The sequence below is a fragment of the Paenibacillus qinlingensis genome (assembly GCF_013204845.1).
Lineage (GTDB): Bacteria > Bacillota > Bacilli > Paenibacillales > NBRC-103111 > Paenibacillus_E > Paenibacillus_E qinlingensis.
This window is the reverse complement of the sequence record NZ_JABMKY010000031.1, coordinates 1-93,407: the sequence shown is the minus strand read 5'-3', so window position 1 is coordinate 93,407 and position 93,407 is coordinate 1. Positions and strand designations below refer to the sequence as shown.

Here is a 93,407-nt window from a genome sequence, read left to right as displayed (position 1 = left end):
CAGCTGACGAATACTAATCGGTCGAGGGCTTAACCATATATAGGGATCTTTAATCGTAGATTAAAGTCTCTCTGCTAGAAAACCTAATATTACTTACGTTGAGTTTCGTATCTAGTTTTCAGGGAATACTATTCCTGAATCGTATATATATCTTGGAGAGATACCCAAGTGGCTATAAGGGGATCCTCTGCTAAGGGATTAGACTGCGTAAGCGGTGCGAGGGTTCGAATCCCTCTCTCTCCGCCAGTTCCAAATATATATACACTTTTATGTGGCGGCGTAGCTCAGCTGGCTAGAGCGTACGGTTCATACCCGTAAGGTCGGGGGTTCGAGCCCCTCTGCCGCTACCATAAAACCAAAACACCAGATGGAGGCTTAGCTCAGCTGGGAGAGCATCTGCCTTACAAGCAGAGGGTCGGCGGTTCGATCCCGTCAGCCTCCACCATCATCTTTACGCCGTTGTAGCTCAACTGGTAGAGCAACTGACTTGTAATCAGTAGGTTGGGGGTTCAAGTCCTCTCGACGGCACCATTTTTTATGGTAAACTTTTTGTAGCATGGAGCTGTGGTGTAGTGGCCTAACATGCCTGCCTGTCACGCAGGAGACCGCGGGTTCGAATCCCGTCAGCTCCGCCATTTCTTTTACAATTAATGTAGGACATGCTATAAATAATCATTTGGCTTTGTAGCTCAGTCGGTAGAGCAGAGGACTGAAAATCCTCGTGTCGGCGGTTCGATTCCGTCCAAAGCCATTGAGATGGTTGTATTGCTTTGGCAGTACGGGTATCTCGTATCTGGAGGCTTAGTGAAGTGGCTAAACACGGCAGACTGTAAATCTGCTCTCTTCGAGTTCGGTGGTTCGAATCCATCAGCCTCCATTTTACCTACGAGTCATTAGCTCAGTTGGTAGAGCACCTGACTTTTAATCAGGGTGTCGTAGGTTCGAATCCTACATGACTCACTTTTATAAGTAAACGTTCAGGACCGTAGGGTCTTTTTTTGTTTCCATTATATATAGAAAAAAGCATCCGATCGCGGGATGCTTTTTCTCGTTTAGATATGCAGTTCAGAGCTTATCTGCGACAGACTGCATTTTTTGTTCCATGGAGGAGGGCTTGTCGCGGCGATCATCGATTTTGATGGACGTGGATACACGCGCAGCTCCATGCAAGAAGGGAACCTCGTGGACGGCACGGATGACCTCGAATAAACGGTCTAGGGGGCCTTCCAGGATGGTGCCCATGGGTGTCATTTGAAAGCGGATATCAGTATGACGCTCTAATTCTTTGTGGAGGTCAGCGACATAGCCGCTCAGGCTGGTTGTGGCTGTTCCGATGGGGATGATGGTGAATTCAGCTATTGCCATAGGGACACAAGCTCCTTCCTTTCGTGTACTTGCTGTTAAGGATAACAATCAGGAGCTGGCAAGGTCAATAATGTAATCAGCTGTTCTTGCTGCTAGGGCCATTACGGTAAGCGTAGGATTGCCTCCACTTGAGGTGACGAATAGGCTGGCATCGCAAATGAAAAGGTTCGGGATGTCATGACTTTGACCATACGAGTTCACTACGGAAGTCGCTGGATTATTACCCATGCGGCAACCACCCATCAGATGTTGGGTATCTGGAACAACATAGGAGATCTCCCCGCCAGCGGCGCGGAGTATCATCTTCATATTATCAACAGCATGATCAAGGAGCTTGAGATCGTTATCGCAGTAATTGAAGGCTAAGGAAGCTAGCGGCATGCCATACGCATCTTTTTCATCCGATAATGCAACGTGATTGTTCCAGTTAGGCAGTACCTCTCCGACCATTTTGAGACGACCATAGAAGTTGTAATCCTGCATAGCTTGTCTGAAGGACGAGCCCCATAGTGGCGCTTCTGTGGCCTTGCGAATACCTTCCGCCATCTCAATAGGCCGTGAGCCGTGTGCGTGAATGGTATACCCCCGGACAAAGCCTCTGCGTGGATCTGTCTCATAGAAATCTTGGGTAGATGCCAGCACAGGTGTACCTTTGTACAACCGGACTTCCTCTTCGAATTTGGCATAAACGTCGTTACTGCTATGCGTCATGATTGCTCTGCCTACCCATCCGCTGGAATTGGCTAATCCATCAGGGAACTGAGGTGTAGCAGAGTGCAGAAGCAAACGAGGCGTTTCCACAACATGCGCACAGAGGATAACAGTTTTAGCACGTTGCCGATAGGTTATGCCTTCGTTGACGAACAGTACCCCGCAAGCATGTCCATAGTCATTAACTTCGATTTGAGTGACTCTGCAATCTGCGAGAATTTCGGCACCTGCCTTAACAGCTTTCGGAATGTGCATGATTAGGGTACTGAATTTTGCATTAGGCATGCAGCCTTGCAGGCAGAATCCACGATTGGTGCACGCAGAGCGCCCCTCTAATGGTACAGATAAGATAGCTAATGGTGTAGGCGCCGATTGAATACCAAGGGATTTGCAGCCTTTGTGAAATAAGACAGCATTCGGGCTAAGCGAATCTAGTTCTGGAAAGGGGTACGGACCCTGGAAATTTCCCCAAGGGAAAAGCTTAGGTCCAGATACGGAGATTTCTTTTTCGATACGCGTGTAATAGGGCTCCAGATCTTTGTAATGAATAGGCCAATCGTCCCCAACGCCATCAATGGACTTCGTTTTGAAATCAGATTCATGAAACCGCAGAAAAACCCCTGTAAAGTTCTGTGTTCCGCCGCCAACCCCTTTTCCTGAATGATGCTTTCCAGTAACGAATGGCTCGCTTGCATCAACTAGGTGCGTATCCTCCCAGCCGAGGCACTTCATACTCAGTTCATCACTTGCGAAATCCTTCTCGGGATCGCGCCAAGGCCCTGCATCAAGCACAACCACGCCTAGTCCGGCTTCACTGAGTTCTTTAGCTAGAACGCTTCCTGCAGCACCAGCACCTACAATGAGAATATCCACTATGTCATTTTCATATCGCCATTTCATGTTCGCTTCGCAGCCTCCCAGGACTCTAGTTGGTCAGGACTGTGAAGTGAATATCCACGAGGATAAGCAGGGCCGCCAAACCCGATTTCCGACCAAACTATTGGATGAGCATAGTAGGCTTCTACGCAGATTTGAAGAAGCTTTTGAAATAAGATTTTTTTGGGAATGCCTTCCCAGTTTTTCGTGGGTGGATAGCTATCGTCGCTGATTTGAAGCATAATGCTCCGTTGGTCCGTCTCATCTAATTGAAAGAATGGCTGACTATTGGCAATCCATCCTGTTTCTTCAATCGCTTTAAGTCCTTGACGTAAAAGTACTCGAATAGGAGGTGTGCCCACCTTGCGATGTCCCTCACCATTATTTTCAGATAGTACCTGATCGATATGGTTGATGACGTATTGAATGATTTCTCCGCGATGATCGTCCATTAACAGTGAACACCAAGCACGAAGCGTTTCTGCTTCAACGACTGTTACATATCCGTATGTATGTTCACGAATAAGTCGGGATTTCACAATTGATCTTGTATGTACATCCCATTCCCTACTTTCTTCCATAACATCAAAGGTTGGATAATGATTATGCTCTTTCATGTTTGTCACCTCCATAGCTAACGAGAATAAGACCGAAAAGTGCTACTACAATTATTTCCAAATTCATGAGGAATATGAGGAAAACATCGATGAAGTTGTGTTTTTCAAGAATTGAAACAATTGGCACCATTGCCAATGTCATGGTTGATAGGAAATATTTTAGGAATGAAAGTCTTTTCATTACCATGGTAATCTTGTACTAGCAACTGAGATGTTTTCCATATTACCCAATTCACCAAGAGAGCACGTACAGGAGGAAATACAATGTTAAAGAGTCTTGCACACCGCACGCTAGGCATAACTGCTGCGATCACGATCGCATTATCAGCAACAACTGCCATTTCCGCTTATGCCGCAAATGATGATATGGATGCTGTTTCTTTGGCCAAAAAAATGGTTGGCGTAGATTACTCCAAAAGTGATGAAACACCATCTGCAGGGTTTGACTCATCCGGACTGATCTATTATGTCTATGAGACGTTAAATTACACAGTACCTAGAACTTTAGCGGATCAATTCAATATGAAATCTACGAAAATTACGAAAATAGATAAGGCTGAGCCAGGTGACGTCTTGTTCTTTGGTAGTGGTTCAAAGCCAACGTTTGCTGGGATCTATGTGGGCCAAGGTAAAATGGTCATGGCATCCCAGAGCAAAGACGAAGTCGTCACTCGCAATGTAAGTCAGCTTAAGGGCAGCTTCATTGGCGGAAGAAGTATTCTTACATCTAAGGATCGTTTGAAAGCCGAGTTGATCCTAACTGCTCAGAAATATCTTGGTACTCCATATGTATTTGGGGCAAAATATGGTCAAACCAAAACAATGGATTGTTCTTCTTTTACAAAAACGGTATTTGCTGCTTATGGGATTACGCTGCCGCGTGTGTCTCGAGACCAAGCTAAGGAAGGCACTTTCGTTAGTAAAAGTAATTTGCAAACCGGAGACTTGGTCTTCTTTACAACGCCTGATTCCGGTAAAAACATAGGACATGTCGGTATTTATGTTGGTAACGGCATGATGATTCATACGTATGGTGAAGGTGGTGTCAAATTCACCTCGATGAATAAAGAATGGTGGGCAGATCACTACGTAACAGCTCGCCGTGTAATTAAATAATATTTATACAAAGGACCTTCTTGTCAGTTATGACAGGAGGGTTCCTTTCGATTCACAGGAATGGGCCTACATATGGTACAATAGAGAGATAAATAAAGAAGATGCTATAGGCAATAAGGAGTGAAGGCAGATGATTTGGGAGCATGTCAAAGAGCGATTGGAAGCGGTTTTACAGTCGCCAATACAGATAAGCCTGATACCGGATTCCGAATGGCACCAGCTTGTGGAGGATCAGGGAGAGCGTGAAGAAGCGTTTTGTCGTAGTGTGATTCGGGGAGAAGAAGTCCTGTTCTTCATTTCACAGGATCACAAAGAGGTCCGTGTTCTGAAGATGGACGGGAGTAAGTTGACTGTATCCGAACGCAAACTCGTCGAACTTACGATCGAATCTAAACAAACTGTAGAGAAGAAGCAATTTGGCTCCTACCTGTCTGAAGATGAGAGGAAGTCGAATCAATTAAGAGATTGGCTGCTGCAGCAAATGGAACGCGGTACAGGCCATGCGGAGCTTCCTGATGCGCTTGCTTCACAGTCATCGTTGTATTCAACTAAAATCCCTCTCTTGTTATATGGGGACTATCCTCAGAACCAGCGTGTATCCTATACGGAACTTAAGAAGCTGTTGGAATCTTTTTTTGAAGCGGAGATTATTCTGATTCCTTTACTGGAAAAAGAGTGGTTAATCCTAGCGCCAGAGGTCCTTATTACTAGCGGCAGCGAAGAGCGCGATGGGGACGAGGAAGAAAGTGTTGAGCAAACTCTTGATGCACTAGGCTCAGGCTTGTATGAGATGTTGGCAAATGAATGGGTAGGCGAATGCCATCTAGCCATCGATTTCCCAGTGAAGCCGGCGAAATCGATGTTTGCCACTGTGCTTAAGCTGCGTGAAACCATTATGTTGGGCCGATCATTCCATGTAGGCAGCTTTATTCATCTGCGTTGGGAGCTTCGCCTTGAGAAGCTGTTACACCTTATAGAGGAAGAGGAGAAGACAGATTTCCTCGAGCAGGTGCTCCGCGGCACGGATCATGTGCTGGATAGTGAGACAGTAACGACACTGGAGCATTTCTTTACACTAGACTGTAATGTCAGTGAAACCGCGAAGAAGCTTTATATTCATCGTAATACGCTGCTTTATCGGTTGGACAAGTTCAAGAACGAGACGGGGCTGGATGTTAGAACGTTTAATCATGCGGTTTTGGTACGTCTGGCCTTGCTATTGTACAAAGTAACGAAAAGAAAGTGATTTTTTTGTAGGGATTGTGCATAGTCAGTCCGCCGCTTGTAGGGTAAGATGTGTATATAGAAATGTTGATAAATAAAGCATTTGAACGATAAATTGTAGGGGGAATGAAATCATGGCAGGCGTACGTTTAAATCATATCGTTAAAAGATATTCTGGTGCAGAAGAATCAACAGTTAAAGATTTCCATCTTGAAGTTGCTGACAAAGAGTTCGTAGTTCTTGTTGGTGCATCCGGTTGCGGAAAATCCACAACTCTTCGTATGATCGCAGGTTTAGAGGAAATCACTGAAGGTGAACTTTACATCGGAGACCGCCTTGTAAATGACGTAGCTCCAAAAGATCGCGATATCGCGATGGTATTCCAATCCTACGCTCTTTATCCGCATATGACTGTTTATCAAAACATGGCATTCGGATTGAAACTTCGTAAATTCAAAAAAGCTGATATCGATGCTCGCGTTCGCGAAGCAGCGAAAATTCTAGATATCGTTCACTTGCTCGATCGTAAGCCAAAAGCTCTTTCCGGTGGTCAACGTCAACGTGTTGCCTTGGGTCGTGCGATCGTTCGTGAGCCACAAGTATTCTTAATGGATGAGCCGCTTTCCAACTTGGATGCGAAACTTCGTGTACAAATGCGTGCGGAAATCACAAAACTTACAAAACGTCTTGGTGTTACAACGATCTACGTAACGCATGACCAAATCGAAGCAATGACAATGGGCGATCGTATCGTTGTTATGGATAAAGGTATTATTCAACAAGCAGCTACACCAGAAGAAATCTACAACTTCCCAGTGAACATGTTCGTTGCTGGTTTCATCGGATCTCCATCCATGAACTTCATGTCCGGAACATTGGCATCTGAAGGCGGCGGTGTATTCTTCAAAGCAGGTACTGTCAACGTTGAAGTTCCAGCTGGTAAAGCACAAGTTCTTAAAGACAAAGGATTCGTTGGCAAAGAAGTGATTCTGGGAGTTCGTCCAGAAGATATTCACGAAGAGCCAGTATTCTTGGAAGCTTCCCCGAACACAGTATTCAACGTTAACGTTGAATTGACTGAGAACCTGGGTCACGAAATGTACTTGTACTTGAACGGTATCGGCGCTAACACAGTAATCGCTCGTGTTGACGGTCGTTCCGGAATCAAAGAAGGTACTAACGTTAAATTGGCACTAGATATGAACAAAGTTCATTTCTTCGATAAAGAATCAACACTTTCCATTTTGGTTAACCCAAACCTATAAGATTGTACTGAAAGGCCAGCCGTTATCGGCTGGTTTTTTTGTTTATTTTGAGGTTCATGAACACAATAGTTGATTTCAATTAGGTATTCCATTACGATGAAACTATTGGAAGCCTGCGTGCAACAAGGGAAAGCATATGGTACATAAGCAAATTCGGAGGAGTTAGGACAATGGCCAAAAAGGTAAAGGTTTCCGAAATGATGGAACAGCTACATATGGAAGTGTTAGCAGGAGAGGGTGGACTGAAGCGTCCGATTACTACGGGTGACTTATATCGCCCTGGTCTTGAAATGGCTGGATATTTCAATTACCATCCCAAAGAGCGAATTCAGATGTTGGGTAAAACAGAGATTACGTTTATAGAGATGTTGACGACGGGTGTTCGGAGAAATCGGGTTGAACAGCTGTGTGCCTCTGAGGAAACACCTTGTATTATTGTAACGCGAGGACTGGATGTTCCCGTTGAATTGCTCGAAGAGGCGACTAAGCGTGATCTGGCAGTGCTAAGAACGCAGCTATCAACGACGATTTTTGCAAGTCGATTAACTGGCTTTCTTGAAAATAAGCTTGCTCCCAGTACAACGATCCATGGTGTACTTGTTGATGTCTACGGTGTAGGCATGTTGATTACCGGTAGCAGCGGGATCGGGAAAAGTGAAACTGCGCTCGAGCTTGTGAAACGGGGGCATCGCCTGATTGCGGATGATGCGGTAGAAATTAGGCAAAATGGCGATAAAGTATTAACCGGTAATGCCCCGGAGTTGATTCGTCATTTACTTGAGATCCGCGGCGTAGGTATCATCAATGTCATGACATTATTCGGCGCAGGCGCGATTCGTAATGTGAAGAAGATATCGGTTGTTGTGAAATTGGAGAACTGGCAGCAAGAGAAACAATATGATCGCTTGGGCTTAGATGAGGAGCTCACGCGGATTATTGATACAGATCTGCCTCTAGTTACGATACCTGTAAGACCAGGCCGAAATTTAGCGGTCATTGTTGAAGTTGCTGCGATGAATTATCGCTTAAAGCGGATGGGGTATAACGCGGCACTGCAGTTTACGAATAAGCTGACGGAATCGTTGAATGAAGATTTTGAGGATTTTGATTGACCGTTGTTGAAAAGCTCATAAACTAAGGGAGTGAAACTATGTTAGAAAGTGTTGCATTCTCCCTCGGGCCGATTCATGTCCGATGGTATGGCATTATTTTAGGAACGGCCGCATTAATCGGTTTAATGTTGGCTATCAGGGAAGGGAAACGTTTCAAAATCGTACCTGACTTCTTTATGGATTTATTATTAATAGGGGTTCCTTCTGCCATTATTGGGGCAAGAATTTATTATGTGGCTTTCCAGTGGGCAGACTATAAGGATAACTTATGGGAAGTATTCATGATATGGCACGGCGGGATTGCCATATATGGCGCTCTGATCGGGGCTATTATCGGTACTTCATTCTATATTCGGGCCAAAGGATACAACTTTTTTCGAATTGCTGATATTCTTGCGCCGGGTCTGATTGTTGGACAAGCGATTGGTCGTTGGGGCAATTTCATGAATCAGGAAGCTCACGGTGGTCCTGTAGAAGAGTCGTTTCTGCGAGATAGCCTGCATTTACCGAATTTTATCGTGAATCAAATGAATATCGAGGGGACTTTCTACCACCCTGCGTTTCTCTATGAATCCATATGGAGCTTTGTAGGTCTGCTTGTCTTGTTCGTCCTTCGTCGTAGGCCGTTTTTAAGGGCGGGAGAGCTGTTTCTAAGTTATTTCATCTGGTATTCGATCGGTCGTTTCTTCATTGAAGGAATCCGTACCGACAGCTTGGATATCACGGGACCAGGTTGGTTAGCATCTTTGATGAATGCTTTATGGTCACCTATGAAAGTCGTGTTTGAACCTGGCGTACTAACATATGGAGGGAATATTCGATTCTCCCAATTGCTTGCACTGCTGATTGTCATTGCGGCTGTGACCATGATTACCATTAGAAGGAAAAAGGGTTATGCCAAAGAGCATTACTCGGATCCGATTGTATCTTCGCTGGCGCTGGATAAAAACAAAGTAGTGAATGAAGAAGAGACAGATAAAGGAGTTAACTATGATTCAAACCGTACTATTTGATTTGGATGGCACGATTGTAGACACGAATGAGTTAATTGTACAATCGTTCTTGCATAGCTTGGATGGCGAAACACCGGAACCTATTAGTCGGGAGCTTATTATTCCGAATATGGGGCGCCCGCTAGTGGAGCAAATGGAGTTTTTTACAGGTAAGAAAGAAGTTGAAGCGCTCATTACGAAGTATCGTACATTTAATCTTGCTAAACATGATGAGCTTGTGCAGGAGTTCCCGAACGTGCGTACGGTAATGGCGAAGCTTCATGAAAAAGGTATCAAAATCGGTATCGTGACGAGTAAAATCAGACTTACCACGTTGATGGGTCTCAAACTTTGCGGATTAGACTCTTACGTCAGCGCTATTGTAACAGTGGATGATGTAAAAGAACCAAAACCGAGTCCCGAGGGTATCTTTGCAGCGCTTAAAGAGCTAGGTAGCTCACCTGATGAAGCGATGATGGTAGGCGATAGTCATTATGATATTGAGGCTGCTCAAAATGCAGGAGTTACATCTGTTGGTGTGTCCTGGTCCTGGAAGGGGCGCTCTTATTTGGAGCAGTACAACCCAGACCATATTGTTGATGATATGTTTGATCTGTTGCCGTTAGTTGGGATATCGTCGGAAGTGAAAGTTGATTGAGGCAGACTGAGAAGTATCCCGTAGATGGCCCCAATGCGTTATGGCAAATATACCAAACGGTGAGTAAGTGGAAGGCGATGCGAAATTTCGTTTTCATTCAAATCACCCGTTATTCGCCATCGTTGCGGTTGAAAAACTGGATCTATCGTCATGTTCTTGGAATGACGGTTGGAGAGCACTCAGCATTTGCCTTGATGGTGATGGTAGATGTGTTTTTCCCAGAGCGGATCTACATTGGGAGCAATACAATCATTGGCTATAATACGACGATCCTGGCTCATGAGTATTTGACAAAGGAATATCGGTTAGGTGATGTACGCATTGGATCTCATGTGATGGTGGGGGCGAATACGACAATTTTGCCCGGAGTGACGATTGGGGATTATGCGATTATTGGCGCGGGATCTGTCGTCCATAAGGACGTAGCTCCAAATAGCTTCGTAGCAGGTAATCCGATGCAGGTTATTCGGTCGGGCAGTGCTTAGTACAAGAACTACAATGTAGTGGGACTCAACATCGTTGTGATGTTGGGTCCTTTTTTTATTGTAATGAGGAAAACGAAGCCTTCAATTTGTGAATATAGAATCTCAAGAAAGCGACTAATAAAAGTGACATATTGGGAATAGTAAAGACGCAGTGAAATTATAGGTTAAGGGAAGGTGTCGATGAAGTGCAGCATTGGAATCGTAGTAAAAACACAAAAGTGATAAAAGGTAACTTTGAATGGTCGATAGGAAAGCATGTAGGTGTAGTGATATTAGCCTTTATGCTGATGTTATCCTTGCCAACCACGAGCTTGGCTGTAGGCAAGGAAGCGAACGGACCCGATGTGTTCGTAATCCAAGGGATGCTGAAATCACTGGGAAGCTATTCTGGTGATATTAACGGTTACTACGATAATGCAACTGTGCAAGGAGTAAAGTATTTTCAGAAAAAACACGGGCTGCCGATAACCGGCGCCGTTGATAATCGCACGCTCGAGTCCATTACCTATAGCTATATGAAGCTTAAGGGTGTAGGCCAGGGGCAAGGCGGCGGTAAAGGTCGAGGTAAGGGCCAAAGCGGTAGTGGAGGCGCCGGCGGAGGCAAAGGCCAAGGCGGTGGTGGAGGTACTGGCGAAGGCGAGGGCCAAGGCGGCGGTGGAGGCACTGGCGGAGGCGGAGGCCAAGGTGGCGGTGGAGGCACTGGCGGAGGCAAAGGCGAAGGCGGCGGTGGAGGCACCGGCGGAGGCAAAGGCGAAGGCGGCGGTGGAGGCAAAGGCCAAGGCGGCGGTGGAGGCACCGGCGGAGGCAAAGGCCAAGGTGGCAGTGGAGGCACCGGCGGAGGCAAAGGTCAAGGTGCTGGTAACGGCACTGGCGGCGGTAAGTTCGAAGGTGGCGGTAACGGAGGAAGCCAAGGTCAAGGACCGAGTGCGACTCAAGCACCAGGACCTAATGGTGGACCAAAGCCCGTACCAAATGGCGGCCAAACGCCAGCGCCGAACGGCGGAGCAACACCAGCTCCGAATGGCAACGGAAATGGAAATGGTAACGGGCAAAACGGACAAGCGCCGAATGGAAATGGCAACGGAAATGGAAATGGACAATTACAGTCGCCAAACGGCAACGGAAATGGTAACGGCATAAATGGAAACAAAGCTCCAAATGGTGGTCAATTGCAGTCACCTAATGGTGGAGGTAAAACACCGAATGGACCTGTAGAGGAAGATTAATCAGATTTGATTTAAAGAGGGCATGCTGCCGCCGCAGCATGCCTTTTCTTATTGGGGGGAAATTCCTCGGTGTCCCAACGCGCACCATGAATCCGTAGGTTGGCTGAAGACTTCTAGCTACCTAAGAGGGAAGGCAAATAACTGGATTATATACATCTAAATAGACAGGATTCCAGCGGTTAAAGTAAATAGATGGATTTTCTGTTCTTAATTTCAGCTAATTGAGCTCGGCGAGCTACTTTCGGTGGAAATAGATGTAGAAAATCCATCTAATCGCTAAAAAGCGTTGATTCCGCATTAACTGGAGGTTTTCCAGTTAGGGTGGGGATTGTACTCGATGGCGCGGTATATGCGATTGTTGAGCAGTTGCGAGTTAAGGTTAGACTGCCGGCACGCATCGTCGCCTCAACGCGCCCCATAAATCTCCCTGGCAGTTTTCTCATTGAAGGAGGTAGTGGAACAGTTGACGCAGAGTGGGTTTATATGCCATTCTTAAAGCGCTGAACAAGGCGTAGACGATTGACGGTCCTAGAGATACGTGTTAAAATAGCCGTACATTCTTTATTTTGGTAGTATGGTAGCACGTTAACGCGATAAAGTAATTGAAAAACAATAAATTGAAAATAACTGATTATACTCCTACTTATAGAGGTGAGACGGTGTCGAAGCCAAAAGTATTTGAAAAACCGTTAGGCGCGAAAGATTATTTGCCGGATGCGGTTGCGAAACTCAGAAATATAGAATTCCGTGTACTGGCTTGTATGGAACGCTGGGGTTACAACCAGATTATTACACCTACACTTGAATATTACGATACAGTTGGTGTAGCAAGCTCGACAGAGGATAAGAAGCTGTTCAAGCTGCTTGACCGCAAGGGGAAAACACTCGTGTTGCGTTCGGAATTAACGGCGCCTATCGCGCGAGTAGCTTCTTCGCTTCTGAAAGAACAAGAGTTTCCACTCCGTCTTTCTTATCATTCGAATGTTTTTCGTTCCATTGAAGAAGAAGCGGGCAGAGATTCAGAGTTCTATCAAACTGGCGTTGAGTTAATCGGTGATGCTACATCGGAAGCGGATGCCGAAGTTGTGGCGCTAGCGATTGCTTCGCTACAGGCAGCTGGTGTCGAGAAGTTCAAGATTGCGCTTGGTCATGTAGGTTTTCTGAACGGGTTATTCCAAGAAACATTGGATGGCCGCACGGATGCGCAGCTTTCCCTGAAAGAGCATTTACTCGGTCGCGATTATGTCGGATACCGGGAAGCGATTAAGACACTTTCCCTTGCGCCTGATGTTGAGCGTGAGCTCAACGGCGTGCTAAGGCTTCGTGGCGGAGATGAGATCTGTGAGCAAGCTCGTATGGTCTCCCAGCATCCAATTGCACAGGACGCGATTCGACATCTATGCGAAGTGTGGGATGTGCTAAAAGCTTACGGTGTTAGCGAACACGTTGTGATTGATTTAACAATGATTGGGGATTTCTCCTACTATACAGGTATGACGTTTGAAGGCTACGCAGCTGAACTAGGTTTCCCTGTCTGCAGTGGAGGCCGTTACGACAATTTATTGAGTCAGTTTGGACGTCCAGCTCCAGCTACAGGATTTGCGTTGAAAACGAATCGAATCCTTGAAGTAACAGGTAAAGAACAAGTGGAACAACCAGCTCGTGTGCTTATCGCCTACGATGCAGAGCATCGCGAGGAAGCGTTGAAACAAGCGAAGCAAATGCGGAGCGATGAAATCAAGAATGTGAGTATCGTTATCACACAGCTTGTTACGAAGGAACAAAGCAATGATCTAGACAGAGCGGGATACCGAGTAATAAAGTTGATAACGGAATAGCCTCTCAGCGAAGATGAGGGAAGTTTGGAGGAGGTTGGAACGGTGGATGACATTCTTAAAGTAGCGATGCCGAAAGGCCGTATTTATAAACAAGCAGCGAAGCTGTTTACGAAAGCGGGATTGCCCATTCCGGAGGATCTGGAAGAAGGCCGCCGTTTGATCATCCCTGTGCCAGGGGCGAAGATGGAATTTATTTTAGCCAAACCGGTCGATGTTCCTACTTACGTGGAGTATGGCGTTGCCGATATAGGGGTTGTAGGCAAGGATGTTCTGATGGAGGAAAATCGGAATGTTTACGAATTGCTTGATCTAGGAATCGCACGGTGCCGCATGTCGGTGATTGGACTGCCGGATTGGAAACAAGTAATTAACCCGCGCGTTGCGACGAAGTATCCGAATGTGGCTTCTCAGTATTTCCGGGAAAAAGGACAGCAAGTTGAAGTCATTAAGTTGAATGGTTCAATCGAGCTGGCGCCCTTAATCGGACTAGCTGACCGCATCGTAGATATGGTGGAGACAGGCCAAACGTTGAAGGAAAATGGTCTCGTGGAACAAGAGGAAATCTTTCAAATCACGAGCCGCTTAATTGCGAACCGTGTGAGTTATCGGATGAAGAACGAATCCATCCAACGGTTGTGTGATATGTTGCAGGACGTACTGCCAATTGTGAAGCTGTAGCTTGAGTTAGTAAAGATGAGAGGAAGATGAAGATGCGGATTATGCCCGCCTCCGAATTTCAATTAAACCGCGAGGTCGAATACGGCTCACCCGAGCAAAATGAGTCCGTCCGCCGCATCATCGATGAGGTGCGGCAGGACGGGGATACCGCGCTGCGGCGCCTAGCGCAGCAGTTCGACGGTGTCCAAGTCGCTGAGCTTCGCGTCAGCGACGAAGAGATCCAGGCGGCGTATGCGCAAGTCGACGCCGCATTCCTAGCGGCGCTGCGTCAAGCCGCCGCTAACATTCGTGCGTTTCATGAGAAGCAGAAACGCAACTCATGGATGGACCTGCAGCCGGGCGGCAGTCTGCTGGGCCAAATCATCCGACCGCTGAAGCGGGTCGGATTGTACGTGCCCGGAGGGAAGGCGGCCTACCCATCCTCCGTGCTCATGAACGCCATCCCTGCGATCGTCGCAGGGGTGCCAGAGATCGCGATGGTGACGCCACCGTCCACCGCGGGCGAAGAAGGCATTAACCCGCATATTCTCGTGGCTGCAGCCGAAGCGGGTGTGAAAGAGATCTACCGCGTAGGCGGGGCGCAGGCGATTGCCGCGCTGGCCTACGGGACAGAGTCGATCGCGCCGGTCGACAAAATCGTCGGCCCTGGCAACATCTACGTCGCGCTGGCGAAGCGCTTCGTGTTCGGCGTCGTCGATATCGACATGATCGCCGGACCAACGGATATTGTCGTGCTCGCCGACGAACACGCCGATCCTGAGTACGTTGCGGCCGATTTGCTGGCGCAGGCCGAGCATGATGAGATGTCACCGTCGATTCTGGTGACACCTTCCCGAGAGCTAGCCGAAGAGGTTCGGCTAGAGCTATGGCGGCAGCTGGATGTGCTGCCGAAGAAAGCCATCGCCGCCGTCTCGACAGCGACGAAAGGCGCGATCCTGCTTGTCGACTCACTCGACGAAGGCGTGGACGTGATCAATCGCTTGGCGCCGGAGCACTGTGAGCTGCTTGTGCAAGATCCTTTCACATGGCTGCCGCGCATTGAAAATGCAGGTGCCATTTTCCTAGGCGCTTACAGCACAGAACCTGTCGGCGATTATTTCGCGGGGCCGAACCACGTGCTGCCGACGAACGGCACAGCACGATTCTCATCGCCACTGAATGTGGACGATTTCCTCAAAAAATCAAGCGTCATTCACTATAGCAAGGAAGCCTTACTAGCAAACGGAGACATGATTATGACGCTGGCTCGGAATGAAGGGTTGGAAGGTCATGCACGTGCGGTAGAGATCAGACTTAAAAAGGAAGGGAAGTTGAGCTAGATGGCGGAACAAGATCAAGTAAGAACGCGCTCAGCGAGTGTAGCCCGTAGGACGAATGAAACGGACATTAAGCTTTCCTTTGATGTGGATGGTACAGGAGTTTCGGAGCTCCAAACAGATGTTCCCTTCCTGAACCATATGCTAGATTTATTCACCAAGCATGGTCATTTCAATTTGAAAGTGGATGCCAAAGGCGATATCGAAATCGATGATCATCACACAGTGGAAGACATCGGGATTTGTCTAGGTCAAACACTGCGTGAAGCACTAGGCGACAAAAGAGGCATCAAACGCTACGCGAGCGTATTCGTTCCGATGGACGAAGCATTGGCTCAAGTTGTGATTGATATCTCCAACCGTCCGCATTTTGAATACCGTGCAGAATACCCGACAGCGAATGTTGGCAGCTTTGAAACACAGTTGGTAAAAGAGTTCCTTTGGAAATTTGCGCTAGAAGCTCGTATTACTTTGCATGTTATTGTGCATTACGGTGATAACACGCATCACATGATCGAAGGTGTGTTTAAAGCGTTGGGACGTGCGCTGGATGAAGCAACAACGATTGATCCTCGTGTGCAGGGGGTTCCTTCGACGAAGGGAGTGCTGTAGGCATGATCGCCATTATTGATTATGGAATGGGTAATTTACATAGTGTGAGCAAAGCGGTTGAGCGGCTCGGCTATGAAGCGGTTGTGACGGGAGATCCGGAACAAATTCTAGCAGCAGAAGGCGCTATCCTTCCTGGTGTTGGCGCATTCGGTGATGCGATGGAGCATCTGCGCGAATCTGGACTGGATGAGGTCGTTAATCAGTATGCGGCGTCTGGCAAGCCTATGATCGGCATTTGTTTAGGCATGCAACTATTGTTTTCCAGCAGTGAAGAGCATGGACAGCATGAGGGGCTAGGGCTTCTGCCAGGTACGGTTGTACGTTTTCGCGGAGACTACAAAGTGCCGCACATGGGTTGGAATCGTCTGAGCTATAAGCAGAGTGATAGTCCTATTTTCAAAGGGATTGAAGAAGGGCACGTGTATTTCGTACACTCCTACCATGCGAAGCCAGAGCGGGAAACCGATTTGTTGGCAGTAACAGACTACTATCAACCCATAACAGCTATCGTTGGTCGTGAGAACGTCTACGGCATGCAGTTCCATCCTGAGAAAAGCGGCGATATCGGTATGCAGCTGTTGGGTAATTTTTTGACGCTGTGTAAATAAGGTGAAAATAGTCTCAAGGAGGTGCTGAGCATGTTAGCCAAAAGAATTATCCCTTGCCTCGACGTCAAGGATGGCCGAGTGGTGAAAGGCGTAAATTTCGTGAATTTACGTGATGCCGGTGATCCCGTAGAGCTTGCGGCGATTTATGATAAAGAGGGTGCGGATGAGCTTGTGTTTCTCGACATTTCGGCTTCCGTTGAAGGGCGCGCGACGATGGTTGAGGTTGTCCGTCAAACGGCTGGCGAGATTACAATCCCGTTCACGGTTGGCGGAGGAATCTCAAGTGTCGATGATATGAAACGTCTTCTTCGTGCGGGTGCGGACAAAATCGGAATCAACACGGCAGCTGTACTGGGTCCACAGCTTGTATCGGATGGTGCGCGGAAGTTTGGTTCCCAATGTATCGTGGTTGCCATTGATGCAAAGTTCAATCCTGAGTGGGGCGAGTGGGAAGTGTACACGCATGGTGGACGCAAACCGACGGGCATTAAGACGCTGGAGTGGGCGAAGCGCGTAGAAGAGTTAGGTGCAGGCGAAATCTTGCTGACGAGCATGGATGCGGACGGAACGAAAGATGGCTTCGATTTGAAGCTGACACGGGCGGTATCCGAGTTGCTGACGATTCCTGTAATTGCCTCTGGCGGAGCGGGAAAAGCGGAACACTTCTACGATGTATTTACCGAAGGCAAGGCTGATGCGGGGTTGGCAGCAACCATTTTTCACTATAAAGAATTAACGATAGACGGGGTCAAGGCTGACCTGAAAGGTAAAGGGGTTGAAATTCGATGACATTTTCAGTAGATCAAATTAAATATGACGCACAGGGGCTTGTACCTGCCATCGTGCAAGATGCGGTAAGCAAAGAAGTTCTTATGCTGGCTTACATGAACAGTGAGTCTTTGCAACGCACGATTCAAACGGGGGACACTTGGTTCTGGAGCCGTTCACGTAATGAGCTTTGGAATAAAGGGGCAACTTCCGGTCATACCCAGAAGGTAAAAACACTTCGCTACGATTGTGATGCGGATACGCTATTAGTGTTAGTTGAACAAGTAGGACCTGCTTGTCATAATGGCACGTACACTTGTTTCACAGCGAGCATTCCGGTGGAAGGTTCTGCAGAAGAAACTGCAACTGCGGTTACTGGCGGCGACCGTTTCGCTATTCTAGCTGAACTTGAAGCTGTTATCGCTTCCCGTGACGCGGAGCGTCCTGAAGGTGCGTATACGACTTACCTTTTCGAAAAAGGTGTCGACAAAATCCTCAAAAAAGTGGGCGAAGAAACAGCAGAAGTCATTATTGCAGCTAAAAATAAAGACAATGAAGAGCTTCGTTATGAAGCGAGCGATCTTATTTTTCACTTAATGGTCCTTTTGCGTAATAATAAATTGCCATTGGATGATATTATGAAAGAGTTAGCTAATCGTCACGTCAAAAAATAAAGTAAACGACCTGGAGTGAATTCACGATGTTGATTGATTATCATACACATCATGTGCGCTGCGGTCATGCCTCTGGGGAACTGGAGGAATACGTCAAACGCGGCATCGAGATCGGGCTTACCCAATTGGGGCTTTCTGATCATATGCCGCTTTTGCATGTCGACCCGCGAACGTATTGGCCGGAAATGGCGATGCCGATGGAGGAGCTTCCTCGTTATGTGGAAGAGTGCCTACATCTCAAGGAGAAGTACAAGGATCAGATCGATATTCGAGTGGGACTTGAAGGCGATTATGTGGAAGGCTTTGAAAGTGAAATTGCTGCCATTATTAACGCTTACCCGTGGGATTATGTGATCGGTTCGGTTCATTTCCTGGGCGAGTGGGATATTTCAGATTTTAGGCAGCTGGCAGGTTGGGAAGGTAAGGATATTTTTGCAGTTTATACCCAATACTACGAGGCAGTGAAGAAAGCAGTCCGAACCGGACTGTATGACTATATCGGTCATATCGATATGATCAAACGTTTTGGTTACGTGCCAGATCGCGATACATGGGAATTGGAGAAAGCGGCGCTCGATACCGTCAAAGAGTATGGGCTTGCGATTGAGTTGAATGCATCAGGCCTGCGCCACCCTTGTAAAGAGATGTTTCCGAGCCGCCGCATGTTGGAATATTGCCATAAGGTGGGAATTCCGGTAACGCTAGGATCGGATGCGCATCAGCCGGAACGGTTGTCTCAATATTTGGATGAGGCTAGAGAGCTATTAAAAGCGATTGGATTTAACGAAATAGCCACATTTTCTGCTCGAAAACGACATCTTGTGACTTTTTAAATTCGACACGTATCATGTATAATGAATAGGACTATATAATCTATTTAATGAACCTTCGGAGGTAACCATTAACCATGCATAGCGACAATGTTAAAATTTTTTCCGGATCTTCGAATCCGAAGCTTGCGGAAAGTATTTGTAAAGAGCTCAGCCTACCGCTAGGACAAATTAAACTATCACGTTTCAAAAGCGGAGAAATTTATTGCCTTTACGAAGAAACGATTCGTAACTGCGACGTCTTTCTGGTACAAACCTTCTCCCATCCGATTAATGAGCATATGATGGAGCTTTTGGTCATGATGGATGCGGCGAAAAGAGCATCTGCAAAAACGATCAACCTTGTCATCCCGTACTATGGTTACTCTCGTCAAGAACGTAAAGCAGCTCCACGTGAGCCGATTTCTGCAAAATTAGTCGCTGACTTATTCAGTGCAGCAGGTGCAACGCGTGTTGTTACGATTGACTTACATGCGCCAGCGATCCAAGGTTTCTTCAATATCCCTGTGGATCACTTGACAGCGCTTGATCTGATTAGTGATTGCATTAAAAGAAAGAATCTGCCTAACCCCATCATCGTTTCTCCGGATGCGGGACGTGCGACTACTGCTGAGAAAATGGCTAACATTCTCGATGCGCCTTTCGCTATGATGATTAAGAAGCGCCCAGAGCACAATGAGTCCGTGATTACACACGTCATTGGGGATGTTGCTGGACGCACGCCAATCATTATCGAGGATCTTATTGATACAGGTACAACGATCGTTAATGTTGTAGAAAGCTTGAAGGAACGCGGTGCGCTTGATGTCTACATCTGTGCAACACATCCTGTGTTCTCTGGCCCAGCACTGCAACGGTTGGATCACCCAAGCATTAAAGAAGTTATTATTACGGATTCTATTGCGATTCCAGAGGGGCACTCTGAGAAATTCAATGTGCTTTCTGTAGCGCCTTTACTATCCGATGCGGTTCGTATTATTACTGACGGTGGGTCTCTATCCTCCCTATTCAAATACGGCGGCGTATAGGTCCAAATCTTACCTTCGGATAATGTTTTTGGCTTCTTAGCGATCTATGGTATAATTTGAGTGTAATCAAATTGCCGGAGGTGTCTTGCTATGGAAAAGAAAAAGCGCAAATCCGAAGCGCCAAAACCAAAAGTTATCTCAATTAACATGGATGCCGCATTCTTTTTCGAGAGAGCGGTTCAATCTTTGGATCGGTTTCATTATGATAAGGCATTGAAATATTTCCGGCGGGCTGCAGAGTATGAACAGGATAACCCTGTGAATCACTGCAATCTCGCAGGAGTTCTCTCCGAAGTGGGCAATTATGACGAGTCGAACCAAATTTTGCAGCATATCCTTGAAACCATCGATCCCGAGATGACAGAATGTCACTTTTATATGGCGAACAACTATGCCAACATGGAAAACTTCGAGCAGGCAGAACAGGCATTGGTTCGGTATTTGGAGAATGACCCGACAGGGCAATTCATGGACGAATCCGAAGAAATGATGGAAATGCTGAGCTACGAGCTTGATCGTCCCGCCCCTCTCACTAGCATCAAGAGTCGAGAAGGGCTGTTCGAGCATGATAAAGCCCGTGCGTTGCTTGAGGAAGGTAAGTTCGCAGAAGCCGTAAGGCAGTTGGAGAAGTTGGTGAAGAAGCAGCCTGACTTCACAGCCGCGCGCAACAATCTGGCACTGGCTTATTACTACATGGGCCAATTTGAGAAGGCGATGGAAACGATCCGCGAAGTGCTGGTTATTGATCCTGGTAATCTGCATGCACTTTGCAATATGGCGATTTTCCATCAGCATTTTGGCAACAAGAAGGAACTAGCTGAGCTGACTTCACTGTTAGGCAAGACGTATCCATTCCAGCAAGAACATGTATTCAAGCTGGCGACGACGATGGGTATTCTTGCGCAGCATGAGAAAGCTTACCATCTGTTCAAGCGTCTATTGAAGGCAGGGGACGGGGGCACAGATCCTTGTTTGTACCATTATGCGGCTGTTGCTGCCTGCCATATCGGTCGTTTCGCAGAAGCGTACCGCTTGTGGAAGCAGGTGCAGAAGCTAGATCCAGGTGCTGAAATTTCGAAGTTCTACTTAGAGCAATTGCGGATTAGAGAGAGTTCGGCGCTCCCGCTTACTTGGAGCTATCACTATCATCTGCCGTTTGAGGAGCAGTTCCGTGCGCTTGAGAAGTCAACGCAAGGAATCCCTGATCAATTGAAGAAAGATCCGCTTGTGCGGTCATCCTTCTTTTGGGCTTTGCGACATGGCGATGTAGAAACGAAGCTTCAAGTTATTCAAGCCTTTGGCTTGATTGCGGACAACGAAGTGAGAGACGCGCTTCAGGATTTCATTCTGGATCATAAAGAGGATGACTACTTGAAGAAGGTTGCCATTTTCGTTCTGCGAAGTATGGGCATTCGGGAGTCGCTTCCTGCGTATCTCGAGAATAAAGACATCATGGTAGAAGCTTCTCCTTATTCGCCTCATCTTCCCGTGTGGGATGCAACATGGCAACGAGTAATGGAAACAGCGCTATCACATATGCACAAGCGTTACGATATGGTTCAACAGTATGACTTAGAAATTCTATGGGTTGAATTTCTGACGAAGGTGTACCCGAACGTGCCTAAGATTCACAAATCAGCAGGATGGGCAGCGGCGTTAGAATATTTAATTGCCAAAATGCATCGCCGTACGATTTCCTATCAGGAAGTCGCTTCCCGCTATGGCGTCACGGTTTCCACAGTCAGTCGGCATGTGAAGCATATCGATGATACTTGTGGCTTGCGTGAGAAAATGGATGCAATTTTCAATAAGTTTACGAGTCTTTGATAGCCGAGCTTGATGCATCATGAAAGCCTCGGCTTTCATACATATAGATGAACAAATTGTTCTTGCCGTCAACGGCAGAGCAATCAATGAAAATTACGCAAATTAAAGAGAGCTTTCCTAAGGAAAGCACCTAGGAGGGAAATCATATGTATAAATCAGTCGTAGTAGGAACAGGACCATCCGGTCTAACAGCAGCCATTTACTTGGCACGTGCGAACCTAAGCCCCCTTGTCATTGAAGGACCAGAACCAGGTGGGCAGTTGACCACAACTACCGAAGTAGAGAACTTCCCAGGATTTCCTGAAGGGATTATGGGGCCGGAATTGATGGAAAACATGCGCAAGCAAGCTGAACGCTTTGGCGCTGAATTCAAAACAGGTTGGGTTAATTCCGTTGAATTGACGAACCGTCCATTTAAGCTTCAAGTAGAAGGGCTTGGCGAGATCGAAACAGAAACACTGATTATCTCAACAGGTGCGTCTGCAAGATTGCTTGGCATCACGAACGAGAAAGAAAACATCGGACGCGGCGTAAGTACTTGTGCAACGTGTGATGGGTTCTTCTTCCGCGGCAAAAAGATTATCGTCGTTGGTGGCGGTGACTCTGCTATGGAAGAGGCAAACTTCTTGACTCGTTTCGCTTCAGAAGTGCGTTTGGTTCATCGCCGTGATGAGCTTCGTGCCTCCAAAATTATGCAAGACCGCGCTCGTGGAAACGAGAAGGTGAAGTGGTCACTGAATAACACACCGTTAGAGGTTGTAGCGGGTGATAAAGGTGTTACGGGCCTTAGAGTGAAAAATAACCAAACAGGTGAAGATGAAATCCTTGAAACAGATGGTATCTTCGTAGCAATCGGTCATACGCCGAATACGAAGTTCCTCGGTGGACAAATCGACACGGATGAGCATGGCTACATCGTCGTGAAGCCAGGAACAACAGAAACGAATATCCCAGGTGTTTTCGCTTGCGGTGACGTGCAAGATACGAAATATCGTCAGGCTATTACAGCTGCTGGCAGCGGATGTGCTGCGGCGTTGGAAGCTGAGAAGTTCCTTGAAGGCAACAGCGTACACGACTGGAGCATTTCCTTATAAGTCGTTATGGCAATTCAGTTAACGTGGAGGGCTATGCTTTCCACGTTTTCTATTTTAGAGAGGGTGCTATGAATCTTGACCTCCCGGCAGTGTTGTCTTATAGTGGGAACAGGAGCGTAAGTAAACCCCACAAAGTTAAGAAGAGCCTTCGAAGCATATTTCAATTACTTTGCGGGGACCCCAATAATTTCCGAAAATTTTATGATTATTCATGAGGTGACCTTGTAATGTCCAGTCAAATTTATATCGGTGTAGATCTAGGTGGCACGAATATTAAAGTGGGTATTTGTGATGAGCAAGGTAAGCTTCTTAGAACGTTAGAAGGCCCAACTTCACCCGAACTAGGTGCAGAGTCGGTCCTTGAGCGTATTGCGCAATACGTACGTCAAGTTGTCGAAGAATCCGACTATTCATGGGAGCAAGTAGCTGGAATTGGTGCGGGGTTGGCTGGATTTATGGATATTCCAGAAGGCTTCGTGAAATTCTCACCAAACCTTCAATGGCATAACGTACCAGCGAAGAAGACGCTTGAAGCGCTTCTGGGTAAACAAGTTAAAATTGATAACGATGCGAATGTAGCAGCACTTGGCGAAGCTTGGTCAGGAGCTGGGGCGGGTATCCCTAACGTCGTATGCTATACGCTCGGAACAGGTGTTGGCGGCGGTATCATTATTAACGGTAAAATTTATCAAGGATCTGCTGGTATGGCCGGAGAGCTTGGACATATGTCCATCGTGCCTGATATTGAAGCTATTCAGTGTGGCTGTGGTCAAATGGGTTGTCTTGAAACCGTTTCTTCCGCGACAGGTATTGTTCGCATGGCGAAGGAAGCAGTGGAACGCGGCGAGCGTACATCACTAGCTCTTCACGAGAAAATTGAAGCTAAGCATGTGTTTGATGATGCGAAAAGCGGAGATGAAGTAGCATTGCGCATCGTGAATCGCGCCGCTTACTATATCGGACGTTCGATGGCAGCGCTGGCTGTTGTCATTAATCCTAAGCGCTTCATTATCGGTGGTGGTGTTTCGAAGGCAGGAGAAATTCTATTCCAACCAATTCGTGAAACGTTCATCAAATTTACACCAGAAGCTGCAGCTGAGGGTGTTGAGATCGTTGCTGCTACACTTGGCAATGATGCTGGTGTTGTTGGAGCCGCAGGATTGAATTTACGTTAGAAGGCTAGACCGGGTTCGCAGATGTAGATAAGAAAAGCTGATCTGCGAAAGCACCCCAAAGGAAGGTGTCATGCATGGAAGAAAACCACCCTTTAGCGAAACTGGTCATTATTACAGGGATGTCGGGTGCAGGCAAGACAATAGCTGTTCAAAGCATGGAGGATCTTGGATTCTTCTGCGTTGATAACTTACCTCCCGTCCTGATTCCGAAGTTTGCTGAATTAATCGTGCAATCGATGGGGAAAATCGGCAAAGTTGCCTTGGTTATTGATTTGCGCGGACGTGAATTTTTCACTGCGCTCCAAGAGTCCTTACGATATATCCAAGAAAATTACACGCTTAGCTATGAAATTTTATTCCTAGACGCAACTGATGGTACACTCGTTCAACGTTACAAAGAGAGCCGTCGCCGCCATCCATTGGCACCAGACGGGGCTCCGCTTGAGGGAATAGGTCTTGAACGTAAGTTGCTAGAAGAACTCAAGGGTCTGGCGACGCAAGTGATTGACACGAGCAGCCTGAAACCCGTGCAGTTGAAGGAAAGAATTATTTCCCGGTTCACCAATCTAGAAACGAATCGCATATCTATAAACGTAATCTCTTTCGGTTTCAAGTATGGTGTCCCTATTGACGCTGATCTAATCTTTGATGTGCGATTCCTGCCTAATCCTCATTATGTGGAGCAACTGCGTCCGCAAACGGGGCAGGACCCCGATGTGTATGACTATGTAATGAAGTGGTCAGAGACGCAAGAATTCCTGACAAAGCTGCTCGACATGCTGAACTTCTTAATGCCTCAGTATAAGAAGGAAGGCAAGAGCCAGGTTGTTGTTGGTATTGGATGCACAGGAGGTAAACATAGATCGGTTGCAATTACGGAATATCTAGGCAAAGTCATGGGGAACAGTGAGACGGAGACCGTGCGTTTAAGTCATCGCGATTCCGAGCGGGACCGTTTATAGACGGCTATGTCAGTAAGAGGGTGAAAGAAGTATGGAGCTTGGTCAATTACAACGTAAGCCCAGAATAGTCGTTATTGGCGGTGGAACAGGGCTCTCAGTTATGCTGAGAGGACTGAAAGAAAAGCCGGTTGATATCACAGCTATCGTGACCGTTGCAGACGATGGAGGAAGTTCTGGTATTTTGCGTAGTGAATTGCAAATGCCGCCTCCGGGGGATATTCGAAATGTGTTAACATCGTTAGCTGATGTGGAACCGTTGTTGTCATTGATGCTTCAGTATCGATTTCAGAACGGTACAGGTTTAGCCGGACATAGTCTGGGAAATCTAATACTAGCGGCACTGACAGATATTACTGGTGATTTTGTTACTGCCGTGCAAGAAATGAATCGCGTATTTGCTGTTCGCGGGAGAGTGCTCCCGGCTTCGAATCAAGCCATTGTTTTGAACGCTATTATGGAGGATGGGACTTTAGTTGTTGGAGAGTCCAAAATTCCAAAGGCCGATGGACGGATCAAGAAAGTATTCATTGAACCGGCAGGGGTAACGCCACTCACAGAAGCCGTTCAAGCGATACGCGAAGCAGATGCCATCTTGTGCGGTCCTGGCAGTTTATATACAAGTTTGCTGCCGAATTTGCTTGTTCCAGGGATTGCTAAGGAGATCGTGGCATCGAATGCTGTGAAATTGTTCATTTGTAATGTCATGACACAGCCAGGCGAAACCGATGATTATTCGGTGAGCGATCATCTGGATGCGATTTATGATCACTTAGGTCAGCATTTGTTTGATTATGTGATCGTGAATAATGGTGAAATACCACCGCAGGTGCAAGCCAAGTATGCGGAAAAAGGTTCAAAAGCGGTTCATTTAGATTTGGATGAAGTGACGAAAAGAGGATACCGGGTCATTGCAGATCGACTTGTCTTATTCCGAACCTATCTTCGTCATGATGCAGAGAAATTGAGTGACCATATCTATCAGCTCGTCGAAAGCTGGCTGTTAAGGAAGAAGTGAGTCCCTTGTCCTTTGCGGCAACAACCAAAAAAGAATTAACGTTAATTAATGATTCGGAGTCATGCTGTGAAAAAGCGGAGCTGTCCGCGCTCATTCGCATGAATGGCGCTGTACAGTTAACAAGTCAGCGTGTCGTGTTGGATGTATCCACGGAGAACGCAGCGATTGCACGGCGAATTTACTCGCTGATCAAGAAGACGTATAATACACACACAGAGCTACTCGTGCGTAAGAAAATGCGTCTAAAGAAGAATAATGTGTACATTGTAAGGGTGCCTGGCCAAGTACAGGAACTGCTCAGTGATTTGAAGATCGTCTCGGAGGGTTTTATCTTCACGACGGGGATTAACAAGGACATTATTCGCGGTAATTGCTGCAAGCGTGCTTATCTTCGAGGAGCTTTCATGGCTGGCGGTTCTGTCAATAATCCGGAGGGATCTTCCTATCATTTGGAAATTGCTTCGATTTATGAAGAACACTGTAAAGCTTTAACACAGCTTGCGAATAAGTTTGACTTAAACGCGCGATTCATTGAACGTAAGAAAGGGTTCGTGCTGTACGTTAAGGAAGGCGAGAAAATTATCGAGTTTCTCAGTATCATTGGGGCTCATCAGGCGCTGCTGCGTTTCGAGGATGTCCGAATTATGAAAGATATGAGAAATTCCGTTAATCGCATCGTGAACTGTGAAACGGCGAACTTGAACAAAACGATCGGGGCAGCCGTCAGGCAAATCGAGAATATTCGATTGTTGCAACGGGAGATTGGTCTAGATAGCTTGCCTGAGAAGTTAAGAGAGGTTGCGGAGATTAGACTTGCGCACCCTGACTTGAATTTGAAGGAAGTTGGCGACATGCTTTCGGGCAGTGTTAGCAAGTCAGGTGTGAATCATCGCCTGCGGAAAATAGACGAATTGGCCGAAAAACACCGAAATTCGTAGATAAACCCGGGCTGTACAACGCTCGTATAAGTTTTTCGCATTTTTTCTAGTGTACTTGAAGGAAAAATGCTATAATATTAAAACATAAGGTAAACGCTGTTATTAATAGTAATCCATATAAGCTCCACACTAGGGGGAATTAGTTCCATGTCCAGACGTCCAGTCGTTGTGAAGTTGAGAACAGGACTTCATGCCAGACCTGCGGCATTGTTTGTTCAAGAGGCGAATAAGTTTTCATCGGAGATCTTTGTTGAGAAAGATGAGAAGAAAGTGAATGCGAAGAGCATCATGGGAATTATGAGTCTTGCGATCAGCACAGGGACCGAAGTCTTCATAAGTGCAGAAGGTTCGGATGCAGAGCAGGCTGTAAACGCTTTAGTCACATTAGTCAGTAAGGAAGAGTTGGAAAACCAATAATCCTTTAAAAGCCTACCTTTCGAGGGGGCTTTTTTGCAGTTTATAGAAGCAAACCGCAAGTTTTCTAAAAGTGTCAGATTTGTTAACAATTAGTGGTATAGGGCAACCTTTTTCATTTGGCTACGTCTAATAAACGTGGTCGTGATGGATAAGGCTATTTGTATTTCTAAGTAGCGAGCTTATCCAAAGCTTGAAAAAGGAGCCGAAGTAAAATGAATGTAGTAAAGAAAGAAATGATTGCCCTATTGGCCGTACTCGTGTTTCTAGTTAGTACGATTACTGCGCCAGCCGCGCATGCGGTATCAACAAGCTCGTCCTTTATTTTACTTTATATCGATAAGGCAGAAGCATTCGTGAATCAGGAACAGATTCATCTTGAGTCCCCATCTACAATTATTGACGGAAGCACATTCGTTCCAGCCAAATTCTTAGGTGATACATTAGGCTTTCAAGTAGAGTGGAACGATTTATCCCGTACGATTCAAATGTCGCCTCCAGGCTACAACATCGTGCTAGATTCCGATCATAAGACGGTAACAACGAATGGGGTAGATGTACCCTTTAAGTCCGTAGCCGCTATTGTGAATGGCAAGTTGCTTGTGAAGCTGACATGGTTGGCTGATTACATGGGTGCGAAATACACCTACAATAGTGAACTGAGACGTGTAGAGATCGTGCATTTTAAAGCGCCTGAGGGCATCTACATCGATCAAGACAGCAATTCTCGTCCAGTGGCCAAGTTTGCTACTGCGAAGCCAACCTACAGGCTTGGTGAGCCTGTTAAGTATTTGGATTTGAGTTATGATCCAGATGCTGAAGGCCTTGTATCCTTTGATTGGACAGGTAAACAAGAGGCGTTCTTCAAAGCTGGCCAATACCCTGTGACCTTAACGGTGAAGGATGGTCATGGTCATGTGAGTAAGTTGTTCAAAAGCTTTGTGACTGTCGTTAATGAACCATATTTGTCAGAAGTCGAGTATCCGATTTATATGAAACCTGTTGGCGGATTCATCAAAACGAACTGGACGACCATCTGGTCACATTTTAATGAGTTGCCGCTGCTTCCAAAAGACGTGAAAGAAGTGCAAGGACGCACGCTGCTTGTAAGTGATAGCCCGGAAGAGTTCACATCGAGCGGTATTTTGTATCAAGATAATATTAATGGTAAAGCACGTTTGTACGCGGATCATATCAATGGCACACCGAATAAGATGACATTTGCTATCTTTGCAACAAACAATACGGATAAGCCGATTACGATTAAAACGACAAACAAAGGCGAAGTATACCCTTCTGTTTATGCGAACTTGATCGGCAGCGAAGCTTCGGTTGATTTTCTTCTAAACAACGTATACACGGATACAATGACGGTTCCGCCTAAAGCAAGTTATGTATACGCCAAATTACCAGATTTCTATCCAGGTCAAGGTGTTAATTTGTTCTATGATGTCGAAACAGACGGCGAACTTCAAATGTCCTTTATCGCAACGGATAAGATGCTGACACCAACGATCGTGAAGGAATTGCCTCTGCTCGCCTTTAACGGTCATGTTCGCGGTACTTTCCCCGTTTCCGAGATTGAATGGAAAATTGATGCCACGAGCTTCACCAAAGCTTCCCGATTAACGATCGGAGATAACAAGACGGATCCATTCGTCAAAGGCTACGATGTGATGCGTAAGCAAGTCGTGGAGAATGGCGGGAATTATGGTGTGGTCTATAAAATCCACGCGGATAAGCCGCGCAAAATGGCTGTGATGATCATGGCTAGAGGCGGCGTGTTCAAGGGGCCGTTTAAAATCAACGGTGAAATCATTCCTGTCCCGTATTCCGGTGTCATTACGGCTTTCGATGGCTTGGAAGTATTAGCCCGCACGACAGGAACGGAAGAAGCGCTGGATATTGAGTTTACACCGCCAGCAGGTTCCGCGTTCCCGATTGATTTAATTTTCTACCCATTGGAAGATTTGAAATAGTCAAACAAAAAACCAGCCGAACATCAATGCTCATGTGAGCAATGAAATTCGGCTGGTTTTTTTTATAAATAATTAGACGCGCTCGATGACTTTATCGATGAGTCCGTATTCGGCTGCTTCTTTCGCACTCATGAAGTTATCACGGTCCGTATCCTTCTCAATACGCTCGAACGTTTGTCCCGTGCGCTCAGCTAGGATCGTGTTCAGGTTATCTCTCATTTTCAAAATACGCTTAGCGCGAATCTCGATATCAGAGGCTTGACCTTCTGCGCCGCCAAGTGGTTGGTGAATCATGACTTCGCTGTTCGGCAGTGCGTAACGCTTGCCTTTGGCACCAGCTGTGAGCAAGAACGCGCCCATGGAAGCGGCCATACCAACGCAGATCGTGGATACGTCTGGTTTGATGAACTGCATCGTGTCGAAAATCGCCATACCGGCTGTGATGGAGCCGCCTGGGCTGTTAATGTAAAGCGAGATATCTTTATCAGGATCTTGAGCGGCCAAGAAGAGCAACTGAGCAATGATGGAATTTGCCACAACATCGTTGACACCCGTGCCTAAGAATATAATGCGGTCCTTCAGCAAGCGAGAGTAGATGTCATATCCTCTTTCACCGCGCGCGTCCTGTTCGACGACCATAGGAATAAAACTCATGAGAATGACCTCCTTGGGGTTGGGTTACCTACTATTGGGTACATACTATTTACAGTATCTACAAGTATGATAACGAAAAAACCTCCGAAGGTCAAGAAAGGTCAAACTAAACACAAAAAAAATCAGCTTCAGAGCTGATTTGGCGATTAAACCGTAACTCTTGTAGCTGATTTGTTGGACGCGCCCGAAAGGAATCGAACCTTTATCTCAGGCTTCGGAGGCCTACGTCATATCCATTGGACCACGGGCGCTAGTTTAGAAAAAGTGAAGCAAGGGTTATTATAAGTCAGCTTTCCATAAAAAGCAAGGAGGTAAGCCCTTACAGGCCTATTTACAGAAAAATGTTTGAACAAATGTTGAATGTTACGGAAGAAATGGTTATAATAAGAACTGTAAAAGAGAAGTGACATATGGAATTGAGCAAGGAACTTTTTTTTCACCCGGGTGGGACATAAAATGTATACCTGGGACAAAAAACGTCCTACATTGGATCGGGAGCGTTGGAAGTCGTCCTATGAGAGAGATTCTAGACATTCAAAAACAGCTCATGCCTGATCTTATGGACATCATGAAGAAACGCTACTCGATTCTGCAACACATCTTGGTTTCCGGTGTTGTCGGACGAAGGACGTTAGCGTCCTCACTCGACATGACGGAGCGCGTACTGCGCGGTGAAGTCGATTTCCTGAAGGAGTTAGGGCTTCTGGAATCAGATGCAAGTGGTATGAAGATCAGCGAGTCTGGTCGTCAGCTGCTGGAAGATATGCAACCGATCATTAAGATGGCGTTTGGCTTAACAGATTTGGAAGATAGTATTGCCAAAGCTTTTCACATCTCCAATGTGATCATCGTGCCTGGGGATTCTGACACTTCCGTATTTACGAAGAAAGAGCTTGGACGCGCTGGCGCGGCCGCCTTACGTAAATATGTCGCCAAAGATGATATCATCGCGGTAACAGGTGGGTCGACCATGGCTCAGATTGCTAATAACTTAGCTATCTCGTCTTCGATGAAAGGTAGTTGGTTCGTTCCTGCACGTGGAGGACTTGGTGAAAGTGTGGATACTCAAGCGAACACAATTGCGTCCATTATGGCAAAGAAAACTGGCGGGAAATACAGGCTGCTGCATGTCCCAGATCATCTTGGGGAAGAAGCGTATCAATCGTTGATTCAAGATACACAGATTCAGGAAGTTGTAAACGCGGTGCGCAGTTGTCGCATTGTTGTACATGGTATCGGAGATGCTATGGTCATGGCACGCAGACGTAAAGTAGATAATGATACTACGAGCAGTCTGAGAGCTGATGGTGCACTTGCTGAGGCGCTTGGTTATTATTTTGACCGCCAAGGAAATGTGGTTCATAAGATGCCGACAGTCGGACTTCGACTGGAAGATCTGCAGCGTGTTGAGGTTGTGATTGGTGTTGCTGGCGGGAAGAGCAAGGGAGAAGCAATTGCTTCTGTACTACGACATGGGCAAGAAGATGTCCTAGTTACAGATGAAGCGGCTGCCTTAGAAATCATGAAGCATGTATAGCTGAAAGTTGCCATCATAACGTAAGCCATTCATGGCTGCGTTTTGAAATATAATATTTATGTAATCTTAGGAGGAAATGACTATGACAACAAAAGTAGGTATTAACGGTTTCGGACGTATTGGTCGTAACGTATTCCGCGCAGCATTGAACAACCCAGATGTACAAATCGTGGCAGTAAACGATTTGACAGACGTTAAAACATTGGCTCACTTGCTTAAATATGACACTACTCACGGTAAACTAGACGCTACAGTTGAAGCTGGCGAAGGCGAATTGATCGTTAACGGTCGTTCCATCAAGGTTTTTGCTGAGCGTAACCCTGGGGATCTGCCATGGGCATCTGTAGGCGCTGAAATCGTAATCGAATCCACTGGTATTTTCACAGCGAAAGAAAAAGCAGAACTTCACTTGAAAGGTGGAGCTAAGAAAGTTATCATTTCCGCTCCAGCTTCTGATGAAGATATTACAATCGTACTTGGTGTTAACGAAGACAAATACGATCCAGCTGCTCACACAATCATCTCCAACGCTTCATGTACTACGAACTGTCTAGCTCCTTTCGCAAAAGTTATCAACGATAGCTTCGGAATCGTAAAAGGTATGATGACAACTGTTCACTCGTACACAAATGACCAATCCGTTCTAGACGTTCCACATAAAGACCTTCGTCGTGCTCGTGCAGCAGCTGAGAACATCATTCCTTCCAGCACTGGCGCAGCTAAAGCAATCGGTCTAGTTCTTCCTGAGCTTAAAGGCAAATTGAACGGTATGGCTATGCGTGTTCCTACACCTAACGTATCCGTAACTGATTTGGTTGTTGAGCTTAAAGTTAACGTAACAGTTGACGAAGTAAACGCAGCTTTGAAACAAGCTTCCGAAGGCCCGCTTAAAGGCATTCTTAACTACACAGAAGATGCACTTGTATCCAGCGACTTCAATGGTGACCCAGCTTCCTCGACAATCGATGCATTGTCCACAATGGTAGTTGGCGACAACATGTTGAAAGTTGTTTCCTGGTACGATAACGAGTGGGGTTACTCCAACCGCGTTGTTGACTTGGTAGCTTTCATCGCGAAAAAAGGTCTGTAATTTCATAATTCATCAACTGGAAAACCACATGAAGGGGAGAAGAGATTCTCCTCTTTATGTGCGATTTACCCTATAAAAGGATAGAACCGGAAGAAAACCATACACGCCAGAGCTTATGCTTACGAAGATAGTTTTACTAAAGCAAAACTTTTAGGAGGCTTTTACGATGAATAAGAAAAGTGTTCGCGATGTTGAAGTAGCTGGTAAGAGAGTATTTGTTCGCGTTGATTTCAACGTGCCTGTAGAAAATGGTCAAATCACCGACGATACACGTATCAGAGAAACGCTTCCTACGATTAAATACTTAGTAGAGCAAGGTGCAAAAGTTATTCTTGCTGCACATTTTGGTCGTCCTAACGGACAAGTGGTTGAAGAGTTGCGTTTAACACCAGTTGCTGCGAAATTGGCTGAGCTTCTGGGTCAAAACGTGATCAAAGCGGATCAATCCGTTGGTGAAATCGTGAAAGCGCAAGTGGATGCGCTTGAAAATGGCGACGTTCTTTTGCTTGAAAACGTTCGTTTCAACGAAGGTGAAGAGAAGAATGATGCTGAGCTTGCAAAAGCTTTCGCTGATCTGGCTGACCTGTTCGTGAACGATGCCTTCGGTGCTGCTCACCGTGCACATGCTTCGACTTCAGGAATCGCAGCATACATTCCAGCTGTTTCCGGCCTTTTGATGGAGAAAGAGCTTGATGTTCTTGGTAAAGCATTGAACAACCCTGAGCGTCCTTTTACAGCGATCGTTGGTGGATCCAAAGTTAAAGACAAAATTGCTGTTATCGAAAACCTTCTGAACATTGCAGACAACGTCTTGATTGGCGGCGGTCTTTCCTATACATTCTTGAAAGCACAAGGCTATGAAGTCGGTAAATCACTTCTGGATAATTCGAAGCTTGATTTAGCGCTTAGCTTTATTGCGAAAGCCAAAGAAAAAGGTGTAAACTTCCTGCTTCCGGTAGATATCGTTGTTGCTGATAAATTCGGTGCAGATGCGAACACGCAAATCGTTGGCATTGACAGCATTCCTGCAGATTGGGAAGGCATTGACATCGGACCGAAAACGCGTGAGCTTTATGCAGACGTAATTGCAAAATCCAAGTTGGTTGTTTGGAATGGACCTATGGGCGTATTCGAAATCGAGCCTTTCTCCCACGGTACACGTGCAGTAGCACAAGCATGTGCTACGACTGAAGGTTACACAGTAATCGGTGGTGGCGATTCCGCAGCAGCAACAGAGAAATTCCACTTGGCTGAGCAAATGAACCACATGTCCACAGGCGGCGGAGCTTCCTTGGAGTTCATGGAAGGCAAAGCATTGCCAGGCGTAGTAGCACTAAACGACAAATAAGAAATTATTTTCTCATAAAAAAAGCGTAAGCTTACGATGCCAGTTATTCTGGCGAATAACTTTAAGGAGTCTAACCATGAGCAGAACACCGATTATCGCAGGTAACTGGAAAATGTTCAAAACCGTTTCTGAAGCAATCAGCTTCGTAAACGAAGTGAAAGGCAGCACTGTTGATGGCGTTGAGGCGGTAATTTGTTCCCCCTTCACGAACTTGCCAGCACTTGTTGAAGCTACAAAAGGTACAGACGTTCATGTTGGCGCACAAAACCTTCATTTTGAAGATAACGGCGCATTCACAGGTGAAATCAGCGGTGTGATGCTGAAAGACCTTGGCGTTGAGTATGTCATCATCGGTCACTCTGAGCGTAGAGCTTACTTCGCTGAGTCCGACGAAATCGTGAACAAGAAAGTCGTTGCGGCTTTCAAACATGGCTTGAAACCAATTCTTTGCGTAGGTGAAAAATTGGAAGAGCGTGAAGCGGGTCAAACCAAAGATGTTTGTAAAGTACAAACAGAAGCAGCTTTCGCTGGTCTGAGTGCAGAGCAAGCAGCACAAGTCGTTATCGCATACGAGCCAATCTGGGCCATCGGTACAGGTAAATCCTCCACTGCGGAAGATGCTCAAGACGTGATCGGTTATATCCGTACATTGGTTAGCGGTCTTTACGGCGCAGCAGTAGCAGACATAGTTCGTATCCAATACGGCGGCAGCGTAAAACCGAACAACATCGCTGAGTACATGGCACAGCCTGACATCGACGGTGCACTTGTAGGTGGAGCGAGCCTTGAGTCCGCTTCCTACATTCAACTCGTCCAGGGGGCGAAGTAACATGTCCAGACCGAAACCGGTAGCACTCATCATTCTCGATGGCTTCGGACTCCGCTCAGAAGAGCAGGGGAATGCGGTTGCTCATGCCAAAAAGCCTAACTATGACCGTTACTGGTCTACGTTTCCTCATACAACCCTCACCGCTTGTGGTGAGGCTGTAGGTTTGCCAGAAGGCCAGATGGGGAATTCTGAGGTAGGACACTTGAACATCGGCGCTGGCCGTACCGTGTATCAGGATCTGACGCGGATTTCGAAATCGATTCGTGATGGCGAATTCTACGACAATGAAACGATTCTAGGTGCTGTTCGTCATGCTAAAAACAATGCCAAGAAGCTGCACCTCTATGGTTTGCTTTCGGACGGCGGCGTGCACAGTCACATTCAGCATTTATTTGCGCTGTTGGACTTAGCGAAGAAAGAACAGTTCGTTGAAGTCTACATCCACGCATTCCTGGACGGCCGCGACGTGGCTCCAGATTCTGCGAAGGGTTATATGGAAGAGCTTCAGAACAAAATTAAGGAAGTCGGCGTAGGCAAAATTGCGACCGTACAAGGCCGTTATTATGCAATGGACCGTGACAAACGCTGGGAGCGTACGGAGAAATCCTACCGCGCGATGGTGTATGGCGAAGGTCCTACTTACACGGATCCGATGCAAGCGATTGTTGAATCCTACGAGAAATCCGTCTATGACGAGTTCGTTATGCCAACGGTTATCGTTGGTGACGACGGTAAGCCGGTAGGACTTGTAGAATCAGGCGATGCGGTCATTTTCTTCAACTTCCGCCCAGACCGTGCGATTCAGCTATCGCAAGTCTTTACGAATGAAGATTTCCGCGGCTTCGATCGTGGTCCTAAAGTAGCTAAGAACCTCTACTACGTGTGTCTGACGCTGTTCAGCGAGTCCGTAGACGGTTTCGTAGCGTACAAACCGAAGGATCTGGATAACACGCTTGGCGAGGTGCTGGCTCAGAATGGTCTGAAGCAGCTTCGTGCGGCAGAAACCGAGAAGTACCCGCACGTAACGTTCTTCTTCAGTGGCGGTCGTGATGCAGAATTGCCAGGAGAAACTCGCCTTCTCATTCCTTCACCGAAGGTTGCTACGTATGACTTGCAACCGGAAATGAGCGCTTATGAACTAGCAGATGCGGTCGTGAAGGAAGTTGAAGCGGAGAAGCATGATGTGATCATCTTGAACTTTGCTAACCCAGACATGGTAGGTCATTCTGGTTTGCTTGAGCCAACGGTGAAAGCGATCGAGGCGACAGATGAGTGTCTCGGTAAAGTAGTTGAAGCGATCCTAGCCAAAGGTGGCGTTGTCTGCATTACAGCGGACCACGGCAACGCGGATGTGGTAACAAATGCAGATGGCTCACGCAACACAGCACATACAACGAATCCGGTGCCTTTTATTGTGACGGACAAATCTGTTACACTAAGAGATGGCGGTATTCTGGCAGATATAGCACCAACGATGCTAGATTTCTTAGGACTGAATCAACCACAGCAAATGACTGGGGTAACGATTCTAAACAAATAATTAATATTATTGAAGGAGTGTTTTATCACAATGACAATTATTTCTGATGTTTACGCACGCGAAGTATTAGATTCCCGCGGTAACCCAACGGTTGAAGTAGAAGTATACCTTGAGTCCGGAGCATTCGGCCGTGCTATCGTCCCTTCAGGCGCTTCCACAGGCGCATACGAGGCTGTTGAGCTTCGTGATGGTGACAAAGGTCGTTACCTTGGTAAAGGCGTTCTAAAAGCTGTTGAGAACGTTAATGAAATCATCGCTCCTGAAATCATCGGTCTAGACGCTCTTGATCAAGTTGGCATCGACAACAAAATGATCGAGCTTGACGGTACTCCTAACAAAGCTAAACTAGGAGCTAACGCAATTCTAGCTGTTTCCATGGCTGTTGCTCGCGCAGCTGCTGACGCTTTGGACGTGCCATTGTACGTTTACCTTGGTGGATTCAATGCCAAAACACTTCCAGTTCCAATGATGAACATCATCAACGGTGGGGCACATGCCGACAACAACGTTGACGTTCAAGAGTTCATGGTTCTGCCAGTTGGCGCTCCAACTTTCAAAGAAGCTCTTCGCATCGGCGCTGAGATTTTCCATAGCTTGAAATCCGTATTGAAAGATAAAGGCCTTAACACAGCAGTTGGCGACGAAGGCGGATTCGCTCCTAACTTCAAATCCAATGAAGAAGCAATCACGACCATCCTTACAGCTATCGAAAACGCTGGTTACAAACCAGGTGTTGACGTATTCTTGGGTATGGACGTTGCTTCCACTGAGTTCTTCAAAGATGGTAAATACCACCTTGAAGGCGAAGGCAAATCCTTCACATCCGCTGAGTGGGTTGACTTCTTGGCTGCATGGGTTGATAAATACCCAATCATCACGGTTGAAGATGGTTGCTCCGAAGACGATTGGGAAGGTTGGAAATTGCTTACTGAGAAATTGGGTAACAAAATTCAACTCGTTGGTGATGACTTGTTCGTTACAAACACTGAGCGTCTATCCCGCGGAATCGAAGAAAACATTGGTAACTCCATCTTGGTTAAAGTTAACCAAATCGGTACGCTTACTGAGACTTTCGATGCAATCGAAATGGCAAAACGCGCTGGTTACACAGCTGTTATCTCCCACCGTTCCGGTGAGAGCGAAGACAGCACAATCGCTGATATCGCGGTTGCTACTAACGCTGGTCAAATTAAAACAGGTGCTCCGTCCCGTACGGACCGTGTAGCGAAATACAACCAACTTCTTCGTATCGAAGACGAGTTGTTCACTGTAGCTCAATACGCTGGTAAAAAAGCATTCTACAACTTGAGAAACTTCAAGTAATTAGATCCGTATGTAATTATATGGCGGGCAGGTGGCTTACACCTGCCCGTTTTGGCGTATAATGGGGGTAAAGTCGTCAGCAGGGAGGTTATGCTTTTGAGCAACTGGGTAAAAACGATCCTGTTCCTAATAGGCTCCGCTGTGCTCACGCACTGGATTCCTTCCTCATTTTTTCGGAACCTGGATACGATGGTACATGAGTTCGGGCATGCAGCAGCAACACTTGCGCTGTCCGGCAAGGTCATGTACATCGAGCTGTACAGGGATCACAGCGGTGTCACTTACTCGTCCATGACTAAGTCATGGGCCATCATCCCGGTCTCGTTGGCGGGGTATATGACCGCTTCGCTTTTTGCTTGGTTTTTGTTCTCGGCGTACGCCAGAGGCAAACAGAAGCTGGGACTGCAAGTGATGACCGGGCTGTCTGCGTTGTCACTGGTGCTGTTCGTACGGAATAGCTTCGGCGTTTCGTTCCTGCTTGGTTTTATTCTCTTGACTGTGCTGGCGTTGGCGCTCGCTCCGAAGTGGCTGCGCGATTTTTACTACCTGCTGCTGGCTTTCTTATGCTTAGAGGAGTCGGTGTTCGGCCCGGGGTCGTTGATCGTATATGCCTTACAAAACAGCCGAAGTGCTGGTGATGCGAGTAATTTGGCTAATCATACAGGGATACCCGCCATTGTGTGGGCAATTGGGTTTACGTTGTTCGCTTTATGGTGTGCGAAGCAAGCGGTGCAGGCTTTCCTGGGACGCAAAAAAGCAGCGCAGCGCTCTACTAGATCTACCTCGATGGGATCTTATCGTGATTAGGTCTGACGCTTTGATTAGGTTGTTTTGTTGTGTTCCTGGACGAACTATGTTAAAATACTCATGCTAGTTGTATAAGGCAAAGAATCGGCAATTGGGGTGCTAATATGTTAATCTTTATGAAAATTTTGTTAATCATAGCTTCGGTTGGATTAATCGCGATTGTTCTTTTACAAAAAGGGAAAAGCGCAGGCTTGTCCGGTGCTATTTCCGGTGGCGCAGAGCACTTATTTGGTAAACAAAAAGCTCGTGGTTTGGAACTATTTTTGTCCCGCGCAACAATGGGTCTTGCTGCTGCATTCTTTATTCTTTCTATTGTCGTAGCATACGTAGTGAAAAGCTAACACACATAAAACGATAACAGCAGGAGAACTATACTCCTGCTGTTTTTTCATTTTAAGCGTAGATAAAGGATAGACGGATTGGTATGGGCATGTGCTGGAGAAACTAATCTCCATCTAGGAAGAAGAGTCATGTGCGTATACCAAAACGCCGATTCGAGTGCGTGAGAAAGTCAGAAAGACAGGCGGGAATTGCGTTTATCCTTTCCTTAGAAGTGGCATACTATGGAGTAAGGGAATCCGGTACGGCGATCGAAGAGCTTGGCTCAACAACAACAAGAAGGTGAAGAGAATACATGATAAAAGAGAATGAAATCGTAAGTTTGATGCAAGAAGAGGCTTATAAGCCTATGTCCTATAAAGAGCTTGAGAAACATTTTGGAATTGGCAGCGCGAATGAGTTTAAAGATTTTATTAAATTGCTCAATCAATTAGAAGAGAGCGGTCATATTGTACGAAGCCCGAATGATCGTTATGGCGTTCCTGAACGGATGAATTTGGTACGAGGCAAGCTGCAGGCCCATGCGAAGGGTTTTGCATTCTTAATTCCTGAGGACCGTGAGCACCCGGACGTATACATCAATGCACACGACCTGAATACCGCGATGAACGGTGATATTGTATTCGTGAAAGTTACAGCGCGCAGCCAAGGAGGCGGCCGTCTAGAAGGCGAAGTTGTACGTGTGATCACGCGTGCGAACTCGCAAATCGTTGGTGTTTTCCAAAGCCAAGATACGTATGCCTTCGTCATTGCTGATGATAAACGGGTGACAAGAGATATTTTCATCCCGCAGCATGCTTTTATGGGAGCAGTCTCTGGACAGAAGGTCGTCGTGAAAATCGTGAACTATCCAGAGGGACGTTCAGCGGCGGAAGGTGAAGTCATTGAGATTCTGGGTCATAAGGATGATCCAGGTGTCGATATTTTGGCGATCATTCGCAAACATCAATTACCGGAAGCATTCCAGCCTGAAGTTCTGGCGGAAGCAGAAGCGGCACCCGATTCGATTACAGAAGAAGAAATCATCGGGCAAGGTCGTCGTGATCTTCGCGCGAAAACCATAGTAACCATTGACGGTGAAGATGCCAAGGATTTGGATGATGCCGTGAATGTGGAGCTGTTGGAAAATGGGAATCTTCGCTTAGGCGTGCATATTGCTGATGTGAGTTACTATGTGCGGGAAGGCACGGCACTTGATATTGAGGCCTACAATCGCGGATGTTCCGTGTATTTGACCGATCGTGTAATTCCGATGCTGCCGCACCGTTTATCCAACGGGATCTGTTCGTTAAATCCGCAAGTAGACCGGTTGACGATGTCTTGTGAAATGGAATTTGACCAGGATTTAAAGGTCGTCAATCATGAGATTTTCACTAGTGTAATTAAAACAAAAGAAAGAATGACTTATACGAATGTACGCAAGCTGCTTACAGGCGAGGCAGAACCGGAAATCGTGGAGAAATATGCGTATTTAATGGAAGACTTCAAACGGATGGAAGAGCTAGCAGCTAGATTACGTTCCAGACGGATGAAGCGCGGTGCGATTGATTTTGACTTTGAGGAGTCCAAGATCCTCGTAGATGCTGACGGTAAGCCAACCGATATTATCAAAAGAGAGCGTTCTGTCGCTGAAATGATGATCGAAGAGTTCATGCTAGCTGCGAATGAGACCGTTGCTGAGCATTTCTCATGGCTGAAAGTGCCGTTCTTGTATCGCGTGCATGAAGATCCAGATTCCGAGAAATTGATGAATTTCATGGAGTTCGTAACGACTTTCGGCTATGCGATGCGTGGCGGTAAGGGTGGAGCGATTCATGCGAGTTCCTTGCAAGCGTTGCTAGAAGATATTAAGGGAACACCAGAAGAGACTGTAATTAGTAAAGTCATGCTGCGCTCGATGAAGCAGGCTAAGTATGATGCGCAGAGCTTGGGGCATTTTGGACTTGCGGCGGAGTTTTATTCCCATTTCACATCACCGATTCGTCGTTATCCGGATTTGGTTATCCATCGTGTTATTCGTGAAGTGTTGGAGAACGGTGGGACCCTTCCAGATAAACGTCATGATTACTTAGTTTCACGTATGAATGATATTGCCCAGCAATCTTCCGAGCGAGAGCGCGTTGCTGTTGATGCAGAACGTGATACAGAAGCTCTGAAAAAAGCACAGTACATGATGGATAAAGTCGGTGAAGAGTTCGAGGGAATTATCTCGAGCGTAACGGGCTTCGGTATGTTTATTGAGTTGGATAACACCGTTGAAGGTTTAATTCGGCTAAGTGATTTGACTGATGATTACTACAATCATCATGAGAAGCAGCATGCTTTAATTGGTGAGCGTACCTCTAAAATCTATCGACTTGGCGACAGCATAAAAGTGCGGGTTGCACGCGTGAGTATGGAAGATCATACAATTGATTTTGAATTGTTGGATATGAAGCCTCGCAAAGAGGGTGCGTTTAACCGCGGCGGCGGTGGCGGAGGCAAGTTCAAAGGTGCAGGCGGATTTAAAGGTTTCCGTGGTAAGCCGGAAAGCGGTCGAGCCGATAAAGGTAAAGGCGGCAGACCAGAAAAGGGCAAGAGCGGAACGAACGGGAGACCTGAGAAGGGCAAAGGCGGGTACAAAGGAAAAGGTGGCTTTGCCAAGGTGCAACCTGTGGTTGGGCAAGGTGAAGGAACTCAAGGGGCAAGTGATAAAGGGAAGAAAAATAGTCGTGCCGATCATGCTGCTGCTCGACGGATTGAGATGGCGGCTCGCCGGAAGGCTGAGGGTGCTGGTGGGGTAGAAGGAACGGCAGGGGCAGAGCAAAATACAGGAGCGGGGCGCTCCGGCAGTAAAAGATCCAGAGGTAGAGGGCAAAATGGGGCCAATGCTGGTGGAGATGGGAAAGCTGATCACATTGCTGGCATTGGAACAGGAGAAGGTCAAGGTGGAGCCTTCCAAGGCAATGGAGCAGGTCAAGGGAAATCGCGCCGCGGCAAAGGTGGTAGTAAGCCTTGGAGCGACAAGCGCGAAAAAGGCGGTAAGATTGGCGAAGGCGGCAGCTTGCGCCAACGGTTGCAGTCCGTCGGCGCAGGGCGGACTGACAGCGGGGTTGGCCAAGGCGGCGAGCGTGGCCGTGGGGTTTCGCTTGGGGGCGAAGCCCCAGCGGGCGGCGGCGGTGGCGCTGCTCCGGAGCGCAGCGGCATGGATTGGGCGAGCGGCGTGAACGCGCTCGCTAAGGGCGGTCGTCGCCGGAGCGACGACGGCGATGGTAGCAAGAAGCGGCGGAGATAGTCGCCGGTTCTTGCTTTTCGGGCTTGATCTTGCTACAATAGGTTGCACATTGTAGCAAGATTTACCTGCATTTTAGCGTGCGGGAGGAGGATCTCACGTGGCAACTAAAAAGGCTGATGGCAAACTACTCGCTCAGAATAAAAAGGCTTCACACGATTATTTCATTGAAGATACGTATGAATGCGGTCTTGTCCTGACCGGCACGGAGATCAAATCCTTACGGGCAGGTAAAGCCAACATTGGCGACAGCTTTTCGACGATTCGAAATGGCGAAGCTTTTGTACATAATATGCACATTAGCCCATTCGAACAAGGCAACCGCAGCAATCCGGAAGATCCTACACGGACGCGGAAGCTATTGTTGAAGAAAGTACAAATCGCCAAAATACTAGGCCAGGCTAAGCAAGAAGGCTATACTGTTGTTCCATTGAAGGTGTACATCCGAAATGGCTACGCGAAGCTTCTGATTGGCATTGGTAAAGGGAAGAAACAATACGACAAGCGTGAGTCTGCTGCCAAGAAAGATGCACAACGCGATATTCAACGCGCATTGCGTGAGAAGCAGAAGATTGCCAGATAGCTTGGGTGTATTGGAAGGTAACACCTTGTCTTCCATGAACCTAGTGTTCATATTTCGTTTACTTATGGTATACTAGTAACTGTAACGAAGAGATTTCAAGTGTAACTTGGCTCTACAGCTTGTCCTTTTAACCTTCACCGTCTCTGACGGTTACGAAGGCAATCCGGGGGTGTTCTTGGATTCGACGGGGATAGTTTGAGCGCGGGTTGCGGGTAGTGGGGCCGCGTCCACTATAAAACGCTAAAGCCTATTAAATGGCAAAACACAAAACAACTACGCTGTAGCAGCTTAATAACCTGTTAGCGTGCTTCTACTCAGCATCGCCCATGTGACTGGGATAGGGGCTCAACTATAGTGGGATACGACGTTTGGTCTCCGCCTGGGGTCGGACGTAGGAAGACAATCAGGCTGACCCAACGCATAGCCGGTTACGGGGCGATGCTCGGGTGACATCAAAACTGTGACTACACCCGTAGATGCCTGTGTGGCAATATTTTCGGACAGGGGTTCGACTCCCCTCACCTCCATATGCCAAATCCACAACGGGGACCTTAAAGATAACTTCTACATGCTTTTCGTAGACGATTACCTTTTCCACATAGCTAGCGATGAACTTCTTGATCTCAGGAATGTCTCGCTTAGCGACGTGGTCCTCGAATTGAGAAAGCAGTTGTCGCAGAGATTCCTCTGTGATGGCTGCTTTTTCTGTTACTGCTGAGGCCTCAAGCAGTTTCTGATCCAATTGTAGCTTTTGCCCATCCAACTCATCCAATTTGCCTAACAACGTGGCGTTGGAAGTGCCGCTCGCGATGGCATTGACGATGTTTGTAATCTGACGCTCGATGCCCTCAAGGCTCTTAGCCAGTCGCTCCTTTTCGTCTTTCACATTCGATTCTTTGGACTTTTGGTAGTCGTTAAGCTGTTTCACAAGCACTGGAATAGCCTCCTCGTTGAACATCTTCTCCTGTAATTCGGAAATGACGTAACTTTCGATGTATTCACGGCGGAGCTCGGGGTTCTTGCACTCCTTCGTTCGATCACGATTGCCGCAGCGATAGGTAACGTACTTGAGTTTGTTCCGACCACTGAATTTGGTATTGCCCATCATGGCATATTGGGTGCCTACAGATTGTAGGCATTCACCGCAGACAATCAGACCACTAAGCAAGTACATTTCCTTTGCCTTATAAGCGCCAGGTTGCTTTTTGTTACCATTCATTTTTTCCTGCACTTGCTGGAAAACTTCCTTTGTGATGAGTTCAGGCATGCCACCTTCCACACGAATTACATCCTCACCACTCTTCTGTCGATTACTGTTGCGTTTTCCCGCGTAATCTTTTCCGTCCGTAAGGTTGAAAATATATGTTCCGGTGTATTTCTCATTTCGGAGAATGGTCCCTAATGTACCCTTACTTATAGGTTTCCCGTACCGAGATTTATAACCTCGATCAGCAAGTTCCCGAATGATCTGATTGTAGCCATGGCCTGCGAGAAACATCGAGAAAACCATTTCGACAATGCCTCTCTCGTCTTCGTTGATGATATATTTCTTGGAAACCGAATCTACTGAGTAACCTATTGGAGGTAGACCGCCAGTATGCTTGCACTGATGGGCTGTTTCCTTCATCCCCTTCATTACTTCGCGTGCGAGGTTCATTGAGTAGTAACCGGCCATACCCTCCAACATTGTTTCCATCATGTAGCTTTCAGGCGAATCATCTAGATTCTCGATAACACTAAGTAGCCTTATTCTGTTTTTCTTTAAAATTCTTTTGTAATGCGCGCTATCGTATTTATCTCGGCTGAAACGATCAAGTTTATGGACGATAATAGAGTCATATAAACCGTTTTGACAATCCTTAATCATTTCAAGGAAGCCGGGTCTTCTGTCGCTAGTAGCTGTCTTAGCTCTATCCTCGTAGGTTCTGACGAGTTGGTAGCCGTTTCGGTTGCAATAATCCTTGATGGCACGAATTTGAGCGTCAATAGATTCATCCCGTTGGTTGTCGCTGGAAAAGCGTACGTATGCGGCTGCGCGTCTGTTGGTCATTGTTTAGGTTCTCCTCTCAATTGTTGATGCTTTAATTCATTGGATGTGTTCTGTACAGAACTGATATTAATGTTTCATTGCTGACTAGGATTCATGTTCATCTCTTTTAACGATTGATTATAAGACTGTATGAGAGTTCCGAGAAATGAATCGAAAGATTCTTGGAAATGTTCTTCTGCGGATGTTTCATCAAATTTTTAGCTATCACAAGTTCTACACCATTGTTCAATAGATGCCGCTTATGAATCGCTACATCTAATTTATCGCGTCCGATGCGGTCTTCACGTTGGACGATTATTACATCCAAGAGCCCTTTCTTGCTATCCGAGAGGAGCTTTTGGAACATTGGCCTTTGATCCAAAGGAGTGGAATGAGAAACGTCGCTGTAAATTTTCACGACTTTTAGTTGGGCGGATTCCGCGTACTGCTCGCAGATGGCTTTTTGCTGGTTGATAGCTTCTTCAACCTGAGATTGCTTTCCAACACGGATATAGATGGCTGCTCTTTTGGTCATAGTGTAGTTCTCTCCTTTAAGATGTATTACCCCTCTGCAGAGGGAGGAAGATGGGTTTGATTAGTTCGATGAGTGCTTTTTCATTACAGCATCTAAAAGTAAGATAGCGGGCTGGTAGTACGATTCGGGTGTTTCGCGGATTTGCTGGATAGATTCCCAACAGCTCGTGTCCGGGTCGATGCAGGATTGCTTGAGTTTGGTTCGGGAAATACTGGTGTAGTAGCGTGCAGGCTGCATGTTGGTTCCCCCTTTAATTATCTTTTCTTGCGTCGGTGCTTAACTGTCTCGATGACAATCTGGGCCAGTGCCGTAACTAAGGCGATGATGGCTTTTTCCAATACTGTAACTCCAAATTTAATAGAAGGAGGACCGCATATTCCTGTATGACAGTTGGGTCGATACTGAGAGTTTTATCTGTTATGCACACATGAAACACTTACATCAGCCCCCTTTCCTTCATCGAACAAAATGTCACATCACCGAGGATCAGGTGGTCTAAAAGCTTAATTCCAAGCAGACTGCCGCTATCCCGAAGCCTCTCAGTCAGTTGTATATCCTCTGGACTTGGCTCTGGCTGACCGGATGGATGGTTATGGCAAGCAATGATAGAGGCAGAATTAGCGAGAATCGCTAGTTTAAAGGTTTCCCTCGGATGGACGATTGAGGCGTTCAATGACCCGCTTGATACCTGATGAATGGCAGTAGGCTCGTTCTTAGTGTTCAGGCAAAGAATGCAGAAGGATTCCCTGTCGCAATCGCCGATGAACTGTTGAAACAGGGCTGCGGCATCTTTAGGTGAGCGAATCACTCGGTTCGGGTAGAGTAGTGACGATTTCTCTCGTACCATACGCAGGGAGATGACTTCAACTCTTTTGGCGGCATTCTTTTTTAATTGGTCACTCATTGTAATTCCTCCGCCGACGAGAGTCCGGCCCGTTCCGCCAGCCATTGCACCAGTTTCATGTCTAAGGAATCATTTAAGATGTACATGAATAGATAGCTTTCATTGTCGAACATGAAGCAGATTCGGTACATAGAAATTTCGTCGGGTAGAGTGGTAAGTTCCACGTACTCAGGATTAGACTCTAGCAGATCAATTTGACTCGATCTAGGGTTGGCGATCGGCAGACAGTGGAAGTTATCTCGTGGCTCCAGCAAGACTAATAGATAACCGTGTGCATCTAGAGAAAACGAAAATGGCATGCAATCATCATGATGAAGCATAGCTTTTAATGTCTCGAATTCGGTAATGATGTAGTGTAAAGAGGCAGCGGGCAGTATGCTGCTTTCAAGAAGCTGTTTAATATGAACATGATTTAAAATGGTTAGCAAAGGACTAATCCTCCTTAGAATTTTTATTGAAAATTATGTATTCTAAGGAATAATATAAGCTTTAAGATTGTTTTCGTTCCGGCTGTCACCTTCGCATGTTCTCCGTGGCAAGGCCTGCCCCTGTTTCGAGGCTATGCAACTCTTTGGGGCCTTTTGAACTTTAAGAGTCCCGCTTTTGGAGTGACCGGTCCCACACTCCTTGCTCGGGTTGCGAGGCTCGGAGCGACGGGCGTGGCATCGAAAATTTTGTGCTGTTTGAGTGGGGCAGAGTGGGGGAGACGAGGGGAACTCTTTCTTTCAGCTCCTTTTTTTCTCTTTCCCTCTCCTCAAAAAATTCTGTTTAGCGAAAGGTCCGAAACCTCCTCCACTTTCCGCCACTGTCAGCGAAAAAACTTGGGACACGTCCCTCCGAGCATGGCTTGGGTAGCGATTGACCCCAGCGTGGTTGGGGATGTCACTCTTGGTCATCATCTTCATCCTCAAAAGGGGAGGAACCCATTTGTTTTGTTTTCTGTGGTCCGGCTTTCTTCAAGGAAATCCCAACAAAACCATCGACGCCATTGCTTTTGGATTCGTCGAATTCGATCCGCTCTTCGTCCAGAATCTTGCGGAAAGCATCCCAAAACTTTTTGGTGGTCATCTCTGCAAGTCCGGTGTGGCCATTCTCCCTGCACCAGCTGCGGAACACGTCTCTCAACCGAGTCCGGCCAATCCTTCCCGCGCCTGGGGTCGGCTTAATACAGTCGCTAACAAATGAAAGCATGGGGTTGATGGTCGCGCGGTACTCGGTCAGCATCTGTTCAGCAGCCTGAGAATGGCTAAACACGTAGTTTTGATCTCTCAGTCGCTTGAGGCCTTCCAAGGCGAAGTTCAGTATGCCGGGTAGTTCCGCTTCTAGCTTTTCGCGGAGATGTTTGTCAGCCGTCTTACTGCTGAATTTTGCACGGAACGGAAAGATGACCAGCCTGCGCGGGAATGCGTGAGACTTATCCCTGCTGTACGGCAGCCTGTTCGTGGCGAAGACTAACTTGCAGACAGGCTCGTACATGAAGCCCTTACCGTACTTTACGTCTACATGAATGGGATCGCCGGAAACGATAGCCTTGAAATACTGCGTATTCAATCCTTTTTCGTCCACCTCGTTTTCCGCTGCGAGGTTCAATGTTTTTCCTACGATCTCATGCCTAGCGAACGCGTTTTCCAGTTCGGCAAGGGGTACGCTGCTCGTGTTCTCCCTACCGCAAAGCAGCTTCAGCACGCTAAGAAGGACGCTTTTACCATTGCTACCCTCTCCGAAGAGGATGAAGCATTTTTCCGCCCTAGTCTCGGCGGTCAGGCAGTAGCCGAACATCTCCTGCGCGACGCAGACAAGCTCCTGGTCGCCAAGAAAGACTTCATTCAGGAACTGCAAAAACTGCGGGCATTTCGCGTCAGGCGTGTAGGGTATTCGGATTTGAATGGTCGAATGGTAGCGGCGATCATGCGGCAGCAGTTCGAAGCTGTCGAGTGAGAGCATCCCGTTCTGAAGGTTGATGTAGTCGCGTTGTCCGTCTATCTGATCCAGGTACTCGGCCTCGCGCAGAAGCGCCCCTACGTACTGTTCCTCCAGTTTCTCCGTCCAAAAGTCGGGTACTAGATCGTGGAGAAAATCTCGAAGCTTTCGCTTGACGGCTAGGTCATCCAATTCTCTCCAAACGCCGCTTTCGTAAAGGTAAAAGCGCTCACCTTCCGCTACCCCGAGAGCAAGCTGGCTAAGCACGTAACGGGCGTATTTGTTCTGGTTCATGCCGTTTGGCGTTCCACTCGCATCAAGGTAAAAACCCATTTCAGCAAGCGCACCGCCGAGTGACTGTGTCTGGACGTACTTGTTATGGGACTCCTTGAGTGCCTGATTGAAGGTCCTCATCGGCACTTTGGCGGAGCGAAGCCGCTGTTCTAGGCGAGCGTAGTCGGCGGGGGACTGATTCTTCAGCCTGTGAAATGCTTGCATGACTTGTGGCTCTAGGTGGGCTCCGTGGTCCCCAGATTCCAGCAGTTCGAGAGCACTCTGTGCCACCTGCAGAGACTCGCTTGTTTGATCTGGCATCAGAAGTCTTGCGGGACTGTTCACAACGTCGTTTTCCGAGTTACGCAGTACCTTTCCATGACAGCGTCCAATCTGCTCCAGACTGCAGCCGAAGGTCGTGCAACGGGTTGGGCCGTAGGACGCACTTTGCCCTTCAGCTTTTATCTTTTGGATGCGCTCCTCGCTGTGTGAGTCGTGTTTGGCGCTAAGCCTGGAAAAGGTGAGAGCGGCTTCGGGATGTCCCGATCGGGCGAGCATAGACACGATTAAATGCCACGTTTGCTCGTCGCAGCCACTACCAACCAGTTGGCAATTAGTGTGATTGCGGATTTTTTGGCACTTTTTTGTTAGCTTAACTAAGTCAGGATCACTAGCTTCTATTACACAAGTTGATGCTTGTTGGATAGGAGCTACTCCAATACTTTTTTGAATTTCTGTCGATACTGATTCTATTACTGGGCTCAGTGTCATTCGTTTCATCATCCATTTTGGCTGGGATGGTAGATTAATTCCCAAGGGCTACGTCCTCCTTTCCATTTGTAAAGGCCTCCGTTGGTGTGACGAGAAGGGGGAAGAACTGTTTGCTGGCCATCGCCGAGCAAGGCGCATTCCTCATGTGGTTTGCTCGGGTGGATTTCCACGTATTTCTTGGCTTTTACGCCGAAGGAAGTGGCATACATTAGCCGCCTCCCACCCCCTGGTGTCGTAAATTCACATGTTTCGGGAAGATCGCCGTTGCTCCACTTCTGAAGCAACTCCTCACCGAATTCACCGTCAACGTCAATGGCGACGATGCCAGAAGAGGAACCAAGAACAAGTCCGACGTTCAAGTTAGGCCTTTGCCGCACCCATTCGTCGATGATTTCGTCAGAAGGTACAGACCTTTGCGTCCAGTCTTTGATGAGCGGTGCTTTCCCTGGTTTAGAGCAGTTATTTCGATGGTTTTCACTCATCCCACTATGATCGCATGAGCACAGTGGAATGACAGACCAGCCTAGCGAGGCATAGGCTTTCATTGCATCAGGTACGTTGCTGTAGGGATCAGATCCATTGTTAGTCATCCAAATCACCTACCTTTAACTGCAACTTATCTATCTCATATAGGAATTCTTCTTTTTCATAAAGATTGTAGTAGGAACCAAAGTCATTTGAGCAATCTTGACCAGGATGCAAGAATACGCTATTCAACATTTCGTTTGCGAGGGTATCCTCCCTAAAGTGCCAAGTTGCTTCAAGATGGTCTTCCTCAACTGTAATTGAAGAGGGAAGGGGTTCCCTTGTGCGAATCCCCTCAATCATGTTATCGATCCAGATGCACCGCATGTGTCGGGGCACGTCTCGTAAAAGAATGCCTTCAAACGAATCCACTTTAGCAGTGATGGATGCTTGCTGCGCTCCCCATGTGTTATGGAAAATTGGGAGGGGATGCAAGAAGTACGGTGTTCTCATTAGCACATCACTTTTATCAAACGCATGAAGTATTATTTCAAAATCAGTATTGTGGAGACTCGAATGAGAGCATGCTGCCGAAAATAAATGGTACCAAGGAAGCATTGCTTGTTCATCCTCCACTTGAACTGGATTTGCAACATCCCAGATAGCTGAGTAGAACATCGAGCCAACGCGTGTACTAAATGCCGAAGATATGGGATGGGAAGGTTTGGGCAGAAGCTCGGAAAGGAATTCTCCAAACTTCGAGGCAGATAACTTATCGGAGTAGCACCTTATTTCGCAACATTTGAGAACGGCTTTCTTCTTATCGAGCAATTGGTAGAAATCAATGGTATGGCAGTATTTTTCATTTAGTAATCGGAAGATTTGCAATGTACTACACTCCTTTAGAGGTAATTTAATGGGGACAGTTGAGTAATACTAGTCTCTTTGCATGCATCTGAGAATTAAACGAACTGCGTGGCTGTAAGGGCGAACAAGCAACATACTAAATCCGTGTGGTTTCGGCAGTTGCAGTCCAGATGTGTTACTCGTCCAAATCCCGATCCCGATCCTGAGCCTGATCGAGTTGTAGATGCTCCGTGACATCAACTTGCACTTCCGCTTCTTCAGGAAAAGCGGAAGTGTCGCAGATTTCTTCCTCCGGCTGCACTTCGTGTTGCTCCGCTTCGGCTCTAGGCTGACTCAAATGCTTGATCAGCACGAAAGCTACAGGAGTCCCGTCATTATCGAGGTATAGGACTTCCTGAAAGGAAATGGTCGTTTTATTGCTAAAGTCAAGATTGAAAGCCTCTATCAACTCGGAAATTAACGGAGCAGAGTACACCTTGCCTTTTTTAGCGTCCCTGTCTTTGACCGGGAAGGATTCCTCGCCGTCTGGCAATTTCTTTCCGAAGGCGATCCCTTGGTCATTCAGAGAAAACTGTACAAGGTCTTCGACGCCGATGTGGTCCAGCACTTCAACTTCGATTTCAATGCGCTTGCCGTCTTTCGCAAAGACAATGGAGACCTTGCTTCTCATTCCCACAGCTCTGCTAGTGTGTTTGCTTTGTACTGGCTGAAAGCCGAGTGAAGCGTAGCTGGCTCCGGTGGGCAGTGGGTTTCAGGACCTTTATTTCTAGTGTTTTCTTCATAATTGGTGGCATTGGATTTCCTCTTTTCTTAGGTTTAGTTTGGGGAGTTCACTGGATTTACCGAATCGCTGTTCAATATAGCTTTGATTGTCTATTTGGTTTTCAAAGAGCATTTAGAAGTTCTTGACATCCGTGTAACTTCATTAATAAATCTAAGGTGACATTGGAATACCTCCTTTAATTGATGTTGATGTTGATGTTGTTCAAATGAGGCTTCCGTACAAGTTGTGGTTTTGTATCGGTTCACCTTGTAACTATAATTTAACAGGGTGGCATTCCGGCTACCTCCCGACGTTCTGTTATAACTTTTCCTTGACAAACAAAAAAAGCCGTGCATTTAGCACTGGCTCTGGGTTATAAGGGTTTTCTTACTGGGGTTTTATTCGTTTATTTAGGTCTATCTTCCACGACTCCATCGCCGGAATGAGGCGGTTGAGCAGTTCAATTTGATCCTCAACAGGGATTTTGTGATACAAGCCAACCAACTCTCTCAAGTTCTCCAGCGTCTTTTCAAGTAGTGATTGTGACTGATTAATTGCTAGACTTTCATAAAGCGCCTTGTATTCTGATTTTGACGGTTCTTCAAGTGTCTCAACGTAGGCAAGCATCGCTTGTTGGTACTCGAAGGCTTCCTCTTGCGTAATGTCTTTGGACTTATCAAGCATTTTTCTAAGAAAGGGTTTGTCGATCTGCTGAAAAGTAAAGACAATGTAATCGGCCAGTTCTTTGTCAAACCATATTCTTCCTTTCTCATCTTTAAAGTCTTCTTCGGTTTTCCCCAGCAAGTGGACGATCTTGCTGAAGTAGTTTCGGACCGTTTTTTCCTCAAAGCCTATCAATTGTTTGGCAACCCAAGGAATGTTGTATCTCAGCTTATTTTCTTCAGTCTTGTTCTCTTTCTTCTTCTTCTTCTTCTTCTTTTTTCATGTTTATCCTCCAGTATTCTCGATATTTGCCTTATTATAGGCTTTTTTAGGACAAGAGGACAACAAGTAGTTTTCTCGCCAGTAATCTAAGTATTGAAATCCAAATCGAAGAATGACCACACTCTAGCGAAATGGAAAGATGACATTGGAGTTCTTATCTTAGGAAAACGGTGGAGACCGCTGTGAAGTCACAAAGCTTGTGAGGCTAGAAAAAAAAGAAGCATTGTTCGACTTAGGATGTCTTCCTGTGAAAACTATTGTTTGTTCATTCCACTTGAAAGCTAATTTTAGAGCAGAAAAACCCCTATCCATAATTCGTGGATAGGGGCAACATTCGTGTTTCATTTGTGTTTAGATTGTTTTATAGTGCCAGACCAAGCTTTATCTCAGGGCTGTCAGATTAAATGATACTTTTACTGTTTACTCAAAATCGACAAACTTGTTAAACTCACCGTGATTTGTCGTAATCTTTACAAAGAATGAACCGGATTGTGCTGTCATCGGTTTCCCTGTGCTGTCTTTAAATGAGTTTAAAGGAATAGTCAGACTGCCGGAAGGCAACTCAGTCTTGCTTGTAGGCGCATATTCGTAATCCTGAATTTGCGCTTTAGTGATCTCTAGCCCATAAGTATAGGTTCGGTCGTTGATTAGTAATCCATCCTTGTTTAATGTTACTAGCAACAGTCTTTCAATACGTTCTTGAGTTTCTTTGTCTAGTGCCGACCAATCTATTTTTCCGCCTTTGGACTGCTCTACACGAATGTCGTAATCTTCAGAGGTACTTATCATATTTCCAGCCACAATGACGTACATCGGAGCTGTTGACTTCACGCCCAAGGCGTTGGTCAATTCAATGGTTGTCTCTCCGACCACTACGCCGTTAACTGTCGCCGAGTCTCCTTTTGTAAGGCCATTCTTGCCTAGGAAGAAGACTTGAAAGTAAGTTCTATCCTCTAGTTTCTCCGTCATTTGGCTGTGTTTTCCTCCGGTGTGCCCTACTGCCCCTGTAAAAGTTTGGTCGTTGCCCATCTGTATCTCGCGCATCGAATCGATTTCCATAAATGTGATATTGACGATGTCTCCAGCGTAACTGGACGGGGATTTCGCAATGTTAACGGGTACAGCAGCTTTTGCGATCTTGTCAAGGGAGAGCTTCGAACGGTCCGGTGAAAAGAACGCCTGCTCGTTCTGCTCAAGCACCTTGGCGCTCTCGGCGCTGAGGCTGACTCCGTCTGTGTATTGCTTCAGGGCAGATGTTATAGTCTCGATGCTGCTGCTTGCCGCGGTGGACCCGTTATTGAAGTCGTCCGCTTTCACTCCACCGCCGAACGGAACGTTTTGCACGAGAATGGTATACGTGTCCGAGTCAAAGTCGACGAAGTATCCAAGTGCTTCTGCCACTGCTCTGGCTGGGAGGAATACCCTGCCGTTTACATTTTGGGCGGGTACTTCCAGATTCGCATTTAATTTACCATTCAAGTAAATTTGTTTGCTGCCTACACTAAGAATCACGGATTTACTGTCTTTCACAATCGTAACGCTCTGAGTATTCCCGTTCCAGCGGATGTGCTCGTCGTCATTTTTCACACCGAGCGCGACTAGCAGGTCGCGTAGCGGAAGCAGGCTACTTCCACTGTCTATGAATGGGGTGCCGTATACGAACTGAACAGAAGTATTATTCACTTTCATTTTAAGATCGGCAGCAAAAGAGACGTTTGCGAATAACATGGATGAAATGAGTGCGCTTGCTATAGCTATTGAAAGTTTTTTCATGTTTATGTGCTCCTCGTTATGATTTATGTAACTCAATAAAACGCAGTGGTCGTCTTAGTTATTTAATCTCATTCAACGAATAATCTTTTAGCAATTTTTCCCATTCCACTTGTGGAAGTGCCGTCTACAACTGCCCCCGCGATCCCTCCGACAATCGGGATTGCTTTAGATAGGTTGATGATTCCTTTGCTGCCGAACTTCGTCAATAAGCGAAAGCCCACTTTTTGGTTTATTTTCTTAATGACTTCATAAGAAAGTTTCTTTAGTCCTTGCTCCGCGAATTTCTTGCCAACGGCAATACCCACATCCTTCAGGATTTCCACTGCTGCATTCCCGCACAGACATGCGTATGCCATCGCACGTACTTTATCGTCCTTCACGTCATGTCCGCTTAAGGTGGCGATTGCCGCGATCATCCGAAGTTGAATGTACAGGACAGAAGCCAGATTTGCTGGTATCGCAACGGGTAAGGTTACAATACCGCCTAAACCTGTAATGAACCCTGATGTTGCACTCTTTCCGCTCTGCCAGCGAATAAGCAAGTCTATCTGTGTCCGCACGTCACCGCATTTTTTTGAGTACTCCTCTGCCAACTCGTAAGCGTCGCTCGTTCCTGGCAAACCACCTGTGATTGCCTTCTCGTATGCCCAATCTAGTGCCTTGCTGATTGCCCCCTGTGTGATTGCCATTTGCCGTTCCCCTTCCCAAATTTCACAATCAACGAGCAGGAAGTAACACTGTTCGTCAAAAAGTGATTCGCAACTGAGTTCCCAAACCCTACTCTGCGCTTCCAAATAGTTCCTTTGACCTATCATGATTATACTAGACTAATAAGTACAAAAACAACAATAAATGAATGTTTGATGACCTTCTTCATGAAGATTCCCTTCTCTACCATTAAAGAGAGAAGGATAGGTGAGATTAGTGGCGGAATTGAAAATATTAGTAGGGAAGCGTCTCCGTCAAATGCGGAAAGAGAGAGGATTTACGCAACTCACTGCGGCAGAGAGATGTGATATGGAAAATACGTATTTGGCTGGGGTGGAGAGAGGTGAGCGAAATATTTCTCTTGAAAGCCTAGAAAAGATTGTAAAGGCGCTTGGTGCAGAGCCAATTGACGCTTTTCGCTTTGGGGATTTGGAGATGAGCAAAGGGTTGGAAGGAAAGCGCGATGCAATCCGGTTACTCGCGGCATTTCTGGAGGAACGTAGCATGGAGGAGATCGAACTAATTCGCAAAATGTCTAAAGACGTAATGGCAACAATTGATTCGGAGAAACGAAAGTAAAATTAAAGGTACCCGATTCCTCGCGGAATCGGGCCATTTGCATTATGCGGTTGGATAGTGCTGATCGAGGTACTCCTTAACAGCTGCGTTCAGAAGGCTGGCAATTTTAGCGATTTCTCCTCTTTCGTGCAGATTGTGTACTCGCTGGAACAGTGGCTTTTCCAAGTAGGTGGTAATCCGCTCGTACCTATCTCCAAATGGTGCTGCCTTTGGTTTTAGGCGCTTACTGGGAGAGTTCAGATCTTCTGTTGGAATAGGATGAGAGCGATTTTGATTTTCCTCTACTTGTTCAGTCTGTTTGGTTTTAGGTTTTAGGACTGGTTTGGGTCGCGAATCGTGTTCGGGAGACTTGGTTGCTGCAGAGCTTTTGACAGGAATGGCTTTTCGCAATTTTGGGATTTCGGCGTTAAGTTTCTGTCCATCTTCGGTGTTTAAAGAATTTGTGACAGCAGTTCCTTCTATGTTGTTAAATTTCTCTTTATTGCTTAACAATACAGGGTTTGTCTCAGATGGGGAAAGTGGCTGTTGTCCAGTAGCCCAAAACTTCGGTCTTTCTGCTGTATTCGCAAGTTTAAATGAACGCTGCTTCATAGTTGGTTATCTCCTTAGGGGATTATTAGGTGATGTGGCTGTCTACGTAAGCTTCAGCGTTTACGTTTACGCCTACATCTACGTAGACGTCTACATCTACCCTAATGCTTTGTTCCTTCCGAAGGCCCTTTTTTAATTAAGTAGCAATTAGAGCTGCAATCTTACCTCCAATAGTTCATCATCTATATTTCGTTCCACCGTACGCAAAGCAAGCAGTACTCGCTTAACTGTAGGGTAGTGGATTGATTCATCAGCAGATCTGAGAAATTTCCAAGTCGCCGAAAGTAATTGCTGGCAGGTGTCTATCTGCACAAGAAGGGCATCTTCTCGTTCTCGTTCTATTAAGGAAGTGTGTTCCGCGATTCTATCTTGTACCCTTCGATTATCCTTTCTCATTGATGTACTTCAAATTAATAGTTAGCTGCTCAGATGAGTGCTTGAGGTAGAATTTCATGTCCCTCGTGGATTGATTGGCCTGCTCAGTGAAAGCCTCTCTTAGCGCGGGGCTCTCCAGTTGGAAGTAGTCGCGGCCTTTCTGGTTGCCAAACAGGGCAATCATAGCGTAGTTGAAGCTGGCGGGATTGCAGATGCCTGCGGTGCCGAGGGGGATATGCTCTGCGACCTGTCCGATGGTGAGCCTTTCGCTGTAACTTTCTTGCTTCTCGATTGAAAGGAGTAGACAAGCGAACAGAACGTCTGCGTTGGAGCGTAAGGTTATCTTTTTGAGGTCAAAGCGCTGGGATGCGCAATCGCTCCAAGAGAAGTTGCGGATGGAGGGTTCCTTAGTGAGATAGGTTTCTTTCACATTCTTGTATGCGTGGCGGTTACCGAATGCCTTGAGGAATCGATCTAATCTTGTGCGCGAGTCTACTCCTGGGATCTTTTGGAGGATGGCACGGAAAAACGTGGTGTAGCGTACTAGCTCTTGAAGAGAACGAGTAAAGGTTTGGTCACTATCTTGGTGATTGATTTCTTTGAGTAGCTCTGTCATGGCTTGGAGTCGATGCTGATCTGCGAGTTCAAAGGTGTCGGGACGCAAGAGATGAAGAAGAAATGCCGCCGCGTTAAAGCCGTTTTGCCAGTCGGGCAGATTCTGCTCCCAAAAGCGGAAGGATTGGGTAGTATCATTTGTCACAATGTCGGGGAATTGTGGCCATGCCTTGATGATTGCAATGATCGTTTTCTTGTGGGTACTCGTCAGGTCTTTCCTCTGCCAGCCTCCAAAGTGCCATCGGAGTGCTTGCTTGAGCGTGTCGGCAGAAACGGCTTTTGGAGCATAGAAAATCCGCTTCCATTCCTCTAGGGGTTCGATTGGGTATCTGTTGTAGGGGAATCGAGATAGATGCTCTTCAGATCGCTCTTGGATGAGCGTCGCGATAGTACGCTTTTCTTTTTCGTTGAGAGTTAATGTCATTGTTTCGCTCCAATTCAGAGATATTAGCGAAAGTACAATCAGTTGTGTCTTTTGTGACACTTCGGACGGTAATTTCGCTTTCAGGGCATTGTACGATTAATAGGCAAAGGGAATGTTCAATTAATTATTGAAGAGAACCTAAATTTTGGATTATACTGGATGTAACTAATTGCGGAAGGATGTTGAAACATGGCGAAAAACACGGGAAATGACCACCGAATTGGTGCAGTCAGGGATAGATCTCAAACCTACAATCCTAAGAACGACACCTGGGTAAAGAGGGATGCAAACACTGGAAGGTTCATGGATGCTAAGACATCGGACAACACTCCTTTTAAAGGCGTTCGGAAAGAAAAATAATGATCCTACATTACACGATGTGTAAGTACTACAACTTGAAATAAGTGAGGCTTTGTATGCTTTGGAGAAAATTAATTGCTGTTACTGGAGAAAAGCCAGTCAGACCAGTCCTTAATTTTGTTGGGAAATCGACTGGTCTGATTGTTGATATTCTAAGGATCATGAAGAAATAGTCTTTTTGGGAGTACCGTCGCTACGACGGTATTTTCGCTTTTAATGGGATGTAGAACGGTCTGCTAGCTCCCGTGCCTACAATAGCGCTGCATCTTGTGCTTCAGAAGATATAAAGAAAGGCAGGGCTAATTCTGAAACCCATCCTAATGCCAGTTCAATCGGGCTACCCTCTCTAATCGGAGGGCCGTTTGCCCATTAGTCTTCCTGTGTAAGCTGAATGTCAGTAGGCGTGATGCATATGAACATGTCCGTGCCGTCGAAGTAGGGATTAACGCCTGAGTCGTCTTGGAAGGTGAGGGCTACCCGGACCTTGAAGATTACTGAAGAGGTCAGTGTATCGTGTTGCTGCTCGACGGCTGAAAGGGCTAAAAAGTGAATTGTGCCATCGTGATCAAATTCCTGTTTGATGAAATCGAATAGTCGCCGCTGTGAGTGGTTCATGGTCATGCTCCTGTTCTGTGTAAGTTAATAAAGCAAAAAGAAAGCAACCTCTACCCAAACGGATAGAGGTTGCTTGTTTAAAATTTGGACAATGTGAGGTTGTGGAGGTTGATTTAACGTGTATATCGAGATAGGCGTGTTTCTTTACGAATTCTTATGGCATCACGTTTTTCTAGCTCAAGGTCAATTAAGCGCTGGATATATATTGCTGGTTTAATCCTTTGCATTAGCTCGGTTATGGTTTTAATAGTAAAGGTGACTAAAAAGCAGAATAGTACAATCAAAAGATACGTTACCCATATCGTGAATTTTGCATTTATTAGCATCGCTATCAAAGCTGAAAATATGGTCAAAACTGAGAAGATATAACTCATATGTTTGGTGTTTTCTACCCAAGAACTAAAGATTACTCTCAAATTTTTTAGCTGTGTATTATTATAATTAGGGATTTCCTGAGCGGTTATCTTTAAATCAGTTACAAGCCTAGAAATTTCCGCGTCTGAAAACCCTAAGAATATATCTTGTTCAGGTAACGGTTTTCTTCTTCCAATTTTCAACAGTATCACCTCCTCCTTTTTTCTTCGCCATTAGGATTTCAGCCTCCTCTTTCACGAGAGCTCTGCAGTTGGGTTGCATCTCACAAGTAAATATCATAAACTTAGTTCAATCAAATATGTCTGAAGGTAATTTATTATCTGAAGCATAAAAATTTAACTTGCAGATAAGATCGAGAAGTGATACACTCTTCTTAAGCGAGAATGTACTTAATTAGGAGGTATTACTATTGGATTGGTTTGAAACAAGTTTGCCGGAAGTTGAGATTATTAAGGAGAGGCTTCAACTGCTAATTCCAGAGAATGTTGAAGATGCTATTTACAGTCGTAACATCGTTGCAGCACGTACTGTATTTGTCATGCTTTATGCTTTTGCAATTGAGGGATATGGCATCGAGGTTCGTCCATCGACAATAACTGTCATGAATGATGAACAAGCAACAAAGTTGCTACGGTCAGAACGTATGGATTGGGTTAATATAATGCAGCGTCCAAAGAAGCCAAGTGTTGAAGGAAGATGGTACAGTGAGAACACTCGAGAATCTATAAGAGATGATACCATTGCTACTCTAAAACAGTTGGGGGCAGTCGGGGAACTAGAAGGTTTACCCCCAACATCCTCTAAACCTAGATATTTTCTAGCCAGAGATTTCGCTGAGTTGATGAATCCTAAATTAATAGGAGATGAGTTGGAGGAAGAGATAAGCAACTGGAGAGAAAAACATTTACACAAAGGAGCTCTTATTTTACAAGGGCTGAGAGAGCTAGAAAGACAAAGCGTGATAACGGTAGAGCTGGGGGGCTTTAGACATTCGTTACCCTCAGGTTTAAGTTCTGTCCTTTCTAAAGAAGCTGTCGAAACGTTTGCGAGAAATTTTTTGGTGAAACCTGAAGTTCTGCTTATAAGTGACTCTAAGGTGAAATTTCACCCTCAATTTTCTAAATTATTTGGAAACATCGGATTATCTCTGGATCCTAAGAAGACTTTACCTGATCTGATTATTGCAGAAACGGCAGAGAATCGATTTAAACTAGTTTTTATTGAGATTGTGCACACCGATGGACCAATATCTGGTGCGCGTATGAGGGAACTATTGGATCTTGCCAGAGAAAGCTTTCCCTTTATTAATCCAGATGATTGTGCATTTGTAACAGTTTTTGCATCTCGATCAGACTCGGCATATCGTAAAGTGCAAGGTAGTTTAGCATGGGGATCATTTGTTTGGTTTGCTGATGAGCCTAATAGAATAATTCATCTTATTGATACTGATTCAGCTCACAAGGTAACCTTACATGACTTACTCAAGGTTTAAAAAACGAAAAAAGCTACCTAGCCGGTAGCTTGATAATTTAATTAGCTTGAATTCCTAAAACTTGTAGGATAATCAAATCTACTTGAGTCTGATTTGGAAAAATCTCTCCGAATTGCTTACCCATCTCTAAAAGTTCATCGTGAGTTGGATAGGGTAAGCTCTTTAAATCACTTACATTAACCTGTGTAAGACCATTGAATTGACGGAAATAGCGATCCACCACTGTTGAACTTAAGTATAGTGATAGTCCTTTTGCCAATTCAATTGGGATTCCCATATTGTTAATGTGGAAGTAATTGACGTGATTTTCAAAGCCAACAAAGGTTGCTTTGAAATCTGTACCATCGTAGATTGCGGAATTAATTCTTTTTGGTTCTTCCTTTGAGGAAAATCTTCTAACTAGGACATAGTTGCCACGTGGAAGCAGCAGCTTTTCCGTTTCTTTGTTTAATACGATACCATTTGCTTTCTTCGCAGTGACTACAGGCCATCTAACGAACCCATCTAAAAAATGTAGTGGATAGATTAGAGGGATACTATCTTCTGTCACTTCGAATTTAAGGTTTTCTTTTGTTCGAAAATCAACTACTCTTCCAGTTGATACTTTTATGTTAAGTTGCTCAAGTGATGAGGAAACGCCTTCAAGAGCTGTTTTGAGTTCAACTTCTGCCTGATCCTTTGCTAACCTAATGAATAACTCTCCATCATCGGGATGAACAAGCCGATCCGTGTCAAGTTTGTATGATACAGAAGGAATCATAGAACTAACTGATGATGTGATACTGACCTTTCGATATTTTTTGTTCTTCTCTGCAAGATAGATAATATTTTCTTGTAAAACATCGTCTTCACTGAATGCTTCTTTTCTCGATTCAAATAAGTGAATCTTCTTGAAAGACATATCTGAGAGAAAATCTGATCTGAATTTAATGTAGTAGGTACCGTTACAAAAACTACGCGGCGTAATGGCAACTAACTGTCCGAAATTTACCATCAGCCGCTTTGCAACGGCAACAAATCCTGTATAAAGATTAGTTGTTTCAACACCGATTTGCCTTAATAGATTTCTAGATATAGAATCTGTTGAAATTTTCTTATAGGGAGGATTCATTATAACTACATTAAAATTTGCAGTACCAGGATTGCCAATAGATTCTACCCCAAACTCAAGGAAATCTCTGTTAACTATTTGAGAAGAGAAAGTAATTCCTGCTTTTTGGCAGAGATTTGAACAGAACTCAAGGGTGTCTGTTAAGTAAGGGAGAATGCTTTCGTCAATTTCAACGGCTACAACCTCAATACTAATGGGTTTACGTTTTTTCTTACACAAACGTTCAATGTAAGCTGCCGTTAGAATCCCAATTCCAGCCCCAGGATCAAGTAACTTTATATGAGGTTCATTTGAATCGAATAAATTGGCCATGAAACTAGCAACATTTGTGTTGGTGAAGAACTGCCCTAGTTCTGATTTTAGAGCCTTTTCTTTGATTGCCCCGACTTCTTGTCTGACACGGTTGATCTCAGCGAGAGTATTAATTTGTGACAAAACTACGATCCCCCTAATGCACACTCTTAAAATGCGCAATTCCAATTATATTATTTTAACTTACCGTCGATAGTTCAGTCTACGTTAAAGAAGCAAATGGAAATATGAGGTGCAATTCAATTGTTAACGCAAAGAAAAGAAAAGCACATCGCAAATAAGGGCGCCCTTACTTACGTGTGCTTCACGTTGAATTTATAATACATCTAAAATATGAAAATGTCAAACTAAAATCAAACGCTTGTTCGCTATTTGTGGTCGTGGTACATTTTAAGTTGATTGAAATATATGGAATTGGAGTGATGTATATGGCAAGAAAGGGTGCCGCGATAGATACAGGAATGGACTTATCAAAATGGTATGATTCAAGTGAACCTAAGTTGAGAAGAATGATAATTAAAAATTTCCGATGTATCGGAAATAGCCCAGTTACAATTGATTTAGATGATATTGTGGTTCTGGTTGGTCCAAATAATGCAGGAAAAAGCTCTATTCTAAAGGCGTACGAGATTGTCATGAATCATGGCTCCAATAATTGCAAATTAAGTGAAAGTGACTTTCCTAATGGGAAAATTAATATTCATGAGCTACCGCAAATAGAGCTACATACAATTGTCAATGGTGACACTACTCCAGCCAAACGGTGGGTTCAAGTTGAGGAAGGAAAGACTCTAGTAAAAGAGAGATGGACTTGGTCATCAGCGAACGCTGCTCCCAAAAGGCAAGGGTTTGATACAGAAAAGAATGAATGGGACGATCAAGTGCCTTGGGGGGCTCCTGGAGTCGCACAGACAAAACGACCTCAACCTCATATGGTTGAAGCATTTGCTCAGCCTCAGGAACAGGAGAAACAAGTTCTTGATCTGCTTAATGCAATAATTAAAGATCGTATTAAAGGGGTTCAGTCTGCTACTGGAGAGGAACTCTCCGATTACTCAAAGTTACTACTGCAAATAGGTGATCTACGAAAGAAGATTTTTGCTGAATCAAAGGAAGAAATTAGTTCTATTGAAACAGAGTTATCCTCATTAATTGCAGACATATTCCCAGGGTATGTGGTTAAATTCGACCCCAGGGCGGATGAAGATATTGAAAATGATGTCACACTATTCAAATCATCAGCTAGGTTATTGATGGGGCCTGGAATGGGGTATCAAAGTGCAATTGATAAGCAAGGTAGCGGGGCACGAAGAACACTTCTCTGGTCTGCGCTAAGGCTACTTGTTCAGAGCAATGGAGGAAAAAAGTCGGCAGGCGAGCGGCCGCATGTTTTGTTGTTGGACGAGCCTGAACTTTGTTTGCATCCGAATGCTGTCCGTGAAGCATGTAGAGTTTTGTATGATCTACCCAAAAAGGGGAATTGGCAGGTTATGGTTACTACTCATTCCCCTGCATTTATCGATTTGTCGAGAAATAATACAACAATAGTAAGGGTCGAAAGGTCGGAACAGGGTGAAATATTTGGAACCACTGTATTCCGTCCCGAAAAAGTTCAACTGGATCATGAAGATCGTGAAAGATTGAAATTATTGAATATTTTTGATCCGCATGTTGCCGAATTCTTTTTTGGTGGAAAGACCGTTATAGTTGAAGGCGATACAGAGTACACAGCTTTTAAATATATAATGTCGACAGCGCCAGAGAAGTATAGAAATATTCATATCATCAGGGCTAGAGGAAAAGCTACAATCGTTTCTTTGTGCAAAATCTTGAATCACTTTGGGAGCGGTTACTCAGTATTACACGATACAGACTTACCTAGGACTAATAAGGGTGATAGGAAGAATCCAGCTTGGCCCCACAATACAAGTATATTTGAGGTTGTTAAGCAAGCAACCCATCCAAATAAGGTTCGACACTTGGCATCGTTACCTAACTTTGAGTTGGCCTACTTTGGAAAATCCATCAAGTCAGATAAGCCCTACAACGCATTAACAAATCTAATGCTAGACAATGAAGCCTTCACTCATGTTGAAACAGTACTTCAATCTTTGCTGGATATAAAGAACGAAGTACCAAAAGGGTGTATTACTTGGAGTAATGAAGAAGAATTACTTCAACTTGTTACACCTTTGGCAGAGGCTGGCGTAGCTGTCGAAGATTCGAACGAGGAGTAAGGACAAGCTCAATGCTATGCAAGCTCTAGTCATCATTTGGCGATGAATTGAGAATTTACGAAGCTTATTGCACACTTTTATGAATCCTTGTCCATACAAAACCACAATGGTTAATTTAGGACAAGGGTTATTCATGGTTCTAAGTCTAGTTGCACACGCCTCCTCTCGTTAGTTTTTATGTTATAATGATGATGGGAAATTAAAGGTATTATGTAATATATTATTGAACCAGGGGGGCACTGATTTGTTATTTTGGCGCCAAAAGGAAGGTAAGGAAATAGGCAAACGGAACGAGGAATTGCCAATTCCCCACGAAGGGCTTCCTGATTCTTACCGACCAAGGGGGTTATGTCCTCGTTGTGGAAAACAATCTAGTTTTGAAACAGCTGGCTCGCTTCCGGTTACATTTGATGGAGGGGTATTACAAAGACCTAACGGGGAACGTATGGCAACGCATAGTGATCGTGTAATATCATTGATTTGCCGTCACTGTAATCAAGGTGTTGTGGTTATTGAGGAAGAATGGGTTGGAGACTTGCCTAAACATAAACAATCAAGTGGTGGAACTGTCACTTATAGAGGAATATACTGGTGGCCCCTACCAGAGAGTAATCTCTCACAAGATATACCGAGTGAAATTGCAGATATATTTAGTGAAGGTGTTCGAGCATTATTTGCCGACTGTCCCCGCGCTTCCGTCGTGATGCTTAGGCGCACACTCGAGGCCATTACTGTTGATAAAGGTGAATCTGAAGGAACGCTTCATAAACGTCTCCAAAAACTAACAGATAATGGAGCATTACATCCATCACTCACTGAATGGGTGAAGGAAGTAAGACTTGCCGGTAATATAGGAGCACACTATGACCCCGTAGAGAATATCACGGTCGATGCTGTAAAGGAACTCCAAAAATTCGTTAGAGAGTTACTTCGTTATTTATACGAAATACCAGCTGACTTAGATAGAAGACGAAAAGGATTGCAATAAATTGCACACCTTCGAACTTAAATTTAATGGTATATACTAAGCCGCGGCTCAGTTTGATGAACCCTTGTCCATGTAAAAACACAACCAATATTGTTGGACAGGGGTTCAACTCATAATGACTAACATAAGAAGTAAAAGTCATTTATCCGCAACTAGTATGTAAACAATGATAGGAAGGAAATTAAATGGCACTGCCAAAACCACTCAAAAGAATAATCAGACCATATTTAAATGGTCCTGCCTCATTTTTTATGGTCATGTATTAGATGATAGATATGCCGCGGATAGAACAAATCTGTGCAGGGCATATTTGTTACTTGTAAATGACGTAATGAAACTATTTGAATATATTGAACCAAGTGATGATAACCTTAACGCTTATTCTCATAGAACCTATGAGTTGCTTCTGAGAGCATCAACGGAATTTGAAACTAATAGTAAGCGAATATTGATAGATAATAATTATACTTTTCGAGGTAATCCTAATATCTTGGACTACTATAAAATTAATAATTCATCTAAACTTTCCGATTATAGTGTTACAATTAACTTTTGGAGAAATGGTCCTAAGACTTTTCAACCTTTTGGGAACTGGAGCACAGGTAATCATAGTCTACTTTGGTACCAAGCATACAATGCTGTAAAACATGATAGACAGCAAAACTTCCCACAGTGTTCATTAGAACATGTTCTAAATTCAGTTACTGGGCTTTTGATAGTTTTATTTTCCCAATTTAGCATTTATGCTTTTAACCCATATCAGGAAATTGGTATGTATGATGGTGACCCTGCTGCAGGTTATGTGTATGTTAATGAGTCAATTTTCAGTCTGCAATTCCCTATTAATTGGAATAATAATGAAAAGTATGATTTCGATTGGGACACTTTGAAACAACAGCAATCTCCGTATGATACTTTTACCTTTTGAGGATTCAATATTGGATTGCAACGTATTATTTAAGCGGCCTCCCCAAACAACCGAACCATGACACGGCGCCGAATGTGGATTTGCTAAGCCACGGCTCAGTTGTTATAAACCTTGTCCATGAAAAGCCACAATTTAAGGTTTAGGAAAGGGTTCGCTATGATTTCAGTTTAAAATCTAGAGCCTTGCATTAATTGCGTCAGTACTGTCAGTTGCGTCATGATGACGCTTTTGGCGGTATTGACGCTTTTTTTGTCAAACGGATCATGTCTCTTTTCTTGAAACTCCAATCCGTTGTTCCAAGATTTTCTTGACACAAGATAATTATAGGTATATATTGGCAATAACAACAAGATGGAACAACGGTGGAACAACGATGTTTAGGAGGGGTAGCATGCAAAAGTACAAAGCTTCTTTGAGTAGGAGTAACGGGAGAGACTTTTGGTCAATTATTTTTAGGCATCCGGTTCGATTAGACGGGAAAGGGAAGTACGGGCTAAGGATTAGAAGGGGATTAGGGACAAGCGATAAGGAAAGAGCTGAATCCTTTGTACAACAAATGAATGAGATACTGGCAGATGAAACTTTATGGACTCCGGCAGCAAGAAACCAAGCCATTGCAAGGAATTACAACGATATTATAATTAGAGCGTTTTATGATGACTTAGAAGAAACAGATATTAATTTTCGCCAATTGAGAAATAGTCGAATTGCATTACCACTCGATAAGCAATATAGAAGTATGCTAATACTTGGTGCAACAGGAGTTGGGAAAACAACATTTTTAAGACAGTTAATGGGGACATATTCTAAATTAGATCGCTTCCCTACAACCTCTGCAGGGCGTACTACAACTTGTGATATGGAAGTGATTTGTGCCGATCAAGAAAATTTTGAAGGAGTAGTAACCTTTCTAACAAGAAATGAAGTGAGGACATATGTTGAGGAATGTGTTCAAGCTGCTATACACGCAAAATTAATCGGAGCAAGTGAAGAGGATGTAATGCAGAAGTTCATTCTTCATAAAGATCAGCGATTTAGAATTAATTATGTTCTTGGTGATCTGTCGTTGGTTAGCAAATCTCAAGAAGATGATTTTGACTTCTTTGATGATGAACCCGATGAAGAGGATCATTTAGAAGAGGATGAGATCGAAGAAATTGATTTAAGGATAGAAATGTCCGACAAGTTAAGAAGTTACATGTCTCGTATAAATGATATTACATTTGAAGCAGAAACCAGTCTAACCCAAAGCTTTGAATTAGAAAAGGATGAGCTTTCTAGTGGTGACAAGCAAGCACTGAGAGAACTAATCGTCGAAGAGTACCTTGAACAAAATGCTGGATTTCTAGAAGTTATTGATGACTTGATGGACGATATACAAAATCGATTCAATCAGCTAGATGGTAATGGTTTGACTACCGATTCAACTGATTGGGCAATTAGCTATTATTTCGGAAATGGAAATAAAAAGGATTTTCTTAAAAGGATGAGGCTATTCTCTAGTAATCACAAAGATCAATGGGGACGTTTACTTACTCCGATTGTAGAGGGCCTAAGACTTAAAGGACCATTTAAGCCTGATGGTTACGCCGAAGTACCTAAACTTATCTTATATGATGGCGAAGGGATTGGTCACTCGTCTGATTCGGAAACAACTTTACCTGATAAAGTTACGGAATTGTTCGGGCAGGTTCAAACAATTCTCCTAGTTGATAAAGGTGACCAACCAATGGTCGGTCCATCTCGGATGGTAATCAAATCGGCAGTTATAAGCGGTCACATTAGAAAGCTATTGCTTTGCTTTACTCACATGGATGCAGTAAAAGGTGATAGTATGAAAAAGGGAGTAGAGAAAGTTAATCATGTGAAGGCTTCAATAAGTACTGCATTAAACAGTTTGAATGATGGTTATGGTCGTAGTTATATTGCTTCTTTGGAACAACTTTTGAAAGAGAGAAGCTTTTTCTTTTTCAAGATGCAAACTAAAATGGTTCAAGCTAGTTCCTCGCAATTAACCGATCTAATTAATCATATTTTTAATATGAAAGACTCTGATGATGACCAAATGCCAAAGGCGGAGTTGCAATATCACTTTTTGAATTTATCGATGAGTATTCAAAATGCTATTAAAGAGTTTCACGAAAAATGGGATGCAATATTGGGACTAGGCCGTTCAAATGGAGTAAAACCTGAACATTGGACAAGAGTACGTGCGCTTTCCAAAAGATTAGCTCTACTTAATCATCACTCCTATGACACATTGAAGCCAATTTCCGATTTTATCGACCTATTACAAGACCATTTGGCCCAATTCATTGCAAAGCCTAAGAAGTGTGAGCCTGAGGAGATTAAGGATGTCGTAACTGAGAAAATTAGGCAAGAGGTTTACTCACAATTACATCAGATAGCTCCAAAAATTCTGCTCGCTGACAAAAAGCAACAATGGAAGGTCGCATTTAACTACACGGGGAGAGGCTCGACAACGGATAGGGCTAAAGACATACAAGAGATTTACCAGGATGCCGCGCCAATTTTTGGTGAAACCCCAAGAGAGGCTCTTGATGAGTTTAAATTTCAAGAAATGATGAATGGTTTAGTTGAGGAAATAATTCAAAAGTATGATGGTGAACTCTTAACATTCAGGAACGCGAGTAATAACTCTGCCTAAATTAGGCCACTTCCCCAAACAATTTCAGCATTACGCGGCGACGAATTGTGGATTTATATAGCCACGCCTCAGTTTATCGAACCCTTGTCCATGCAAAACCACAATATTTAATGGTGGACAGGGGTTCATTACGCATTACAATTGTAGGAATGACGATGTTAGGTACGGATGCATTATGGGTAGAAGTACTTTTAATTATAATAATCAGAGTATTATAGGTTGTATTACAAAAGTTTCAATATTTTTACCGAACTTAGTTTTCTCTCTTTTAAAACTTTTCTTAAATGCATCAGCGTTAACAATAATTTTCTCTTTATCATAAATGAACAAAAGAAGATGTTCAGTTTTATAATGAAATGCATCGGCACCTAACTCTTCTGTTAAATGTCTTTCGGTCATGGATGCACGTGTACATTTTACTTCAATAGCTAAATTGAAATCATCCACGTAGATGTCGTATCGAACAGATTTGTAACCTGCATCTTCCGTTACTTCCATTCTAGACTCCGGAAATATAGGTCGGATCAATGCATAGAGAATCCTTTGCACATCATATTCATTTCCAATTAAAATACGGTTAAGGTCTTCCTTTTTGATTTTAGCATTGCCATGAACCTCATCTTGATACATCGATTGTAAGTGTAGGTGAAAGTTTTTTAGTATTTGTTTGATAACTAGTAAGGCCACTGGTTGATTGAAGGTTAGAGGTTCATCATTATCGTGAAGTCCAAGTTTTATATCTTTTACAAGTCCTCGAATAAAACCTAAAGCTTTGAGTAGGGAGTCAACTAATTCTTTATTTTCGTTTTTGCGTAATGATTTGGATATTCCTATTGTTGAAGATACAAACAGAAATGATTTTGCAACTTCTTCACCTGAAAAAGAAGACTGCAAGATTTTTAGTGTTGTATTACACCAAGACTCCCAATCTATCTCTAGTGAGGTTAAAGCGTCTACCTGTTTTAAAAGTCGCTCTCCCTTTAATATTTGATCATTTAAGTTTTCAATGATATTGCTTTTTTCCCCTCTAATCTCGCTTATAGTCATACTGACCCTCCTTTCAGTTATGTGTACCCCAACGTAAATAAAATAAAAAGAGTGGTTCTAGAATGTATAAAACGTCATCTTTCCATTCAAAGACCTGATAGATTGATCCATTTGTGTTGATTATAGTTTGAGTTTGCTCAATAGTAGATTTAATCTTGTTTCGATCTGGTTTGCTAGGAGTATCACCTAAAATTTGGTCGAACCGTTCTTTTAGCTCATCTAATCTAATAAAAGTAGTAGGCGGGTCTAGAGCAATGGCTTTTAAGAGTAAATCATAAATATCAGATTTCGTCCCATCGCTTAAAGTAAACGTTTTACGCTTCTGGCCTCGTGTATAGGGGCCTGATCTTAATCGTTTAACAACATCCTTATATGGGAGATTTGTAGTAGTGGCTTTAAATGCGTTAATTAAATCGTTTTGCTCGGTGATTTCTTTGATCTTAGCATCATTATCTATATCTAAAAGAAGGCACAAATTTAGGCATATAGATTGCATTAGCTGAGGGGAGGTTAAGCTTTCAGCAGCAAGAACCTCAACTAAGCTAGGATTAACTTTGACTCCTAGAGCGTTAAAGCCAGTGACTGCAATTTTTTCTAGAGCATCAGTTTGCCAAGGCTCAATGTTAATTAAACTTAATCTTCCGCTCAAGTCTGGATTTTTTCGGATAGCATCATCAGCTCTATGAGGCAATGAAATTACTATTGACGTGAATTCTTTCCTGATAGCATCTTTTAGTTGTTGAGCGATCTCAAGTTGTAATTCATTTGGTGCGTAGTGAAAGTCATCAAGAATTAGAACTAACTTATTTTCTTTAAAATACTCAATTACCTGGTCTTTTCCTGTAAGGAATTTTTCCTTAACAGATGAAGCCTTAGATTCTGTAACACCTGCTACCCGCTCACCAGCAATTGAGCTTATCTGAGTTTGTTCTCCTTCTATGGATAATCCTGCTTTATTTGCAACGGTAGTCCAGAAGGATTGAGAATTTTTAAAATCACTTCCTGATAGGGATACTATTCTGTCCCATTCTATCACTTTTTCACATAACACAGTTTTCCCTGTTTTTGAAGGTCCGATCACTGATGTCAGAAAGCCGGTTGTATTTAGTGCTTGACTTAATCGGAACTCATAGGTGTATGAAAACTCCGGAGATACTCGTGAAATGTAAGTATGTTCTGGAAATGCTCCGGGCTTAAAAACTTCATTAGATCTTAATGTTCTCATAGTTATCACTCCTTTTTACCTATTATAGACAGTTTGGTGGGATTTTCAAACCTTTTGGAATAAAATTGCTATTTTTTTATCCTTTTTATACCTTTATCGACTATTTAGGATTAGTCAAAAATTTTGTGGCTTAATTTAATAATAAGTTCAGCAAATGGAACTATTTAAAACCTATCCTACATGGTTACTTTAATAGTTGTAAGAACGTATATTCTTTACTCGTAGAGTGCTTGGATATGCATTATATAAAAGTACTTATAGACTTTTGGAAGGTTTTAAGTGGCAGGTAGACATCAAATTCTTTGTGTAAACAAGAGTCTTTGCTATCGCTATAATGAGAAATCACTCATCTCGGTGGGAAGGACACTGGTGGGGAGTGGTCTTTTTATGTCAGTGTTGGCGGAGAATTAGTTGATGTGATTGTTGTAAGAGTCAATTCGGTCATAAATAATTAAAAACTGTTCTAAATAGATCACAAACCAGGCAATCTATTGAACTTAGATGAATGCCCTATTTAATCTAATTACGCAACCTCCCCAAACAATCTCAGCATTACGCGACGGCGAATTGTGGATTTACACAGCCACGGCTCGATAAATTAAACCCTTGTCCAGTTAAAAACACAACATATAATGAGGGACAGGGGTCGGTACGCTTACTGATTTTATATCTTTTTCATCCATGTCTTGGTTGCTTTGCCGACAGAGAACATTTATAGGGATAAAATTTAGAACTTTAACCGAATGGTTAGGGTTCTTTTCTTTTTCTTTTCCGCATATGAATCTATCATATGCAAATTCTACTAGTTTTGAAAAATAATAATGTAGGGGATGAAAATATGACGATTGCTGCGCTTGAGAAAGACCAAACAGAGTTAACTACTAACTATGAGGGATTTGTAACACGAAAAATTCAAGAAGGTAAACTTCACGATTTATTTAAATTTCAAATGCAGGTCATTCATCAAATTAAGAATTGGAAAGATGAATCAGAGAAAATTGAAATTATCGATCATATTATTACAATATTCAAGGAAGCTTGTCAGGAGGTAGTGATTTGTCAGAATTGTGCACAGCCTTTTAACTTTAGGCATTGTAAAAACCCAAGCGAGACTGAAGAGACTGTTAGACACGCTATTGAATTAAGTTGTAATGATTGCGGGGATTATTTCACAATAGCGGAGGGAAGAGAAGTTGTAACACATTTTAACTGGAATGTTTTAGGGATAGTTGAAGATCTAAGACGAGGAAGTAGGGGGTTTACGATTAAGTATACATTAGCTGATCTTGGTAATCCTGCACTTATTAACATACCAAATAATGGTGGGAGGCCAGTTGTTTGGATTGATGGAAATCGGGTTCTAAGAAAGGAAGACGCTCTGAAATATTGGGAACGTGCAAAATCCTTTTTAAAAGGAGGAAAGAAACAAACGGACATTCCTGAATTGCAATGGTATGAAACAGAAGAAGCGAAGGTATTTATAATGTAGCGCTTAACTCTATAATCAAGGTCGTTAGGCCACCTCTCCAAACAATTTCAGCATCAAGCTACCCAACCACAGCTCAGAATATTGAACCCTTGTGCATGCAAAACCACAATGGTTAAGGAGGACAGGGGTTCTTCATGCGAATTTATTTTAATCTCTCGGAATAACATATTCAGATAGTTTGATTCCTTTACTAACTTCTGTTGCATATGAAATGTTGATACCAGAAGCTGCTACAATGTCCTTAACACTGTAGTGGTTTCTTTGTATGACGTCCGCATACTTAACACCGAATAAATGAATTTTAGCAACTTGTTTTCCGTGAGGTGCCTTAATATACATTTCACCAAGAATTTTTCCTAACTCTTGAATATTCAAATGAAAGTCCCCTTTTGATTATTAATTTGATTAGCTGTATTTCTATGGGGGCGGAGTTAATTCCTGCTCCGAGCTGGCTTTGTTATTTTACTAGTTGCGAGGATACCACCAATTGTTTCATTGAAGATGCTTTTGATGGTTTGTTGACATAGGACAATTTCCGCTAAACATAGCCTTTTATATATGAAAGGTTAAAGGGCGGTGGCGAAATTGATATTACCTGTTAAAAATATACTTATTGACATTAGAAGACGGATTAACCTTGATACAATCTCACTTGAACAGGATATCAGAAACCATGGATTAAAAGTGCCACTTGATGTAGAAGGCCCTGATGAAAACAACAATTATTATCTGATTAATGGAGATCGCCGCTTAGAGGCTTGGAAGAATGTTCGGATTAATGAGCCAATCGAAGTAAAAGTAGTGAGAGGACTTACTTCGCGTTTAGAACGAAATAAAGAGCGGCTTCAAATGCATCTTGATATAAAACCTATGCCTGGTGTGGATTTTCAAATTCTAATTGAGGACATATTGAAAGAAAGTGGCATGTCTGATGGTGACCTTGCAAAAGAACTAAGAAGAGATAAGAGGAGAATTAGGAAGTACAAACCTGGAAGTGAGGTTCCAGATAATGTAAGGGAGGAAGTTGCAAAGGTTCGTGGCAGCCAAGATATGCTTGAAGTAATATATGCACTTAACATTGATGTGGATTTCAAGCAAAGATTGTATAAAAGCTTACTATCAAGAAAACTTACAGGTGACCATGCTACGGCTGTGAAGAGGCTTGTTAGTAGTAGCGTTTATGGACGTCTTAATGAACATCAAAGAGTACGTGCCCTTGAAGAAGCCTTGCAACAAGCTACATTTACTAAAGTGGAAGCTGAATTAGTCGTGCTCAGTGAATTGATGCGTACAAAGCCATCTGATCACCAAGACAAATTTAATACATGGATGTCGAATATATTAAATAATATGGGGAAGCTTGAGGACTATTTACATCCCGATTTAGAGCTTTTGGTAAGTCCACTTCAAAAGAAGCAATTAGCAAAAGCTGTAGGTGAAATAAATAAGGCCGTACTTTGGATTTGGAAGGATAATAAGAAATCTGATCAGTCATCTTTTGAAACGGAACTGGAAATTCTACGTGAGAGTACCGATACTGGCTATCGCTATATATTCCGAAATCGATAATCTCAAGCCACCTCCCCAAAAATTCTCAGCATCACGCGGCGGCGAATTGTGGATTTACCAAGCCACGGCTCACCTCCATACAAAACAAGAGACACCCTTTCGGGTGTCTTTTGTTTTTATGGTGGTGTGAGCAGGGAGTTGAACCCCTATAGGGTTCGCCCGCGCGGACTGGAGCGTGAGCGTAGGGAGCACGGCATTGAAATGTACCGCTAGGGTAGTCATCGGTGAGTAGGCTTCGTTAGTAAGTTAGATGGACATTTCAATACTCCCCTCACCTTAGTACAGAGAACCCGCTCACTGAGCGGGTTCTTTCCTGTCTAAGGATGGATATGTAGACGGTCTGTAGACAAGAAGTATAAGAAGATGGTGGCTTTAAATTGCTAAGAAGCCCTTCTAAGGGGCTTTTTTCGTTGTATCAGCAATGGTTGATAATACAGAGAGAATTCTGTCAATATCCTGAATTTGTAAATTGGTGATATAATACGGAGGTAGCGAAAAGCAGCTATAAGTAGTTAAGAAAAGAATGATATTTCATTTTGTTTTTATAACTAATGACGATATTATCGAAGTTCTATCGATGTATGATCCTAACGTCCTTATTATTGATGGCAGAAAGTAACTATAAATGCACGATTTTATAGATGGAGTAGATTGTAATGGGATTAGATGTTGTTATGTACGGAGGACAGAAGGAACGGCTGGGGGTTATAGAAATATCCTATCCGTTGCATGAAGCAATTTACATAAAGACTAACCAATGGGCAAGTAAACCACTGTTGAGGAAATTAAGGGATTACTACAAGACAGACATTACCTTAGAGAGAGTAGATATTAAAGAATTTGTATTTTGTTTGGAGCAAGTCAAGTCATTTGCTCATGATGAACTGATTTTTGATGAATTAGAACTTCTTATTACTTCGCTTAGCAATCCCAAAGTTGAACAGATTCATCTTGCTGGCGATTAAATAAAAGAGCAATTTCATTGGAGGACAAAAAGTAATGAGGACTATTTATATTGGCTGCTTATGTTTGATTTTAATGTTACTCACATCTTGTGCCAAACAGATTGAAGTATCAAGTGGGGATAGTAGTTTTATTTTTACGCAGAAAGATATTAAGGGTGTTGAACTTACTAAATTTAATATTAAGCCCTTAAAAAATGGTAAAGAGTATTTTTACACGAAAAGTAGCAGTAAGTTGAAAGGTACAAGTGCACTATATAAAATAACACTAACTGATAGTATGCATGAGATAAGTGTTCAGACCACAATGAATTTACAATCATCCAAAGAAAGAGCAATTAAGTTATTTAATGCTAGTACAAAAACCACCAAAGCCTTAAATAAAGAAAATATCCTTGGTGTGCAAGCAAAGGAATATGATGTTGATGAAATCAATGTAGTTTCAAAAAAAAGGCTATTTCGCAATTGAACTGAGTAAAGACAATCTATTCTATAGTGTCTTTATTGATGGTTTAGATTTAGATCAGGAACAAGTGAAAACTAAAATTCTAGAGAATATTAACTACATTCTTAGTCATAAAGAATCGATTTGATAAAACATGGATTCTATTTGAACAAATAGATTGTTGAGTGCGATTACGCAGAGGTGGTGTGGCTCTCTATTTGTAATAACTGGATCTAGCAATACCTGCAATGGCAAGTGAACTTGTAATGCCGTTTATTTGGCGTAAACCTTCTTGCTGGGTTGGAGCTTCTCCTTTACTAGATTTGGATACTGCTTTTTTAAATAATCTACCTGTGCTTTTAGATAATCCCTTTCTTCTTCTACGGTGTGAAAGATCGTGCGTGAACGTCCTTCTCTGAACGTACATCAAATACCTCACCAGCTAGCCATTTCTTCACCCATACCTTTAATTGTGTACAGCTCCTGATATCTAGCTTTTTAGCTACAGTTCTATAACTCGATGTTTCCTGCGTGTATCCATGAACAGGAGCTAACTTAAACTCCTCCGTATACTGATTAAATGTTCGCCCCTTTTAGCCAAAGAAAAATCCCCTCCAAGTTGTACTCAAGCCCTTATGTTCCATAAGGTCTTTTTTGAGTGTCTACTTAAAGGGGATACTACCACTTTAAATCAAGGCATTTATATATGGGGGGAGTAGGTTATAACTTTTTGAATTTTACTTAACTTGCAATTACGGCTATGCACTACAACCGCTCGACTATAAATTATATAGGTCTAGAATCCTGGAGTACTTTATGAATGCTTAGACGGGAGTAGTCTTGAAGCACTAGTTAGTATGATATATAATACGTCTATCTAGTTGTTATTTATGGATTTGAAACCAAATTATTGAAGTGAATATGAGATCCTATTCGGAGGGTATATACTTTTATGAAAAAGATTTTACCTGCAATAATTACAAGTGCAATGTTAATCTCATTGGCAGTACCTGCATTGGCAGACACAACATCAAACCCTTTTGCTGATATTTCTGGTTCATTTGCAAAAGAGGCTATCATCCAACTTCAAAAAGAAGGAATCTTAACTGGAATTGATGCAGAACACTTTGACCCAAAGGGAACTTTGACTAGAGCGCAATTCGTTACGATTATGGTAAAAGCTTTAAACCTACCAATTGATGAAAGTGTAATCTCTTCTTTCACTGACGTTGAAGGATGGGCAGTACCATTTATAGAATCTGCCAAGAAATTTGGTATCATTGATGGCGTTAGTGAGACTGAATTTGCACCAGAAGCTACAGTAACAAGAGAACAAACAGTAGTTGTTATGGTTAAAGCTCTTGAAAAACAAGGTAAGCTTGATGAAACAGATGCTAAACTAGATTTTACTGACGCTGATTCAATCTCAGATTGGGCTAAAAAATATGTAGCTATAGCTGTTAAGTATGGCTTGGTATCTGGAAATCCAGATGGAACATTTAATCCACAAGGAAATGCAACGAGAGAACAGTCCGCAGTTATGGGAGTTAATTTCATTAAAGGTTTAGAAGAGGTTGTTAAAGAAAACAAATCCACAACACCTACAACAACGCCTGCACCTACTCCAACTACACCTCCACCAGTATTTGGTGGCGGAGGTGGTGGTTTTGTTCCAACAAGCGATACACAAGCACCAACAGCTCCAACAAATGTTACATCGTCAGACATTACCCAAACAACGGTGACATTGATATGGACAAAATCCACTGACAATGTAGGTGCAACTGGCTATTTTGTTTACCAAGATGGAGTAAAGGTAGGGACTGTAACAGGAACGACAATTAGTTATACTGTAACTGGATTAACAGCGAATACTAGCTATGAATTTACTGTAAAAGCAAATGATGCCGTAGGAAACGTATCTTCTGCAAGCGTAGCAGTGACAGTAACAACATTGCCAACCCTTGTGATTGAGGTTAGTAATGTACATATTCAATCAAACAACGTAGACCCAACTAAAGCAACAGTAGGGGATATAGTTACATTGACATTTAAAACTAATATTCAGGTTGAGCCTAATTCACATTTTGTTTTCAATGTTAATGCCCCAACCAACTTTGTTTCTAGTGGTTCTGGTAGCAGTTGGACAAATACAGCTACCTATGTAATTACTGAAGCTGATATTCTAGGACTTCTAGATTTTTCAATTAATCTGATAAATATGCATGCAACTATTAATGCTACAAGTGATTCAAGCTCTATAACTATTATTGCTCCTGCAGTTTCAACGCCATCTTTTGAAATTACTACAGATGCAGTTACAGCGACAGAGATGTCAGAAGAAGATGTGAATTTTGTTAAAGGTATTATTGGAGAATTTATTTCTGGTGGAATTAATATTAATGTTGACAACAGTAAGTTACCGGATTCAGTTAAAGATTATGCATATTTTAATTTGTACGGAGCAGGTTCAAAAAGAAATAACCTTTCCGCAAGTGACTTTGCTGTAGATGAAAATGCATTCCTTCACCAAAGATCAGAAACTCCAGTTCAAAATCTTAATAGAGACTTGACGATTGATCAAGCAAATATGCTCTGGACAACGATTGTGTTTTACGATGCTAATAGAAATCCAATTGGCGCTTTTCAAGTAAATGCTACTACGAGTTTCTATCCTGCACTATTAAATGAAATATCAGTTCTTCATAGAGCGGTTGATAGCACATTTGCAGGTGATACCCAAAAGGCTCGAGTAGCCTATGATCTTCTGTCAGTTGAACAAAAAGCTTTAGTAACAAATTATCAAACATTGTTAGAAGCAGAAGCTAAACTTGCAGGAGGGACAGAATCAGCTTCTTATAAAGTCATAATTAATGGAAATGAAGCGATGTTTTCAGAGGGGTTGTATGAAAAAAATGGTGTTGTTCTGGGATCGATTCGAACAGTGGCAGAAGCGATTGGAACTCAGGTAACTTGGAACGAAGCTACCAGACAGATTACATTTACTTCAGAAGATAACACGTTAGTTTTAACATTGGATAGTTCAATAGCTGTAATAAACGGGCACAACTTGGAAATGGGCGAATCTGCTACTATAGTAAATGGGTCGACGGTTGTACCACTTCGATTCGTAGTTGAGTCTTTTGGTGGGAGAATAGAAATAAACCCACTAACTCCTTCCCCAATTATTAACAAAATACTTGTTACGGACACAATACTGACTGGAAAAGGTAAAGTGGGAACGACAATAATATTACAAGTTAGTGGGGGAGTTATTGGTACAGGAGTGGTTGGATTAGATGGTAATTTTTCTGTGCCAATTGTGGCTCAACAAGTAGGAACGCTAATTAATGTTATAGCTAGAGATATTGAAGGGAATGAAAGTCGTATTGTTACAGTTAGAGTTGAATCTTCAACTCCACCAGTATCAGCTGCTTATAAAGTCATAATTAATGGAAATGAAGCGATGTTTTCTGAGGGGTTGTATGAAAAAAATGGTGTAGTTCTGGGATCGATTCGAACAGTAGCAGAAGCGATTGGAACTCAGGTAACTTGGAACGAAGCTACCAGACAGATTACATTTACTTCAGAAGATAACACGTTAGTTTTAACATTGGACAGTTCAATAGCTGTAATAAACGGGCACAACTTGGAAATGGGCGAATCTACCACTATAGTAAATGGGTCGACGGTTGTACCACTTCGATTCGTAGTTGAGTCTTTTGGTGGGAGTATTAGTATTATAGAAAATTAGAATTTCGTGTGGATTAATTTGAAATTGTCATGCATCGTCAATTTCAGTTGTACGCATATTTGCAGTTGATCTAACCACCTTCAAAGGTGGTTTTTATTGTTCTTGAAGAGGAAGGAGTACTATAACAGCTCGATTTAAATAAGGAATTTAGGCATGGTGATACCGCGGATACATGTTAAAATGGGAAAAAGTGTTATTTTTCTATGCGTAGTTAGGATCATTAGGGGTTATATCTGTCCTGTTTGTGGATTTGATAAATTAGAAATGCCTCCATATGACGAAAAAGGAAATGAATCATTTGAAATTTGTCATTGCTGTGGTTTTGAATTTGGTGTAGGTGATGTTAGTGAATCAATTACCTTTGTAAGTTATAGGAATGAGTGGATTAGTGAAGGCTTTAAGTGGTTCTTTCAACCTTCGAGACATGAAATATTAGACCTAACTGAGCAATTAAAAAACATACAGAAAATAAACCCCCAAATGTCCCTTATTATCAACGAAAAAAAGAATAACTGAACAATTTATCATGATAAATGAAAGAGTGATTTTACCTTAAGGGAGGTTTGCGCATCTTTGGATAAAACAAAAGTAATGGCTTACTTTAGCATTTTGGGAGATGTGTTTCCATTAGATGAAGCAACAAGAACCCTCAACATCAAACCAACTTCAACACACCAAAAAGGAGATACAGTTAGGAATCATATAAAAACTGAAACAGATTGGACATTAAGTACAGATTTTCAAGAATCTCATGATATAAATGAACAGTTAAATCCTCTCCTTAATCAACTTGAATCGAAAATAAATGAACTACAAGAACTTAAAAATAATTACGATCTATCCTTATTATTTATGGTCGTGATTCAAATTGAAAATAATGAAAAGCCTGCGATGTATCTGAAAAGCAGGATAATAAACTTTGCTAGTGCGATAAATGCAGAAATACACTTTGATTTGTATGTTTTGAGTTAGCCTTGGTCAATGAGAGCACGAGTTTATTAAATGGGGTTTGGAGTGAACTTGGTGGATAAAACGAAGATAGTCAGTGAATTACGTAATTTGCATAGGAGTGAATTGCTCAACCCCTTTCCATACAGAGATACTGATAGAATACAGGAGTTTTATAAAAGTGAGTTCTCTTTAATTCCAGATGAAGTTTTTACTGCTGATTTCAATGATTATTGCATGACAATTAGTTATGTTTTAAATGGCAATGCAGATAAAATACCTAAACGACAAGTTAGCTTACTTAGGATGAACTTTTTCGAGAGATTTCCAAAGTACATATTCCTTGAAGAGAACGTTGTTAATTTTTCAATATTTAGTGCTGAGTATAGTAGCTATGAGAAAGCAAGAAAAATGCTTTTGGAATATCTTTGAATGAAAGCACGATTTTATTTGAGAGGAAGCTATTGAATGAGCGAAAAGCATTTAGATACTTTCGGAGAAATCTTAATAAAAAAAGTTCGTGATTTAACAATTCATAACTGGGATTGTATCATTGATGGTGAGATGAAAGGTCAACGTTCTAAAGAAATTCGTGAAAAGTTGTCCTTTTTTAATGATGAACAAGTTGGGGTGTTTAAAGAATTGTTTCCAATGGTTGTTGATTCCACAATACATCATTTGTTATGGACATTAGAAGAAGAGGATGGATTAGAATTATTCGTTGAAGTTGACCAGAAAGTAAACAGAATTAGGGACATTAGTGATGGACTAGCAGGAGAACTATATACAGAAGATGGTTGGATTATGAGATTTAGTAAAAAGCGGTATAAAGAACTGTAAAAATAAAAGAGCAGTTTTATAGATCGGAGGAAATATAAGGACGATGAGTGGATTGGCTTCTCTATAGTAGGAAGCAAGTTTAATCAATGGCTAGGTTATTTTATTGACGAGAAGTCTTTAGTTACTTTGTCAAAAGAAAGTTTTATCGCCCATTGTCTTTGGGAAATGACATTCTATTATGGAGATGATGATACAGTGGAAAGATAAAACATGGATTTTGTTTAGTAGGCAGTACTCAGCAGGGGGTGTATAAGCATGGGATTAGTAAATAAAATTGAATTTACGATTGAACTAAACGGGTATAAGTTCAATAAAAGAGAAGTTTTATGTAAGTCAGATAACGTGTTGAGAGGAGAAGTCATTAGATGGGGTATTCGTTTTCGATAATAACAGGTTTAATGCAACTAATTTCGTTACTTTTAATAGTATTACTGATTGTAGCGTTAGTAAGTGCCATAAGATATATGAGATGGAAGAAGAAAAGTGATATTGAAATCGGCAGGAAGCTTGAAACGGTGATTGAATTACTGGGTAAGGATAGGTCGTAAATATGCAATTTAAGTATGTAGCCTTGTTAGACCTAGTTCAAATCTGTGAATAGTGGCTCTTTAGCTTGGGGATAGCAGGGAGAGCATTCATTCAAAAAAATGAATATATCAGAATTTGATATAGTTTGATAATATAGGTGTTGCTAGTAAAAATATTCCATAAAGGAGTGGAAGGTTTCCTTGTTTAACAGATACCAGGCGAAATGGCTTTGTTTATTAATCATTATATTGATGTACATACCGGTTGGGATGCTAAATGCAAGTGCAGCAACGAATATCACCGATATTAAGGGACATTGGGCCGAGGCCGATATAGAGGAATGGCTGGAGCAGGGGGTCGTAACTGGGTACCCGGACCAAACCTTTCAGCCAGAGCGGAATGTGACGAGAGGTGAGTTCGTAGCTCTTGTAAACCGGGCATTTCAATTTTCTGAAACACAGCCCATTACTTTTACCGATGTTAATTCGACCGATTGGGTATACCGGGAAGTACAGAAGGCAGTTGCACGAGGCTATATTGACGGATTCAGCGATAACAGCTTTCGTTCAGACCAGTCTATAACCCGGCAGGAAACGTCGGTCATGATTTCGCGGATCTTAAGGCTAGAGTCGAAGGATGCTAAGGCAGTTAAGCTTGGCAAGGATTCGGACAGTATTGCTTCGTGGGGGCAGGCGGCAATCAGCAATCTGCTTGATAACGGAATCATGAGTCTAGATATCGAGGAGATGTTTCACCCCAACCGTTCGATAACCCGCGCCGAAAGCCTAGTGTCTCTGAAGAGAGCGTTATCCTGGAGTAGGGTGGTGTATGATAAATCAGGCAACTATGGGGAGGATACATTAAAAATCGAACCCAAGGATGTTATCATTAGTGCTCCAGGAGTAACGCTAATGAATATGCATATTTTGGGTGATCTCGTGATTTCCAAAGAGGTGGGGGATGGCGAAGCCTATCTGGACAAGGTTCAAGTGGATGGCGTTACTCGGATTGAAGGTGGTGGGAAAAACAGTATCCATATTCAAGATAGTCAATTGGGTACTCTTTCGGTCAACCGCCTGAAGCAAGCTGTTCGTATTGTTGCGGAAGGAATAACCGTAATTCGGGATGCGCAGGTACTATCAAGCGCAATCCTCGAAGAGCACGAGATCAAGGGAGAAGGATTTATTCAATTAACCATCCTTCCCGAACCATCCGGCGGACAGAGTAGGAGCATTTCCGTTTCAGGAGATTTCCAATCTATACGCCTGAACGCCGATATCCAAGAGCTACAGATACTAACTGGAAACATAGAGAACCTATACATCGCGGAGGAGTTAAAAAATCCCACGATTGTCCTGAATAAGGATGCCAGTATACAAACTCTAGATGCAAAAAGCAAGTCTAAGATCTCAGGTGAGGGAACAATCCATCATGTGAACTTATCGGACGATGCGAAGGGTTCCGTACTCCCTGAAGCGAAGCCGAGTTTCCCTATATTTGGAGGTGGGGGATTCCCATCCGGGGGAGGGGGTGGCCCGTCAGGAGGAGGCGGGAATGCGTCTACTGCAGTTACCTCTATTACAGCAACGAGCGGGACGATAAAGGTTCTCTTTAATTCAAGTCTCGTGAGTCTTCCCTCTGCGACGGACTTCGTCGTAACACGGAAGAGGAATAATGGGGCAAGCGAAAATGTAAACATCTTGTCGGTCCACTTTATGGAGAGACAAAACGAAGTCTTGCTAACGGTTCCTCCTGTTGAATATGGCGATGTAGAACAAAGCGTAATCTATTCTATATCCTATAAAAATGTTAGTACTGTATCCTCCCCTGCATTTACAGTATCCAAAAGGAACGTAACTGTATCAGGTGCATTGTATTACTGGAAGTATGGGGCACCGAAGGCCTTACCTTTGTACAATGTGTACGTTAATTTAACAGGCATCCAGAACACAGAGGGTTCCTACGAAAGTGTTACGGACCAGCGTGGGAAGTTTGTATTTACAAATGTATTGCCAGGGACTTATATCGCGAATATATACTTAGGACCCATCAGGTATTACACCAGGGATTTTGTAGTGGAGGCAGGTAAGGCCTTTACGCTTCCGGATCTGATCATCGAAGAAGAGGGTCCTGAAGCTTCGGTGACAAATATAGTCTACTCCGATCTCGGCTATATCAGCGGGAGTGTCATGAACTTGGACGAACCGTATTCGGTCAAAGTTGAATTGGAGAACGGAACTTTGCTCCAAGGCCCTTCCAATAAATATGAAATGTTCTTTGGTTACAATCTGTTTGATTACAATCCGGGCCTTGTACTGAACCATGAAGACAAACTGTTCGTCACCATGTTTACTAATACATGGAACAGTGATCGTTTTGAGGTTAATGTTATGGAACGGCCGAAAACCAAAAGCCCTACAGGTATTAATGTCATATACGAAGATACGAAATATATTCGTGGCACTGTAGAGGATTGGTCCAATGCCATCACCGTCGTCAAAGAGGATGGTACCGTAATTGGCAATTCGCACAATAACCTCGGGAATTCTTTTGAGGTCTATCTTACAGGGAATGAACCACTGCCAGTTGGTGAATCACTTTCCGTCTACGTTCAAGCGGAAGGCAAGAGGAAAAGTGATCCTGTTAGGATCACGGTAGTTGCTCCAACGGAAGTTACAGCTACACCTTCCTTGGACAAGGAGCTTTTGGAGGGGAGTACGGTTATTACGGGAAAAGCTGCGGCTGAATCTGATATCATCGTAAAGAGATCCGATGGCTTCATCTTGGGACAGGATCGTTCGGGGCCAACGACGAATAGCGGGAGATTCAATGTGAATCTATCTTCAGCCACCATTGTGGGAGAGACTTTATACGTGTATGCAGACGGGTACGAGAAGCGTATCAGTGCGCCCCTCACGGTACAAGTCGGGGCAAGACCAGTCACTCCCGCCCCAGTGCTTGCTGGAGAAATATTTAGTGATTTTACATCCATCCGGGCTTCCGTTACACCAATTCCGAATTCATGGATCACCGTATATTTGAAAAATGGGAATGGAACGGTAATCAAGGAAATCATTGCTGCGGCAGATGGAAACGTCACGTTTTGGTACCCGGAGTTAGCTTCAAATACACAATACCAGTTAACAGCGAAGGCAGCAGAAATGAAGGAAAGTGTACCGGTGTTCTTCACGCCTAAAGAGCCTACGGAAGTGACACCGGTTCCGACAGTTTCGGAGACCGTGTATGCAGACGCAGGATATAGGGTTCACGGTATGACAGAACCTAATGCAACGATCCGTCTCTACTACGAGAACGGCACGCCGGCTGGTCTGTCGCAAGCTGATTCAATGGGGCAATTCTATTTTATCGTACCCATTGATCCCCCGGTGCTTCCTGGTGACAAGCTGTTGCTGAGGGCAGACCTGGAAGGCAAGCTGATGAGTGAGCCGCTGGTCGTAACAACAATTGCTTTGGTAGAAAAGTCGAGCCAGCCAGTAATCCAAGGCGGCGGGCTCTATGGGTACACAAGCAGATTATCGGGAACGGCAACTCCAGGAACACTCATTCAGGCCTATCATGAAGATGGCCGCCAGATTTATACCGGGGTATATTCAGATGCCACGACAGGTAATTGGAGTATTCTGCTGGTATATACCTTATTGCAGGCTGGAGACAGGATTTACGTCACGGCAGACGAAGTTGGCAAACTGCCGAGTGACCCGGTCTATCTCACAGTCCAGCCATCTCCGAAGTCAGTGACACCGACAGTAACAAGTAGTACGGTTACCTCGCAATCGACAATGATTCAAGGTACCTACAGCGGTGCGAGAATCGTGAATAGCCAGATAACGGCCATCTTTCTTGTTAATGAACAGGGTAATGTCGACGGATTCACATGGCTTGAGAGTAATGGTACTTTCACTATGTCTCTATCTCCCGAAAAACTTGTCCCTGGTGATACGATTAAAATTTATGCTCGGGAGGGGGATAAGGGCCTAAGTGACCCAGTGGTAATCAATATTAACGGTTAAAAAACAAGAGACATCCTTTTGGATGTCTTTTATTTTTTTCTTAAGGGTAGGCCTACTTTCGTCATTATATAGAATTTAAAAAGTCAGTGTTGTAAAAATTGCTTCATCATGCAAAAGTTTTTACAGCAGAAGCTTCGAACAGTTTAAGCTCGTTTTCCCGAATTCAAGGTGTAGCCTCAGGAACAAAAATAAAGGATTCACCCCACTTTTTGTCGAAATTTCTGATGTAGAAAGTAAAATAATGTAAGAGTAGCAAAAGGCATAAATATGGCTTACCCTTTGCGTTCATGCTTGCAATACGTAAGGAGACCAAGGTCGATGATTCGTGTAATGCTCATTGATGATGAAGAAGATGCGCTGGATTTATTGGAAATTTTGCTTGGACAAATAGGAAATATCAACATAGTGGGAAGGTATATGAATCCGATTCAAGCGATTGAAGCGTTAGCTAACTCTCCTGTGGATGCAGTGTTTCTGGATATTCAGATGCCGGGAATGAAGGGTACGGAAGCTGCCAGAACAATCAGAAGCATGATCCCTCTATTACCGATCGTATTCACCACGGCATATGCGGAATATGCAGTTGAAGCTTTTGAAATTCAATCGACGGACTATCTGCTGAAGCCATTTACCATACAAAGATTGCAGAACACGGTTGAGCGCCTTAAACAATCCTTATCTGAATCCGTCATTTTGGCGCGCCAAGGTGCAAACATCACCCCGACCATCTGCTGTCTAGGAGGCTTTCAAATTGGATTGCCGGGTGACACGACCAAGGTGTTAACTTGGAAAACGAAGAAGGAAAAGGAACTCTGTGCGTTTCTGATTCATTATGCAGGAAAGTCTGTAAATACGGCATCGATTATTGAGGCGATATGGCCGGGGTACGACTTGAACAAGGCAAAAACGTATTTGTATACGTGCCTGTCTTATTTAAGAAGAAGCTTGGCGGAACATCATATTCCAATCTATATACGTAAAGCGGATCAAGGATTCGTAGCCGAATTGGACGGGTTGACGGTAGATGTAATTGAGCTTGAGGGGCTACTGAGTATCAACTTGGCCGAGGAGGACATGGATGAAAGGTCTTACGATAAATTGAACCAGATGTATACAGGCGAATATATGGAAGCTTGCGATTTCAGTTGGGCTACGGCCAGACAGTTAGAGCTTAAAGCCTTGTATGTACGAGCGCTCCGCAAATGGTCCGCGAATTTTCAAAGTCAGGGTAATCGTGTGCTTGCAGTGGACTGTTTGCAAAATCTTTTGTCGCTTGCCCCCGAATCCGAGATCGACGGACGCGAGTTAATTAAGCTGCATTTGAAGATGGGGAATCGAAATGAGGCCTATCGTGTCTGTGTACAACTGGAACAAGCGGTGCGCTTTCAATTGGGAGCTGAGCTGGAAGAAGAGACTTTGCGGTTATTTCAACAAACGATTGATAAGACTGAGTGGCAACGCCGATGAGAAAAAAAATTGCAGCGGCGCTTATCACGTTATTTCTGTTGATGGCAACCTATGGCACACTGTTTACCTACTTCTCTATCTACAAAAAAGTCATGCCAGCAGCGGTCAATGGAAATATGGACTTAACTGCCTGGCATTTTGATAAAGGCGGCCCCGTTCGGCTGGACGGGCAATGGGAGTTATATCCGAATCAACTAATCGGCCATTTGGCTTCTCTCTCTTCTCTCGCTGTTAAGGAGTCAACGCAAGAGATGATTCAGGTCCCCGGATCATGGTCCAAACAGATGAGCACGATTGGCATGGCAACCTATCGATTGCAGATTCGGATCGGCGACGCCGGCGTGGTGTATGGTCTGAAAACAGCGGCCATTCATATTTCCAATCGGCTCATCGTCAACGGCCAAATTGTCGGATCAAGCGGAAATCCAGCCGAGAAGCAGAGCTATAGCGCGCTTAACAAACCATATGTCAGCTACTTCACGCTGCAGCCGGGCTGGAATGAAATCCTGGTTCAGGTGGCTAACTATGAATTTCGGGTAAGCAGTGGAATCAGCGAATCGCTTCTCTTTGGCAAAGCCGAGCAAATTTCCAAGCTTCGTGATCAAGCGACAGCGCATGATTGGGTCGCGTTCACTGCCTTCTTGATCATGGGGTTATATTTTATTGGTTTATTTTCTCAACGCAGAGGCGATTTATCACTCATGGTACTGGGTATCGTTTGCGTATGCATTGCTGCATTTACAAGCGTCAGCGGCGAGAGAGTATTATTTGATACGATTGGTCCGATCCCATTCTGGCTGTATTTCCGAATTCAGATGGTATTGACCGTTGGCGTAGGTGTTGGATTTTTCCTTTATGTATATACCGCTTTTCGGCCTTACTGTTATGAATGGCTCACTCGAAGCGGGCTGGCTTTGGGGGGGATACTTGCAGTGCTGCATGTAGGCTTCGCCACCGAGCTCACAACAGGGCCAATTCGACAATTCACATCGTTTTACGTGACTTTCTCGTTGTTGTACGCAACGTATGTATTCGTATATACGGCTTTGCACAAGGTAGCTGGTAGCGGGTATTTGGCCGTGGCGGCAATGGCTCTGAATGTGCTGGTGCTGAACCAGAATATGAACGTGTACTTCGGCGTGCCAATCTATTCGCTTGCGCCAGTTGAACCTTTTCTTGTTCTGTTGATGCTAGCTTTGCTTATGTCGCTTCGGTTCTCGAACGCTTTCCGTAAAATCGAAGAGCTGTCAGGGCAATTGATGCAAGCAGACAAGTTGAAGGACGACTTTCTGGCCCGAACTTCGCATGAATTCAAGACACCGCTTCATGGTGTGATGAATATTTCCCGGTCCATGCTGGACGATATCGCACATCCGCCAACTGCGGAACAACGGGAAAAACTGCAATTGATAACTGACATTACGAGGAAGCTTTCGCAGCTCGTTTACGATATTTTAGACTTATCCAAGTTAAAACTAGGTGAACTGAGAATCGTCCCGGCTCCAATCGATGTTCGTTCGGTCACGGAGGTACAAGTGCGCTTCTACTCCTATTTGTGCACGGAAAACCATATTCAACTGATAAACCATGTGCCTGCGCAGTTGCCTTCTGCTATGGCCGATGAAATCCGCCTGAGCCAGGTTATTGGAAATTTGCTGGATAATGCGATCAAGCATACGGAGAACGGTAGGGTTGTTGTTACAGGAAGAGAGCATGCGGGCAGGCTCGAAATTGCGGTGCACGACACAGGAAAAGGTATTGATCCCCAGGATATTCCATTAATTTTCGAGCCCTTCAAATCGCTTGAGGGAGCACAGCAACGTGGCTTCGGATTAGGGCTGCCGATTGCGAAACAACTGGTTGAACTGCAAGGAGGGACGCTTTCGGTTACTTCAACGCCTGGAGTCGGTTCGACCTTTACATTCACGCTTCCGATCTCTGAACAGCGAAGAGAAGCAACATTGTCCTATTCAACTCCCATGGTTGTTCCCAAAGAAGTCGAATATTCCTTTGCTACGCCTTTTCATACGAATTCGAAAGGTAAGCATACGGTTCTTATCGTCGACGATCAGTACGTGAACTTGAAAGTCTTATTGGACGCCCTTCAAGCACTCGACTATCGCGTAATCGCGGTCAAGAACGGGTATGAGGCGCTGGAGCAACTCGATCAGTCGGGCAGAATCGATCTTGTCATTCTCGATTTGATGATGCCAGGCATGTCAGGGTATGAAGTATGCCAAGAGATTCGCAAGCGATACTCGTTGCTGGAGATGCCCGTCCTGATGGTAACGGCGGCGATTCAACCCCAAGATAAGGTTGCAGCACTCCAAGCGGGTGCTAACGATTACTTGTCAAAACCGTTCGATGTGGAAGAGCTTAAGGCGAGAATCGGCAGTTTGCTCGCGATGAAGGAATCGCTCGGTCGAGCGATCCATATGGAAGTGGCCTTTTTGCAATCACAGATTAAGCCTCATTTCTTATATAACGTTCTGAACAGTATAGTGGCATCAAGCTATAAGGATGTGGAGCGAGCGAGGAAGATGATCGCGGATCTCGCCGATTACTTGAGAGGGAGCTTTCGGTTCAGTAATGCGGAGGAACGTATCGGGTTTGCGGAGGAATTTAGTCTGATTCGAACGTATGTCGAGATTGAGCGGGCTCGATTCAAAGATCGTATTCGCTTCGAGTCCGATATCGCAGAGACTGCTTATAGTTTGCGCATGCCACCGCTTCTCTTGCAGCCTCTGGTAGAAAATGCGATCCGTCATGGCATCGGCGATCGTATTGAAGGAGGTACGGTGACGATGACAGCGGAAGAGTTGGATGGGAAGTGGCGATTTGTTGTAGCCGACGACGGCGTAGGGATACCGCCCGAACGATTGAAGGTACTGCTTGAAAGGCCCGATGCGGACGAGCCACAGGGAGTCGGTTTACGGAATATTAACAAGCGGTTGAAATACGAATATGGCATTTCGCTAGAGCTGGAAAGTGAGCTAGGGCGTGGTACGAAAGTTACCATTTGCATCCCTGCTTCGTCAATATAACTGCATAGTACCGATTGACATAACAGGTTCTCATCCTATCAGATGGGGCCTGTTTTTTCATGGGGGAAATTGTCGGTTTTTAAGGTTTCTTTAAGGTGCTGTCCGATATGCTGAGATAGAGAATGAGGGATATGCGACAGAATGATAATTTGGAAGGAAGATGCAGATTGATTCCGGCAATGAGAAGGAGTAAGACATACGATAGATTACGCAAAACGGTACATGTATTACTCGCCGTTATACTTTTGTTACCGCTTTTATTCACTAGAGGCACAGCTTCCGCAGCGTCTGGCTGGTCGATGATCGACGGCGGAGGTCCTAACGGACTCAACGTAAATGCAGCCAATCGTGCGGAATATCCTGCTATGACCGTATGGAACGGCGAAGTTTATGTCACTTGGCAAGAAAAGGTCGTTCCAGGCGTAACCGCTAGTCAAATCAGAGTGAAGAAATATAACGGTACGGGCTGGACGAGCGTCGACGGTAACGGTCCGAACGGATTAAATATCAACTCAGCCAAAGATGGAACGCGGCCAATTCTGGCCGTATCTAACGGTTCTTTATATCTTGCTTGGACTGAAGCGGTTACATCGTCCTATGGTCAAATTCGGGTCAAGAGATACAACGGAACAAGTTGGACAAGCGCTGAAGGGGAAAGCACAACCGGAATTAACATCGATTCGACGAAGGATGCTAACTTCCCTACCCTTGTTGAATACAATAATGCTTTGTATGCGTCATGGTCTGAATTGGGTAAAATTTATATTAAGAAATATGACGGTGTAGAGTGGACAATCGTCGATGGAAGTGCAAACGGATTAAATATCAATTCAGCTAATGGTGGAAGTTTTCCTGCTTTGGCTGTAATGGGAAATGAACTATTCGCGATATGGTCGGAACAGAACACAGGTATTTATCAGCTCAGAGCCAAAAAGTATGACGGCACGAGCTGGACGACAATCGATGGCGGCAGCGCGACTGGGTTGAATATAGCGACTGGAAAACATGCGTACTACCCAACGCTAACCGCTGTCGACGGCGTCATGTACGCAGCTTGGTTTGAACCGGTGGATTCGACGACGGATGACCAAATTCGGGTGAAGAAATACGACGGCGGTAACACTTGGTCAAGCGTTGACGGCGGTGGAAAATATGGAATCAACGTGAACACTGGATACCGAGCTAATTATGTAAAGTTAGCAGGCGCCAATAATGAATTATATGCGGTGTGGTCCGAAAATTCTGGCTTGGTAGGAGCGGGATCAACCCCCGTATTTAAAATTCGAGCAAAGAAGTATAACGGAACTGCTTGGTCGAGCGCCGAACTTGGCTTAAACGGTTTTATTGTGGATAATACGAAAGCTGCTTTTTATCCTGCCATAACCACACTAAACAATGCTTTATTCGTAGCATGGCAGGAAAAAAACAGTACGGTAGAGCAGCTTCGGGTGGCTAACTTACCGGCTCCAGCTGTTAATAGCGTAGCTGTTACCCCAGGCACGGCAAGCATGATACAAGGAGGAAGCAAGAATCTCACAGTTGCGGTAGATGCGGTGGGAGGAGCGGCAACGACGGTCACTTGGACAAGCAGTGACGTCACTAACAAGGTGACGGTGGACAGCGCGGGTAACGTAAACGTCGCGGCGGATGCCGGACTGGGCAATTATACGATCACGGCCACCTCGACGGTGGATAATAGCAAAATAGGAACAGCGACGATTACTGTCATACTGCCTACCGTTAATAGCGTGCTCGTCAGTCCGATTAGAGCAACCGTCTTACAAGGTGGAAGTAAACAGTTCGCTGCAGTGGTAGACGCGGTGGGAGGAACACCGACGACGGTCACTTGGACCAGCAGCGACGTTGCCAACAAGGTGACGGTGAGCAGCACGGGTAACGTAACCGTCGCAGCAGATGCCGTGCCGGGCGTTTATACGATCACGGCCACATCTACGGTGGATAATAGTAAAAAAGGGACAGCTCCGGTTACCGTCACGGCAACACCTGCCATTAATAGCGTAACCGTCAGCCCGACTACCGCAAGCGTCGCGCAAGGAGGAAGCAAGAATCTCACAGCAACGGTAGATGCGGTGGGCGGAGCGGCGGCGACGGTCACGTGGACAAGCAGTGATATCACTAATAAGGTGACGGTGAACAGCTCGGGTAAAGTTACCGTTGCGGCAGATGCCGCACTGGGTGATTATACGATCACGGCAACTTCGACGTTTAATAACAGCAAAAAAGGGACTGCGACGATCACCATTACTGAAGCGCCGGCCATCAACAGCGTGACTGTTAGCCCGATATCCGCAAGCGTGGTGCAAGGAGGAAGCGAGCAGCTCACGGCTACGGTAGATACGGTGGGCGGAGCGGCGGCGACGGTCACATGGACAAGCAGTGACATCACTAACAAGGTGAAGGTGAATAGCTCGGGTAAAGTAACCGTCGCGGCTGATGCGACCCCGGGTAATTATACGATTACGGCGACTTCGACGTTCAATACCAGCAAAAAAGGGACAACGACGATTACGGTCACGGCCATGCCTCCAGCTGTGAATAGCGTAACCGTAAGCCCAAGCACCGCAAGCGTGGCGCAAGGAGGAAGCAAGCAGCTCACAGCGACGGTAGATGCGTTAGGCGGAGCGGCGACGACAGTCACATGGACGAGCAGCAATACGAAGGTGAGTGTGGACAGCGCGGGGGAAGTAACCGTAGCGGCAGACACCACGCCTGGTAATTATACAATCACGGCAACATCCACGGTGGACAGCAGCAAAAAAGGAACTGCGACGATTACCGTCACAGCATCGCCAGCAATTAACAGCGTAACCGTAAGCCCAAGCACCGCAAGCGTGGCGCAAGGAGGAATCAAGCAGCTCACAGCGACGGTAGATGCGGTGGGAGGAGCGGCGACGACCGTCACATGGACGAGCAACAATGCGAAGGTAACGGTGGACAGTGCGGGGGAAGTAACCGTAGCAGCAGACGCCACGCCTGGCAACTATACAATAACGGCAACATCGACGGTGGACAGCAGCAAAAAAGGAACAGCGACGATTACCGTCACAGCGTCGCCAGCAATCAATAGCGTAACCGTGAACCCAAGCACGGCAAGCGTGGCGCAAGGAGGAAGCAAGCAGCTCACAGCAACGGTGGATGCTGTGGGCGGAGCGGCGACGACGGTCACGTGGACGAGCAGCAACGCGAAGGTGACGGTGGACAGTGCAGGGGAAGTAACCATAGCGGCAGACGCCACGCCTGGCAATTATACAATCACGGCCACATCGACGGAGGACAGCAGCAAAAAAGGAACTGCGACGATTACCGTCACAGCATCGCCAGCAATTAACAGCGTAACCGTAAGCCCAAGCACCGCAAGCGTGGCGCAAGGAGGAAGCAAGCAGCTCACTGCAACGGTAGATGCGGTGGGAGGAGCGGCGACGACCGTCACATGGACGAGCAACAATGCGAAGGTAACGGTGGACAGCGCGGGGGAAGTAACCGTAGCGGCAGACGCCACGCCTGGCAATTATACAATCACAGCAACATCGACGGAGGACAGCAGCAAAAAAGGAACTGCGACGATCACGGTCACAGCATCGCCAGCAATTAACAGCGTAACCGTAAGCCCAAGCACCGCAAGCGTGGCGCAAGGAGGAAGCAAGCAGCTCACTGCAACGGTAGATGCGGTGGGAGGAGCGGCGACGACCG

81 protein-coding genes, 9 tRNA genes, 1 other RNA gene and 1 pseudogene are annotated in these 93,407 nt (G+C 44.5%); 67 read left to right on the top strand and 25 right to left on the bottom strand.

Annotation, left to right across the window (positions count from 1 at the left end; translation table 11 throughout):
- The first annotated feature begins 154 nt into the window (after positions 1-154).
- The 8 genes from HQN88_RS33570 to HQN88_RS33535 all read left to right on the top strand — a co-directional run bounded on the left by HQN88_RS33570 (position 155) and on the right by HQN88_RS33535 (position 960).
- Positions 155-246, top strand: a tRNA-Ser gene (locus HQN88_RS33570).
- 27 nt (positions 247-273) lie between these two features.
- Positions 274-350: transfer RNA gene (locus tag HQN88_RS33565), tRNA-Met, on the top strand.
- Between the two features lie 19 nt (positions 351-369).
- Positions 370-445, top strand: a tRNA-Val gene (locus HQN88_RS33560).
- Positions 446-455: 10 nt separating this feature from the next.
- A tRNA-Thr gene (locus tag HQN88_RS33555) sits at positions 456-531 on the top strand.
- A gap of 27 nt (positions 532-558) precedes the next feature.
- Positions 559-635, top strand: a tRNA-Asp gene (locus tag HQN88_RS33550).
- A 43-nt stretch (positions 636-678) separates the two neighbouring features.
- A tRNA-Phe gene (locus HQN88_RS33545) sits at positions 679-751 on the top strand.
- A 44-nt stretch (positions 752-795) separates the two neighbouring features.
- Positions 796-877: transfer RNA gene (locus tag HQN88_RS33540), tRNA-Tyr, on the top strand.
- A gap of 10 nt (positions 878-887) precedes the next feature.
- Positions 888-960, top strand: a tRNA-Lys gene (locus tag HQN88_RS33535).
- A gap of 105 nt (positions 961-1,065) precedes the next feature.
- Here the strand turns inward: HQN88_RS33535 and HQN88_RS33530 are convergent.
- From HQN88_RS33530 to HQN88_RS33520, 3 genes are read right to left on the bottom strand one after another with little or no spacing between them, the layout of a single operon-like run.
- Positions 1,066-1,365, bottom strand: coding sequence for an MTH1187 family thiamine-binding protein (locus HQN88_RS33530; RefSeq protein WP_173120450.1), 300 nt, complete (start codon positions 1,363-1,365; stop codon positions 1,066-1,068).
- A 48-nt stretch (positions 1,366-1,413) separates the two neighbouring features.
- Positions 1,414-2,976 carry a GMC family oxidoreductase gene (locus HQN88_RS33525; protein ID WP_173120448.1) on the bottom strand — a complete coding sequence of 521 codons (1,563 nt, stop codon included), beginning with the start codon at positions 2,974-2,976 and terminating at the stop codon, positions 1,414-1,416.
- Positions 2,973-3,569 (bottom strand): gluconate 2-dehydrogenase subunit 3 family protein, encoded by a 597-nt coding sequence (locus HQN88_RS33520; protein WP_173120446.1) that lies wholly within the window; start codon positions 3,567-3,569, stop codon positions 2,973-2,975. The genes HQN88_RS33525 and HQN88_RS33520 overlap by 4 nt, the downstream gene beginning before the upstream one ends.
- 264 nt (positions 3,570-3,833) lie before the next feature.
- Between HQN88_RS33520 and HQN88_RS37955 the strand changes: the two genes are divergently transcribed.
- From HQN88_RS37955 to HQN88_RS33390, 26 genes are all read left to right on the top strand, one after another.
- Positions 3,834-4,685: an NlpC/P60 family protein gene (locus tag HQN88_RS37955; RefSeq protein ID WP_246320603.1), complete on the top strand. Its 852-nt coding sequence runs from the start codon at positions 3,834-3,836 to the stop codon at positions 4,683-4,685.
- 130 nt (positions 4,686-4,815) lie between these two features.
- The gene (locus HQN88_RS33510; protein WP_173120444.1) at positions 4,816-5,931 is read left to right on the top strand and encodes a PucR family transcriptional regulator; all 1,116 of its coding nucleotides are present in this window, start codon (positions 4,816-4,818) and stop codon (positions 5,929-5,931) included.
- 112 nt (positions 5,932-6,043) lie between these two features.
- Positions 6,044-7,174 carry an ABC transporter ATP-binding protein gene (locus HQN88_RS33505; protein WP_173120442.1) on the top strand — a complete coding sequence of 377 codons (1,131 nt, stop codon included), beginning with the start codon at positions 6,044-6,046 and terminating at the stop codon, positions 7,172-7,174.
- A 170-nt stretch (positions 7,175-7,344) separates the two neighbouring features.
- Complete coding sequence (hprK, locus tag HQN88_RS33500; protein WP_173120440.1) at positions 7,345-8,286, top strand: HPr(Ser) kinase/phosphatase; 942 nt, start codon at positions 7,345-7,347, stop codon at positions 8,284-8,286.
- A gap of 38 nt (positions 8,287-8,324) precedes the next feature.
- Positions 8,325-9,299 (top strand): prolipoprotein diacylglyceryl transferase, encoded by a 975-nt coding sequence (gene lgt, locus HQN88_RS33495; RefSeq protein ID WP_173120438.1) that lies wholly within the window; start codon positions 8,325-8,327, stop codon positions 9,297-9,299.
- Positions 9,277-9,936: a pyrophosphatase PpaX gene (gene ppaX / locus HQN88_RS33490; RefSeq protein ID WP_173120436.1), complete on the top strand. Its 660-nt coding sequence runs from the start codon at positions 9,277-9,279 to the stop codon at positions 9,934-9,936. The genes lgt and ppaX overlap by 23 nt, the downstream gene beginning before the upstream one ends.
- Positions 9,933-10,421: an acyltransferase gene (locus HQN88_RS33485; protein ID WP_173120434.1), complete on the top strand. Its 489-nt coding sequence runs from the start codon at positions 9,933-9,935 to the stop codon at positions 10,419-10,421. Before ppaX ends, HQN88_RS33485 begins: the two co-directional genes overlap by 4 nt.
- Before the next feature lie 185 nt (positions 10,422-10,606).
- A complete protein-coding gene (locus HQN88_RS33480) occupies positions 10,607-11,647 on the top strand; it encodes a peptidoglycan-binding domain-containing protein (protein WP_274318866.1) in 1,041 nt (346 codons plus the stop codon).
- 321 nt (positions 11,648-11,968) lie between these two features.
- Positions 11,969-12,151 carry a hypothetical protein gene (locus tag HQN88_RS33475; RefSeq protein WP_173120432.1) on the top strand — a complete coding sequence of 61 codons (183 nt, stop codon included), beginning with the start codon at positions 11,969-11,971 and terminating at the stop codon, positions 12,149-12,151.
- A gap of 155 nt (positions 12,152-12,306) precedes the next feature.
- Entirely contained in the window at positions 12,307-13,485 is a 1,179-nt protein-coding gene (locus HQN88_RS33470; RefSeq protein ID WP_173120431.1) for an ATP phosphoribosyltransferase regulatory subunit, read from the top strand.
- A gap of 42 nt (positions 13,486-13,527) precedes the next feature.
- The gene (gene hisG / locus HQN88_RS33465; RefSeq protein WP_171629322.1) at positions 13,528-14,163 is read left to right on the top strand and encodes an ATP phosphoribosyltransferase; all 636 of its coding nucleotides are present in this window, start codon (positions 13,528-13,530) and stop codon (positions 14,161-14,163) included.
- A gap of 32 nt (positions 14,164-14,195) precedes the next feature.
- Positions 14,196-15,482, top strand: coding sequence for a histidinol dehydrogenase (hisD, locus tag HQN88_RS33460; protein WP_173120459.1), 1,287 nt, complete (start codon positions 14,196-14,198; stop codon positions 15,480-15,482).
- Entirely contained in the window at positions 15,483-16,091 is a 609-nt protein-coding gene (gene hisB, locus HQN88_RS33455; protein ID WP_173120429.1) for an imidazoleglycerol-phosphate dehydratase HisB, read from the top strand.
- A gap of 2 nt (positions 16,092-16,093) precedes the next feature.
- Positions 16,094-16,699, top strand: a complete 606-nt coding sequence (gene hisH, locus HQN88_RS33450) for an imidazole glycerol phosphate synthase subunit HisH (protein ID WP_173120427.1) — start codon at positions 16,094-16,096, stop codon at positions 16,697-16,699.
- Between the two features lie 30 nt (positions 16,700-16,729).
- The gene (gene hisF / locus HQN88_RS33445; RefSeq protein WP_173120425.1) at positions 16,730-17,488 is read left to right on the top strand and encodes an imidazole glycerol phosphate synthase subunit HisF; all 759 of its coding nucleotides are present in this window, start codon (positions 16,730-16,732) and stop codon (positions 17,486-17,488) included.
- Complete coding sequence (gene hisIE / locus HQN88_RS33440; protein WP_173120423.1) at positions 17,485-18,141, top strand: bifunctional phosphoribosyl-AMP cyclohydrolase/phosphoribosyl-ATP diphosphatase HisIE; 657 nt, start codon at positions 17,485-17,487, stop codon at positions 18,139-18,141. Before hisF ends, hisIE begins: the two co-directional genes overlap by 4 nt.
- Before the next feature lie 26 nt (positions 18,142-18,167).
- Entirely contained in the window at positions 18,168-18,974 is an 807-nt protein-coding gene (hisJ, locus tag HQN88_RS33435) for a histidinol-phosphatase HisJ (RefSeq protein WP_173120421.1), read from the top strand.
- Between the two features lie 74 nt (positions 18,975-19,048).
- Entirely contained in the window at positions 19,049-19,999 is a 951-nt protein-coding gene (locus HQN88_RS33430; protein WP_173120419.1) for a ribose-phosphate diphosphokinase, read from the top strand.
- Between the two features lie 90 nt (positions 20,000-20,089).
- The gene (locus HQN88_RS33425) at positions 20,090-21,826 is read left to right on the top strand and encodes a tetratricopeptide repeat protein (RefSeq protein WP_173120417.1); all 1,737 of its coding nucleotides are present in this window, start codon (positions 20,090-20,092) and stop codon (positions 21,824-21,826) included.
- A gap of 146 nt (positions 21,827-21,972) precedes the next feature.
- Positions 21,973-22,920: a thioredoxin-disulfide reductase gene (trxB, locus tag HQN88_RS33420; protein ID WP_173120415.1), complete on the top strand. Its 948-nt coding sequence runs from the start codon at positions 21,973-21,975 to the stop codon at positions 22,918-22,920.
- Positions 22,921-23,147: 227 nt separating this feature from the next.
- Positions 23,148-24,095, top strand: coding sequence for an ROK family glucokinase (locus HQN88_RS33415; RefSeq protein ID WP_173120413.1), 948 nt, complete (start codon positions 23,148-23,150; stop codon positions 24,093-24,095).
- Positions 24,096-24,169: 74 nt separating this feature from the next.
- A complete protein-coding gene (gene rapZ / locus HQN88_RS33410) occupies positions 24,170-25,057 on the top strand; it encodes an RNase adapter RapZ (RefSeq protein ID WP_173120411.1) in 888 nt (295 codons plus the stop codon).
- 31 nt (positions 25,058-25,088) lie between these two features.
- Positions 25,089-26,072 (top strand): gluconeogenesis factor YvcK family protein, encoded by a 984-nt coding sequence (locus tag HQN88_RS33405; protein WP_173120409.1) that lies wholly within the window; start codon positions 25,089-25,091, stop codon positions 26,070-26,072.
- Between the two features lie 5 nt (positions 26,073-26,077).
- Positions 26,078-27,010 carry a DNA-binding protein WhiA gene (gene whiA, locus HQN88_RS33400; RefSeq protein WP_173120407.1) on the top strand — a complete coding sequence of 311 codons (933 nt, stop codon included), beginning with the start codon at positions 26,078-26,080 and terminating at the stop codon, positions 27,008-27,010.
- Positions 27,011-27,157: 147 nt separating this feature from the next.
- Positions 27,158-27,427, top strand: a complete 270-nt coding sequence (locus tag HQN88_RS33395; RefSeq protein ID WP_028555561.1) for an HPr family phosphocarrier protein — start codon at positions 27,158-27,160, stop codon at positions 27,425-27,427.
- 212 nt (positions 27,428-27,639) lie between these two features.
- A complete protein-coding gene (locus HQN88_RS33390; RefSeq protein WP_173120405.1) occupies positions 27,640-29,403 on the top strand; it encodes a copper amine oxidase N-terminal domain-containing protein in 1,764 nt (587 codons plus the stop codon).
- A gap of 72 nt (positions 29,404-29,475) precedes the next feature.
- On the opposite strand, the gene clpP is transcribed toward HQN88_RS33390, so the two are convergent.
- Both clpP and HQN88_RS33380 read right to left on the bottom strand, forming a co-directional pair.
- Entirely contained in the window at positions 29,476-30,057 is a 582-nt protein-coding gene (clpP, locus tag HQN88_RS33385) for an ATP-dependent Clp endopeptidase proteolytic subunit ClpP (RefSeq protein ID WP_028555559.1), read from the bottom strand.
- A 179-nt stretch (positions 30,058-30,236) separates the two neighbouring features.
- Positions 30,237-30,308, bottom strand: a tRNA-Arg gene (locus HQN88_RS33380).
- A 263-nt stretch (positions 30,309-30,571) separates the two neighbouring features.
- Here HQN88_RS33380 and HQN88_RS33375 point away from each other — a divergent pair.
- From HQN88_RS33375 to ssrA, 11 genes are all read left to right on the top strand, one after another.
- Positions 30,572-31,594 carry a sugar-binding transcriptional regulator gene (locus HQN88_RS33375; protein ID WP_173120403.1) on the top strand — a complete coding sequence of 341 codons (1,023 nt, stop codon included), beginning with the start codon at positions 30,572-30,574 and terminating at the stop codon, positions 31,592-31,594.
- 82 nt (positions 31,595-31,676) lie between these two features.
- Positions 31,677-32,684 carry a type I glyceraldehyde-3-phosphate dehydrogenase gene (gap, locus tag HQN88_RS33370; RefSeq protein ID WP_056611251.1) on the top strand — a complete coding sequence of 336 codons (1,008 nt, stop codon included), beginning with the start codon at positions 31,677-31,679 and terminating at the stop codon, positions 32,682-32,684.
- 166 nt (positions 32,685-32,850) lie between these two features.
- On the top strand, positions 32,851-34,032 hold the full coding sequence (locus HQN88_RS33365) for a phosphoglycerate kinase (RefSeq protein ID WP_173120401.1): 1,182 nt from the start codon (positions 32,851-32,853) through the stop codon (positions 34,030-34,032).
- A 76-nt stretch (positions 34,033-34,108) separates the two neighbouring features.
- Entirely contained in the window at positions 34,109-34,861 is a 753-nt protein-coding gene (gene tpiA, locus HQN88_RS33360; protein ID WP_173120399.1) for a triose-phosphate isomerase, read from the top strand.
- Between the two features lies 1 nt (position 34,862).
- The gene (gene gpmI / locus HQN88_RS33355; RefSeq protein WP_173120397.1) at positions 34,863-36,401 is read left to right on the top strand and encodes a 2,3-bisphosphoglycerate-independent phosphoglycerate mutase; all 1,539 of its coding nucleotides are present in this window, start codon (positions 34,863-34,865) and stop codon (positions 36,399-36,401) included.
- A gap of 30 nt (positions 36,402-36,431) precedes the next feature.
- Positions 36,432-37,724 (top strand): phosphopyruvate hydratase, encoded by a 1,293-nt coding sequence (eno, locus tag HQN88_RS33350; protein ID WP_173120395.1) that lies wholly within the window; start codon positions 36,432-36,434, stop codon positions 37,722-37,724.
- A 96-nt stretch (positions 37,725-37,820) separates the two neighbouring features.
- Positions 37,821-38,531, top strand: a complete 711-nt coding sequence (locus HQN88_RS33345) for a M50 family metallopeptidase (RefSeq protein ID WP_173120393.1) — start codon at positions 37,821-37,823, stop codon at positions 38,529-38,531.
- Positions 38,532-38,635: 104 nt separating this feature from the next.
- Positions 38,636-38,872 carry a preprotein translocase subunit SecG gene (secG, locus tag HQN88_RS33340; RefSeq protein ID WP_056611230.1) on the top strand — a complete coding sequence of 79 codons (237 nt, stop codon included), beginning with the start codon at positions 38,636-38,638 and terminating at the stop codon, positions 38,870-38,872.
- A 293-nt stretch (positions 38,873-39,165) separates the two neighbouring features.
- Positions 39,166-42,144: a ribonuclease R gene (gene rnr / locus HQN88_RS33335; RefSeq protein WP_173120391.1), complete on the top strand. Its 2,979-nt coding sequence runs from the start codon at positions 39,166-39,168 to the stop codon at positions 42,142-42,144.
- Positions 42,145-42,241: 97 nt separating this feature from the next.
- Positions 42,242-42,724, top strand: coding sequence for an SsrA-binding protein SmpB (gene smpB, locus HQN88_RS33330; protein WP_028555549.1), 483 nt, complete (start codon positions 42,242-42,244; stop codon positions 42,722-42,724).
- Positions 42,725-42,889: 165 nt separating this feature from the next.
- Positions 42,890-43,254, top strand: a transfer-messenger RNA (tmRNA) gene (gene ssrA / locus HQN88_RS33325).
- Between the two features lie 449 nt (positions 43,255-43,703).
- On the opposite strand, the pseudogene HQN88_RS33320 reads toward ssrA, so the two are convergent.
- From HQN88_RS33320 to HQN88_RS33265, 12 genes and pseudogenes are all read right to left on the bottom strand, one after another.
- Positions 43,704-44,774: pseudogene (locus HQN88_RS33320) on the bottom strand (recombinase family protein); the annotation flags it as partial.
- 106 nt (positions 44,775-44,880) lie between these two features.
- On the bottom strand, positions 44,881-45,288 hold the full coding sequence (locus HQN88_RS33315; RefSeq protein WP_173120389.1) for a recombinase family protein: 408 nt from the start codon (positions 45,286-45,288) through the stop codon (positions 44,881-44,883).
- 60 nt (positions 45,289-45,348) lie between these two features.
- Complete coding sequence (locus tag HQN88_RS33310) at positions 45,349-45,525, bottom strand: hypothetical protein (protein ID WP_173120387.1); 177 nt, start codon at positions 45,523-45,525, stop codon at positions 45,349-45,351.
- 199 nt (positions 45,526-45,724) lie between these two features.
- Positions 45,725-46,192, bottom strand: a complete 468-nt coding sequence (locus tag HQN88_RS33305; protein WP_173120385.1) for a JAB domain-containing protein — start codon at positions 46,190-46,192, stop codon at positions 45,725-45,727.
- Positions 46,189-46,620 (bottom strand): hypothetical protein, encoded by a 432-nt coding sequence (locus tag HQN88_RS33300; RefSeq protein WP_173120383.1) that lies wholly within the window; start codon positions 46,618-46,620, stop codon positions 46,189-46,191. Before HQN88_RS33300 ends, HQN88_RS33305 begins: the two co-directional genes overlap by 4 nt.
- Positions 46,621-47,074: 454 nt before the next feature.
- Positions 47,075-49,201, bottom strand: coding sequence for a DNA primase family protein (locus tag HQN88_RS33295; protein ID WP_173120381.1), 2,127 nt, complete (start codon positions 49,199-49,201; stop codon positions 47,075-47,077).
- Positions 49,165-49,746, bottom strand: a complete 582-nt coding sequence (locus tag HQN88_RS33290; protein WP_173120379.1) for a bifunctional DNA primase/polymerase — start codon at positions 49,744-49,746, stop codon at positions 49,165-49,167. Before HQN88_RS33290 ends, HQN88_RS33295 begins: the two co-directional genes overlap by 37 nt.
- Complete coding sequence (locus tag HQN88_RS33285) at positions 49,739-50,509, bottom strand: hypothetical protein (RefSeq protein WP_173120377.1); 771 nt, start codon at positions 50,507-50,509, stop codon at positions 49,739-49,741. The genes HQN88_RS33290 and HQN88_RS33285 overlap by 8 nt, the downstream gene beginning before the upstream one ends.
- 154 nt (positions 50,510-50,663) lie before the next feature.
- Positions 50,664-51,158 (bottom strand): hypothetical protein, encoded by a 495-nt coding sequence (locus tag HQN88_RS33280; protein WP_173120375.1) that lies wholly within the window; start codon positions 51,156-51,158, stop codon positions 50,664-50,666.
- 480 nt (positions 51,159-51,638) lie between these two features.
- A complete protein-coding gene (locus HQN88_RS33275; RefSeq protein WP_173120373.1) occupies positions 51,639-52,109 on the bottom strand; it encodes a hypothetical protein in 471 nt (156 codons plus the stop codon).
- Between the two features lie 507 nt (positions 52,110-52,616).
- A complete protein-coding gene (locus HQN88_RS33270; protein ID WP_173120371.1) occupies positions 52,617-53,969 on the bottom strand; it encodes a copper amine oxidase N-terminal domain-containing protein in 1,353 nt (450 codons plus the stop codon).
- A 68-nt stretch (positions 53,970-54,037) separates the two neighbouring features.
- Positions 54,038-54,658: an EcsC family protein gene (locus HQN88_RS33265; protein ID WP_173120369.1), complete on the bottom strand. Its 621-nt coding sequence runs from the start codon at positions 54,656-54,658 to the stop codon at positions 54,038-54,040.
- Positions 54,659-54,884: 226 nt separating this feature from the next.
- Between HQN88_RS33265 and HQN88_RS33260 the strand changes: the two genes are divergently transcribed.
- On the top strand, positions 54,885-55,256 hold the full coding sequence (locus tag HQN88_RS33260; protein WP_274318884.1) for a helix-turn-helix domain-containing protein: 372 nt from the start codon (positions 54,885-54,887) through the stop codon (positions 55,254-55,256).
- A 42-nt stretch (positions 55,257-55,298) separates the two neighbouring features.
- Here the strand turns inward: HQN88_RS33260 and HQN88_RS33255 are convergent, their stop codons facing one another.
- Both HQN88_RS33255 and HQN88_RS33250 read right to left on the bottom strand, forming a co-directional pair.
- Positions 55,299-55,847, bottom strand: coding sequence for a hypothetical protein (locus HQN88_RS33255; RefSeq protein WP_173120367.1), 549 nt, complete (start codon positions 55,845-55,847; stop codon positions 55,299-55,301).
- 382 nt (positions 55,848-56,229) lie between these two features.
- On the bottom strand, positions 56,230-57,261 hold the full coding sequence (locus HQN88_RS33250) for a hypothetical protein (RefSeq protein ID WP_173120365.1): 1,032 nt from the start codon (positions 57,259-57,261) through the stop codon (positions 56,230-56,232).
- Positions 57,262-57,450: 189 nt separating this feature from the next.
- On the opposite strand from HQN88_RS33250, the gene HQN88_RS33245 reads away from it, so the two are divergent.
- A complete protein-coding gene (locus HQN88_RS33245) occupies positions 57,451-57,621 on the top strand; it encodes a hypothetical protein (protein ID WP_173120363.1) in 171 nt (56 codons plus the stop codon).
- A 369-nt stretch (positions 57,622-57,990) separates the two neighbouring features.
- Here HQN88_RS33245 and HQN88_RS33240 read toward each other — a convergent pair whose 3' ends face one another.
- Entirely contained in the window at positions 57,991-58,236 is a 246-nt protein-coding gene (locus HQN88_RS33240; RefSeq protein ID WP_173120361.1) for a hypothetical protein, read from the bottom strand.
- Between the two features lie 113 nt (positions 58,237-58,349).
- On the bottom strand, positions 58,350-58,793 hold the full coding sequence (locus tag HQN88_RS33235) for a hypothetical protein (protein WP_173120359.1): 444 nt from the start codon (positions 58,791-58,793) through the stop codon (positions 58,350-58,352).
- 227 nt (positions 58,794-59,020) lie between these two features.
- Between HQN88_RS33235 and HQN88_RS33230 the strand changes: the two genes are divergently transcribed.
- Positions 59,021-60,103, top strand: coding sequence for a BsuBI/PstI family type II restriction endonuclease (locus HQN88_RS33230; RefSeq protein ID WP_173120357.1), 1,083 nt, complete (start codon positions 59,021-59,023; stop codon positions 60,101-60,103).
- Between the two features lie 37 nt (positions 60,104-60,140).
- Here the strand turns inward: HQN88_RS33230 and HQN88_RS33225 are convergent, their stop codons facing one another.
- Positions 60,141-61,649, bottom strand: a complete 1,509-nt coding sequence (locus tag HQN88_RS33225) for an Eco57I restriction-modification methylase domain-containing protein (RefSeq protein WP_173120355.1) — start codon at positions 61,647-61,649, stop codon at positions 60,141-60,143.
- Positions 61,650-61,954: 305 nt separating this feature from the next.
- Here HQN88_RS33225 and HQN88_RS33220 point away from each other — a divergent pair, with 305 nt between their 5' ends.
- The 4 genes from HQN88_RS33220 to HQN88_RS33205 all read left to right on the top strand — a co-directional run bounded on the left by HQN88_RS33220 (position 61,955) and on the right by HQN88_RS33205 (position 68,347).
- Positions 61,955-63,763 carry an ATP-dependent nuclease gene (locus HQN88_RS33220; RefSeq protein WP_216855912.1) on the top strand — a complete coding sequence of 603 codons (1,809 nt, stop codon included), beginning with the start codon at positions 61,955-61,957 and terminating at the stop codon, positions 63,761-63,763.
- 244 nt (positions 63,764-64,007) lie between these two features.
- Positions 64,008-64,751: a DUF4145 domain-containing protein gene (locus tag HQN88_RS33215; protein ID WP_173120353.1), complete on the top strand. Its 744-nt coding sequence runs from the start codon at positions 64,008-64,010 to the stop codon at positions 64,749-64,751.
- Positions 64,752-64,917: 166 nt separating this feature from the next.
- Entirely contained in the window at positions 64,918-65,679 is a 762-nt protein-coding gene (locus tag HQN88_RS33210; protein WP_173120351.1) for a hypothetical protein, read from the top strand.
- Positions 65,680-66,070: 391 nt separating this feature from the next.
- Positions 66,071-68,347: a hypothetical protein gene (locus HQN88_RS33205; RefSeq protein ID WP_173120349.1), complete on the top strand. Its 2,277-nt coding sequence runs from the start codon at positions 66,071-66,073 to the stop codon at positions 68,345-68,347.
- A gap of 204 nt (positions 68,348-68,551) precedes the next feature.
- On the opposite strand, the gene HQN88_RS33200 is transcribed toward HQN88_RS33205, so the two are convergent.
- Together HQN88_RS33200 and HQN88_RS33195 are read right to left on the bottom strand one after the other, a co-directional pair.
- Positions 68,552-69,394 carry a PD-(D/E)XK nuclease domain-containing protein gene (locus tag HQN88_RS33200; protein WP_173120347.1) on the bottom strand — a complete coding sequence of 281 codons (843 nt, stop codon included), beginning with the start codon at positions 69,392-69,394 and terminating at the stop codon, positions 68,552-68,554.
- A 13-nt stretch (positions 69,395-69,407) separates the two neighbouring features.
- Entirely contained in the window at positions 69,408-70,619 is a 1,212-nt protein-coding gene (locus tag HQN88_RS33195; protein ID WP_173120345.1) for an AAA family ATPase, read from the bottom strand.
- Positions 70,620-71,457: 838 nt separating this feature from the next.
- Here HQN88_RS33195 and HQN88_RS33190 point away from each other — a divergent pair.
- Positions 71,458-72,108 carry a hypothetical protein gene (locus tag HQN88_RS33190; protein ID WP_173120343.1) on the top strand — a complete coding sequence of 217 codons (651 nt, stop codon included), beginning with the start codon at positions 71,458-71,460 and terminating at the stop codon, positions 72,106-72,108.
- 147 nt (positions 72,109-72,255) lie between these two features.
- Here HQN88_RS33190 and HQN88_RS33185 read toward each other — a convergent pair whose 3' ends face one another.
- Positions 72,256-72,483, bottom strand: coding sequence for an HTH-like domain-containing protein (locus tag HQN88_RS33185; protein WP_173120342.1), 228 nt, complete (start codon positions 72,481-72,483; stop codon positions 72,256-72,258).
- 201 nt (positions 72,484-72,684) lie between these two features.
- On the opposite strand from HQN88_RS33185, the gene HQN88_RS33180 reads away from it, so the two are divergent.
- From HQN88_RS33180 to HQN88_RS33120, 14 genes are all read left to right on the top strand, one after another.
- On the top strand, positions 72,685-73,677 hold the full coding sequence (locus tag HQN88_RS33180) for a ParB N-terminal domain-containing protein (protein ID WP_173120340.1): 993 nt from the start codon (positions 72,685-72,687) through the stop codon (positions 73,675-73,677).
- 656 nt (positions 73,678-74,333) lie between these two features.
- On the top strand, positions 74,334-74,642 hold the full coding sequence (locus tag HQN88_RS33175) for a hypothetical protein (protein ID WP_173120338.1): 309 nt from the start codon (positions 74,334-74,336) through the stop codon (positions 74,640-74,642).
- A gap of 34 nt (positions 74,643-74,676) precedes the next feature.
- Positions 74,677-75,108 carry a hypothetical protein gene (locus HQN88_RS33170; protein WP_173120336.1) on the top strand — a complete coding sequence of 144 codons (432 nt, stop codon included), beginning with the start codon at positions 74,677-74,679 and terminating at the stop codon, positions 75,106-75,108.
- Positions 75,109-76,036: 928 nt separating this feature from the next.
- The gene (locus HQN88_RS33165; protein WP_173120334.1) at positions 76,037-78,838 is read left to right on the top strand and encodes a stalk domain-containing protein; all 2,802 of its coding nucleotides are present in this window, start codon (positions 76,037-76,039) and stop codon (positions 78,836-78,838) included.
- 153 nt (positions 78,839-78,991) lie between these two features.
- Positions 78,992-79,354 carry a hypothetical protein gene (locus HQN88_RS37420; RefSeq protein ID WP_246320602.1) on the top strand — a complete coding sequence of 121 codons (363 nt, stop codon included), beginning with the start codon at positions 78,992-78,994 and terminating at the stop codon, positions 79,352-79,354.
- Between the two features lie 75 nt (positions 79,355-79,429).
- On the top strand, positions 79,430-79,810 hold the full coding sequence (locus HQN88_RS33155) for a DUF4279 domain-containing protein (RefSeq protein WP_173120454.1): 381 nt from the start codon (positions 79,430-79,432) through the stop codon (positions 79,808-79,810).
- A 51-nt stretch (positions 79,811-79,861) separates the two neighbouring features.
- Positions 79,862-80,218 (top strand): YxiJ family protein, encoded by a 357-nt coding sequence (locus HQN88_RS33150; RefSeq protein WP_274318890.1) that lies wholly within the window; start codon positions 79,862-79,864, stop codon positions 80,216-80,218.
- Between the two features lie 36 nt (positions 80,219-80,254).
- A complete protein-coding gene (locus HQN88_RS33145; protein ID WP_173120332.1) occupies positions 80,255-80,626 on the top strand; it encodes an epimerase in 372 nt (123 codons plus the stop codon).
- An 18-nt stretch (positions 80,627-80,644) separates the two neighbouring features.
- Positions 80,645-80,833, top strand: coding sequence for a DUF6557 family protein (locus tag HQN88_RS38720; RefSeq protein WP_420874468.1), 189 nt, complete (start codon positions 80,645-80,647; stop codon positions 80,831-80,833).
- A 158-nt stretch (positions 80,834-80,991) separates the two neighbouring features.
- Positions 80,992-81,174 carry a DUF4083 family protein gene (locus HQN88_RS38715; protein ID WP_173120330.1) on the top strand — a complete coding sequence of 61 codons (183 nt, stop codon included), beginning with the start codon at positions 80,992-80,994 and terminating at the stop codon, positions 81,172-81,174.
- 180 nt (positions 81,175-81,354) lie between these two features.
- Complete coding sequence (locus tag HQN88_RS33135; RefSeq protein ID WP_173120328.1) at positions 81,355-85,185, top strand: S-layer homology domain-containing protein; 3,831 nt, start codon at positions 81,355-81,357, stop codon at positions 85,183-85,185.
- Between the two features lie 318 nt (positions 85,186-85,503).
- The gene (locus HQN88_RS33130) at positions 85,504-86,652 is read left to right on the top strand and encodes a response regulator (protein WP_173120325.1); all 1,149 of its coding nucleotides are present in this window, start codon (positions 85,504-85,506) and stop codon (positions 86,650-86,652) included.
- Positions 86,649-89,696: an ATP-binding protein gene (locus HQN88_RS33125; RefSeq protein ID WP_173120323.1), complete on the top strand. Its 3,048-nt coding sequence runs from the start codon at positions 86,649-86,651 to the stop codon at positions 89,694-89,696. Before HQN88_RS33130 ends, HQN88_RS33125 begins: the two co-directional genes overlap by 4 nt.
- A 167-nt stretch (positions 89,697-89,863) precedes the next feature.
- A partial coding sequence (locus HQN88_RS33120) for an Ig-like domain-containing protein (RefSeq protein ID WP_173120321.1) occupies positions 89,864-93,407 on the top strand: 3,544 nt, incomplete at its 3' end.

Bases quoted from the DNA above. Each gene is read 5' to 3' on its own strand.
- HQN88_RS33530 (WP_173120450.1), bottom strand. From the start codon at position 1,365: ATGGCAATAGCTGAATTCACCATCATCCCCATCGGAACAGCCACAACC.
- HQN88_RS33525 (WP_173120448.1), bottom strand. From the start codon at position 2,976: ATGAAATGGCGATATGAAAATGACATAGTGGATATTCTCATTGTAGGT.
- HQN88_RS33520 (WP_173120446.1), bottom strand. From the start codon at position 3,569: ATGAAAGAGCATAATCATTATCCAACCTTTGATGTTATGGAAGAAAGT.
- HQN88_RS37955 (WP_246320603.1), top strand. From the start codon at position 3,834: ATGTTAAAGAGTCTTGCACACCGCACGCTAGGCATAACTGCTGCGATC.
- HQN88_RS33510 (WP_173120444.1), top strand. From the start codon at position 4,816: ATGATTTGGGAGCATGTCAAAGAGCGATTGGAAGCGGTTTTACAGTCG.
- HQN88_RS33505 (WP_173120442.1), top strand. From the start codon at position 6,044: ATGGCAGGCGTACGTTTAAATCATATCGTTAAAAGATATTCTGGTGCA.
- hprK (WP_173120440.1), top strand. From the start codon at position 7,345: ATGGCCAAAAAGGTAAAGGTTTCCGAAATGATGGAACAGCTACATATG.
- lgt (WP_173120438.1), top strand. From the start codon at position 8,325: ATGTTAGAAAGTGTTGCATTCTCCCTCGGGCCGATTCATGTCCGATGG.
- ppaX (WP_173120436.1), top strand. From the start codon at position 9,277: ATGATTCAAACCGTACTATTTGATTTGGATGGCACGATTGTAGACACG.
- hisD (WP_173120459.1), top strand. From the start codon at position 14,196: ATGCGGATTATGCCCGCCTCCGAATTTCAATTAAACCGCGAGGTCGAA.
- hisB (WP_173120429.1), top strand. From the start codon at position 15,483: ATGGCGGAACAAGATCAAGTAAGAACGCGCTCAGCGAGTGTAGCCCGT.
- hisH (WP_173120427.1), top strand. From the start codon at position 16,094: ATGATCGCCATTATTGATTATGGAATGGGTAATTTACATAGTGTGAGC.
- hisF (WP_173120425.1), top strand. From the start codon at position 16,730: ATGTTAGCCAAAAGAATTATCCCTTGCCTCGACGTCAAGGATGGCCGA.
- hisIE (WP_173120423.1), top strand. From the start codon at position 17,485: ATGACATTTTCAGTAGATCAAATTAAATATGACGCACAGGGGCTTGTA.
- hisJ (WP_173120421.1), top strand. From the start codon at position 18,168: ATGTTGATTGATTATCATACACATCATGTGCGCTGCGGTCATGCCTCT.
- HQN88_RS33430 (WP_173120419.1), top strand. From the start codon at position 19,049: ATGCATAGCGACAATGTTAAAATTTTTTCCGGATCTTCGAATCCGAAG.
- HQN88_RS33425 (WP_173120417.1), top strand. From the start codon at position 20,090: ATGGAAAAGAAAAAGCGCAAATCCGAAGCGCCAAAACCAAAAGTTATC.
- trxB (WP_173120415.1), top strand. From the start codon at position 21,973: ATGTATAAATCAGTCGTAGTAGGAACAGGACCATCCGGTCTAACAGCA.
- HQN88_RS33415 (WP_173120413.1), top strand. From the start codon at position 23,148: ATGTCCAGTCAAATTTATATCGGTGTAGATCTAGGTGGCACGAATATT.
- rapZ (WP_173120411.1), top strand. From the start codon at position 24,170: ATGGAAGAAAACCACCCTTTAGCGAAACTGGTCATTATTACAGGGATG.
- HQN88_RS33405 (WP_173120409.1), top strand. From the start codon at position 25,089: ATGGAGCTTGGTCAATTACAACGTAAGCCCAGAATAGTCGTTATTGGC.
- HQN88_RS33395 (WP_028555561.1), top strand. From the start codon at position 27,158: ATGTCCAGACGTCCAGTCGTTGTGAAGTTGAGAACAGGACTTCATGCC.
- HQN88_RS33390 (WP_173120405.1), top strand. From the start codon at position 27,640: ATGAATGTAGTAAAGAAAGAAATGATTGCCCTATTGGCCGTACTCGTG.
- clpP (WP_028555559.1), bottom strand. From the start codon at position 30,057: ATGAGTTTTATTCCTATGGTCGTCGAACAGGACGCGCGCGGTGAAAGA.
- HQN88_RS33375 (WP_173120403.1), top strand. From the start codon at position 30,572: ATGAGAGAGATTCTAGACATTCAAAAACAGCTCATGCCTGATCTTATG.
- gap (WP_056611251.1), top strand. From the start codon at position 31,677: ATGACAACAAAAGTAGGTATTAACGGTTTCGGACGTATTGGTCGTAAC.
- HQN88_RS33365 (WP_173120401.1), top strand. From the start codon at position 32,851: ATGAATAAGAAAAGTGTTCGCGATGTTGAAGTAGCTGGTAAGAGAGTA.
- tpiA (WP_173120399.1), top strand. From the start codon at position 34,109: ATGAGCAGAACACCGATTATCGCAGGTAACTGGAAAATGTTCAAAACC.
- gpmI (WP_173120397.1), top strand. From the start codon at position 34,863: ATGTCCAGACCGAAACCGGTAGCACTCATCATTCTCGATGGCTTCGGA.
- eno (WP_173120395.1), top strand. From the start codon at position 36,432: ATGACAATTATTTCTGATGTTTACGCACGCGAAGTATTAGATTCCCGC.
- secG (WP_056611230.1), top strand. From the start codon at position 38,636: ATGTTAATCTTTATGAAAATTTTGTTAATCATAGCTTCGGTTGGATTA.
- rnr (WP_173120391.1), top strand. From the start codon at position 39,166: ATGATAAAAGAGAATGAAATCGTAAGTTTGATGCAAGAAGAGGCTTAT.
- HQN88_RS33315 (WP_173120389.1), bottom strand. From the start codon at position 45,288: ATGACCAAAAGAGCAGCCATCTATATCCGTGTTGGAAAGCAATCTCAG.
- HQN88_RS33310 (WP_173120387.1), bottom strand. From the start codon at position 45,525: ATGCAGCCTGCACGCTACTACACCAGTATTTCCCGAACCAAACTCAAG.
- HQN88_RS33305 (WP_173120385.1), bottom strand. From the start codon at position 46,192: ATGAGTGACCAATTAAAAAAGAATGCCGCCAAAAGAGTTGAAGTCATC.
- HQN88_RS33290 (WP_173120379.1), bottom strand. From the start codon at position 49,746: ATGACTAACAATGGATCTGATCCCTACAGCAACGTACCTGATGCAATG.
- HQN88_RS33280 (WP_173120375.1), bottom strand. From the start codon at position 51,158: ATGAGAAGCAAGGTCTCCATTGTCTTTGCGAAAGACGGCAAGCGCATT.
- HQN88_RS33270 (WP_173120371.1), bottom strand. From the start codon at position 53,969: ATGAAAAAACTTTCAATAGCTATAGCAAGCGCACTCATTTCATCCATG.
- HQN88_RS33265 (WP_173120369.1), bottom strand. From the start codon at position 54,658: ATGGCAATCACACAGGGGGCAATCAGCAAGGCACTAGATTGGGCATAC.
- HQN88_RS33255 (WP_173120367.1), bottom strand. From the start codon at position 55,847: ATGAAGCAGCGTTCATTTAAACTTGCGAATACAGCAGAAAGACCGAAG.
- HQN88_RS33250 (WP_173120365.1), bottom strand. From the start codon at position 57,261: ATGACATTAACTCTCAACGAAAAAGAAAAGCGTACTATCGCGACGCTC.
- HQN88_RS33245 (WP_173120363.1), top strand. From the start codon at position 57,451: ATGGCGAAAAACACGGGAAATGACCACCGAATTGGTGCAGTCAGGGAT.
- HQN88_RS33240 (WP_173120361.1), bottom strand. From the start codon at position 58,236: ATGAACCACTCACAGCGGCGACTATTCGATTTCATCAAACAGGAATTT.
- HQN88_RS33220 (WP_216855912.1), top strand. From the start codon at position 61,955: ATGGCAAGAAAGGGTGCCGCGATAGATACAGGAATGGACTTATCAAAA.
- HQN88_RS33210 (WP_173120351.1), top strand. From the start codon at position 64,918: ATGATAGGAAGGAAATTAAATGGCACTGCCAAAACCACTCAAAAGAAT.
- HQN88_RS33205 (WP_173120349.1), top strand. From the start codon at position 66,071: ATGCAAAAGTACAAAGCTTCTTTGAGTAGGAGTAACGGGAGAGACTTT.
- HQN88_RS33200 (WP_173120347.1), bottom strand. From the start codon at position 69,394: ATGACTATAAGCGAGATTAGAGGGGAAAAAAGCAATATCATTGAAAAC.
- HQN88_RS33195 (WP_173120345.1), bottom strand. From the start codon at position 70,619: ATGAGAACATTAAGATCTAATGAAGTTTTTAAGCCCGGAGCATTTCCA.
- HQN88_RS33190 (WP_173120343.1), top strand. From the start codon at position 71,458: ATGACGATTGCTGCGCTTGAGAAAGACCAAACAGAGTTAACTACTAAC.
- HQN88_RS33175 (WP_173120338.1), top strand. From the start codon at position 74,334: ATGGGATTAGATGTTGTTATGTACGGAGGACAGAAGGAACGGCTGGGG.
- HQN88_RS33170 (WP_173120336.1), top strand. From the start codon at position 74,677: ATGAGGACTATTTATATTGGCTGCTTATGTTTGATTTTAATGTTACTC.
- HQN88_RS33165 (WP_173120334.1), top strand. From the start codon at position 76,037: ATGAAAAAGATTTTACCTGCAATAATTACAAGTGCAATGTTAATCTCA.
- HQN88_RS37420 (WP_246320602.1), top strand. From the start codon at position 78,992: ATGGTGATACCGCGGATACATGTTAAAATGGGAAAAAGTGTTATTTTT.
- HQN88_RS33155 (WP_173120454.1), top strand. From the start codon at position 79,430: ATGGCTTACTTTAGCATTTTGGGAGATGTGTTTCCATTAGATGAAGCA.
- HQN88_RS33145 (WP_173120332.1), top strand. From the start codon at position 80,255: ATGAGCGAAAAGCATTTAGATACTTTCGGAGAAATCTTAATAAAAAAA.
- HQN88_RS38715 (WP_173120330.1), top strand. From the start codon at position 80,992: ATGGGGTATTCGTTTTCGATAATAACAGGTTTAATGCAACTAATTTCG.
- HQN88_RS33130 (WP_173120325.1), top strand. From the start codon at position 85,504: ATGATTCGTGTAATGCTCATTGATGATGAAGAAGATGCGCTGGATTTA.
- HQN88_RS33125 (WP_173120323.1), top strand. From the start codon at position 86,649: ATGAGAAAAAAAATTGCAGCGGCGCTTATCACGTTATTTCTGTTGATG.